Annotated in this window: 94 protein-coding genes, 1 rRNA gene and 1 riboswitch (1 of these 96 only partly in view); of the genes, 68 read left to right on the plus strand and 27 right to left on the minus strand. The window is 47.0% G+C overall.

Annotation, left to right across the window (positions count from 1 at the left end):
• Nucleotides 1-299 carry the 3' end of a nitroreductase family protein gene (locus tag M3629_RS20380; RefSeq protein ID WP_090918698.1) on the plus strand. Its footprint begins 328 nt before the window's first position, so 299 of the gene's 627 nt are visible here — the last part of the coding sequence; its start codon lies off the left edge, out of view; its stop codon occupies nt 297-299.
• Between the two features lie 669 nt (nt 300-968).
• Here M3629_RS20380 and M3629_RS20385 read toward each other — a convergent pair.
• Nucleotides 969-1,652 (minus strand): S-layer homology domain-containing protein, encoded by a 684-nt coding sequence (locus tag M3629_RS20385; protein WP_251509797.1) that lies wholly within the window; start codon nt 1,650-1,652, stop codon nt 969-971.
• Between the two features lie 583 nt (nt 1,653-2,235).
• Here M3629_RS20385 and M3629_RS20390 point away from each other — a divergent pair.
• The 4 genes from M3629_RS20390 (at nt 2,236) to M3629_RS20405 (ending at nt 5,768) form a co-directional block, all read left to right on the plus strand.
• Nucleotides 2,236-3,321: a sulfate ABC transporter substrate-binding protein gene (locus M3629_RS20390; protein WP_251509798.1), complete on the plus strand. Its 1,086-nt coding sequence runs from the start codon at nt 2,236-2,238 to the stop codon at nt 3,319-3,321.
• Nucleotides 3,322-3,461: 140 nt separating this feature from the next.
• Nucleotides 3,462-4,301: a sulfate ABC transporter permease subunit CysT gene (cysT, locus tag M3629_RS20395; protein WP_251509799.1), complete on the plus strand. Its 840-nt coding sequence runs from the start codon at nt 3,462-3,464 to the stop codon at nt 4,299-4,301.
• Between the two features lie 150 nt (nt 4,302-4,451).
• The gene (cysW, locus tag M3629_RS20400) at nt 4,452-5,330 is read left to right on the plus strand and encodes a sulfate ABC transporter permease subunit CysW (RefSeq protein WP_251509800.1); all 879 of its coding nucleotides are present in this window, start codon (nt 4,452-4,454) and stop codon (nt 5,328-5,330) included.
• Between the two features lie 204 nt (nt 5,331-5,534).
• The gene (locus M3629_RS20405; protein ID WP_251509801.1) at nt 5,535-5,768 is read left to right on the plus strand and encodes a YezD family protein; all 234 of its coding nucleotides are present in this window, start codon (nt 5,535-5,537) and stop codon (nt 5,766-5,768) included.
• Nucleotides 5,769-5,929: 161 nt separating this feature from the next.
• Here the strand turns inward: M3629_RS20405 and M3629_RS20410 are convergent, their stop codons facing one another.
• Nucleotides 5,930-6,844, minus strand: coding sequence for a hypothetical protein (locus M3629_RS20410; RefSeq protein WP_251509802.1), 915 nt, complete (start codon nt 6,842-6,844; stop codon nt 5,930-5,932).
• Between the two features lie 182 nt (nt 6,845-7,026).
• Here M3629_RS20410 and M3629_RS20415 point away from each other — a divergent pair, with 182 nt between their 5' ends.
• The 11 genes from M3629_RS20415 (at nt 7,027) to M3629_RS20465 (ending at nt 20,273) form a co-directional block, all read left to right on the plus strand.
• Nucleotides 7,027-7,620, plus strand: a complete 594-nt coding sequence (locus M3629_RS20415) for a sugar O-acetyltransferase (RefSeq protein ID WP_251509803.1) — start codon at nt 7,027-7,029, stop codon at nt 7,618-7,620.
• A gap of 46 nt (nt 7,621-7,666) precedes the next feature.
• Nucleotides 7,667-8,080 (plus strand): GNAT family N-acetyltransferase, encoded by a 414-nt coding sequence (locus tag M3629_RS20420; RefSeq protein WP_251509804.1) that lies wholly within the window; start codon nt 7,667-7,669, stop codon nt 8,078-8,080.
• A 255-nt stretch (nt 8,081-8,335) separates the two neighbouring features.
• Complete coding sequence (locus M3629_RS20425) at nt 8,336-8,719, plus strand: ribbon-helix-helix domain-containing protein (protein WP_251509805.1); 384 nt, start codon at nt 8,336-8,338, stop codon at nt 8,717-8,719.
• A complete protein-coding gene (locus M3629_RS20430) occupies nt 8,697-9,992 on the plus strand; it encodes an MFS transporter (RefSeq protein ID WP_251509806.1) in 1,296 nt (431 codons plus the stop codon). The genes M3629_RS20425 and M3629_RS20430 overlap by 23 nt, the downstream gene beginning before the upstream one ends.
• Before the next feature lie 175 nt (nt 9,993-10,167).
• Complete coding sequence (locus M3629_RS20435) at nt 10,168-10,305, plus strand: hypothetical protein (RefSeq protein ID WP_161556981.1); 138 nt, start codon at nt 10,168-10,170, stop codon at nt 10,303-10,305.
• 120 nt (nt 10,306-10,425) lie between these two features.
• Nucleotides 10,426-13,176 carry a lanthionine synthetase LanC family protein gene (locus M3629_RS20440; RefSeq protein ID WP_251509807.1) on the plus strand — a complete coding sequence of 917 codons (2,751 nt, stop codon included), beginning with the start codon at nt 10,426-10,428 and terminating at the stop codon, nt 13,174-13,176.
• A complete protein-coding gene (locus tag M3629_RS20445) occupies nt 13,154-13,954 on the plus strand; it encodes a GNAT family N-acetyltransferase (protein ID WP_251509808.1) in 801 nt (266 codons plus the stop codon). Before M3629_RS20440 ends, M3629_RS20445 begins: the two co-directional genes overlap by 23 nt.
• Entirely contained in the window at nt 13,951-15,426 is a 1,476-nt protein-coding gene (locus tag M3629_RS20450) for a hypothetical protein (protein WP_251509809.1), read from the plus strand. The genes M3629_RS20445 and M3629_RS20450 overlap by 4 nt, the downstream gene beginning before the upstream one ends.
• Nucleotides 15,408-17,177 carry an alpha/beta hydrolase family protein gene (locus M3629_RS20455; protein ID WP_251509810.1) on the plus strand — a complete coding sequence of 590 codons (1,770 nt, stop codon included), beginning with the start codon at nt 15,408-15,410 and terminating at the stop codon, nt 17,175-17,177. The genes M3629_RS20450 and M3629_RS20455 overlap by 19 nt, the downstream gene beginning before the upstream one ends.
• A 415-nt stretch (nt 17,178-17,592) precedes the next feature.
• A complete protein-coding gene (locus tag M3629_RS20460; protein ID WP_251509811.1) occupies nt 17,593-18,225 on the plus strand; it encodes an NAD(P)-dependent oxidoreductase in 633 nt (210 codons plus the stop codon).
• Between the two features lie 299 nt (nt 18,226-18,524).
• Entirely contained in the window at nt 18,525-20,273 is a 1,749-nt protein-coding gene (locus tag M3629_RS20465; RefSeq protein WP_251509812.1) for an NAD(P)H-hydrate dehydratase, read from the plus strand.
• Between the two features lie 875 nt (nt 20,274-21,148).
• On the opposite strand, the gene M3629_RS20470 is transcribed toward M3629_RS20465, so the two are convergent.
• Nucleotides 21,149-22,801, minus strand: coding sequence for a methyl-accepting chemotaxis protein (locus M3629_RS20470; protein WP_251509813.1), 1,653 nt, complete (start codon nt 22,799-22,801; stop codon nt 21,149-21,151).
• 24 nt (nt 22,802-22,825) lie between these two features.
• Nucleotides 22,826-23,833 (minus strand): BMP family lipoprotein, encoded by a 1,008-nt coding sequence (locus M3629_RS20475; protein ID WP_251509814.1) that lies wholly within the window; start codon nt 23,831-23,833, stop codon nt 22,826-22,828.
• A gap of 519 nt (nt 23,834-24,352) precedes the next feature.
• Between M3629_RS20475 and M3629_RS20480 the strand changes: the two genes are divergently transcribed.
• The gene (locus M3629_RS20480) at nt 24,353-24,838 is read left to right on the plus strand and encodes a hypothetical protein (protein ID WP_154985266.1); all 486 of its coding nucleotides are present in this window, start codon (nt 24,353-24,355) and stop codon (nt 24,836-24,838) included.
• A gap of 195 nt (nt 24,839-25,033) precedes the next feature.
• Nucleotides 25,034-25,501, plus strand: coding sequence for a hypothetical protein (locus M3629_RS20485; protein ID WP_154985268.1), 468 nt, complete (start codon nt 25,034-25,036; stop codon nt 25,499-25,501).
• A gap of 109 nt (nt 25,502-25,610) precedes the next feature.
• Here the strand turns inward: M3629_RS20485 and M3629_RS20490 are convergent, their stop codons facing one another.
• On the minus strand, nt 25,611-27,221 hold the full coding sequence (locus M3629_RS20490; protein ID WP_251509815.1) for a gamma-glutamyltransferase family protein: 1,611 nt from the start codon (nt 27,219-27,221) through the stop codon (nt 25,611-25,613).
• A 188-nt stretch (nt 27,222-27,409) separates the two neighbouring features.
• Nucleotides 27,410-28,309: an SDR family oxidoreductase gene (locus M3629_RS20495; protein WP_251509816.1), complete on the minus strand. Its 900-nt coding sequence runs from the start codon at nt 28,307-28,309 to the stop codon at nt 27,410-27,412.
• A 160-nt stretch (nt 28,310-28,469) separates the two neighbouring features.
• On the opposite strand from M3629_RS20495, the gene fosB reads away from it, so the two are divergent.
• A complete protein-coding gene (gene fosB / locus M3629_RS20500) occupies nt 28,470-28,889 on the plus strand; it encodes a metallothiol transferase FosB (RefSeq protein ID WP_251509817.1) in 420 nt (139 codons plus the stop codon).
• A gap of 140 nt (nt 28,890-29,029) precedes the next feature.
• Nucleotides 29,030-30,841, plus strand: a complete 1,812-nt coding sequence (locus M3629_RS20505; protein ID WP_251509818.1) for a S9 family peptidase — start codon at nt 29,030-29,032, stop codon at nt 30,839-30,841.
• Nucleotides 30,842-31,031: 190 nt separating this feature from the next.
• Here M3629_RS20505 and M3629_RS20510 read toward each other — a convergent pair whose 3' ends face one another.
• The 4 genes from M3629_RS20510 to M3629_RS20525 form a co-directional block, all read right to left on the minus strand.
• A complete protein-coding gene (locus M3629_RS20510; RefSeq protein ID WP_251509819.1) occupies nt 31,032-32,066 on the minus strand; it encodes a phosphotransferase family protein in 1,035 nt (344 codons plus the stop codon).
• Nucleotides 32,067-32,088: 22 nt separating this feature from the next.
• Complete coding sequence (locus tag M3629_RS20515; protein ID WP_251509820.1) at nt 32,089-33,462, minus strand: Imm51 family immunity protein; 1,374 nt, start codon at nt 33,460-33,462, stop codon at nt 32,089-32,091.
• 139 nt (nt 33,463-33,601) lie between these two features.
• Nucleotides 33,602-34,633 (minus strand): ribonucleotide-diphosphate reductase subunit beta, encoded by a 1,032-nt coding sequence (locus M3629_RS20520; RefSeq protein ID WP_090918646.1) that lies wholly within the window; start codon nt 34,631-34,633, stop codon nt 33,602-33,604.
• Between the two features lie 231 nt (nt 34,634-34,864).
• Nucleotides 34,865-37,198, minus strand: coding sequence for a ribonucleoside-diphosphate reductase subunit alpha (locus M3629_RS20525; RefSeq protein WP_090918644.1), 2,334 nt, complete (start codon nt 37,196-37,198; stop codon nt 34,865-34,867).
• Between the two features lie 768 nt (nt 37,199-37,966).
• On the opposite strand from M3629_RS20525, the gene M3629_RS20530 reads away from it, so the two are divergent.
• The 7 genes from M3629_RS20530 to M3629_RS20560 all read left to right on the plus strand — a co-directional run bounded on the left by M3629_RS20530 (nt 37,967) and on the right by M3629_RS20560 (nt 43,641).
• On the plus strand, nt 37,967-38,293 hold the full coding sequence (locus M3629_RS20530) for an MTH1187 family thiamine-binding protein (RefSeq protein WP_090918642.1): 327 nt from the start codon (nt 37,967-37,969) through the stop codon (nt 38,291-38,293).
• 416 nt (nt 38,294-38,709) lie between these two features.
• Nucleotides 38,710-38,814 carry a hypothetical protein gene (locus M3629_RS20535; protein ID WP_017690880.1) on the plus strand — a complete coding sequence of 35 codons (105 nt, stop codon included), beginning with the start codon at nt 38,710-38,712 and terminating at the stop codon, nt 38,812-38,814.
• A gap of 42 nt (nt 38,815-38,856) precedes the next feature.
• A complete protein-coding gene (locus M3629_RS20540) occupies nt 38,857-38,961 on the plus strand; it encodes a YjcZ family sporulation protein (protein ID WP_222592193.1) in 105 nt (34 codons plus the stop codon).
• Nucleotides 38,962-39,350: 389 nt separating this feature from the next.
• Entirely contained in the window at nt 39,351-39,473 is a 123-nt protein-coding gene (locus tag M3629_RS20545; RefSeq protein WP_251509865.1) for a sporulation protein YjcZ, read from the plus strand.
• A gap of 805 nt (nt 39,474-40,278) precedes the next feature.
• Nucleotides 40,279-40,875 carry an RNA polymerase sigma factor gene (locus M3629_RS20550; RefSeq protein WP_251509821.1) on the plus strand — a complete coding sequence of 199 codons (597 nt, stop codon included), beginning with the start codon at nt 40,279-40,281 and terminating at the stop codon, nt 40,873-40,875.
• Complete coding sequence (locus M3629_RS20555; protein WP_285888946.1) at nt 40,872-41,864, plus strand: anti-sigma factor domain-containing protein; 993 nt, start codon at nt 40,872-40,874, stop codon at nt 41,862-41,864. The genes M3629_RS20550 and M3629_RS20555 overlap by 4 nt, the downstream gene beginning before the upstream one ends.
• 253 nt (nt 41,865-42,117) lie before the next feature.
• The gene (locus tag M3629_RS20560; RefSeq protein ID WP_251509822.1) at nt 42,118-43,641 is read left to right on the plus strand and encodes an HD-GYP domain-containing protein; all 1,524 of its coding nucleotides are present in this window, start codon (nt 42,118-42,120) and stop codon (nt 43,639-43,641) included.
• On the opposite strand, the gene M3629_RS20565 is transcribed toward M3629_RS20560, so the two are convergent.
• Nucleotides 43,634-44,287 (minus strand): phosphatase PAP2 family protein, encoded by a 654-nt coding sequence (locus tag M3629_RS20565; protein WP_251509823.1) that lies wholly within the window; start codon nt 44,285-44,287, stop codon nt 43,634-43,636. The genes M3629_RS20560 and M3629_RS20565 overlap by 8 nt on opposite strands.
• 237 nt (nt 44,288-44,524) lie before the next feature.
• On the opposite strand from M3629_RS20565, the gene M3629_RS20570 reads away from it, so the two are divergent.
• From M3629_RS20570 to M3629_RS20585, 4 genes are all read left to right on the plus strand, one after another.
• Complete coding sequence (locus M3629_RS20570) at nt 44,525-45,934, plus strand: sensor histidine kinase (RefSeq protein WP_251509824.1); 1,410 nt, start codon at nt 44,525-44,527, stop codon at nt 45,932-45,934.
• A gap of 107 nt (nt 45,935-46,041) precedes the next feature.
• Nucleotides 46,042-47,307, plus strand: a complete 1,266-nt coding sequence (locus M3629_RS20575) for an MFS transporter (RefSeq protein WP_251509825.1) — start codon at nt 46,042-46,044, stop codon at nt 47,305-47,307.
• Between the two features lie 76 nt (nt 47,308-47,383).
• Nucleotides 47,384-48,064: an oxidoreductase gene (locus M3629_RS20580; RefSeq protein WP_251509826.1), complete on the plus strand. Its 681-nt coding sequence runs from the start codon at nt 47,384-47,386 to the stop codon at nt 48,062-48,064.
• A gap of 129 nt (nt 48,065-48,193) precedes the next feature.
• The gene (locus tag M3629_RS20585) at nt 48,194-48,568 is read left to right on the plus strand and encodes a RidA family protein (protein ID WP_251509827.1); all 375 of its coding nucleotides are present in this window, start codon (nt 48,194-48,196) and stop codon (nt 48,566-48,568) included.
• A 363-nt stretch (nt 48,569-48,931) separates the two neighbouring features.
• Here M3629_RS20585 and M3629_RS20590 read toward each other — a convergent pair whose 3' ends face one another.
• The gene (locus M3629_RS20590; RefSeq protein WP_251509828.1) at nt 48,932-49,690 is read right to left on the minus strand and encodes a tryptophan-rich sensory protein; all 759 of its coding nucleotides are present in this window, start codon (nt 49,688-49,690) and stop codon (nt 48,932-48,934) included.
• Between the two features lie 229 nt (nt 49,691-49,919).
• On the opposite strand from M3629_RS20590, the gene M3629_RS20595 reads away from it, so the two are divergent.
• Nucleotides 49,920-50,885: an arsenic resistance protein gene (locus M3629_RS20595; protein WP_251509829.1), complete on the plus strand. Its 966-nt coding sequence runs from the start codon at nt 49,920-49,922 to the stop codon at nt 50,883-50,885.
• 193 nt (nt 50,886-51,078) lie between these two features.
• Here the strand turns inward: M3629_RS20595 and M3629_RS20600 are convergent, their stop codons facing one another.
• Nucleotides 51,079-52,707 (minus strand): response regulator transcription factor, encoded by a 1,629-nt coding sequence (locus M3629_RS20600; protein WP_251509830.1) that lies wholly within the window; start codon nt 52,705-52,707, stop codon nt 51,079-51,081.
• 5 nt (nt 52,708-52,712) lie between these two features.
• Entirely contained in the window at nt 52,713-54,551 is a 1,839-nt protein-coding gene (locus M3629_RS20605; protein ID WP_251509831.1) for a cache domain-containing sensor histidine kinase, read from the minus strand.
• A 143-nt stretch (nt 54,552-54,694) separates the two neighbouring features.
• Between M3629_RS20605 and M3629_RS20610 the strand changes: the two genes are divergently transcribed.
• The 10 genes from M3629_RS20610 to M3629_RS20655 all read left to right on the plus strand — a co-directional run bounded on the left by M3629_RS20610 (nt 54,695) and on the right by M3629_RS20655 (nt 68,299).
• The gene (locus M3629_RS20610; RefSeq protein ID WP_090918610.1) at nt 54,695-55,576 is read left to right on the plus strand and encodes a carbohydrate ABC transporter permease; all 882 of its coding nucleotides are present in this window, start codon (nt 54,695-54,697) and stop codon (nt 55,574-55,576) included.
• A complete protein-coding gene (locus M3629_RS20615; RefSeq protein WP_090918608.1) occupies nt 55,576-56,412 on the plus strand; it encodes a carbohydrate ABC transporter permease in 837 nt (278 codons plus the stop codon). The genes M3629_RS20610 and M3629_RS20615 overlap by 1 nt, the downstream gene beginning before the upstream one ends.
• Before the next feature lie 526 nt (nt 56,413-56,938).
• Nucleotides 56,939-58,240, plus strand: a complete 1,302-nt coding sequence (locus M3629_RS20620; protein WP_090918601.1) for an ABC transporter substrate-binding protein — start codon at nt 56,939-56,941, stop codon at nt 58,238-58,240.
• Nucleotides 58,241-58,512: 272 nt separating this feature from the next.
• Nucleotides 58,513-59,172: a TetR/AcrR family transcriptional regulator gene (locus tag M3629_RS20625; RefSeq protein WP_251509832.1), complete on the plus strand. Its 660-nt coding sequence runs from the start codon at nt 58,513-58,515 to the stop codon at nt 59,170-59,172.
• Nucleotides 59,173-59,264: 92 nt separating this feature from the next.
• Nucleotides 59,265-61,226, plus strand: a complete 1,962-nt coding sequence (locus tag M3629_RS20630) for an alpha/beta fold hydrolase (protein ID WP_251509833.1) — start codon at nt 59,265-59,267, stop codon at nt 61,224-61,226.
• Nucleotides 61,227-61,687: 461 nt separating this feature from the next.
• On the plus strand, nt 61,688-62,119 hold the full coding sequence (locus M3629_RS20635; RefSeq protein WP_167375702.1) for a chemotaxis protein CheW: 432 nt from the start codon (nt 61,688-61,690) through the stop codon (nt 62,117-62,119).
• Nucleotides 62,120-62,322: 203 nt separating this feature from the next.
• A complete protein-coding gene (locus M3629_RS20640; protein WP_251509834.1) occupies nt 62,323-65,496 on the plus strand; it encodes a DEAD/DEAH box helicase in 3,174 nt (1,057 codons plus the stop codon).
• A gap of 120 nt (nt 65,497-65,616) precedes the next feature.
• Nucleotides 65,617-66,435, plus strand: a complete 819-nt coding sequence (locus M3629_RS20645; RefSeq protein ID WP_251509835.1) for a hypothetical protein — start codon at nt 65,617-65,619, stop codon at nt 66,433-66,435.
• 303 nt (nt 66,436-66,738) lie between these two features.
• On the plus strand, nt 66,739-67,710 hold the full coding sequence (locus tag M3629_RS20650; RefSeq protein WP_251509867.1) for a M15 family metallopeptidase: 972 nt from the start codon (nt 66,739-66,741) through the stop codon (nt 67,708-67,710).
• A gap of 190 nt (nt 67,711-67,900) precedes the next feature.
• Entirely contained in the window at nt 67,901-68,299 is a 399-nt protein-coding gene (locus tag M3629_RS20655; protein ID WP_154960596.1) for a RidA family protein, read from the plus strand.
• Between the two features lie 238 nt (nt 68,300-68,537).
• On the opposite strand, the gene M3629_RS20660 is transcribed toward M3629_RS20655, so the two are convergent.
• A complete protein-coding gene (locus M3629_RS20660; protein ID WP_251509836.1) occupies nt 68,538-69,611 on the minus strand; it encodes a copper amine oxidase N-terminal domain-containing protein in 1,074 nt (357 codons plus the stop codon).
• 238 nt (nt 69,612-69,849) lie between these two features.
• On the opposite strand from M3629_RS20660, the gene M3629_RS20665 reads away from it, so the two are divergent.
• Nucleotides 69,850-70,326, plus strand: a complete 477-nt coding sequence (locus M3629_RS20665) for a GNAT family N-acetyltransferase (protein ID WP_154891364.1) — start codon at nt 69,850-69,852, stop codon at nt 70,324-70,326.
• A 38-nt stretch (nt 70,327-70,364) separates the two neighbouring features.
• Nucleotides 70,365-71,435, plus strand: a complete 1,071-nt coding sequence (locus M3629_RS20670; protein WP_154891363.1) for a Gfo/Idh/MocA family protein — start codon at nt 70,365-70,367, stop codon at nt 71,433-71,435.
• Between the two features lie 107 nt (nt 71,436-71,542).
• Here M3629_RS20670 and M3629_RS20675 read toward each other — a convergent pair whose 3' ends face one another.
• On the minus strand, nt 71,543-71,776 hold the full coding sequence (locus M3629_RS20675) for a hypothetical protein (RefSeq protein WP_154891362.1): 234 nt from the start codon (nt 71,774-71,776) through the stop codon (nt 71,543-71,545).
• Nucleotides 71,777-71,868: 92 nt separating this feature from the next.
• Here M3629_RS20675 and M3629_RS20680 point away from each other — a divergent pair, with 92 nt between their 5' ends.
• Nucleotides 71,869-72,585: a hypothetical protein gene (locus tag M3629_RS20680; RefSeq protein WP_154891361.1), complete on the plus strand. Its 717-nt coding sequence runs from the start codon at nt 71,869-71,871 to the stop codon at nt 72,583-72,585.
• A gap of 131 nt (nt 72,586-72,716) precedes the next feature.
• On the opposite strand, the gene M3629_RS20685 is transcribed toward M3629_RS20680, so the two are convergent.
• The gene (locus tag M3629_RS20685; protein ID WP_251509837.1) at nt 72,717-73,085 is read right to left on the minus strand and encodes a hypothetical protein; all 369 of its coding nucleotides are present in this window, start codon (nt 73,083-73,085) and stop codon (nt 72,717-72,719) included.
• A 116-nt stretch (nt 73,086-73,201) separates the two neighbouring features.
• On the minus strand, nt 73,202-75,931 hold the full coding sequence (locus M3629_RS20690) for a UvrD-helicase domain-containing protein (RefSeq protein ID WP_251509838.1): 2,730 nt from the start codon (nt 75,929-75,931) through the stop codon (nt 73,202-73,204).
• A gap of 355 nt (nt 75,932-76,286) precedes the next feature.
• Here M3629_RS20690 and M3629_RS20695 point away from each other — a divergent pair, with 355 nt between their 5' ends.
• On the plus strand, nt 76,287-77,105 hold the full coding sequence (locus M3629_RS20695; protein WP_154985310.1) for a zinc ribbon domain-containing protein: 819 nt from the start codon (nt 76,287-76,289) through the stop codon (nt 77,103-77,105).
• Between the two features lie 60 nt (nt 77,106-77,165).
• Entirely contained in the window at nt 77,166-77,969 is an 804-nt protein-coding gene (locus tag M3629_RS20700) for a TrmB family transcriptional regulator (RefSeq protein WP_090918573.1), read from the plus strand.
• Nucleotides 77,970-78,560: 591 nt separating this feature from the next.
• Here the strand turns inward: M3629_RS20700 and M3629_RS20705 are convergent.
• Nucleotides 78,561-79,358: an NUDIX hydrolase gene (locus M3629_RS20705; protein WP_251509839.1), complete on the minus strand. Its 798-nt coding sequence runs from the start codon at nt 79,356-79,358 to the stop codon at nt 78,561-78,563.
• A 79-nt stretch (nt 79,359-79,437) separates the two neighbouring features.
• Between M3629_RS20705 and M3629_RS20710 the strand changes: the two genes are divergently transcribed.
• Nucleotides 79,438-79,740, plus strand: a complete 303-nt coding sequence (locus M3629_RS20710; protein WP_251509840.1) for a hypothetical protein — start codon at nt 79,438-79,440, stop codon at nt 79,738-79,740.
• A 285-nt stretch (nt 79,741-80,025) separates the two neighbouring features.
• Here M3629_RS20710 and mscL read toward each other — a convergent pair whose 3' ends face one another.
• Nucleotides 80,026-80,520 (minus strand): large conductance mechanosensitive channel protein MscL, encoded by a 495-nt coding sequence (gene mscL, locus M3629_RS20715; RefSeq protein ID WP_285888947.1) that lies wholly within the window; start codon nt 80,518-80,520, stop codon nt 80,026-80,028.
• A gap of 269 nt (nt 80,521-80,789) precedes the next feature.
• A riboswitch (purine riboswitch) is annotated at nt 80,790-80,889 on the plus strand.
• A 233-nt stretch (nt 80,890-81,122) separates the two neighbouring features.
• Between mscL and M3629_RS20720 the strand changes: the two genes are divergently transcribed.
• Entirely contained in the window at nt 81,123-81,710 is a 588-nt protein-coding gene (locus M3629_RS20720) for a xanthine phosphoribosyltransferase (RefSeq protein WP_090918567.1), read from the plus strand.
• A gap of 1 nt (nt 81,711) precedes the next feature.
• Nucleotides 81,712-83,073: a nucleobase:cation symporter-2 family protein gene (locus tag M3629_RS20725; protein ID WP_251509841.1), complete on the plus strand. Its 1,362-nt coding sequence runs from the start codon at nt 81,712-81,714 to the stop codon at nt 83,071-83,073.
• A gap of 346 nt (nt 83,074-83,419) precedes the next feature.
• On the opposite strand, the gene M3629_RS20730 is transcribed toward M3629_RS20725, so the two are convergent.
• Both M3629_RS20730 and M3629_RS20735 read right to left on the minus strand, forming a co-directional pair.
• Complete coding sequence (locus M3629_RS20730; RefSeq protein WP_090918563.1) at nt 83,420-83,758, minus strand: DUF4870 domain-containing protein; 339 nt, start codon at nt 83,756-83,758, stop codon at nt 83,420-83,422.
• Between the two features lie 71 nt (nt 83,759-83,829).
• Nucleotides 83,830-84,102 carry a transposase gene (locus M3629_RS20735; protein WP_145333884.1) on the minus strand — a complete coding sequence of 91 codons (273 nt, stop codon included), beginning with the start codon at nt 84,100-84,102 and terminating at the stop codon, nt 83,830-83,832.
• A gap of 395 nt (nt 84,103-84,497) precedes the next feature.
• Between M3629_RS20735 and M3629_RS20740 the strand changes: the two genes are divergently transcribed.
• The 9 genes from M3629_RS20740 (at nt 84,498) to M3629_RS20780 (ending at nt 92,187) form a co-directional block, all read left to right on the plus strand.
• Nucleotides 84,498-84,686, plus strand: a complete 189-nt coding sequence (locus M3629_RS20740) for a hypothetical protein (RefSeq protein WP_017690840.1) — start codon at nt 84,498-84,500, stop codon at nt 84,684-84,686.
• A 204-nt stretch (nt 84,687-84,890) separates the two neighbouring features.
• On the plus strand, nt 84,891-85,646 hold the full coding sequence (gene map / locus M3629_RS20745; protein ID WP_251509842.1) for a type I methionyl aminopeptidase: 756 nt from the start codon (nt 84,891-84,893) through the stop codon (nt 85,644-85,646).
• Nucleotides 85,647-86,212: 566 nt separating this feature from the next.
• Nucleotides 86,213-87,265, plus strand: a complete 1,053-nt coding sequence (gene coxB, locus M3629_RS20750) for a cytochrome c oxidase subunit II (protein ID WP_090919014.1) — start codon at nt 86,213-86,215, stop codon at nt 87,263-87,265.
• 71 nt (nt 87,266-87,336) lie between these two features.
• Entirely contained in the window at nt 87,337-89,187 is a 1,851-nt protein-coding gene (gene ctaD / locus M3629_RS20755; protein ID WP_435368252.1) for a cytochrome c oxidase subunit I, read from the plus strand.
• Nucleotides 89,184-89,810, plus strand: coding sequence for a cytochrome (ubi)quinol oxidase subunit III (locus tag M3629_RS20760; RefSeq protein WP_251509844.1), 627 nt, complete (start codon nt 89,184-89,186; stop codon nt 89,808-89,810). Before ctaD ends, M3629_RS20760 begins: the two co-directional genes overlap by 4 nt.
• Nucleotides 89,811-89,813: 3 nt before the next feature.
• Complete coding sequence (locus M3629_RS20765) at nt 89,814-90,134, plus strand: cytochrome C oxidase subunit IV family protein (protein WP_090918552.1); 321 nt, start codon at nt 89,814-89,816, stop codon at nt 90,132-90,134.
• A 171-nt stretch (nt 90,135-90,305) separates the two neighbouring features.
• The gene (gene ctaG, locus M3629_RS20770; RefSeq protein ID WP_154892196.1) at nt 90,306-91,238 is read left to right on the plus strand and encodes a cytochrome c oxidase assembly factor CtaG; all 933 of its coding nucleotides are present in this window, start codon (nt 90,306-90,308) and stop codon (nt 91,236-91,238) included.
• Nucleotides 91,239-91,270: 32 nt separating this feature from the next.
• Nucleotides 91,271-91,735 (plus strand): DUF420 domain-containing protein, encoded by a 465-nt coding sequence (locus M3629_RS20775; RefSeq protein ID WP_090918548.1) that lies wholly within the window; start codon nt 91,271-91,273, stop codon nt 91,733-91,735.
• Between the two features lie 80 nt (nt 91,736-91,815).
• Nucleotides 91,816-92,187 (plus strand): hypothetical protein, encoded by a 372-nt coding sequence (locus tag M3629_RS20780; RefSeq protein ID WP_154960588.1) that lies wholly within the window; start codon nt 91,816-91,818, stop codon nt 92,185-92,187.
• A gap of 121 nt (nt 92,188-92,308) precedes the next feature.
• Here the strand turns inward: M3629_RS20780 and M3629_RS20785 are convergent, their stop codons facing one another.
• Entirely contained in the window at nt 92,309-92,668 is a 360-nt protein-coding gene (locus M3629_RS20785; RefSeq protein WP_251509845.1) for a hypothetical protein, read from the minus strand.
• A 217-nt stretch (nt 92,669-92,885) separates the two neighbouring features.
• Between M3629_RS20785 and M3629_RS20790 the strand changes: the two genes are divergently transcribed.
• From M3629_RS20790 to M3629_RS20810, 5 genes are all read left to right on the plus strand, one after another.
• The gene (locus tag M3629_RS20790; RefSeq protein WP_090918542.1) at nt 92,886-93,599 is read left to right on the plus strand and encodes a hypothetical protein; all 714 of its coding nucleotides are present in this window, start codon (nt 92,886-92,888) and stop codon (nt 93,597-93,599) included.
• Nucleotides 93,600-93,691: 92 nt separating this feature from the next.
• Complete coding sequence (locus tag M3629_RS20795) at nt 93,692-94,081, plus strand: GntR family transcriptional regulator (RefSeq protein ID WP_090919013.1); 390 nt, start codon at nt 93,692-93,694, stop codon at nt 94,079-94,081.
• Between the two features lie 12 nt (nt 94,082-94,093).
• On the plus strand, nt 94,094-94,996 hold the full coding sequence (locus M3629_RS20800) for an ATP-binding cassette domain-containing protein (protein WP_251509846.1): 903 nt from the start codon (nt 94,094-94,096) through the stop codon (nt 94,994-94,996).
• A 20-nt stretch (nt 94,997-95,016) separates the two neighbouring features.
• Nucleotides 95,017-95,919: an ABC transporter ATP-binding protein gene (locus M3629_RS20805; RefSeq protein ID WP_090918540.1), complete on the plus strand. Its 903-nt coding sequence runs from the start codon at nt 95,017-95,019 to the stop codon at nt 95,917-95,919.
• On the plus strand, nt 95,912-97,210 hold the full coding sequence (locus M3629_RS20810; protein WP_251509847.1) for an ABC transporter permease: 1,299 nt from the start codon (nt 95,912-95,914) through the stop codon (nt 97,208-97,210). The genes M3629_RS20805 and M3629_RS20810 overlap by 8 nt, the downstream gene beginning before the upstream one ends.
• A 444-nt stretch (nt 97,211-97,654) precedes the next feature.
• Here the strand turns inward: M3629_RS20810 and M3629_RS20815 are convergent, their stop codons facing one another.
• The 4 genes from M3629_RS20815 to M3629_RS20830 all read right to left on the minus strand — a co-directional run bounded on the left by M3629_RS20815 (nt 97,655) and on the right by M3629_RS20830 (nt 102,865).
• Nucleotides 97,655-99,073, minus strand: coding sequence for a DHA2 family efflux MFS transporter permease subunit (locus M3629_RS20815; RefSeq protein WP_251509848.1), 1,419 nt, complete (start codon nt 99,071-99,073; stop codon nt 97,655-97,657).
• Nucleotides 99,074-99,223: 150 nt separating this feature from the next.
• Nucleotides 99,224-99,694: a MarR family transcriptional regulator gene (locus M3629_RS20820; protein WP_154892201.1), complete on the minus strand. Its 471-nt coding sequence runs from the start codon at nt 99,692-99,694 to the stop codon at nt 99,224-99,226.
• A 206-nt stretch (nt 99,695-99,900) separates the two neighbouring features.
• A complete protein-coding gene (locus tag M3629_RS20825) occupies nt 99,901-101,607 on the minus strand; it encodes a CocE/NonD family hydrolase (RefSeq protein ID WP_251509849.1) in 1,707 nt (568 codons plus the stop codon).
• Between the two features lie 25 nt (nt 101,608-101,632).
• A complete protein-coding gene (locus M3629_RS20830; RefSeq protein ID WP_251509850.1) occupies nt 101,633-102,865 on the minus strand; it encodes an MFS transporter in 1,233 nt (410 codons plus the stop codon).
• A 200-nt stretch (nt 102,866-103,065) separates the two neighbouring features.
• Between M3629_RS20830 and M3629_RS20835 the strand changes: the two genes are divergently transcribed.
• The 4 genes from M3629_RS20835 to M3629_RS20850 form a co-directional block, all read left to right on the plus strand.
• On the plus strand, nt 103,066-103,815 hold the full coding sequence (locus M3629_RS20835; RefSeq protein ID WP_251509851.1) for an IclR family transcriptional regulator: 750 nt from the start codon (nt 103,066-103,068) through the stop codon (nt 103,813-103,815).
• A gap of 140 nt (nt 103,816-103,955) precedes the next feature.
• A complete protein-coding gene (locus M3629_RS20840) occupies nt 103,956-104,819 on the plus strand; it encodes a DUF421 domain-containing protein (RefSeq protein ID WP_251509852.1) in 864 nt (287 codons plus the stop codon).
• 201 nt (nt 104,820-105,020) lie between these two features.
• Complete coding sequence (locus M3629_RS20845) at nt 105,021-106,244, plus strand: TraB/GumN family protein (protein WP_251509853.1); 1,224 nt, start codon at nt 105,021-105,023, stop codon at nt 106,242-106,244.
• A 645-nt stretch (nt 106,245-106,889) separates the two neighbouring features.
• Nucleotides 106,890-107,014 (plus strand): 16S ribosomal RNA (locus M3629_RS20850); the annotation flags it as partial.

Genomic DNA, 107,014 nt, shown 5'->3' on the forward strand with positions numbered 1-107,014 from the left:
AAGTTCGTGACGCGTTGGTGGGCCAAATTAACGGTGCTTACCAAAGCCCGCAAATCGCTCGTGATGAAGCAATCCGCAACGCTTCTTTTGCTTCCCAAAACATTATGCTGGCAGCACGTTCCCTGGGTTATGACACATGCCCAATGGGCGGATACAACCCACAACAATTGATCGAAGCGTTCAACATCCCTGCACGCTTTGTACCAACTTTGCTGATTACTGTAGGTAAAGCTGCTGAGCCAGCTCGTCCATCAGGTCGCTTCCCATTGTCGGAAGTGGTTGTAAAAGGTTCTTTCTAAGTCTATCTAAACGCGGATTGTAGGTATTAATATTCTAAGCGAGTACATCCTCTTATCGGAGGAAAGTACTCGCTTTTTTGCTATTTTTACAGATCGTCGGTACGGATTAAGGTATGCTGTTGCTCATTGAACGAAAGTGGTAGAGGTGCTCTTTGTTTGACTGGAAATTTTTTTTGCGTAATAAAATAGTATGCGAACCAGCACATATAACCGAGGTGAATGGCAGGTATGGGTATGTTAAGATACAGTTATCCCACGATGTTAAAAAGAAGCAAAAGCTTGTCGTACCGACACAGGTAACTTCCATAATAACCGTACTCATGCCATTTCTAGTAGAGCACCAGTTGATTGTTGTAAATCCGTTTCAGTAGGATGGCTCGCTGAAGGAAGATTTGATCCTACGAAGCTCGGATTTAACCGACCTGGGAAACCAGTTTTACATAGAGGTTTTCCCCAAGTGGTCTGCGTATATTATTCGCGGCGGGGATATTAAAAAAACGACCATTTTGCAAAAGGGATTGGGCAAAATGACGCAGTTCAACGGAAGCGAAAAATTCAAATCCTCAGTCTTAGAATCGCACTGAGGCTGTATACAAAACCCCGCACTTTCTAAAGAAGAAAGATGCGGGGTTTGCCATGTTATGCTTTTACCCTGAGATACCTTTTCTTTTACTTTTCTGGTGTTTCTGGGATTTGCGGTGTAAAGAAGGATTCCATGTGCTGAATGGCATTGTACATCATCACGGCAGCTTCGGCACGAGTAATGGCTTGTTTCGGATGGAACTGTCCTTCTGCATCCAATGTGCTGATCTTCAGCACCAGAGAACGCTGTACGGCACCTTGGTACTCTGGTGTAAGCTCATTCTCGTCCGCAATGTCTACGGGCTGGATTTTAATCATAGGCAGACCTCCTTTGGCCTCAATCGCTTGCATGAGGAACAGGGTGTACTGCTCACGAGTAAGCGGTTTGGATGGATCGATATTTTGCGGAAGCTTGATGCTGTTGTACTGTGCGCGGATGAAAGCATCGCTGTACCAGACACCGTCTTTTACAGCAGAGAAATAATCACTAGGCACAGGCATTTTAATAAAACGAATAGCGTTCAGGTTTAAGTCTAGCCCGTCGACGATCAATTGAACGCCTTGTGCGGTACTTAGCTGTTCTGCTGGCTTGAACAAGTTATCGCTAACCCCTTTGATTAATCCATCCTGATGGAGAGATTCGATTTTGTCTGCACCCGGAATACCTTGAATATCCGTAAATGCGGACGGAGCAGCATGGAGAGGACCCGCGCTTAAGGAGAGCGTAAGCAGGGCTCCTGCCGTAAAGGTTGCTAAAATATTTTTCTTCATTTCAGTGTCGCCTCGCTTTTCCAGGGAATTCATATCCCTTTGTTTTAAAGTGATTTTCCCCTATAGACGACCCTATTGTTCAAAAGGTTGCTTTAATTTTCCACAAATTTATTCTTTGGATCGGTTCCGGTAATCCGTGGCGATCGACCATTATTTTGCTGAAAAGTCGTCAAAATAGCGGGGTACTGAACCCTAGCCTTAGAGCTAATCTGTCTAATGGTCCAGTTGGTATCGTTGTTGTTCTCTTTTTTGTCAATGGTACAAAATTTCGGTAAAAAGCGGAAAAAACGTTTGACACTCATATAGACTGCCTTTATTATACGTATATAACTTACTAAACAGGTAGGAATAATAAAAATGACTGCAAACACTTGAACAGCATAACGTTCTCACCGTATAGACGGAGGAACACCGTAGCGCATTTTACTGATGAAGCATACACGACTTTAGGGGTCGGTATGACTTGATGAAGGGAAGAGTGCGCAGGGGGTTCCTCCGTCTTTTTGTTCTTTTCTGGTGCGTACCGCTGTTCTGCCGACCTGTAGTTGATCATGCAAGTTTATATCGGGGGGAGTGTAAGAGGATGAAAAAGAGAGTTCACAAAGGAATTCTGATGGGGCTGGCATTGGTGTTAACGGGGGTGCTGGCGGCTTGCGGATCAGATAACGGCGGGTCAAGTGCAACGGGTGCAGCAACAGGAACGGGGACAGGTGGGAATAAAGAAGGCAGCAAAGCGGTTGAACTGCTCAATGTCTCCTATGACCCGACAAGGGAACTTTATGAGGAATATAACAAAGCATTTGCCGCCCATTGGCTGAAAGAGAAAGGCCAGGAAGTGACTATCAAACAATCTCACGGAGGTTCGGGTAAACAGAGCCGTTCCGTCATCGACGGATTGGATGCAGATGTGGTGACACTGGCACTGGGCTATGATATCGATGCGATTGAAGATAAAGGCCTGATTCATGAAGGCTGGCAGGACAAATACGAGCACAACAGCTCTCCGTACACGTCCACGATTGTATTTCTGGTGCGTAAAGGCAATCCAAAAGGCATCAAGGATTGGGATGATCTGATCAAGGGAGATACACAGGTTATTACTCCGAATCCGAAGACTTCAGGGGGAGCGCGTTGGAACTATTTAGCGGCATGGGGTTACGCGCTGAAGCATAACAACAACGATGAAGAGAAGGCAAAGCAGTTCGTAGCAGAGTTGTTCAAACATGCCCCTGTACTTGACTCGGGTGCTCGTGGAGCGACAACGACATTTGTGGAACGCGGCATTGGCGATGTGTTGCTGGCTTGGGAGAATGAAGCATTCCTTTCCGTCAAAGAGTTAGGGCCAGACAAATTCGACATCGTCGTGCCTTCTATCAGCATTTTGGCTGAACCTCCTGTAGCGATCGTGGATAAAAATGTAGACAAAAAAGGTACCCGAGATGTCGCGGATGCTTATCTCAAATACCTTTACAGCGAAGAAGGCCAGACGATTGCTGCCGAAAATTACTACCGTCCTACGTTAGATAGCGTAAAGGAAAAATTCAAAGATCAGTTTCCGAAGCTGGAGCTGTTTACGTTAAAAGATGTCTTTGGTACTTGGCGGGATACCCAGGCGAAGCATTTCAAAGATGGTGGCATCTTTGATCAGATCTACGTGCCGGGTAGCTAAGAATAACAGGGCAACAGCATCCGAAGCGAGTAAAAGAAACCAATCAAAGCAAACCAGTCAAAGTAAATCAAACAAAGCATAAATTGCGCTGTACGCAGCCAACCAGCCTGACCGGCTGACGGCAGAGAGGATGAATAGGCATGAGCAAGGTTATCGCGGCCCGGGGTAGGCGGACATTGCCGGGATTCGGATTAACGATGGGGTACAGCGTGCTATACCTGAGTCTGGTCGTGCTGATTCCGCTGACGGCACTGTTATTCAACTCCACGGGATTGACCTGGGCAACGATGGTGGAGGTGGCTACCAATCCAAGGGTGCTGGCTTCGTTCCGGGTCAGCTTCCTGACAGCTGGTGCGGCGGCGCTAATTGATCTATTCCTGGGCCTGCTCCTGGCCTGGGTGCTGGTTCGGTATGAATTCCCTGGTAAGAGATTGTTTGATGCGGTGATTGATCTTCCGTTTGCGCTGCCCACAGCCGTAGCCGGGGTGGCTCTGACAGCGATCTATGCCGGGAATGGATGGATCGGACAATGGGTAGAACCCATGGGTATCAAGCTGGCATACTCTCAAGTGGGAATTACTCTCGCACTTATGTTTATCGGCATCCCTTTTGTCGTGCGTACGGTACAGCCGGTGCTGGAAGAGCTTGAGGCTGAGGTGGAAGAAGCAGCAGCAACGCTGGGTGCAGGGCGATGGCGGATATTCCGGGCCATTTTGCTACCGGATTTAATCCCACCGCTGCTGACGGGGTTTGCGCTAGCTTTTGCGAGGGGCATAGGTGAGTATGGTTCGGTTGTATTTATCTCAGGCAATATGCCGATGAAAACGGAAATCGCGCCGCTACTCATCATGTCCAAGCTGGAGCAGTTTGATTATGCAGGAGCTACAGCCGTAGCCTTGCTGCTCTTATTGATCTCGTTTATCTTGCTACTCATTATCAACTCTCTCCAGCGCTGGAGTCGTAAGGCAGGGAGAGTGTAATTATAGCGGCATGGAATGCCAAAATAAATCAGCCAATAACATACATGTTAACCTCACATTCTGTCCGTGCGGCTTGCCCATTCGTGGCGGCCCGGATGGATTTACATAGCCACAATGTGGCGCACTCACCAATCCGAAGGAGGTGTACGTATGGCGGGTTCTGTTCCCCTTAGCCCTGTTCCACCTGTAAAAACCGGTCGCAGTACAAATCGTGCCACAACAGAAGCAACTTGGGTAAAATGGCTACTTATCGGACTTGCAAGTCTCGTCCTGATCTGGTTGCTGATCCTGCCGCTGGTCATCGTGCTTATGGAAGCGTTGAAGCAAGGCTGGGGGGTCTACATCGCTGCGCTGACGGAACCGGATGCCTGGTCTGCACTGAAGCTGACACTGTTGGTTGCTGCAATAACCGTTCCGCTCAATACGATCTTTGGCGTGGCAGCGGCTTGGGTTATCACCAAGTTCCAATTCAAAGGTAAAGGGCTGCTCATCACACTGATTGATCTTCCCTTTTCCATCTCGCCTGTCGTTGGCGGTCTAATCTTTGTCCTGGTGTTTGGCTCAAACGGATGGTTTGGCCCATGGCTGGCCGAACATGATATTAAGATCATTTTTGCACTGCCGGGTATTGTGATTGCAACGTTATTTATTACCTTTCCTTTTGTGGCGAGAGAGCTGATTCCGCTGATGGAGGATCAAGGTACGCGAGAAGAAGAAGCGGCTGTAACACTTGGAGCCTCCGGGTGGCGCATCTTCTGGAGTGTGACATTGCCTAATATTAAATGGGGACTTCTCTATGGGATTATCCTGTGTAATGCACGTGCTATGGGTGAGTTTGGAGCAGTGTCGGTTGTATCAGGACACATTCGCGGAGAAACCAATACGTTGCCGCTTCACGTCGAGATTTTGTATAACGAATATCAGTTTTCCGCCTCATTTGCCGTTGCTTCGCTACTGTTAATTTTGGCTTTAGCTACGTTGCTGCTCAAGAGCTGGCTTGGTCACAAAGCTGTTGCAGAAAAGGCTTAGCGTGGAGCGAGCGTACAAGAAAACAAGCTATAAAAGAAACCCGCTGTGTGGTATTAAAATATCAATTGACAGCTGCTGGAAGCCCTGATATTGTATAAACCAAGTATATAGGTTGGATAAGGATGAATTATAATTCGACGTTTGAAACACAGGTGCGTACAGGCTTAATAACGGGTGATCACCCGAGAAGAGGAGGCGGCTCAAGTGGCTAAGCCGTTAAAAGTGGATGAGGTATGGTTAAACCGAATTGCCGGGCAGCTGGATGACATGGAATTTGGTTCATTGCATATTGTGGTACATGAGGGACAGATTGTGCAGATGGAGCGTACCGAGCGCAAACGTTTTGAAAATACGTCCTCAGGCAATGCCTCCAAATCCGGGCCTAGAAGTAGCTCCGCCCGTTCCGTTCGTGGATCGAACGCGAGTGCGAAAGGATAATCCCTTTTCATCTTATCCTAAGAGCATTTCATATGAAAATCCTGTGTGTTTCATGGCTGATTTAAAAATAAATAGGCTGTTCCTATCGTCGTGATGACTTAGGGACAGCCATTTTTGTGTGCTTAGATTTGGAGGTTCCGCTTTTTACTTCGAACCTGCGACTAGTCGGACGCCGATCTGCGAGGTGTCACAGGGGAATGGGTATCCTCTACACCAGCTTCATGTACTGGCATAACCATACTGCTTTGGCTGCTGTTTTCATCCATTTCTGCGTGTCCGGCATATGGGCGTTCACTGCGGGAGCGTGATCCGGTTAACCCGAATCCGGAGACAAACAGAATAAGTTGCAGAGCAAGGGCATAAGGGGCCGCTGCAAGTCCGATCAGATGAAGCAAAGAGCAGAGTGCGATGAAGAGGGATAGCCATCTGACCAGCGCTCCTGAAGTGCCGCGCTTTGGGCTGGACCAGAGCAGATAACCGTATAGTATCGTAAGCATGAGGGAGATTGCCTGAAACCATGGCAACAGGTTATCCCAGGAATCTACGGACGTACTAGGGATACGCTCTGTGTAGAACACCTTTCCGATTAAAAGTGCTGTGGCCGTGAGTGCAGCGGGTTCAGCGGCAGGTCTGAGAATCGTCCAGATCGCACGGCCCCAGTGCACCGAATATGTATTTCGGCTGAGTTCATCCGATAGTGCAGTACATTCCCGTTCAAGTGCTTTATGCATCAGGGCAAGCCTGGCAGGATCTTCATTTTTAACACAGTCACGAATCTGTTCCTGAAGCTGCGGGGAGAGACATGAGGCCGTTTTGCAGGCTTGCATGGCTTGTAACAACTCATGATGTTCCTGTACGGAAGCTTCATATTTACGATGTTCCCAAATGGTAAGTAGTCCCAAAAGACCTGTGCTTATGTATAATGTATCTCGTATCCTTCGCATATGCCTTTCATGGCTTCGCCGAATTTCTGTAGCTGACCACAGATAAGCTGCCAGAAGCAAGGCAACAACACCAAGCAATATAAACGTAGCATCGGGATGTGATGACAGGTTATCCAACCAACGTTGAAACACAATAGTTCCTCCTTTACAACCCACCTGACGTATCTAAACACGCTTTTACGCAAGCCTTCTCTCACTATTACACAGGAAGTAGATGAATTCAAGCAGGTAGATCCATTCTTAATTGGAGAATTCCTGGATTTTTGTTAGGATACATCTGTATCAAAGGAAATCATGTTCTGGAGGAAACTAGCATGAAATGGACAGAGAAGGAAAAGGCTCAGCGGGGTTTACTTTACGATAATAATAACGATGAACAGTTGATTCGAGAGCGTACGTATGCGAAGGAAATGTGTTATGACTATAACCAGATTCGCCCAAGTAATCTCAAAGACAGAGAAATACTGATTCGGGAGCTTTTTGCGAAAACCGGAGAGAAATTTTTAATCGAGCAGCCATTTTATTGCGATCAGGGATATAACATTGAAATTGGAGATCATTTTTATTGCAATCATAATACTGTCATGCTGGATGCGGGCAAGATCAGCTTCGGAGATTATGTATTTATCGGGCCGAATTGCGGCTTTTATACACCGGAGCATCCCCTTGACGCGGAACAGCGAAATCAAGGTTTGGAGATTGCCCTACCCATTAAGGTAGGAAACAATGTTTGGATAGGTGGAGGTGTGTCTGTCTTGCCGGGGGTCAACATTGGGGACAACACCGTTATTGGTGCAGGAAGTGTGGTTACAAAATCTGTTCCTGCCGGCGTTGTTGCTGCTGGAAATCCATGCAGGGTGATCAGGGAAATTACCGAGGAAGATCAGGATAAATATCCATGCGTTTGATGCAGGCCGATAAGCGCTGATATAAGATCAGAAAGGGGAGTAACAGATGAACGAGGTGAACATTGAACATGCACCGCCGGCTGCGGTTGAATATTTGGGATTGCGGCAGATTGCGGGGCTGAGTCCGATGAGCCGGGAGGGGGCTGAGATAGGGCTGCCGCGTAGTTTATTTGCGGTGTGTTTGCGAGAATCCGATGTTCTCATTGGGATGGGACGTGTCATTGGGGATGGTGGTTGTTTTTTTCAAGTGGTCGACATTGCAGTGCATCCTGATCTTCAGGGGAAAGGTTATGGCAAACTGATCATGATTGAAATTATGAACTATTTGCGTGAAGCCGTGCCTGCGCGGGGGTTGGTCAGTCTACTGGCTGATGTCCCTGCGGATCGCTTGTATGCTCAATTTGGCTTTGAATATACAAGCCCGAAATCGGAAGGCATGTGGTGGAGACAGGGGGAATAAAGTTCAAACCGGAACCCCACCAATACAGCAGGTTCAACAAAAAAATAGTTACCGCAAACCTTTGGGAAACCAAAGGTTTTTTGCTTTACAACCATATTTTTGCATGATAATGTAAAATAAATACAATTTACGATTTACGAATTACAGAATATAAATCCTGAATTCAAGTTCAACTAAACCAACTAAGTAATACAAATCTAACGAATAATCATTTTGTGACCTATGCCAGCAACTCACAACGAGAATGGAGGAAATATGTTGAACAAAAATCAAAAAATACAGTTCAATCAAATGATCGAGCGATCAATGGAGCAGGCTGCTAAAAATCTTTCAGGCACCAAGGGAGTGGTTTCCGTTCGATTAAGTCAGGAGGAGATTGATGTGATCGACCAAATGGTATTTCTGGAACTCGCCAAAAACCGCTCGGATGCGACAGCGATGCTGATTCGGGAAGGAATTCGCACTCACCAGACGCTGTTTCACGAGTTGCAGGAGTACACCGCAGAACTGGAACAAGTCAAAGCCAAAATGCAACGCAGAATACAGGAATCGGGTCTGGTTGCTCAATTAAAACAAGCGGATGAGCGCGGGGAGATTCCGATTGGAGGCGATGGAAATGAACCGGAAAACAACAAATAAGACTGGCGAAGACGGCTACCTTGCCGTGTTACGAATACCTTCCTTTACAGTGCTGCTGGTAGGCAGGCTTGTCTCAGGTGCAGGTCAGATTTTATTTTCCATGGCTACGATGTGGTACATCTTGCAGTTAACTGAATCTGCGCTTGCTGCGGCACTCATTCCGATGCTTCCCTATTTGATCTATGCTTTTCTGGGTATTCCACTTGCAACGATCAGTGACCGGCTACCAAAGAAACCATTGCTGATCTGGACCGACATATGGAGAGCGGTTATTGCATGTATCTTAGCGATTCTATTTCTGACGGATAGCATGCTTCCGTGGCATATCTATGCAGCCAATCTGCTCATTGCCATCCTCGGTTTCATGTTCAATCCTGCCGCTCAGACGGTCATTCCGGCGATTCTGCCCAAACCGGCAGAGCAACTCGCTCCAGCCAATGCTCTATTGAACTCTTCCTCCAAAACGATAGAGCTGCTCGGTTATGCCTTAGGGGGGATTTTAATTGCCTTCATCTCCGTACAGTCCATCTTGTTCATCTATGCGATCACTTTTCTGTTATCCGCATTCGCTATTGCCTTCATTCGTATCCCTGTGACCAAGGTGGTCAAACAAAAAGGATTTTCAGGTTTTGTCAGAGACAGCATGCAGGGCATCACCTTTTTATTTTCGAACAAAGTTTTGGCTTGCTGTATTATTTTTGGTGCCATTATCAATTTTGCAGGAGCCCCGCTACATATCTTCACGCCGATTTTTGCCAATATGGTGCTTGAAGCCGGGCCACAAGGGTATGGGTTGCTTCAATCTGCTTTTGCCGCTGGCAGTATCGTTGGTTCTTTGCTTAGTGGAAAATATGCCAAACGTCTGTCACTCGCCCAGTGGTTCTTAATCAGTTATCTGATCTCGGGCGCAAGCTTGCTGTTCATGCCGATGTATCCTAACTTGTACTTTGCCATTGCCTGCTCTTTCCTGTTGATGTTGGGGCTTGCTCTTGTAAATGTACCGTTAGTCACTTCCATTCTGTTATCTGCACCGGAAGAAAAAAGAGGACGTGTTATGAATAGTATGGGAGTACTTATGAGTGGTGTTAGTAACCCGCTCGGTTTGTTGCTCGGAGGATGGTTAATTGAAGCCTATAGTCCATCCTGGGTGTACATGGGAATCGGCATATTTGTTATTTTTATGGGCATGGCAAGCCTGTTTGTTAGATCTTTTCGGGAAGATCGAGCAGGACATACCTCACACAGGAAATCGTCTGTTTCGTCTGGGATTTGATGTTAGATTAATCCTTTTTTCAAGGAAAAACCAAAGGTTATTATGACATGTATTACAACTATATATGGGTTTCTTAAATAATTTTTGTAAAAAAATTCAATTAAAAAGAAGGAATTTAAAATTTTATGTAGAATTTGGATTATAAGAGGGGGAGACAAATGGGAGGTAATTTATCATGGAAAACAAGGAAATTTTATCTGTACAGGATTTGATGGCTCTGGAGGTTGAAGAGGATAACAACATGTTCGAGGAAACTAGCTTGTGTACAGTGTGCAGCTGGACAAGCTCACAAACGATCGTTGTAGAGGCTTAGAACTCTTCATCGTCTCGAACCACTGAATGATTCGTAAGATAAGTCTTTGATTTCGTATTACTAAACTAAAATAATTGTACCTCCCCCTCTTACTCTACTTCAAAAAAGGAGTGATTCTCATTGAAATCAGCAAGCCTGACTGAAAAGAAGGACGCCTATGAGAACGCTTTGCAACATATAATCCGGGATCTACCCGAATCCATCCAATGGTCGAATGACGGCCATTGGATTTGTTTTAAACCGGACCGATTAACACTTCCCCCACAGGGCTGGAAGATTCATTTATCGGTTGTGCCTATAGAGGGAGCCGAACTGCTACGAAGGATTGCACAGATTCTGACAACGTATGGTGTGATGTGGAAAGTCGTAAATAGTGGGCTGAAGTTAATTGAGGCATCCAATGGTTCTACACCGCTACCTCAGACAGGGAAGTGTGTGACGATCTATGCACGCAGTGATGAACAATTTATACAATTGCTTGAGGAGATGTATGCATGTACGGGGGATCTTAAAGGCCCCGCGATCCCTACAGATCGGGCTTACCGGGGAAGTTCATGTGTATTTTATCGCTATGGAGCCTTTGTAGACAGATTCTATTATGACCGTTTTTCTGGTGCAAAAGTGTATGCTATACAGAACTCGGAAGGTAAACTGGAGGAAGATCGAAGGACACCTGGCAGATACAAACCCGAGTGGGTAGATGAGCCGGAAGAACTGGTGAGCATACAAGCCGGATGGAAGAATGAAAATTTAGCAACGAGTAAGGCACCTGATTCCAGTAACAATGAGTTTGTAACACGAAAAATTCGTGTGAGACGTGTGCTCAAAAAGTCAGGTAAAGGAGGCGTATTTCTTGTCTCCACTTCCCGGAATGAGCAAGCTGTGATGAAAGAAGCGGTTCATCTCATGCGCGTGGATGGCGCCGGACGTTCTGCCCATGATTATCTGGATAACGAGTATCATGTGCTTGATCTGATGAAGGATACGGGGTATACTCCGCGGCCAATCGATCTGTTCAGTGTTGAACGGAATCGATATCTGATTCTGGAATACTTCGAGAGCATCAGCTTGCGCGAGTACATCCACCGCAGACATGTAGCTAACGATGGCAATCAGGCAGAGCTTTACCGAATCGGCTCAGATATTCTGGATATCGTGCAGGAGTTTCACGATAGAGGAATTGTCATCAATGATCTCACGCCGAACAACATTGTGGTGTTGCTTGACGGAAGTGTGCGATTCATTGATCTGGAGTTAGCCTATGTGAAAGATAACGAAAGTCAGGTAAAACCATTAACAGGGCACACGCCTGGTTATGTGCTTCGAGGAAGAGAGCACAGTCAGCGATCGGAATACTCCGATGATCTTTACGCGCTGGGAGCCGTTTATTATTACATGGCAACCTCCATGGACCCTTATTTGAAATACAGACAGTCTCACCTGTCTGCTGGACAAGCCTATTTGGACAATCTCAATGATAGACAGCTTCTTGGGCTGGGAAGTCTGGGGATCGAGATCATGTCTGCACGATATAATGATTTATCTGAAATACGTGAACAGCTAATACGTATGTGTGAACAAGCTAAGGGCGATTTAACAGGGAGCGAGCAATCTTCGCGAGCGAATGAAGCAGGCATGACGGCAGAAGAAGTACTGCATCAAGCCGAGCTTATGGCTAACAAGTTGGTTCAATCCCTTGATTTGAACAATGCTCACCAACTTTATCCCGAAAATAGCATGAGCAAGATGTTCCACCCGGCTAATTTCAACTTTGGATGGACGGGGATGGCCTACGGTTTTCATCAGCTTGGGCAGATTACGCAGAACAGAAAGTATCATCAGTATGCACGTGAAGTATTGGAGTGGATATTGAATCATATGCCTTATGTTCCCGGAGAAACGCCAGAAAGCCTGTATTTCGGTTATGGGGCTGTTCCTTGGGCACTGGCACAGACAGCGGATGCGCTGGATGATAAACCGTTACTTCGCATTGCTGAAAATCTGGCCTTGGAAATGACAAGACATGACCCGGTTCAAACCAATATCAGTCATGGAGCGGCAGGTTTAGGATTAATGCTGACGGAGGTACATCATCTTGGAGGTTGTTCCGAACTTTTGACGAGGGCTGATGAACTCGGTGAAATGATTTTACAGCAGGAAAAGCGAACAGAAGACGGGCTGAGCATGTGGGAAGTGAAGGACAAGTCGGATAAAAAAAGCCACCACTCGTATGGGTTTTCGCATGGTATTGCAGGGATCGGTTATTTCTTGCTTGCTTTAGCGAAGCAGACGGGGAAGGGCGAGTATTATTCGGCGGTGAAGCGCATTGTGGACACGCTGGAACATTCGAGTTACGAAGGCAAGAATGGGGTGAGGTTATGGCCTGCTTCCCCCGAAAAGCCGGATGCTCTCTGGGTTCATTGGTGTAATGGTTCGGCGGGTATAGGACGGTTCTTACTGACTGCAGCCGAGGTTCTGCAAGATCCGGTATGTTACAGACTTGGTCAGCAGGCCGCAGATGCGGTAGCCCAGTCGACCATTTTTGCTTCTTTCGGCCAGTGTCATGGGATCGCGGGTAACGGTGACTTTTTGATCATGGCCAATCGGAGTTTCCCTGGCAGATACGAAGCCAAATTGAAAGAGTATACACAGAGTCTATACATGCTTCGCAGTGATGTGCAGGAAGACTTTTGGATGTGGCCACTGGAGGATATGGAATCATTTTCTCCAGATTATATGACAGGATACATGGGAATTTACTCTTTTCTGCTTCGTCGATTTTATTCTGCGGTTTCTTATGAACCCATGGTATATTCAGGCTTCGACCAGACCAGGGAGGAACAGGTATATGATGCAAACATCCATAGCTGATATCCTGCCACAATGTCAGCATGAACCCGGCAAGGTCGGGGGTCGATACTATGCCAGTGAGCCTGGGAAAAGAGAAACGATCTCTTCCATGCTGTTGATAGATCATGGGGAAGGTCAATATATGATGGATTTATGGAGTGAAGCTTCATCTCATGCATATTGGGAAGGACAGATCACATCCTTACTGGATACGTTGTCCTACTCCTCTATATATGTAACTGTACCCGCCTCGTTTCCATGGGAAAGGCTCGGGTATAAGGCGGATGTGCTTGCCCATCGATATCGCTTTTACGGTGATCTTAAGCACATTTCTGTTCCGGTTATGCCGGACCTGAACGGGAAGTGGTTGCCTGCAGAAGGGCAAGAGGAAGTTATGGCTCATTTGCTTCAAAGCAGTGATCCAACCTGCCCCGGAATCCAAGCTGCTCGCAAGGCAGTGGATGAAATCTATGAAGGGCTGTATGGACGTTTACTGGAAGGGTCGGGACTTGTGGAACTGGAAGGAACGAAGATCGGAGGCTGTCTGTTAAGTGATGAGTTTGATAGCATCCTTCTGTCACATATATTCACCATGCCTGCGGCAAAACGCAAGGGCTGGGCACGGTGGCTTGTTGCTTATGCTCTCCATCAGTGCAGTTCCGACCCGGAAAAGCAGATTAAGGCTTCTCTTGATGCAAACAATCAAGGGAGCTATCGCTTGATGAGTGCATTGCCTTTACAGCAGGTGCCTGAACTTATACATGTATGCCGGATCAGGAAAGAGAGGGAGCCCTCATGAAACCTGTTTTGCTGGAAAGTACGGACTATCATGATCTGAGAAGTACATGGTTTCGTGCGAGCCACGAACCAGGGTTATTTGTGGTTGAAGGACGTTCGGATATTGTGCAGCAAGAGCTACGCAAGTTAAGTATGCATTGGCAGGATCAGGCGATTCGCCTTGTGCTTGATGATGCGTATCACACGTTGCCATTCATTTATCAGTTGAACCCGGTTCACCCGATTGATGATCTGGTGGCATGCAAAAATGCATTGCTCCGATTCCATCGAGCCGGCTGGGCACCGGGGCCACGGAAATGGATCTTGGTTGAGGTGGTCTCCGGTCTGCATCCTGCAGATTTGGGAGCCATACATCATCTGCTCTATCGTCAAAAACTAAAGGACGTAAGCGTATTGTTATTTTTTCATCAATATCCCGTGAGTGTTAACCTTCCCCAACATGTATCGAGGCTGGCTATTTCTCTGGTGAGAGATACACCGGAACATACCCGGCGTTTGTTAAATGAACAGCTGCGAATGGCTGGTAGACACGATGAAGCGGAAGGTAAACAACAACGTAAAGCATTGGCTCTATATAACAGGCTGGCCTGGATTTTGTTGTGCAAATCGGATAATCACCTGCGGTACAGGGCTTGTTTTCGCTTTTTTAGTCAAAACGCCATATTCCAACAATTATCAGCTTCGCAGCAGGCCATTCTATGGTTTGAACTGGGTCAGTTATTAACCAAAAATGGGGATGATTATGACGCGGCAAGAGAATGTTATGCTCACGCTCGGGCCGTTCTGGAGCATGAGGAATTGGCCGAAGTTTATCGCATTGGAAAAGAGGCGGCACTAGACAACGGTGAAGCATTAATTGAGATGCAGGAAGGCCACATCTCACGTGCAATTGAACTGGAGAAGCGAGCCGGGATGCGTATTCGTGAGCTTCCTCCAGGGCCGGATCGGCATGTTTTTCAGATTCAAACGGCTCTAAATATTGCAGGGTTGCAGATCCGGGCAGGACTTCTCATGGATGCCGAGACGACACTAATAGCTGGCGAAAAGCTCTGTACAGGTGTGTACTCGGGTTGGCTCGGGCATATACTTCAATTAAAAATGTCGGTATATCAACAACTCGGCGAGCAGGAGTTAGAATACCAGATGTTGATTCAAGTGTTACGGATGAAGACGGGTTCAATTCCTTCCAAATTGTTGCAACGTTCAATCGAAATGGCTGGTGTGCTCATCCAGCAAGGGGAAGAGGAACGTGCTGCGGAGGTGTATCGTCTTCTGATCGCGGGATTGCCAGCAACCAATCTGAAGCAAATCCGTTTGATCCGGCAAGCGTTAAGTAGTTTGGGAACAGAGAGTCCCGCAGCAACGGCCACACAGCATCAGCTTACGCTCAAGCTGGAACTACAGCTTGATACCTGGGAGCAATTCAAGTATTGGCATGAGGGGAGGGAATCCGGTTGGACAATCCATTCCTGAACCGAATGAGTGTGAACCGGGAGCGGACAAGCATGGTCTTGTGTTATGACGACCAGACATGTGAATGGTGTGAGCTTGACGATGCTGGCAATGTTCAAGGTGTGCTTTGTTTTTCCGATCATTGGACAGAACGGGGCCAGACTGTACAGTATGTTCAATTCATCGGAACAGACCAAGTGGTGGCAATCATCCTGGAGAAGACGGAGAGATGGATTTATGTCTTCCAAAAAGAGCGGGAGCACATAAGCATGATTCAAACGCTCTCTCTAAAATTACCGTTTCCGGTGATGCAGTTTGCCCGGCAAGATGAACAACTCCTGCTACTTTTTGCCGTTCGGCATCGTTCAGGAACGGTGCAGATCGGGCTGTACGATCCCGTAAAGCAAAAAGCCGAGTGGGTTACTCCAGAACTGGATAACCCGCAATTTGTGTTTTGGGCCAAGCCTGAGCGAGAGATTGGTGTTAATGTAGGCGGGGTTGGCAGAGTATATTTTTACGGGAAAGATACCGAATCATCTCGGGAAATTCCTTATCAGGAATATGCTTATCCGGTGATGGACAAGCAAGGTGATCAGATTGCTGTCTGCATTCCGGCGGGAGATGGTTTTTGTCCTGGCTGGATGAGCGTTCAGGAGCATGTTGTTCAAGGTAGTCTGGAGCACAGTGAGCCGTTCTCTGAGATGATTCGTATCCAGCTGGATGTGGATCGACAGCATATCTTATGCGAGGGAATAAGGCGTGGTAAGTGGCAATACGTTCAGTACACGCTGGATGGAACAAAGACATTTGAGCTGTGTGACTATCCCGGAACGTTAACGCAAGCGGTTCACAGCAAGGACAAGCAGAGTCTCATAGGTAAATTCGAGTCCATTACGACTGCCCCGGTGCCCGCCAGATATAAAATATCTGAATCGTTTGGTGACATTACCCCACTTTCGGTCAGGCATGGGGATGCACTTGTGAGTAATCTTGTACAGCAACCGGAGACCAAGTACAAACACCTGCGTTACGGGAATGAGTTCATTCCTTATATGGATATCCATCCGGGAGGTGAAGGACAGGCAGTCATCTATCTGCACGGCGGGCCTCATAATTGCCTTCTGGACAGTTACAGTCCGGTTATTGCGCGTTTATGTGAGGCTGGTTTGCGGGTGATTGGGCTGAATTATCCAGGTAGTTCAGGATTCGGTTCTAAATATAAGCATCGTATTCAGAATGATTGGGGCGGTGTGGATGCGGATGTTATTCGGATTATTCGAGAGCAGGTCTTGGGTTCCTATTCTGCGGTTTCACTGTACGGCGTCAGTTATGGGGCTTATTTAGCGCTGTTAGCGGCAGGTAGAACTCCGGAACTGTGGAGCGCCGTTGTGGCTTGCGCACCGTTTACGGACTTAAGTAGCTTGTATGCGGGTGGTGGGGCGAAGCTAAGATCGTTTTTGCAGATGGAAATCGGAGGATTGTTACAGGATGAATCCGCACTGCGGGAGAGAAGCCCGTTAACCTATGCGTCTGGATTGTGTGAAGTAGATCTACAGCTTGTGCATGGCCGGAATGACCAGCTCTGCCCAGTGGAACAGACGGAGCGTTTATATAAGGAGATATTGAAATGGAAGGGGCATGTAGAGGCGGCCGATAGGCAACTTGAGCTGCATATCATAGATGATCTTCAGCATGAGGTGTATGCGGAGCGAATCTGGGCGGAGAAGGCAGTTCATTTTCTAACCCGAAACAGGGTAACTCAGCCAGGGTAAACAACTAAGCCCAGATGAAGAAGCTATGATCAGATAAACAATTTGAATTGTGGAAGCCGCTCGTGCGGCTTTTTTGGCGTACATGGAATTATTTAAATGATAGAAGAGGGGCGTAGAGGGATGATAGAGAGCAGGTGGAGAAGGGATCAGGAAGAGATCTGAGATAGAGCGGGTTAGGGAGGTGGAAGAAAAAAATTATAAATTAACCATGTGTGGACGAAATAGGAATGCTCGGCTGAGGTATTGGTAGCTTTCTCGGCTAGGTGTTGGTAGCTTTAATGAAGATTCGAGTTTACAAGTATGTCTATCCGGTTTAAGATGGCGTGAGCCGTTTAAGGTATATAACAACAGGATTAAGTATTAAAATAACGGTATAGCTGATTAGATGACATCGATAGAAAAGAGGGATTCAGATATGAAAGTAGCGATTTTTGGAGCGACCGGAGCGATTGGTAAGACGATTTTGTGGGAATTGATGGATCGTGGGCATGAAGTGACCGCGGTGGTGCGTGATCCTTCCAAGGTGGAGATGGTGCATGAGCGCTTGCGAGTGGAGCAGGGAGATGTGCTTAACCCGGATCAGGTTGCTGATTTTGCAGCGGGACAAGAAGCGGTAGTAAGTGCTTACGGGCCGAAGTTTGGCGAGGAAGAAGAATTGCTTGAAGTAACACGTTCACTGATTGAGGGTGTACGCCGTGCGAATGCCGGACGTCTGGTTGTTGTTGGCGGAGCAGGCAGTCTGATGACCGACTCAGGTGAGATGCTGATGAATACACCTGGTTTCCCCGAGGAAATCAAACCTCTCGCACAGGCTCATGCGGATGCTTATGGGCTTCTGGAAGAATCGAACATCCACTGGACGTATATGAGTCCGGCAGCAACGATTACGACAGGGCGGAGAACAGGTCAATTTCGGATTGGCATGACTCGTGTCATTACAGATGATCTGGGCGAAAGCAGCATTTCTGTAGGTGATTTTGCCGCAGCTTTGGTGGACGAACTGGACGATCCGCAATTTGTTCAAGCGCGATTTACGGTGGGGTACTAACCGAGGATAGATAAGCAAATGGGATAATTATAGATGTGACAGATAAGCCCTTGGCACAAAGTGAGTATGAAGGTGCATTGCTAAAGGCAGGACACTGGAACGGGACAAACCATGAGTGAGCTGAGAACCAATGAGACATAAATGGATTGAAAACTCGTAAGGCACGAATGATCGGAAAACGAGTAACACACGATAGATAGGTAAACTAATGGCAATGGAAAACTTATGAGAATGGAATACCCATGAGTGTGATGCTCTAAGCAGTGTTATTCATAACGCGACCCGGGGAGGGATGAGTGTTGTTTATCGTAACCGCTGATCAGATGCGGGCTGTGGACGAGTATACGATTCAGCAGCTTGGCATTCCTGCGGCCAGTCTGATGGAGAATGCAGGCAGAGCTATCGCCGAAGAAGTTATCAAGCTGTGCCGGGAAGGGCAAGAGGATGGCAGGCGGGATGATCGTGGCTGGGGTGAAGGCGATCATGCTGAAAGTGATGAAGCACGGCACAGAAACATTGGTGAGGGTGGGGGTAGCTGGCCTGATCGCGGCCAGCGGAAAGAGGCGTGGCAGGCACACACCGGGCCCGGCGACCGCGTAGGTTACTGGGGCGACATCATCGCCGATCCGGCGCTGGTAATGGCGCATCCCGGTGATCAGCATTGGTACATGCTGATCGGCAAGGGCAACAATGGCGGCGACGGTCTGGTTGCGGCGCGCCATTTGGTTGAAGCGGGGCTGGGCGTGACGCTAGTCTATGCCGATGCCCCGGAGGCACTGCGGGGCGAAGCCGCAGTGCAACGGGATGCCGCCGCGAAGCTCGGCATCCCTGCCGTTGTCCACGGGCGCGAAGCCGTGGACTTTAGCCGGTGCACAGGCATCGTCGATGCGCTACTGGGCACCGGCTCGCGGGGGGCGCCGCGCGGAGCATACGCGGCGCTGATTCGCGCGGCGAACGACAGCGGTAAGCCAGTCGTGTCCGCGGATGTGCCAAGCGGGCTGGACGCCGACACTGGTGAGGTGTACGAGCCGTGCATTGAAGCCCGGGTAACTGTATGCCTTGCGCTGCTTAAGCGTGGTCTGGTACAGTACCCGGGCGCTTCTGCCGCGGGGCGCATCGTTGTGCGCGCCATCGGCATTCCCGCACGCCTTGCGCCAGAGCATGGCCCCTCGGTCCGTTTGCTAACGGACGAGGTGCTTCGGGGTGCGCTGCGCGTGGACACAGGCCGTCGCCGGGCGCCGGACGGCCATAAGGGCACCTACGGCCATGTATTGCTGGCCGCAGGAAGCATGCCGATGAGCGGCGCTGGCCTGCTCTCGGCCAAAGCCGCGCTGCGCGCAGGTTGCGGGCTCGCCACATGGGCGCTACCCGCGGCACTGTTGCCGCATGTTATCGGCACCGTGCCCGAGCTTATGCTCGCCGCTGCAGCCGATGGCGCCAGCGGCGAATGGAACGCGGCTTCCGCCGCAGCGGTGCTGCGCCTTGCGGAGAGCCGCGACGTGCTTGCGACCGGCCCGGGCCTTGGTCGCTTCGAAGGCGACACCGACTGGCTGCGCCGTCTGTGGCAACAGACGGATCGTCCGCTCGTCATCGACGCGGACGCCCTCAACATGCTGGCAGATGCAGGCCCAGATGGGCCACGCACCTGGGGCCAGCGCAGTGCGGCGACCATACTGACGCCGCACCCTGGCGAGATGGGCCGACTGCTGCGCATGTCGACCCCTGAAGTGCAGCGTGACCGAATTGGACACGCTGCACGGTACGCCCGCGAGCAGGGCGTGACCCTTGTGCTCAAAGGAGCACGAACGGTCATCGCAACGCCTTCCGGCGAGGCGTACATCAACACCACCGGCCACGCCGGCATGGCAACAGGCGGTGCCGGAGACGTGTTGACCGGCATCATCGCCGGTCTGCTTGCTCAAGGGCTAGGCGCGGAACAAGCCGCCGCGTTCGGTGTATACCTGCACGGACAGGCTGCCGAACGGGCAGCATTGCGGCGAGGCGATCCATCTTCCTTGCTGGCAGGAGATATTATCGATGCACTGTAAAGGTATGTCGGAACCAAGGTGCAATATCATACAAAAGCACCAGCCGAAGCACCAACGTTTTAAAATCTCCTACATTAAATCATGAACATATCAAAAAGGAGCCCCATCCAGACATGGCAGGCTCCTTTTGATATGAAGTCAAACTATTAAAAATGTAAGAACATCACAATATCGCTACTTTTACGAACGTTGCTACAGTATAAACCCGTCTCAAGAACTTACCTATCGCATATTTCGTCCGCTCGAATTATGGACCTGAATGTTGCTATTGCACATACCGTCAACCCGTCTCAAGAACCTACCTATCGCATATTTCATCAGCTCGACTCATGAACCTGAATATTGCTATTGCACATCCCATCAATCCATCTCATGAGCCTATCCGTTGCACTTTTCCGCCCAACTCACCACCTAACTATTGCACATACCGCCGGCTCAACTCATTAACCTACCCATCGCACAAATTCTATCATCCCGACTCACTAAGATAATCTACTACCTATCCCCAGTGTTGACCAGGCAACGTTCCACAGTGCCCATCCCAATTGTTCAGGGTGAACATTTCTAACGATCATGAGAAACCTTATTGGGCACGTATTCACCCGTTTTATTTTCTAACGATCTCAGGGAACCTTATTTCAACCATTTATGATGAAAAGGAGACATTTTCCTCCATTTTGGCCCAAATAAGCTCTCTGGGGATCGTTAGAATTTCAAACGACCCAGAATCATGCAAATAAGCTCATCTGAGATCGTTAGGATAAAATTTAATTTTCACTCACCTTTCGCTCACATAATCCTCATACTCAGCGTGCATATATACTGCAGCTTCATTGATTACTTTACTACAGGTACACACATCTCATGGACTCCTCTTACAGACGGAAACGCTGGAGTTCCTGATGCATTTCAGCACTGATATCACGAAGTGACTTGACCTTGATACTGGCTTCGGAGAAAGAACGTTGTTGTTCTGCGGTGGAAGCAGTGATCTCTTCACTGCTGGCTGCAGATTGCTCGGTGATGGCACTGATGTTTTCAATCGCCTGTTGCACCTGTGAACTAAGTTTGCTGGAATGTGACATGTCCTCTGCAAGCTGCTGAATGCCTTCGCTGATGCGCTCCACACTCTCACGAATCGCCGAGAAGGATTGTTGAGTCTGACCGGTGGCGTGCTCCTGTTCCCCAAAGAGCTGCATGCTTTGCACCACGGAACTTTTTACTTTTTCCATCGAGGCTGTAATCTCGTTAACGGCGGCATAGATATGTTTGACCGATTGAGCAGACTGTTCCGCCAGTTTGTTCACTTCACCTGCCACAACAGCGAATCCGCGTCCGGCTTCCCCGGCACGTGCAGCTTCAATGGAAGCGTTCAGGGAGAGCATGGTGGTTTGCTTGGCAATCTCGGATACATATCCCGTCATCGTTGTAATGCGAGCCGCGCTCTCTTCCAGCTCCAGCACGGTCTGTTCCACTTCGGACATGGCATGGCGATTTACTTCGGCGAGTCGCAACTGTTCTTCAATCGCCTTGTTTCCCTCTTCCACTGTGGTTAGAACATCGCGTCCATCCTTGGCAGATTGGGCTGTGGCCTCCAGATTATGGTTAAAGGTAGACTGCATCTTGTCTACGACTATAACCGTTTCGCTGAGATCTTCCGCAATTTTTTGACTGCCAACGGACAGCTCTTCTGTGGTACGTGACACCTGCTGTACGATGGCTTGCACCGTATCATTACCGCGATCAATATCCTGAGCCATCTGATCGACTCGCTGCCCCGCCGTGTCAATGGATTGGATGATTCCGCGAATATGATTCGTCATTTGCCCAAAAGAACGGCTCAGATCATCCAGTTCATCTTTCCCCCGAGGTTCCGGCAGCGTTTGGGTCAGGTCACCACTGGCAATATGCCCGGCAGCATCCTTGATCAGACGAATACGCTTGGCTATCTGACGTGATGTGTACATATTAAAGAGCATGACGGCGATGAACAAGAGCGCAGCCCCGCCAAGAGCAATCTGCCATGTCTGCTGGATGTCACTCTCCAGATCGAGCGTATATTGAGTGTAGCGTCCCCGCGTTATCTCATTCAGTGAGTAGATATCATTCTGTATGCCTCGAACCCTTGCACTGTAACGTTTTGCTTCAGCACTATCCATGCTGCTCATCGCTTGGGTTGCACCCTGATCCAGTGCTTGCAGCTTCGTTTGAACCGTTTGGATGAGCTGTAGCTCCTGATCCGTTTCCAGCAATCCACCTTTGAGTTCCTTAATCATGGCTTGGCCTTCTTTTAAAAGAAGCAAAACAGCTTCCTGATTGCCGGCAGTCATCGAGAAGGAATAGACATCCAGTGCCTGCTGGGTCTGAATCTGGTTGGAGTTCAGCTCGCTTACCTTGAGCATCGCAGGTACCAGATTTTGATTTTTTGCATTCATGCTAAGCAATTCCATAATAATATAAGCGACCAGCGCAAGGCATAGAAGCAGTGAGATCAGAGCATTGACAATAAGTTTTCCCTGTAGTTTCATATGCGAGCCTCCTCGAATCTTGGGTTATGGATTCACTGTGATTTTGATTTGACCCGAAGAAATTTTGGCTTTCAGATCATCGAAAGTCCGCTGTTGTTCATCACTCAGCGTGATGTTATGCAGTGCAGTTAAGCCTACAGCATTCTCGGCGAGACCCTCTACGATTTCCTTTTTCGGGAAGGTATGTTTGTTCTCGATAAACGACTTCACGGCGTTATAAATGGAGACATCTACATTTTTCAGCATAGATGTAAGAATTGCTTTTTCCGCCAAAAAGAATTGATCCGTATCAACACCAATGGCGTATTTGCCGAGGGATTGAATCTCATTCAGGGCGCCGACACCGGTAAGACCAGCGGCCACATAAATTACGTCGGCACCTTTCTCCCGAATCATTTGCTCAGCGAGTTGCTTGCCCAGATCGGCATTTCCAAAATCACCAGCATAGACGATATCTACTGCAGCTTCTGGATTAACAGCAAGCACACCCTGTTTGAAACCCTGCTCAAAATTTTTGAGCACCGGAATTTCCATCCCGCCCAAGAAACCGACATGTTTCTCCTTGGAAGCCATGCCTGCGATCACACCTGCCAGATAGCTGCCTTCCTCCGCGCGAAATGAAATGGAAGCGATGTTAGGAAGCTCAGAGGTACTGTCAATTAAAAGGAATTGCTGGTCCGGATATTTGGCAGCAACCTTCTCCATATCTGCTTGAACGGTATCGCTTAAACCAATAATAAGATCGAACTTTTCTTGGGAAAATTCCTCAAACGCTGCTTCTGCAGTCGAATCTTTGCTTGGTTCACGATAGTCAAAAACAATGCTTTTCTCGTCTCTCGCCTTGACCAGTCCGTTAAAAGCCGCATCATTAAAAGATCGGTCTCCCAGACCGACCTCTGTAAGTACAATTCCCACTCTGGTCTTTACGTCAGTGGTTGCTGTTTTAGAGCCGGTTGAACAAGCAGCTAACATGATCAGTGTCAGAGCCAGAAGCATGGTGAGCCCTAAACGGATGAACATCGTTGTTTTCATGTGAAATGCCCTCATTTCTGTAAGTTTCTTATGTAATAATTCTGGAAATATACTGGAAGATGGATGAACCCCAATCATCTATACAACGAGTTTTTCCCTTTATCTATATCGGCGAAAAAAGCCGTTTTTTTACGATCTCTAATGAAAATTTACAGAAATATAAATCTATTTCATGAATTATACATAGTTTTTACAATTATGTTGTTTAATCATTCTTATAAGAACTTATAGGCTGATAGTGAAAGGTACCGAGTAAAAAAATGTTAATAGCTAGACAATTCAAAATGATTAGAGTGGGGATTTAATTGATAAACGGTGTAAACTCTTTTTCTTAGGTTCAGAGTGAGAAAGAGATATATGTAGATTATTGTACTTTTATGTAAATAAAAGCAATATAATTACTTTTATTGTCGAAAGTATATACAAATTAACACAAAATATTGTATAAAATAAATAGCTCTGAAATAAAAGGGTTATAATCCAAATATTTAAATATAAGTGATTTGGAGGATTTTTTCTGTGAAGTTTAAAAAAACTATTGCATCTACTCTAGCTGCGGGAATTTTAATGGGAGCCTTATCTGTTCCAGTAACAGTTATGGCCAGTCCAGCTCCTGTGAAAACCGTTTCTATTTCAAGTTCTACACTAAATGGAAGTAGTGTTTCGACAATACCTTCCAGTAAACTACCAAACACAGTAATTGTGACTCCAACTGCTCAAAATAATGGAGATGTAAGTACACAAAACCTCATTTCTAACGTTATAAAAAAAGCTATAACCTCTGCATTACGTTATGGTGGAGATTATTTAGGTAAACTTCTTTCAAAACTTAGCCCTAGTGCTGGAAACTATGTAACAAAATATTCTGGCAAAATCGCTGATTTCTTAGACTCCATTACCAATTGGCAAGAAAATATTATTGCAACTGGCCTTGTGGGAATTGGAGTACCACCAGCAGAAGCATATGAGATCGCAAAATACATCGTTTGGTTGGCAGGACTCTAAAATTAGTTATATTTCATTAAATCAAGCAAAAATATACTTTACTTCTAATGAAGTAAAGTATATTTTTATTTATATAAGGTATTTATACTAAAAAATGGATTTATAATTGGAGGAATTATGAATTTAACACACTGGATCATCATCATCATACTACTTTTAATTCTCTTACTTGCTCTAAACTGGATAATCAATTACATGAGTGGTAAAGAAAAGGAAACCCCGCCTTCTCTTAAGGTTAAGATATGGCTTATTCCTTTATTAGCTTCTTTGATCATCATGCCTATGATAATTTTTATAACATTGTACAGTTTATTTTTTTATAGCTTCGAAAAAGTTAGTAGTTTTATTCATTTTGATCAAGTTGGAGATATTGTTGTTTTTTCAGTGCTTATCATTATTGGATTTCTTCTTTTCGAGACTTTGGTTCATCCAGTAATTATTACTATCTTAAATTATGGATTCAAGAGACAGGTTTCTATATATACTCGTAATGCGATTACACTTGTCATAGATAGCATAATTATCTACATTTTAGCTTCAAGTTTTAATGGTATATATATATCTGATTACTGGTCTGCACTCTCCATAGCGGTTTTTTATCATATTATCGACTGGGGATTAGTGCTAATCTTGAAGATTGTGAAAAAAATGAAAAACAAATGAGGCAGATACTAAATGAATTCTATACAGTAAAACCTCATCCCTAAAAAAAGAAACCTAAACACTTTAGAACGACTAATAGTGTTTAGGTTTCTTTTTTTAGTCTTTTTATCTACCACGCCGCAATCGAGCCGTCCGTCCGACTTTCCGTTCCACCGCATAACACACCTGTATCCGGGTTACGCCATATGATCTGCCCCCGTCCGAATTGGGACGAATCCAGCTCGGTTTGGATATGATGTCCTCTGCGAGCCAGCGCTTGGGCAATGTGAGGAGGGAAGCCTTGCTCGACCAGTATCGTTTTGTCTTTAATCCACTGCCAGCGAGGTGAATCGAGAGCGGCTTGCGGATTCAGATGATGATCAATCGTATTCATAATGACCTGCACGTGACCCTGAGGTTGCATAAAACCGCCCATGACCCCGAAAGGTCCGACCGCTTCACCGCCTTGGGTGAGGAATCCGGGGATAATCGTATGATACGTGCGTTTACCCGGCTCCAGTGCATTCGCATGTTGTGGGTCCAGCGAGAAGTTATGTCCGCGGTTCTGGAGTGCAATGCCTGTACCTGGCACAACCAGCCCTGAACCAAAGCCCATATAGTTACTCTGGATAAAAGAAACCATGTTGCCTTGGCCGTCTGCCGCAGCCAGATAAACGGTTCCGCTTCCGCGTGGATCGCCTGCCTCGGGCGCACGTGCGGTATCCCCAATCAGCTTGCGCCGTTCTGCGGCGTAGGCTTCGGACAGCAAATCTTCCACGGATACGCCCATTTTTCGTTCTTCCGTAATGTATTTTTCTCCATCGGCAAAAGCCAGCTTCATCGCTTCCAGCTGTCGGTGATAACTGAGGACGGATTCCTTCTCGGCGAAGTCGAATCCCTTCAGTAGATTGAGTGCGGATAGGGCAATGAGTCCTTGCCCGTTCGGCGGAATCTCCCATACATCATAACCCCGGTAGGAAACGGAGATCGGATCAACCCATTCCGGCTGAAAAGCCTTCAGGTCATCTCGTGTCAGGTAACCGCCGTGTTCTGCCATAAAAGCATGAATGCGTTCCGCCAGTTCTCCTTCGTAAAAGTCTCGCGCTTCGCTCTCGCCAATCCGGCGCAACGTGGTCGCATGGCCCGGCGAGCGCCATAGTTCCCCCGCCGCGGGTGCACGCCCGCCAGGGGCAAACGTCTCAAACCATGCACGCCCTGCTTCCGCATCGCCCTGGCGTGCATAGACCTCGGCTGCCCGTGCCCAGTGGCGGGCCAGCCCCGGCGCAAGCGGATAACCTTCCTCCGCATAGCGGATGGCCGGTTCCAGCACTTGCGCCAGCGTGAGCCGTCCAAACCGACGGCTCAGCTCCGCCCAACCCGCCGGTGCGCCAGGCACCGTCACCGGCACAACCCCCAGCTTCGGCATCTCCGTATAGCCTGCCGCCTGTAGCGCCTCAATCGAAATGCTCTGAGGCGCAGGTCCACTGGCATTCAGGCCATGCAGCTTGCCCTCCGTCCAGACGAGGGCAAAGGCATCGCCACCAATGCCATTGGAGGTCGGCTCCAGCACGGTGAGTGCTGCCGCTGTGGCGATGGCGGCATCAATCGCATTGCCGCCTTGTTTCAACACATCCAGACCAGCCTGTGCAGCAAGTGGCTGCGACGTAGCAACCATGCCTTGCTTGGCGTATACCGGCACACGGTACGAGGAATAAGGTTGGTAGAGGGGATCAAAGTTCATTCGTCAATCAGCTCCTTGTCACGAGATGTCAGATTCCGTTGTTTAACCGGAGTATAGCTTCTAACCCTTTTCGCAACCGACAAGCCAATCTCCTGCCAAAACATCCAAATCCAACCTGACATCAAGGGGCAAGAACATAGAATATAAGCAAAGCCGTTTGAATGTACACATACTCATGCCAGTAGCTCTTAAGTTGTCACCATATCGCCGCCATTGACATGGATACATTCGCCCGTGACATAGGAGGAATCGCGTGAAGCCAGATAGACATAGGCTGCAGCTAGCTCGTAAGGTTGACCCGCTCGGCCCATGGGTGTATCGGTGCCGAACACCTGCACATCTTCAGCCGAGAAGCTGGCAGGAATAAGCGGAGTCCAGATGGGTCCCGGAGCCACGGCGTTTACACGGATGCCTTTGTCAGCGAGCGATTGGGAGAGAACACGGGTGAGGGAGACGACAGCGCCTTTGGTCGATGAATAATCAATGAGTCGCACATCACCTTTGTAAGCTGTAATGGAGGCGGTGTTGATGATGGACGCCCCTTGGCACAGATGGGGAAGGGCAGACTGGATCAGGAAGAAATACGAGAACACATTTGTTTGAAACGTATGATAGAGCTGCTCCTCGGTGATGTCGACAATGCTTTGCTGTACATACTGTACGGCGTGGTTGTTGGCCAGTATATCGATTTTCCCGAACGTTTCCATGGTCTTGCGAATGACGGCTTCGCAGTTTGGTTTTAGTCGCAGATCCGTCTCGATGAGCAGGCAGCGCTGCCCCAGCTCCACGATTCGGTCTCGTGTCCATTCCGCGTCCGTTCGTTCATATAAATAAGCGATCACAACATCTGCACCTTCTTTGGCAAAAGCAATCGCCGCCGCCCGACCGATACCACTATCGCCGCCTGTGATAATCGCAACTTTGCCTTGCAGTTTGCAACTGCCAATATAAGCAGGGTCTTCACTGATCGGTTCGGGCACCATCAGCGATTCCAGACCGGGCTGCTGATCCTGATGCTGGGGCGGAAAAGCTAACTTCTGTGGTTTACATACCGTCTTCTCACCGTAAAATGGATAGACAGGGTTCATGGTTTGCATATCCTCCTCGAACGTTCCTTGATAAGCCTACCCTATGCATTCATCCCGAAAAAGATGCAGTTTGGCCGTGCTATAAGCTTGTGTTCTACAGAAAATATATACCATAATAAGGGAGTAACCCTTTAATTTTGATGGAGGTGTCAGGAGCCCTATGAACATTCAGGGAATTAATCATTTGTGCTTTTCCGTATCGAATCTGGAGCGATCTATTACGTTCTTTGAGCAGGCTCTCGGTGCCCTAATTCAGGTGAAAGGACGCAAGCTGGCCTACTTCGAACTGGCGGGCCTTTGGATTGCTTTGAATCAGGAGGATGTGCTTCGGAATTATACGGAAAGAACCTACACCCATATAGCGTTTACGGTAAAAGAAGAAGAGTTTGACGCTTCGGTGGAGCAGTTAAGAGCCGCAGGTGCGGACATTATTTCCGGAAGAGCGAGAGATGAACGGGATGGGAGATCGGTTTATTTTACAGACCCGGACGGGCATCTATTTGAACTACATACAGGCAGCTTGAAGAAGCGGTTGGACTTTTATCGTGAGGCTAAACCGCATATGACCTTTTATTCATGAGGTATGTACAAATCAAAAAGAAAATGGAATTAAAGCTCACATATCTATTGTGAAAACAATGGAATAAACGATAAACTGGACAAATGGAACCTTAATTTACCAATGTTAAATTCATGGGTTTAATCTTAAGGAGGTTTGTCATGATTCAGTTTCCGAAACCGGATGTAGAGCAGTATTTTCAGACGTATCGTATTTCGCATTTTGCCGTATCAGCGGATGAGAAAAAGTTGTATATGGATAGCAACCTGAATGGTCAGCCGAATATTTGGGCGATGGACTTGCCGGGAGGGTATCCGTACCCACTGACGTATTTGAACCAAAGTAGTCAATTTATTAAGGCTGATCCGCAGGGACGTCATCTTCTTACCGCTTTTGATCGGGATGGGAACGAAAACTATCACCTCTATGCGTTGCCACCGGAGGGGGGAGTTCCGCTTCCGATTGTCCCAGCTGATCCGAGTGACCGCTGTTATTATGCTCATTTATCTGAGGACGGAAAACGGTTATATTATAACACCAGTTCAGGCAATCCGAATTATATGAATGCACGCCTTCGTGACCTGGAGACTGGGGAAGATAAGCTTTTGTATCAGGGAGAAGAGGTAACCAGCAGCCTGATTGCGGTAAGTCCCAATGAAGAAGCCTATGTTATTTTGAAAATGTACTCCAATACGTATCAGACCGCTCATCTTCACCGGAACGGGGAATCTCATGCCATAGTGCCGGTTACGGAGCGGCAGAGTCAGGTTCCATATGTTCTATTTGCAGGTAATGATCGTTTGTTGCTGATTACCAACGATAATTCGGCATATGCCTATGTAGCGGAGTATGTCATAGATACGGGAGAATTTCGTGCACTGTGTCATATTGAGGGTGAAGATGTAGAAGAAATCCGCTGGCATGAGGCGTCTGAAACGTTATTTATCTGGACAATGACCGGGCCGGAGTATCACATGTATGTGCTGGAAAAAGATGCTGAAAAACCTCGCCGCATGGACATGCCGCTCGATACGATCGAACAGGTGAACGTGACTAAATCCGGTAACGTGTACATTCTTGGACGCGGTGCTGTGCAACCGCATAATATCTATCGTCTTGTTGCAGATGCTGAGTCATGGGAGCCGTTAACAGCCAATCGGGTCACAGGTCTGAATCCGGACGATCTCGTATATCCTGATGTGGTAAGGTACAATTCCTATGACGGACTAGAGATTGAAGCGCTGTTGTTCAAAGCCAAACCGGAGAAAGCGAACGGTTACAGCGTCTTCTGGCCGCATGGCGGGCCACAGGCATCCGAAGCCAAATTTTTGCGTCCGATGTTTCAGTTGTTGCTTGCACAAGGGTATAATCTCTTTGCTCCGAACTTTCGGGGGAGTACAGGATATGGTGCTGAATTTGTAAAAATGGTTGAGCGAGACTGGGGCGAAGGGCCGAGACTGGACTGTGTTGCAGGTATACAGTGGTTATTTGATCAAGCCATCAGCTCACCGGAACGCTTATTTGTAGTAGGTGGCAGTTACGGAGGATACATGACCCTGCTGCTTGCAGGCCGTCATCCGGAGCTGTTCCGCGCAGCCGTCGACATCTTTGGCCCATGCAATCTGTTCACCTTTCTGGAATCTGTACCGGAGGATTGGAAGCCAATGATGGACAGATGGCTGGGTGATCCGGTACGTGACCGTGAACGCTTAACCAAGGATTCCCCGATTACGTATCTGGATCAGATGGTAAACCCGATGCTAGTCATTCAAGGGGCTAACGATCCAAGAGTGGTCAAGGCTGAATCCGACCAGATCGTAGCCGCACTGCAGGAAAAAGGTGTAGACGTCGAGTACATCGTATTGGATGATGAGGGCCATGGTTTCTCCAGAAAAACGAATGAAATTTTAGTTTATCGTAAAATGGTAGAGTTTTTGCAAAAGCATCAAGAGACTCCTGTTGCACAGGTTTAATTCGAATGATTTGATCACCATAGAATTCAGTGGATCATTCATGTGAGTGCGTCATTTGAATTAGCATGTAACATGGGTATTATATAGGAAACATAAAATAGCCAGTGATCCTTAGGATCACTGGCTATTTTCGTATCGAGTTATCACATCAGGGGTCGTCCACTACTATGGATTCAGATCAACGGGGAGTTCAGTCCAGCAAAGAGAGTACCTTCTCGATATACTGCTCTGCCCAGGGAGCAAAAGGTAGATCAGCTTCCCAGTTCACTTGTCCGGTCGCCTTCGCTTCACCCCACCATAGAATACGTTGATACAATAGATGAATCAGAAGGCGTGAACGAAAATGTTTACATTTTTCCACATCGTCTGCACAGACGTTTTCCCGGTAATGATGAAGAAATCTCGCGGCCAGATCAGGCCTGTCTTCCCGGAGGTATCTTGCGGTTATTTTAGTCAGATCGGCTGTGCCATCGCCGAAATAAGCAGTCGTAAAATCAAATAATCCACTGATTCTCCAAGAGGATGCAGGCGGATCTGTTTTTTGGATAAGAAAGTTCTCAACTTTGAAATCTCCCATGACAAATTCATGAACCGTCGAGACTAAAAAAGCAGACTCGGACTGTCTCAATTGCTCATCCACCCAGCTTACATCATCGTCAGTAATCACGGAGTACTTCTCCGCATCATGCAACCAGTGACGGATGCTTCCGTACAGCCAGTCCAGATACGAGCCGGCAAAAGGCATGATTTTGTCTGCCACTGGATCGTATTCTCCGGCATCCGGAACTTTCCAGTGATGCAGTTCGGCTAACGTTTCAGCCAGTACATCTGCAATGTCTTCATGATCTTGTGAAGTTAACGTTGTTTGGAAAACAGGATCATACAGATGGTTTCCAGGCAACTTGGGCATGATTACGTAACTCCAACCCAATAGCTGCGTGTCTTCCTGAATCTGATAGGGAACAGGAACAGGGATGGTAGTGCGCGCCGCCAGTTGCTTCACGAAAAATTGCTCTTCTTGAAACTGTCCGTTGTACAACGGATTGCCCTTCAGAATAAACTCACCTTGCGTAGTTTGAATAAACAAGGTTTGCCCCATCACGCCTTCAGCTGTCCGCTGGAACTGGACTAACACTCCGAGATTGAAGTGATCCAGTGCCTTCTGCAGACTGTGTTCCGTGACATGACCGAGACTATTGGAAGCAAAGTAAATGCGAGTCGTCATAAAAGGGCTCCTTATCTTCTGTTTAGTCCAGCTCCGCTCTTGAAAACAGGTCGAGAATAAGATCACGTTGCTCACATGCCTGCTTGAATCCCAGAATAAAGGATATGAGAGCTTCTTTGTCATCTGTATAGGCACAGAACATATCCGCTTCCGGATCGAAACGAATAACCGAAGTCAGATGAGGCATCTTTTCTTCAAGAAAGACAGATGCGAGGGAGGCCCAATCGTACCCGCCACCTTCGAAACCTTCATCTGCGCGTGAGTCAAAGACGTCCTGAAGATATGTACCTGCATTGAGAATCACGGAATAGGAATTGGTTCCCGCATCAATGAACCTAAAAGGGGCAATGGCTTCTTTAGAGAATGTTGACACGCTTTGGTTCTCAGTGAATACAGCAGTAATTGCTTGTTCTTCATCAAGAGAGTCAGAGCCATCCTCGTCAAGCAAATTAAAATCCTCTTCGTCCAGCAAACCCCGAATGAAAACTTCGAAATTCGGTGCCAGATAAGTAATTTCATAATCGCTTTCCTGATCCACATGAACAACACAAGGTTCGCCTTGAGGGCCGCAGAAGCGATAGTCCAGCATGACGACATCATGACCGGCAGACGGGCAATCACAGATGACAACCCCGAGGTCAGGGTATCCCCAGTCTTCGATCATAAAGCGACTGCCGAACTCTCCACCAAGGGAATACATCTTATCCCGTCCAATACCCAAGATGCTTGTAATGGCGATATGATTCTCTGCCCAACTTGTACCTTCTTGGGTCGGAAACGTTGTGCGCGCAGGAAAACCGCCATTTTGCGTTTTCATTAGCTGGATATAGGAAGCTGGCAGTTTGTAGCCGAGTTCCTGTTCAATGGATTGAATTAATTCCTCGTCAAAAGGAGAAGACACATGGTTATCTTGCGCATAATCGCTATACCGCCAGAACGTTGCGGGATCGTATGTGCCTGAAGCAACCTGAAGCTGGTTTAGTGTTCCGCTTTGCTCCCACTCTGCCTGCTCCGTCTCCCAGCGAATGCGATCCCGATCCATTTTAGCTGCTTTCGGGCGAATCCAGTCCAGGTATTCCAGGGTAGACTCATCATTGGGCTCAAGTCGATTCGCTTCTTCAAAAGCTGCCTGTGCCAGCTTGTATTCAGCGACGTAACAGTAGGCATAACCTAACCGGAAGTGCCATAACGGGTCTAGTTGGCCTTGTTCCTTAACGCCTTGTAATAGTTTAATGGCTGTGCGATACTCTTCCAAATTGTTATATGCTCTTGCAAGCTGTCCGATCGTTTCGGCATCCTGCTCGGATTCGGGTAATGCCTCAATACGTTTAACGATGAGCGCATAGTCTTCCTGTTCATGCCAAACATTAATCTGTTCCAGCAACTCTCTATCCATGATTAGACCTCATTTCATCGTGAAAGAATAGGAAACTCTACCCACTATTTTACAAGGTTTAGAGACAAAAAAACACTCTCTCATACGGGTAGCCGTAAAGCTTCCCAGCATGAGAGAGTGTGCAGTGTTAGACGTTATTCTACAAATCGTCAAATCCGTTATCGTCGCCGACTTTACCGTAGTTACGGGATTTGGCTTCGAAGAAGTCCGTTTTCGTTGCGTTCAGCGCTTCGTCGGAGAAAGGTTTGATCCAAGGCATGCAGTTCACGTCAACGCCTTCATATGCCTTTTCCATACCCATCAGACGCAAGCGTTTGTTCGCTGTGTATTTGATATAGTCTTCCAGCTCGTTCAGGTCGATGCCGCGAACGTTGCTGAGTGTATAATGTGCCCAGTTCGTTTCCAGCTCAACTGCGCGGTCAATCGTTTTGTACACGTAGTCCATGTTTTCTGGTGTGTTCAGTTCAGGGAAGTCCACGAGCAACTGTTTGAATACTTCCGCAAAGAAATAGCAGTGCTGGTTTTCGTCCCGCTGGATGTACGAGATCATTTGGCTGGTTGCCATCATTTTCTGGTCACGAGCCAGGTTATAGAAGAACGCAAATGTACTATAGAAGAAAATACCTTCGAGAATCAAGTCAGCAACCATCGCTTGGAAGAACGTCTGTGGAGAAGGGTTGTCCCGGAAGCTTTGATAAATATCCGCGATGAAACGGTTGCGGTCCAGCAACACCGGATCATGTTTCCAATATTCGAAAATCTCTTTCTGCTCCTGATCGGAAACGATGGAAGACAGAACGTAGGAGTAGGATTGGTTATGCACAACTTCCTGTTGTCCGATGATCGCCGAGATCGCTTCAAGGGAAGAGTCGGTAAAATAACGTTTCACGTCACCAACAAACATCGTTTGCATGGAATCCAGTACAGCTAGCAGGGAGATGTTAATTTTGAACGTACGTTTCTCTTCTTCGTCCAGTTGGGCAAATTGGGAAGCATCCTTGGACATCGGAATCTCGTCAGCGATCCAGTGGTTAAGCAACAATACTTTGTACAATTTGTACATATGAGGCATACGAATGTCGTTCCAGTTCAGGATACCCGAGCATTCACCTTCAATAATACGTGTCGATTGGTTAGGCGCTTCGGTATTGAAAATTTTCTGTACTTGCATAATCCGTTCACTCCTTGAATGAATTTACACTATATAACAACGATGACAGAACAAGCTTGTACTGTTTTGGCATATATTTAACATCTTGCGATGCTGTGGTCAGGTTTTGGGCAAAAAGAACCAGGGCAACGCTATTTTGCATTCAAAACAGGATGCCCCGGTGGTCATCATGATCAGCGTGACAGAATGGAGGTGCCCATATCCATCACGATGTTACCATTCTTATGTGGATCAGCTTGCGCAGGAATCACATTCCTCGATCGTTAATGCACGGCTACGAACATAATAGGTCGATTTCATGCCGGCTCTCCAAGCGTGAAGATGCAATTCCAGGAACTCCGTCGCCTTAATATCTGGACGAACATACAGGTTGAAGCTTTGACCTTGGTCAACGTGACGCTGACGGGCAGCGGCCATATTAATGGAAGCATGTTGATCCACCATAAATGCCGTTTTGTAGTACCAGATCGTTTTTTCGGAAAGATCCGGTGCCGGGTTGGCAATTTTGTATGTTGTTTTCTCTTCATAGGACAACAGCTCATACAGTGGATCAATACTTGCTGTTGAACCGGCGATGATGGAGGTGGAACCGTTTGGTGCGATAGCAAACATCCATGCGTTACGTACGCCGTTTTGTTTGACTTGTGATTGCAGTTCTTTCCATTGATCTGTAGTTACGAATTCGCCTACGCGCTCACCCGTTGTGTACTCGCGTTGATCGAAGTAATGACCACTTTCCCAGTCGGAGCCTTTGAACTTCGGATAATGTCCTTTTTCTTTGGACAGTTCCATGCTGGCTTGAACGAGCAAATAGTTAATTTTTTCATACAGATTATCGTTATAGGTAACAGCTTCTTCGGATTCCCAACGAATGCCTTCGAGCGCAAGCAGGTGATGCAATCCGAACGTTCCCAGACCAACAGCGCGATACTGACTGTTCGTGTATTGGGCTTGAAGCACCTCAATGTTGTTGATGTCAATAACGTTGTCCAGCATACGAACCTGAATCGGAATCAGACGCTCCAGTACGTTATGAGGTACCGCGCGAGCCAAGTGGATCGAGTTCAGGTTGCAGACCACGAAGTCACCAGGCACTTTGGAGATCACGATGCGTGTCTGACCATCCTTGGTCACCAGTTCTTCTTTTTCCACCACGGTAGCGGATTGGTTCTGCATAATTTCAGTACACAGGTTGGATGAGTACACCATGCCATGTGCCCGGTTAGGGTTCGAACGATTTACAGTGTCACGGTAGAACATGTACGGTGTACCTGTTTCAAGTTGTGATTTCATGACACGTTTCATGATGTCGATTGCTTGTACCGTAATACGGGACAAAAGCGGATGATTCACTGCTTCTTCATATTTCTCGCGGAATGTACCTTGACCCTTCGTTTCATCGTAGAAGTCTTCCAGACCCAGTGCACGGCCGTTCTCATCTTTCCAGCCCATCACTTTTTTCGTCTCGTGCGGGCAGAACAAGCTCCATTCGCCACGACTTTCGACACGCTCCATGAACAGGTCAGGCAGACAGATACCGTGGAAAACGTCATGTGCACGCATCCGCTCGTCGCCGTTGTTCAGCTTCAGGTCGAGGAATGCCAGGATATCTTTATGGAAAACGTCCAGGTAAACCGCAATCGCACCTTTACGTGTGCCAAGCTGGTCTACGCTTACTGCTGTGTTGTTCAACTGGCGAATCCAAGGAATAACGCCTGAGCTTGTGTTTTTGTGACCGCGGATGTCTGAACCACGCGCTCTGACTTTACCGAGGTACACGCCGATGCCGCCGCCCATTTTGCTCAAACGAGCTACGTCTGTATTGGAATCAAAGATCCCTTCGAGCGAGTCATCTACTGTGTCGATGAAACAGCTGGAGAGCTGTCCGGCTACCTTTTTACCTGCGTTGGACATTGTCGGCGTAGCTGCCGTCATATACATGTTGCTCATCGCCCAGTAGGCTTCTTTCACCAGATCCATACGTTTGTCAGCAGGTTCCTGGTGCATCAGGTACATGGCAATGACCATGTAACGCTCCTGTGGCAATTCCATGACTTTTCCATCAAAATCGTTGGCGAGGTAACGCTCAGCCAGTGTGAGCAAACCGATGTAATCGAAGAGCAGATCGTTGCGATAGTCAATGCACTCCGCAAGTTCGTCGATCTGTTCCTTGGTGTAACATTCCAGCAACTCTTCGCGATAGATGCCTTTTTTGACAAGGTCAACAATCAGCGGATGGAATGCACCGTAAGGTTCATCCGGGTAGGATTTGTATCTGCGGTTAGTTGCCGCTTTTTTGTAAAGGGAAGTAAGCAGGGATCTCGCTGCTGCAAATTTCCAGTTCGGCTCTTCTTTCGTTACCAGTTCCAGAGCGCTCATCATAAAAGCATTGCTGATCTCATCTCCGGTAACTTCGTCACGACGAAGTTTGCTCGTTACTCCGCGAACCAGACGTTCCTTGTCGAGCATGTCCAGTCCTTCCAGGATACGGTCGGCATATACCGAGATACGCATCTCGTCAAAGGCAAGCTGGCGATTGTTCGGCTTGGTCACAACTTGTGGCATGAATATTCCTCGCTTTCACATGATAAAAAGATAATGATAAAAAAATAAATTAAACAATTCTTTGAAAATAAGAATTGGAGGTCTACAACGGTGAGTAAATACGGATTTTGCGGACTACAGTGGCAGTAACCAGATACGTTTGGGATGAAATCATACGACAAGGAGTGGACAGAACCTGCTCATACAAAAAGCATTCCCCTTGCCTTACGGCTGAAAATGCCCATTCATGTTCTGGTTTTTGACAGTCTTATCTATGCATGCCTTCGACAGAACAAGTTGCTGTATGTAAGCTTTTGTCTGATCATTTCATACCTGTGAATAATGTTAACGGACGCAGTCCAAACAGCCCCGTTAACCTCCATGCCAGCCCTGTCTTCGAGAAAGCGATTTACACCTACAGGGACGTGCCTTTGGAGGTGATTTCATCTTGTTTTTCGATAGATTCCAGATGCTGGTTATAAGAAGTGGGGTATCCCGTTTCACTATATTTTGTTGTTGTTATACTAATGTACCCCAACATATAGTGTTTGTAAACAGGGTGGAAACCTTAAAACGTAATTCCGAGTATACCATCTAAGCCAGAAATCCGCAAAGGAAAAGGACTGGAAGATTTGAAGATTCTGCGAAAAAAAATTTACGGGATTTAGAATGACGTCATCACGTCAGTTTGAATTGGAGCACTTTAAACTGGTAAAATAAAATCAGTCAAAACTCGACTAAAACTTGAGCGGCAACGGTTCGAACGGTGCCCAGAGGAGGCAGAGCGAAGTGGCAATTGCAGAAGTAACCGTTATTCCGATTGGAACAGGAACCACCAGTCTGAGCAGTTATGTAGCAGACATGCAAAAGATATTGGAAAGACAACGTGGCATTACATATCAGTTAACTTCGATGAGCACCATTATTGAAGGTCCGCTAAATGAAGTTTTCACCGCCATCGCGGCTTTGCATGAAGCTCCGTTTCTGTCAGGAGCCCAGCGTGTCTCCACATCCGTGAAAATCGATGACCGGCGTGATAAACCGGATGCTTCCAGCGTGCAGAAGTTGCAGTCGGTGCAGGATAAGCTGATCTCGCTCCATAATAGGCCAAACTAAAAAACAAAGATGAATTGGCAAGAAGATAGGCTGTTGGCAACCTAAAGTAGATCAAGTCTACTCCAGGCTGAAGTTTTCTAATGAACAGAATAAAAACCCATTTAAGAGACAAGTCCCAATAGGGGCTTGTCGTTTTTAAGTTTTGAAAGTATCTCAAAATACGTGGTGCTCTGCTCTATATCAAGACTGATAACCAAAGTGTGCTACCACAAACTTAGGCATCAATTCATACGCTTTCCTTTAAACTTCGTCATTTGTACCATTTCTCTCAAACTGAAAAAACATACTCTAGACTATACTGTCATTTGACGTGGCGGTGTCTGATTGCTATTTCTGCCCATTTTGTTCATGAGCCCGGTCCACTGTGTGTCTGATGCATATAGTGAACTGTACCTCAAATCAAAGGAGGGTTTTACATGAGTGGAGTAGTTGGTGGATACGGCGGTGCATGGACATCGACTGGCGCGATTCTGGTTCTCTTTATCTTGCTGGTGATCATCTCTAAAGCATTCCTGATCTAATAAACGGTTATAGTAAAATTCGCACGTAGGGGAGGGATTAAGATGGGTGAAGTAGGAGGAATGGGATACGGCGGCTGGACTTCCACTGGAGCAATCCTGGTGTTGTTCATTCTGCTCGTGATCATCACTAAGTCGTTCTGGGTGTAATGTGTCGTGCTCTGCCGGGTAACCGGCAGGGTTTTATGAGATTGGACAAGCTACGTTGAGCAAGGGAAGAGAGTTTAGGCTACTAAATGTTGTAACGGGAGAAGGAGAAGAAATGTGAATAAAGATAAGGGTCAGGGGTTAAACGCCCATTTTGAGATTATGGGGGCCATAGCCCGGTCGCCGTATAGGGCAAATACATAGCTTAAGGTGTAGGCAAACGTTAAGGAGGCATGACGATGAGCGAAGTTAAACCGAACTCACCGAACGGACAGGGGCAAGTTTACGGACAACAAGGAGGGCATGAACATATGTACGGTTACCAATATCCAGGTCAAGACATGTACAATTACGGAACAATGCCTTATGGCTACCAGCCAAATCAAGCACCGATGGTGCAGGGATACCACCATGGTTGTGCACCTGCCTATGGTGGAGGCGTCTGGAGTTCCATGGGAACCATTCTTGTTTTATTCATTCTGCTCGTAATCATATCCAAAACCATGTTTATTTAAAACCTCTGCTGAGAGGCGCAGTTCAAGCGTGAACTGCAACATCGGGCCAATCGGAAAACCTGACTGGATTCATTCGATTACAGATTCGTTTCTTATAAGAGTCTTTCTCGAAAGAATATAACGGAATCATTAATGTGTTAACTCCGGCAGTAAGCCGGGGTTATCTTTTTTTAAGGCGTGCTTTATCCAGGGAGCGGGGAACGTGTGCCGGTTTTCTCCAAAAGCGATAAAGAAAATTGGATATAGAAAAGCACCCGGAACCCAATTCCGGGTGCTTGATGTATGTTTTCAATCTTCTCAAGAATAAATGATATCCAAAACAACAAAAGCCCTACCTCTCTTTTGTCCTTGCGGCTCCGATGACCGCGCCAGTGTGAATGGGAACATCTTGTAAACCCTTTGTCTACCGGGTTATTGTGATTCAGGTTCGTCAATCTTCATAGGTTAGTTAGCATATTCGCTGCGGTCGCAGCATGAAGAAAATATTCCGGGGTTAAAAAGAAGACAGAAAATCATATGAGGTTGTTTATACAACTTTTATATCATACCACAGTCTGTAATTAATTGCAATAAAAAGGAAGGATACCTCTTTAGGCACCAGTATAGTCCTTTAACTTAGCCTGAAGTATCTGCTCAAAGAAAGATTGCAAGTAAGGCTAATATTATTCATGAGTATTATATTTATGAAAGAAAGAAAAAATGTTTTCAGAAAAAATATCTCAAAAAAATGTTATTAGGGGTAATCCTCTTCAAACGTTTCTGCGTAGGTTATAATATGAGGGAAGATACAGAAAGGGGCCCTCGGATGACTGAATCGATAGAGGACAGCAGGTTGATGCAACGAATTGCAGAACGTGATGCTTCTGCACTGGAACTGCTATATGACCGATATGAACGGGCCGTCTATTCTTTTGCCTACCGAATTGTTGGTGATTCGATGACAGCAGAGGAGACCGTGCAGGAGCTTTTTCTGCGCATCTGGAATAAAGCGGAACGATTTGATGCCTCACAGGGGAAGCTGACCACGTGGATGTTTGCGATTACGCGCAACATCGCGGTGGACATGCTGAGGCGGAGATCGAAAGGAGCAGCAACCACTTCAGTTGAGCATGAGACACTGGCGGCATATGCTGACGAATATACAAATACAGAAGAAGAGGTCCAGCGCAAATGGGAAGGCAAGCGCATTAAACAAGCGTTGACCCAATTGAATGATGACCAGAAGCAAGTAATTGAATCGATATATTATGCAGGCTTAACGCAACAAGAGGTATCCAGCCGATTCGGGATTCCGCTGGGTACAGTCAAGAGCCGTGTCAGGCTTGCCATGCGTCAGCTTCAGAAGCTACTTGCTGATACTGAATTGCATCCGGACGCGGGAAGGGAGGGCATACATCCATGATAGAACGACATGAGGAGTGGTCTGATCTGGCACCGATGTATGTGCTGGGTGGACTGGAAGCAGAGGAAGTGGCGGCATTCGAAGCGCATATGTCGAATTGCGAAGCTTGTCGTCAGGAGGTAAGGGAATTGCAGGAAGTAACCGGCTTCCTGCCACTTGCGGCGGATCCTGTGGCACTGCCGCCGGGCATGCGGGCACGCGTGCTGGGCAGCGTGCTCGCTCAGGCGCAGGAGAGCACCGGCGCGACGCCGGCAGCGACTCCTGCGCAGCAACCTGAAGCACCCGCATCCGCGGTGCTTCAGGAAGACCTGGCGCCGCAGCATGAGCGTGCGGCGCAGCCCGGGCCTGGCTTGCCGCCAGCGGCGGTGCCCGCGGCCCGGGCTGAAGAGGCTGCCCAGGCGCAGCTGGGGCAGCCACAAACGCGCGCGCGTGCGCGCGGTGGCCGCGCTTGGCGCGCAGCCAGTGCGGGCCTCGCGGCAGCGGCGCTGGTGCTCGGCGTGTACGCGGCGCAGCTGCAAGGCCGCATCGACTCGCTGACGCAGCAAGCCGAAGGCGTATCGGCTGCGCAGGAGCAGCTGACTCAGGCGCAAGCGCAGAATGCTCAGCTGCAAGAGCAGCTCGTCTCAGCGCTTGCACCGGCGCAGGGCATGCAAACGGGCGAAGCCGTCAAGCTGAGCCCGGCAACGCAAGATATTGTTGCACAAGGTCTGGCGACCATTGTGATCGATAGCAAAGGCACACACCTCGTGGTACAGGCAGAGAAACTGCCTGCACTTGAAGGCAATCAGGCGTTTCAGGTATGGCTGATCAAAGGAGATACCCCTAAGAATGCGGGTACGTTCCTAAGTCACGACGGTACGGGTGCGGTGTATTACACGCTGGATTCCGCGAACGATTATGACACCGTAGCGATTACGCTTGAACCGGATGCCCTGGGGGACCAACCACGCGGCACAATGATTTTGGCGGCTAAAATGAAAACGAGCTAGAAGCCAAAATTACCAAAAGGAGTTTCAATGGAATATATGTAACGAAACCTTCATAAAAAGGCCGCTCCCTTAGGGAGCGGCCTTTTTATGAAGCAATCCCCGAAGACAGCCAAGCAGAACATTGCATTACTATTCAACGAATTTTATTAATTTTTTTAGTGGGAATAACCGATAAATATATAGGAGAAAACATCCTTATTCTCCCTTTTTTATCAGGGCAGAACGGGTTAGACATAGAGAGCGAGGGATTGGATTGGAAGTATATCGTGCATTTATCTTCCGTCTGCTACGCAATTATCTAATTGGTTCATTATCAGCCGTCTTTGTTGTGGGTTCCGTGGTCATGATATCCACCTTGCAGATACCCAATATTCAATATGTTCGATTGATTTTCATTGTGCTCATATCGATTCTGTTTATGCTGGTTGCGGAGTTGATAACATTGTGGGCTCAATTGGGTCCAATAGGGCAATTTTTCGCTGCCGAGCATCATGAAATGACTGAACTAAATCAGATGTATGAACGAATTCACCGCTTTCCGGGACAGACCATATATCGCATTATTGGACCACATATGCTGGGTTTCTCCCTACCCGCGGCTGGACTCACATTGTGGATGATCTCCACAGGCTGGCTTGAAATCCCATACGGATATGTTATCGTTGCGGCGGTGTGTGCATTCTTGATTGCGATCATGCATGCCCTGGTTGAATATTATCTTACGGTGAGAACAGTGAGGCCACTGCTTCTTGAAGTTCGCCGTAGAGGCAAAATGTTGTACGGAATGGAGCCTTCGCTTGGCGGACGCATCTTGATCTCAATACAGCGGAAGTTTCAGACCAGTACTGCGCTTATCGGTTTATTTCCGTTAAGTTTATTTTTTCTGGCTACCTATATTCGGCTCCAGTACATAGACCCGGTGTTTGCAAAAGAATATACGTTTTGGGGTGTACTCATCGTCATCTTGGGCGCAGGATTCTCCATGGTGGGCAGTTGGCTGTTAATTCGGGATGTCCGTGATCCGGTGGCGGAATTGACACAAGAGATGAACCGGATTCAGGGCGGCGAGTTCGGCAGAAGGACGCCGGATTTGTATTCAGATGAATTCTCGCAATTAATTTCGGGGTTCAATATGATGATTAGTCGGTTGGAAATGAGACAGGAACGCAATCGGCAACTGCTGCAAAGTTACTTCTCCCTGCTTGCGGCCGCACTGGATGCCCGGGATAAATATACAGCGGGGCACTCTATGCGTGTCGCGGAGTATTCTATTCTGATCGGTAGGCTCAGCGGCATGAATGATGAACAGGCTGACTTATTATACAAATCTGCGCTACTCCATGATATCGGGAAAATTGGTATACCTGACGAGGTGTTACTCAAAGACGGTAAGCTCAGTGATGAGGAATTTGCAATCATACGTACGCATCCTGTATTAGGAGAGAGTATTTTACTTCAGATTGAACCTGTGGATGCCATGGCAGACTTCCTACCTGGGGTGCGATCCCATCATGAGAGGTATGACGGCAAAGGTTACCCGGATGGCATGGCAGGAGAAGAGATTCCCCTGTTTGGCCGTATTATCGCGGTAGCAGATGCTTTTGATGCGATGACGTCAGACCGGCCGTACCGGAATGGGATGAGTGATGAGAAAGCACTTATGATTCTGGAAGAAGGAAAGGGGACCCAGTGGGACCCCTATTATGCAGGTTTGTTTATAGACGAGTGGAGGCGGCAGAAGCAGCTGGGTCAAAAGCCAGAAGAGGGGGTCAGTTGATCCCCTCAGTCCATTTGGACTCTTTTCTGCGACGTCGATAAAGGGATAGTCCAGTAATGATCGTGAAGATACACTCACCAAGAATAATTGCACTCAGTGCGTCGTAAATAACATGTTGCTTGATGAGCAGTGTAGAGATGATAATCAGGGATGCACCGGCAACTACCGCCACCTTGACGGATTTATGGATGGTTGAAACCGATAGAACGGCACGCATCACCAGATAAGAGTGCAGGGCGTGAATACTGGGAAAACAGTTATAAGGACGATCCTGGCTGTAGAGCCATCCGATGACGACTGTACCCAAGCCAGAGCCAGTTAATTCCGGACGCGGTACCATCGTTTGGAAGTTGAAGTAGATCAGGTAACAGATCCAGACACAGATGTTCATGGATAACAAGACCCGATAATACATAAGCCGATCCTTGGCACACAGGTAGGCCAGCACGCCGAATACAAACGGGTACCATCCCAGATAGGGAATCGACATTGCGGGTATAAAAGGAAGCATCTGGTCAATTGGAGAATTTAGGATAACATATCCACGACCCGGATTGTTCAGAATATCATAGAAAAGTCCCATGACAGCCAGGGATAACATCAGACTAAGCGACAGCCAGTAGGATGTGTCTTTTAACAATTGCACAGCTGTAAATCTCCTTTCATCATGTTTCAAGGAAACATGATTTTAGCGATAAATATAAAAAATGAAACAACAATATATTTTACTACGTCTTACACACAAATTGAATCTTGATTTTGTGTATTTTTTTGTTTCTTTTTGGCGATGTTTCCATACGGAGGTGGGTCTAGCATGATATGATGTACAAAGACGAACGATATAAGCACGTGGGTTATAACGTCGAACAACAGGAGTGAATACATGCAATTTTCGAAAATGTTCGTACTCAATATGGGGATGCTTATTACGATTGCTTATCTTGCAAGTGTCTTCTATAAATATATCGTTATACGCGCCTCTTCCAGAGTGAAACAGGTCTGTTCCGTGCTAGTGCTTATATTTGCAGGCTGGATCAGCACGGTGTTTGGATTTCAGCTGAATGATGAAGTCGTTTTTGATCTTCGTTATGTACCTCTAATTGTTGCGGTTCTGTCATACAGGCAACCCTATAGTGTCATAATTATAGGTGTGGGTATCGGCCTGTCTAGGCTGACCTTTGGTATCACCGATGCAACTGTCGCCGCGGTAATTAATATGTCTCTTCTTGGATTGCTCTGCGCGGGCCTCAATATTTGGATGCGGCGCAGCAACTACAGGCTGATTGTCAAAGGCATCATCGTTACGGTGATTGTTAATGTTGTCAACAGTGTGAACATCGCCTTAGTAGGTGTCATTCCTACCGCATATTTCTTCTCCCACATCATGCCTTATACGCTTCCTAGCGGAATCTTGCTTAGTCTTATATTTGCGTTCATATTACGGGATTTTCAGAATGAACAAAATCGAATCCTGTTGATCCAGAGTACGAATCGGCTTTTATCTGTGCAGAAGGAAGAGTTGCAGAAAGCGCAAATTGTACTGGAAGAACGAGCCAAACAATTGACGATTGCCTCACAGTACAAGTCCGAGTTTCTGGCGAATATGTCACATGAACTGCGCACACCACTGAACAGTGTGATTAATTTTGCCCAGATGATTAGTGAGAATGCGGATACGATGGAGCAGGAGGAGATTGTACGTTTCGCGGGCATGATTGATCAATCCGGACAAGAGCTTCTGAGACTGATTAACGACATTCTAGATTTATCTAAAGTCGAAGCCGGCCGCTTAGATATTGTGCTTGAGGATATCAGTCTAAGCCAGCTGGTTGAAGATGCTATGAATCATTTCGGGCTCATTGCTGACAAAAAAGGAATTGAGCTGGTGCTGGAGAAACAAAAAGGACTGCCAGATACAATCTGGTCCGATCCGCAGCGTGTGCAACAGATTTTGCGAAATTTAATGTCCAATGCCATCAAGTTTACTCCGAAAGGGAGGGTCACTCTGACGGTGAGTACGAAACAGACTAAACAAGCAGATATGGTAAGTCAGTGGCTTGTTTTTTCGGTTCAGGATACAGGGATCGGCATTCCGGAGGACAAGCATCATTCTATATTTGAAGCATTTCAGCAAGCTGATGGTTCGATTAGCCGTAAATTTGGTGGAACGGGACTTGGTCTCTCGATCAGCAGAGATCTGGCGAGATTGCTGGGTGGATCCATCAAACTTGAGAGTGCTGCGGGCAGGGGAAGTATCTTCCATCTATGGCTTCCGCTCACCGTGAAAAAATGAGTTGACAACCTCTGCGCCGTGAGTAGAATTTGGGGTGACAACTAGCATCGACCGGAAAAAGATTTACCCGGTCTAAGGAGTGTATCCCCATTCAGAAGATGGTCAAGATGAACCCCTCTTCGTTCATAGGCAAGCCACGGCGCAAGGGTTCGACACAACGCACGAATTTATCAATTGCAACATGGGAGGGCGTACCGGCAATTATTTTGCAAACGTTGCTGGGTGGTCCATTTCTAACCGGGTTTTTGCTGTACCTTGGGGCCGGGTCGAGACATATTGGCTTTGTGCTCGCGATTACCACGTTTGTAAACATCGCGCAGATCGGCGCAGCATACTGGATGCAACGTATTCGGAGCCGTAAGCGCGCGCTTTTGCTGTTCGTCGGAGGTCACCGTATTCTGTGGAGTGCAACGGGATTAATTCCGTTCATTTTCCCTAAGGAATGGTGGGTCAGTGTTTTTATTGGCTTATATACAATCGCTTTCATATGTAATACCATTGGCGGTATGATCTGGACATCCCTGATTGGGGATATCGTGCCTGCCAAGGTAAGGGGACGATATTTCGGGATACGAAATACGATTCTGAACGCACTTGGAAGCGTTTGTTTATTTGGCGGCGGGATTTTGCTGGATCGTTATCCGGGAGAGACCGGTTTTCTGATTTTGTTTATTCCCGTATGGATCTGTGCCATCGCCAATACGGTCATTTATTTCTTTTATCCGGATCTGCCCTTTGAACGGTCGACCGAAAAGTCGTTCTCACGGATGTTTATCAAACCGTTTCAGGATCGGGTTTTTCTGAAGGCGACTATTTTTCTGGCGGCATGGCTATTGATCCAGACATTAATTGTTCCTCTCTATTCTTACGTTATGCTCGATCTGCTGAAAGTCAGCTATCAGATGGTCTCACTGATCACGGTTGTGCAAACACTAGTAATGATGGGAGGATTCTATATTTGGGGCAACCTGAATGCCAGATACAGCAACAAAACGCTGTTATTCTGGACGTTGCCCGTCATCGCCTTGTCCTGCCTGTCGTGGGGGTTGATGTCCTTTGCTCCGGTACTGGTTGCGTTGTTCCTGTCCCACATTTTTCTTGGGATTGGTGTTGGCGGTTTCAACCAGCTCGCGTTTAATTTTACGATTGGCGACACACCGAAAAGTGAAAGACCGATGTTTATAGCCGTTTATTCAGCTTTGACTGGCGTAACATCGTTTATTGGCCCGCTGATTGGAGGCTGGCTGTACGAGAAGATGGAGACTCTCTCCGAAGCGATGGTCTGGATATCCACTTACGGATTCCAAGTTACGGTTGGTGCAGTGATGTTGCTGCTTACGTTTACTTTGGGACGTCGGATTCTTTTAAAATAACAACAAAAAAAGCTGATTACGATGTTCTTTGATATAATACTCAGCTATATATGAATAGATTGGGGTGGTTGGAGAGATGCATCATCCTGAACGCAAAGCGATGGTGATCGGGGCTACCGGACTGGTGGGTGGGCTTTTGGTTCACAATCTGCTCGGGCACCCCGCATACAGCGAGGTTCGCATTCTGGTCAGACGAAGACTTGATCTGGAACATCCCGCACTGAAGCAATACGTTGTAGACTGGGAACAGCTTGAGGGTCAAGGGCATTTGTTTGAAGGAATCGATGACCTGTATTGCTGTCTGGGTACGACGATCAAGAAAGCAGGCAGTCAGGAGAACTTCCGTGAAGTGGATTATCACTATCCGGTTCGCGCAGCGACGCTGGCAAAGCAGCATGGTGTGGAGCAGATGCTAGCGATTTCCTCGATGGGAGCGAATGCGGATTCGCGTGTGTTTTATAGTCGGACCAAGGGTGAGATGGAGGATGCACTTTCGAGTATCGGGTTCCGTGCCTTACACATTTTTCGTCCATCTCTTATTCTGGGGGATCGAGGCGAGAAACGTGCGGGTGAACAATTCGCTGCACATGTGATGACTTTTCTGGATCGCTGGATGAAAGGCCGTTTAGACAAATATCGGGCCATTCCAGCGTCAACGATTGCTCAAGCGATGAGAAATGTCGCAATGGTACAGACGAAGGGCAATCATGTTTATCCCAATGAAGTGATTCATGCGCTTGGGGTGCAGGACGCTTAAGACTTGCAGGACGCAGTGGATAAGCGTTTCTTGTCAGAACGGGTGCGTGGTATAATAGGTTTTAAAAATAAAAGCATGCCTTGTCTCCATGTCGTGGCAAGGCAGCGAACGCAAAGGAGTACCTGTCGAATGAAAAAAGCAATCTCGACCGAGCAGGCGCCAGGCGCCATTGGTCCATACAGTCAGGCCGTAGATGCTGGTGATTTCATCTACACGTCTGGTCAGCTTGGCCTTAATCCGCAAACCGGTGAATTTGGTGCGGATGTACAGGAACAGACTCGCCTGTCTCTCAGTAATGTTAAAGCAATTCTCGAAGCAGCAGGCACAAGCATGGATAAAGTGGTGAAAACAACGGTGTTCCTGAAAGATATGAATGACTTTGTTCCTGTCAACGAAGTATATAGCAGCTTCTTTGCGCAGCCTTATCCTGCACGCAGCGCTGTGGAAGTTGCGCGTTTGCCGAAGGATGCACTGGTTGAGATTGAAGTGATTGCGCTGAAATAGGATCATATTTCAGCCTTGCCACAGGATGAGCGATTGAATCCTGTGGTGTATACAATTACAGCAACAAGCCGATTAAGGTCGTTTGACCAAAATCGGCTTTTTACGTTCGGTTTATTTTATACTATATCAGTTGAATGATTCATTTACACGATAACGGAGAGGACAGAAAAGACCTGGAAAAGCGAAGCGTTCGCCTAAAAGCTTTCTGGCAAGAAAGCTACTTCGGAAGCATACGCTTATCACCGGATTTTCCCTTCAAAAAAGGGAATCAAAAAAATCTGGGGATAACAGCGATTGGAAGGTTATTCTGGCATCGAAGTGTCTGTGTAAACCATCTTTAGTTATACTGATAGGAAAAGGTACTTAATCGCGGTCTTGATTGCGCGCAAGGAACAGCCACACGGCGTAGATCGCCAGAACGATGGCAATAATAATCCCCGTATAGTAGACAGAGATGACATCCTTTTGTTTGAGAGCAATAGCGATATAAGCCCAAGTGAATACGAGCGGATACACACTGTCACGGTACCGGAAGCTGACAAGCACCGCCAGAACCATACCAACGATCAGCATAATGATCGTCCATGCCGTTTCACTGATGCCGAATCCATCCCATCCGATTTTGTATAAATAAACGGCTGTGTTAACGATGGTTGCTACGCTAACCCATCCGAGATAGATGCTGAATGGCAGTTTGACTAGCCAGATTTCAGCCGTGGTTGGCATAGTGATCGCACGTGTTTTGACGTACAGCATAATCAGAGTAAGCAACAACAATACGATGATCAGTAGCGCGAGTCCAGTCTTGAGATTTTGAAAAGCGAAAATCCATGCGACATTGAAGGCGCAGCTGGCGAGAAACCAGTATCCGAGACGCGTAATCGAATTATTTTTCCAGGAGGCAGGGATGAACTGATAGATGATAAATCCTGCGAGAAGCAGGTAGATCAGACCCCATATCGCAAAGGCATAACCCGAAGGTGTCAGTAGTACAGGGTACATATCCGAAACTTCCTTGTTGGTCTTGCCGCCAATGGGCAGCGCATTGGAGAGATAATTTACAATAATAACAGCAATAAAACCGAGGGCGTTTAACCACTTGTACGGATTGTTACGGGACATGACGTTTCCTCCTTGGTTTAACAAATGTAATGAACCGTGGGTCAGTCTACAATGAATATACCCATTAAAGACTTGTTTTAATAACCCGTGCTTAAAATTAGAGAACGTGACCTTCCGAAAACCTCCGCTTGATCTAGCTTATTGGAACGGAGTTGTACTCTGTCCCAATGTACGCAGATGCAGGAGTGAATATGTCCTTATGAGCTTTTTCGACAATAGGGGGAAAGAGATGTTAACAAGAGAAACAATGGAGAGACAACAGACTTGGTTCTATGTGATGGCTCTATTTGCAGGTGCATGGATTGGGCTAGCCGCTCCGGCTTGGGGGAATCTACTGCATGATGCGGTGTCACCCGTTCTTGCTGTGCTTCTCTATAGCATGTTTGTGCAGATTCCGTTTATGGAGATTCGAGCATCCTGGTCCAATCTGCATTTTATGGCTGCGCTGCTCATCGCGAATTTTATTGCTGTTCCTATTGTAGTTTGGCTACTTACACTAGTTTTTCCGCAATCGCTTGGTGTGTTGATGGGGGTCTATCTAGTCTTGTTAACCCCTTGTATCGATTATGTCATCGTGTTTACACAGCTGGGACGGGGGAACGAGAAGCTGATGCTGGCAGCAACTCCGCTGCTGTTCGTAGTTCAAATGCTGTTACTTCCCGTGTATCTGTGGTTGTTCATGGGCAGTGATGTAGCTGCAGTAATGAAGGCAGGACCGTTTGTCGAGGCTTTCTTGCTGCTGATTGTTGTTCCGCTGTTGCTCGCAGTGATGACGCAAGCATGGTCCAAAAAAGGTGTGAGCGCGCAGCGGCTGCTTCATGCCACGGCTTGGCTCCCGGTTCCGATGATGGCACTAGTGCTGGTTGTCGTTGTAGCTTCCCAGATTGGCAAGGTTTACAGTGATCTGACGATCATCTTGAATGTTATTCCGATCTACGTTGCGTTCCTCATTATTATGCCCTGGATATCAAGAGTTATTGTAAAATTTTTCCGACTCGGGACGGGTGCTGGACGAACTTTGATCTTTAGTGCTGCAACCCGTAACTCGTTGGTTGTATTGCCCTTGGCACTGTCCCTCTCACCAGAGTGGGCAACGATTGCGGCAGCGGTGATTGTCACGCAGACGATGGTGGAGCTGGCAGGAGAGCTAATCTATATCCGGCTTGTACCTGGTGTGATTATGAGAGATCGGTAACCATATCTCCCGTCCGAATGTGTTTATGACCGTTTTTGCAATAGGAGCAGTCTTTCGAATGATATACTTTAGAAAAAAGAGAGCGAGTAAGCCATCCTGACTAAACATGCATTGATGTATACGTAAGGCATAAAGAGGACTTCTGACAGGCCATATCGAGAAGTCCTCTTTTTCTGGAATCGAAACACATTTGTTATGAACCTGTTTGTAGGATGGTTTTACGATATTCGGCAGGGGTTAACCCTTCTATCTTTTTAAATACTTTGCTGAAATACTTCTCATCCTGAAAACCGACCATTTCCGAGACTTTTGCAATACGCAGGGATGGATTCTGTAGCAGGAGCTTGGCATTGTTAATCCGTAGCTTGCCGAGATATTCTGACCAGTTCAACCCAAACTGCTGTTTGAATTTACGAGAAATGTACTCCCTGCTCAGATAAAAGCGTGCAGCAATCTGTTGCAATGACAAGTCCTCTTGATAATGGACTTCCATATAGCGAGCAATTTCACGCATTGGATCAGGGTCGGCATGCCGCTGAGCTGTAAGTGCTTTGCCCGCTGCAAGCAATCGTTGCTCTAGAAGAGAACGAAGGAGCGGGAAAGAAAGCAGACCTTCTGAGTCGAAAGGCAATTCGGCAAAAGGAGGAAATTGATCCTCGGCACTTTCTTCCTCGGGGGAGAGCTGACCATCGGCATCATCTAGCCAACGGCTGAGCATCCATTCCAGCTCTTGCATCCATTGTTGCAGTTGCTCTGCACTGATCACCTCCAGCTTGGTAAACGGCTCAAGCCACGTTGTGACGGTATCGGTTACACTGGCAGCATAACAACTCAAGGCTGCTATACGCATAGGCTCTTCAAAAGCAGTCAAACGTTGACCCTTATTCCTGCTTGAAGATTCAAGGGTAGAGTGAATACGCTGCTGCGTAAAAATGGTGTTGCGTCGCCACAATTTGGAGCTGGCATCCAGATAGGCTCCCGAAATACCGGCAGGGTAATTTTCACAAGTAGATATCCCAAAATGAAGCCTGCGCTGAATCGTCTGCTCCAATCCATCGTTAATGCTGTCCAGGATGCGTACCAGTGAGGACGGTCCCCCCCAATGCAACAGAACAATTTCATCCGGCTGGTTGAGCTGACGAAAGGTGACGCCTTCATCTGGTGTGCGCATCATCTCCGCACAGATGTTAAGCACGGAGAATACGAGCAGATCTGGCTGACTGCGATATTTCGCTAAACAATCCGCATCCAGATGAGACAGACTGGTGACAGCCACACAACACATCGGAATAAGGCGGGGGAGATTCAATTCTTCCTGTAATCGCTGAATATGTGCGGAAGTGTTACCTCTGCCAATGGCCAGCTCGGTGAGCAGGCGATCCTGATAATGCGGGCGCATGCGATTCACCACGATGGATTGTTTGGTGGACTCTGTGCGTAAGGTATGCTCCTCTTCCCAAGATTTCACTGCCTTCATCAAGGAGGCATTCAGTTCGTCTGCTTCGACGGGTTTCAGCAGGTAGTCCATGCCCCCATGCCTTATTGCATGCCTTACCAGTTCAAAATCGTCATATCCGCTAATAACAATGACTTTACAATGTGGAGCATGAGTTGAGATCCATTCAAGCAATGCCATTCCATCCTTGCCGGGCATTCGCATATCGCTCAGTATGATCTCAGGTTGATGCGATGTAATTGCCTCGATCGCTTCGTTTCCGTCCGCTGCTTCCAGCAAGACATCAATCCCCAGGTCATCCCAATGACCAAGGAGCTGGATCGCATGGCGGACATGCTGTTCATCATCCACAAGAAGTGCTTTCATGTTGTTCACTCTCCCGCGTATAGTTTGACTTGAAGTTTTACACCGCCTGCTTCCAAATTATCGATTTCGATCCTGGCAGGCATGCCGGGATGAGCGTTAAGTGCAAGTCTGCGTACTACATTGCGAAGGCCTATGGATTCGGACATGACAGAATCCGGAGAAGACAGTGTAGATTCTGTCTCTTGGGGGTGTAGCCATTCACGTATCTCAATTAGCTTATCTTCAGGAATAACTGGACCGTTGTTGATCAATTCGATCTCAATCCAGTGCTCGTCAACCCGGCGACTAATGATGGAGATATAGCCTTTTCCTGGCTGTACATCGGCTCCGTGTTTAAAATAGTTCTCAATCAATGGTTGCAATGTCATACGAGGCATCCGAACAGATAATGTATCCTCTGCAAAATCCATGTGTACCTCCAGACGTTCACCAAAACGTTCCTGCTGTAGCTCCAGATACAGCCTAGCATGCTCTGTTTCCTCGCGTAGGGTTACGCAGGTCTGGTCCCGCATGCTGTAGCGCAGCATTTTGGACAGGGAAGAGAGTAGCGTATACGCTCGTTTTCCTTGTTGTTGTAATGCCAGAGTGCCAATGGATTGTAAGGTGTTATATAGAAAATGGGGGTGAATCTGTGCTTGCAATGCTTTGAGCTGGTTCGTCTTGTTCGCAAGTTCAAGCTGGTACTCTCGCAAGATCAAGTTATTCACAGTATCCATCATATCCCGGAAATGCCTCGCAAGTACCCCGAATTCATCATGGCTCGACAGGCGGATATCCACATGGAGGCGGCCTGCTTGAATCTGATTCATGTATCGCATAAGTTGCCTGAGCGGACCTGTAATACGGATAGAAATGAATAACGTTGCCACGATCACGAGGATTAAGGCTGCAATAGCAATCATCGCATTGTTCCAGGTTAACGCGGTCGCTCTCGCATATAACGTTTCATTGGGAATTTCCTTCACAATGGTCCAATCTGCGTAGTTGCTTCCTAGCTGCTGATACACATACATGGAGTGATCTTGTTCAAAATGTCCAGCAGCGTTACGAGCCGAACCCGCAAGGGTTCGTCCATCTTGCAATGCGTTTTCTGCCACTTGCTGCAGATGACCAGCCTTATTGGCCGCTTGTACCTCGGTACGTCCTTGATAAACAATCCGGTTCTGCCCATCGACCACATAGATCTGCTCTTTAGCAGGATCATACAGTCTGCTACAGATCGCAGCAATGCTGTTCATGTTGAGATCGATGGCTAGAACGCCCAGCCGTTCAGGGGAGGGGATATCCCGAATGATCCGATGCAAGGTAATCACCGTTCTTGGTGAATCATCAGGAGAGGCCGCCTTGAAACCATAGGTATGACTCATATGTGCAGATTCTACCCAAATATCCGATCCTACTTCCCCTGTTTTACCGTGCAATGAATCGGAATAAGCTTGCTTGCGTTCCTCCCGTTTTGGGAAAGGGTTCGTAATCAAGGTGGATTGGTTGGATACAAAAGAATGCAGATAGAGCTGAAACACATCCGGTACAGCGGCTCTGATCGTTTGTAACGTTGTATACACCTCAGCAACAGCCCGATAATCCCCCGGCAATTTAGCCAGATTCCGCAAGAAATTAGGATCGTTGTATACGGCGAGTGAAGCTCGTGCTACGTTATCGACGTAATTGTTGAGATTGGTTGAAGCCTGATAAATAAGACGTTTATTCTCTTCCAGTGCCTGTTCTCGCAGGGCTGTTTTCGTCTGAATAAAGGTCATACTGATCGATGCCAGTAGCGGAATCGTCGTTGCGATTAGCATAAAGGCGATGAGCTTGGTGCGGATACTGTAGTATTTGGACATCAGTACACCCCTTCTGGTGACTCGTCAAGAGAGGACAATATTTTACACCCAACTGTTCACGAGTGTCGGTGTTTCCCTTCACGATTTTGGAGTTTAATAGAAAAAGAGACCAATATCATCCATCTATAGAAGGGGAGAACGATATGAAGCATCGCAAATCTTCACAGCTGTTACAGCAGCTTGTGTTCGTGGGTCCCTCCGTTGTATTTTTTATTCTCATCATCGTGGTCCCTTTCCTGCTTGGCATGATGTATTCCTTTACGGATTGGAACGGAGTATCTGCCAGCATTAACTGGGTTGGACTGGATAACTTCGTGCATATTTTTGCAAACGATCCCAAGTTCCAGAATGCATTCTGGTTCACAGTACGCTTCACCGTTGTAGGGGTGATCCTCACCAATGTCATCGGTTTTTTCTTGGCCTACTTCCTGACCAAACCGCTCAAGACGAGAAATATTCTGCGTACGATCTTTTTTATGCCTAACGTAATCGGTGGATTGTTACTCGGGTTTATCTGGCAATTCATATTTGTGAAAGGGTTTTCAGCAGTAGGCGACGTGACGGGCTGGTCCTTCTTTAACCTCCCGTGGCTGGGAGATGAGCCGACGGCCTTCTGGGGAATTGTCATCGTGTTTGTATGGCAGACCGCAGGTTACCTGATGGTCATCTACATCTCATCCTTAACGAATGTCTCACCTGATCTGCTGGAAGCTGCCGAGATTGACGGAGCCAGCCGCGGACAAGTGCTACGGAGCATTATTTTACCACTCATTATGCCTGGTGTAACCATCTGTCTGTTTCTGGCGATCTCTTGGTCGTTCAAAATGTTCGATCTCAACTTGTCACTCACCAAGGGTGGCCCGTTTGGTTCAACCGAATCGGTTGCACTCAATATTTACAATGAAGCCTTCGTGAACAACCGGTACGGAATTGGAACCGCCAAAGCATTTATATTCTTCGTGATCGTTGCCATCATTACCATGGTTCAGGTTCGTTTGACGAAGAGCAAGGAGGTTGAAGCCTGATGGAGACAACGAAAAATTATCGCTTTGGTACCGTAATTACCGAGATTGTGATGGTGTTGATCGGATTGTTGTTCCTGATTCCATTTTACTTCCTGTTTGTGAATTCGGTTAAAACCTTTGGTGACCTGCTTACCAATTCGGCTGCCTGGCCGGAAGTGTTCCAGTGGGGCAACTACGCGAACGCTTGGGAGAAAATTAGCTTTCCATCGGCGCTCATGAACTCGCTGATTGTAACAATCGTCAGCAATCTGTTGCTCGTGCTGATCAGTTCCATGGCCGCGTACCGCATGGTTCGCAGCAATACACGGTTCAACCGGATATTATTCGGACTGTTTATTGCGGCAATGGTGATTCCGTTCCAGTCTATCATGATCCCGCTTGTTACGGTAACCAGCAATCTGGGACTGATCGACAGTCTAGGCGGACTCATTATCTGTTATCTCGGGTTTGGAGCACCGATGTCCATCTTCCTGTTTCACGGATTCGTTAAATCGGTTCCCTTAGAGATTGAGGAAGCGGCCCGTGTCGATGGAAGTTCGGCCTATGGGGTATTCTTCCGCATCGTATTCCCACTAATGAAACCGATGTATGTAACCGTCATCATTCTAAATACGCTCTGGATCTGGAATGACTATCTATTGCCTTCCTTGATCCTGCAAAGTTCCAATCTGCGCACTATTCCAATCGCAACCTTTGCGTTGTTTGGTCAATATACAAAGCAGTGGGACCTGGCGCTGCCTGCTCTAGTACTTGGGATTATGCCGATCATTATTTTCTTCCTGCTGATGCAGAAGTATATCATTCAGGGGATTACTGCCGGGTCCGTTAAGGGATAGTGCGAGGACTGGCCGCTCCGTCATCATGTGCGCTTTCGTTCGCTGTTGCTCCTCGGGGGCCTGAATGATTGAGGCAAGGAAGCCCCCGAGGTTCAAAGGCGAACGCTCCGCTCCTCCAGCGCATCATGATGCCTCCGCTCCTGCCTCGCACGGAGGTAGGCAAAAGGCGCATCTGCCCGCAGGGCCTGGACAGATGCGCCAGAGCAGCAGAACGTGAAATGACAGATTAAAGACGAGATTAAAACAAGGGATACAATGAATGGATTTCTGTAAAAGGTCGAGTAAAAAGACTGGCCTCACCGATATCAAAGGCATAGCGACAAGAGCTTGCTTGACCATTAATCTGTGATCAACTACGCATACCATTTGTGAGGAATTGCGTTAGTTCATCTATATAGTAAGCGAAAGAATTAAAAGCAAGGACAGGGTCATTCTAAACAAACGAAGTACAGCCGGAGTAAGAGGCAAAGTGTACGCAAGAGGTGCAGGCAGTAAAACTGAAACTACTTACAGGGAGAGTGTATCTATGAAAAGAATGACAAAGTTAACATTGCTGATGCTCATTGCTTTTTCAGTCATGCTTGCAGGTTGCGGAAACGGGGACAAAAGCGGTAGTCCCGTGAATACAGATGCTCAAACGGGTGGTGGTGACGCAGCGGGTGGCGCCAAAACGATTAAAATTTTCCAATACAAAGTTGAAATTGCCGAAGCGCTTAATCGTCTCAAAGCAGAGTATGAGTCTTCCCATCCAGGCGTGAAGCTGGACATTCAGACGGTCGGCGGTGGCAGTGACTACGGGGCTGCATTAAAAGCGAAGTTTGCCGCAGGTGAGCAACCGGACATTTTTAACGTCGGTGGATACCGTGAACTCGATACCTGGCTCGAATATCTCGAAGACCTATCTAGTGAACCTTGGGCTAAGGATGTACTGGAAGTGGCCAAAGAGCCGATGACTAAAGACGGAAAGCTCTATGGACAGCCACTCGCGCTGGAAGGGTACGGTTTTATCTATAACAAAGATCTGTTTGCCAAAGCAGGCATCACTGAAATCCCAACAACATTGGAACAACTGGATCAAGCGGCAAAGAAACTTCAGGACGCAGGCATTACACCGTTCTCGAACGGTTATCAGGAGTGGTGGGTGCTCGGGAATCATAACGTCAATGTAGCATTTGCGAATCAGGCCGATCCGGTAAAATTCATTCAAGGTCTGAACGAGGGTACGGAGAAAATTCCGGGTAACCCAGTCTTCGAGGAATGGATCAACTTGCTTGACCTGACGCTCAAATACAGCAACAAAAATCCGCTCACCACAGACTACAACACGCAGGTAACTCTTTTTGCTAGTGGCGAAGCGGCGATGATGCAACAAGGAAACTGGACACAAGTACAGATTGACGGCATCAATCCGGATCTGAATCTGGGTATTCTGCCTATGCCGATTACGAATGAACCGAATGATAAGCTGTTTGTAGGCGTGCCTAACTACTGGGTTGTGAATAAAAACTCTCAAGTGAAGGCGGAGGCAAAAGAATTTCTGGACTGGCTCGTTACCTCCGACATTGGTAAAAACTATTTAACTAAAGAGTTCAAGTTCATTCCGGCCTTCAGTTCCATTCAGGCATCGGAGGAAGAGCTCGGGGACCTCGCAACAGATATCATGAAATATAGTCAGGAAAATAAAACATTAAGCTGGAACTTCAACCGTTTCCCTGAGGGTGTTCCACAAGAGTTCGGTAGCACTATCCAAGCATATGTTGCAGGTAAATCGGATAAAAAAGCATTGCTTGATGCATTGCAGCAAAACTGGGATAGTCTTAAAAAATAAATAAAGTATGTTTACTTGAAGTCAGTTGCAGCTTTTGCAACTGGCTTCTTTGCGTTCTCCACGGTTGCATAGTTTACTTTCTATAAAATGTGGATAACTAAATGCATTTACAAATCCAAAAAACAAACTTTTACATCGGCTTAATACTAGATGTGGATATCCTGTGTGTATATGATCTAAATGTGGACAACTTTTCAGAAAATGATCGTCTGATCTACTTTTATAAACAGCTATGCTTGCTTTTGTTAAAATAGTACTATATAGTTCTAGTTATGAATAACGATAACCATACATCACATCAAGGGACTCCTGAATCTTCTAAACCATCCAAACCTAGAAGCTCCAGTCCCAGAAGTTCTAGTCCAGTTAACCGTACCAAAGCGGTGGAAGTTGCTGCGCAGTTATTCCTCCGGCAAGGCTATGCTTATGTCAGCATGGATGAGGTGGTGCGTGTTAGTGGCGTATCCAAATCCAATATCTATTATCATTTTAAAAATAAGGAGGAACTGCTTCAGGCGGTTGTGCAGTTCTGGATTGCACAATATGAATCAGAGCTGTACTTGCTACTAAGTCAGTGTGAGCGGGGAGTGGAGGAACGGATCAACTCTTTCCTGGAATTGCTCTCGGCAGGTATAGAAAGTAGAAACTTTGAAGGTACATGCCCGTTTGTCACTCTTTATATGCAGGCACCGGAAAGTGCTTCCCTGGCGAAGGAAAGCATCTCGATCTTTTTCCGTGAACTTGTACCTATGGTGGAGAAGCTGTTCCAGCAAGGGGCAGAACGAGGCGAATTCCGCAAAGGAATTGAGCCGGGGGCGGCAGCTTCCTTATTTGTCGTAGCACTTGAAGGTTCGCTGATCTTGGCCGGGACTTCTCGTGATCTGGGTATTATAGAGCAGTCCGCACGTACGTTTTGTCAGATGCTTCGTTAAACGAAGCTCTTTTTTTGAAATTAATTAGTACTAAATAGTACTAATGTGTAGTTTGATAATAAACGAGATCAAGATAAATTGGAGGCATATCGATGAACGAAGCAAGATTAGAGCAAACCGTTCTGTTTATGACAGGTAGTACCGGTTTTATTGGAAAGGAAACAGTCAAACAAATTGTGGAGAAAACAGATATACATATGCTGCTGCTGGTTCGCTCCGAGCGGCGCGCCAGATCAGTTCTGGAGAGTTACGGTGTGAGAGGCTTTGAACGGATTACGTTTATCGAAGGTGATTTATCTTTGACAGGTTTAGGGCTTGTTCGAGCAGATCGTGAACGCATCAGGAAGGCGAATGTCGTTCTTCATGCAGGGGGAACGATGGACATTACGCTGGGACGAGAGACAGCAGAAAAAACCTTTATGCATGGAGCCAGAGAGATTGCTCAGCTGGCTCAGGAGATGAAGCTTGGCGGAAGTCTGCGACATTTCATTCATGTGGTTGGTTTTATGAGCCCTTATGGGCAAGGGAATGAGCAAGAGAAACAGGAACGGGTTGAAATGAATCATGACGGTAACCAAGAGAGTGCTTATGAAGAGATGAAATTCAAGGCCGATGCTTATATAAGGGCACATGCAAAACAGTATGACTACCCGTTGTCCGTGGTAAATCCCAGCACGGTGGTCGGGCCACGCCCAACAGGTGAAACCGAGCAGACTGGCGGGATCGGGTTGCTTATCGGAGCTGTTCAGAAAGGTTTTATGCCGGTTGTACCTGGTGGATCGTCGTACTGGTTGCCACTCGTGGAGAATGATGTGGTGGCAGAAACACTTGTCTTTCTAATCCGGGATGAGGCACCGTTCGGAGGGACTTATCCACTGCTCGCCCGTAAGGAGGAGAGTCCGGACATGAAGGAATTGCTGCATCTGATCACAAAGCAACTGGATGTGCCCAGACCGGCAGGATCATTGCCATTATCCTGGATTCAACGCCTTATGAGCCTTGGTGGAAGTCGTGTCAGCGGTATACCTTCACAGTCACTGGCCTTTATTACAGACAGGACATTTCCGGTAGAGGAGACCGAGGGGCTGATGCAACGAATGGGGAGAACCTGGCCAGATATCCGGGAGCAGCTTCCGTTCATTATTGCTGATCTGGATTACCGGCTTCTGTCCAAGGCTGAAGCTGAGCATAAACATGTTCTAAACGATTATATCCGTGTACGTCTTGGAAATCTGGCCTGTATAGGCTGGGAAGGTGAGGGGGAGCCGTGGGTGATCGTGCATGGTTTGTTGCAAAGTGCCGATGATTTGCTTCCATTAGGGTCACAATTGCGGAAACTTACGGTTAATCCTGTCTGGATCGTTGATCTCGCAGGATTTGGTCGTTCACCTGTTCACCAAGAAAAAGATGCATTTACAGGTCAGGTTAACGCCCTTATAGAAGCCTTATCTGAAGTGCAGGGTCCCATCAAACTCGTTGGTCACTCTGTTGGTGCAGCTATTGCAGCGGCAGCGTTGAAGCGAAGCGGGCGTACCGATATCCGTTTGGCGTTACTCCAGCCTGTTGCGGACAATGTGAATGAGGGGAATAATGGACGTTTAAAACAGGTGCTCCATCTGCCTAGGCGTGTTGTGAGGACATTACTGCGGAGTAAGTCCCGGAGCAGTTGGGCGCGGGTGTTTAGTGCGAGCGGTGAAGAAGTGGTGGATAAGATCAGCGTTACGAGGCTGGCTGAGAGGGTACAAGCCTATCTCCGTTCACCTCGTATAGCGGGTGCACATGTAGATTTGTTGCGGTGGATTCACTTGGGACATCAACAGACGGTAAGCTTTTGGGATGAATTCGGCAGCTTTCAGCAGGGAGTACATGACGCAGATCGACTGGTTGTTTGGGCAGAAAAGGATCGGGAATATCAGTTTCCTGCTAGTTTAGATGCGGGTTGTACAAAAGTGGGAATCCCTTATGGTCACTATTTTCCAGTTTTTCAGGTTGAACGTACAGCGGAAATCCTTCTTGGTTGGGCTGGTGAAAGGGATGTGAATAACAACAGGTAGAAAATGTGGAATCCAGTATTGTTATTGAAAGGCTTTCCACAATATGTCCACAATAGAGGATAAGCAGGCGAAAAACGACAAAGTTTACGTTAGATTTACAAACAAATACACAACATGTCCACATTAAATTTATGAATATCCACATAAATGAAGGTCTATATCCACAGATTGTGAGCAACATGTGCACAACTTATCCACAAATAGGGTATAACTTTATATTTTTATTCACGCCAAGCAAAGTTCAAGAATTATTTAATGAGTTATCCACAGAATTGAGGGTTAAATCGCTTATTTTTCAAAGAAAACGGGGAAAGAGATGTAACTGCGATTCTTCTTGTTGAAAGCCTAAACAATTACGCCAAAATTACCGATACAACATGTAACGACTCATCGTCTAAAGTTCGACAGCCAAAAGCGTGTTGATGATCTGATTTTACGGAATGAGAGGGTATGGGGACATTATGGATGAAGTAATGCAATATATTAATTTCTCGGTGGGAGATCAAATTTTTGCACTTCGCATTGATCAGGTTCATGAAATTATTAGAATGGTAGAGGTTACAACGGTTCCTTTCGGAAGTCCAGAGATCAGAGGATTCGCTTCATTGTACGGTAAGGTAGTTTCTGTCGTGAGTCTTCGTGTATTGCTCGGCATGCCGGAGAAGGAAGATACCTCATCTACACGAATTATCGTAGTCCCTTACAAGAACGGGTATGTGCCTCTAATTGTAGACATGGTAGATTCGGTTGTGACGTATGATCGTTTCGAAGAGCCTGCAGAAGAACACCGCCGCTTTATGCTTGGTGTTTTTGATAAAATCGGGTTCTGTGCGGATCACCGCGCGGGTATTCTGAACCTAGATGTACTGCTCGGAAGTCTGGTCAGATCCTGATCGGATCAAAAATGGTGACCGTCTGACGGCCCGCATCATTAAATGTTTAAACAAAATGTTCCTCATCCGAATAATGGAGAAGGGACATTTTTTTGTACAGAAAAAGAGCGTGATCAGCACTTTTTATACGTAAAGGTTTTTAAATCCGTCCATTTTCGTATATGATGGAGAGTAACAATGCGAAGGGATGACGGGAGACTGTAATGATGCAATCGCTGTATGGAGTATGGCTTGGAGACGTATTTTTTTGTTTTTCCGGTGAAACATCGGAACCGCGCGTAGATGCATGGAGTCACGTGGTGCGAAGGCTGCAATTTGGCGACGGGGGTCGTCTGTTTCAGCCTGCCGCGCTACGTCTTGCCGAACTGCGCTGGCCGAATCCGCTTCGAAATGCGGCAGAAGCCAAAAACGTAAAGCGGAGGCAGTTGCTTGGACGCACGCTGGAAGGATTGGCGGTCTCGCCGAAGGATGCTTTCAGACTGTTATTGCAGTGGGACGACCAGATGTTACGTGCAGCTGGGATTCAAGCTGGAGAAGAGATGCGTTATTGGGTCAAAGCAGCACAGTTCACACAGGAATTGTTGCTACGAGGGGCCATTGCCCCGGCGGCGGCATTTGCCGCTAAAACAGGATCAAGACGGCGAACGGGACAGGAAACTCTCTCAGGGGTATGGCGTCCTCGTTTGCAGCTTGAAGAAGATCAGGAACGTTTTAAAAACCTTGCTGAATCGATGCCTCCCATTGCGCTGTCAGCGCCGGGGGCCTATGCCTCTACGGAGCCGGAGACACGTGAGGAAGCGGCAGGGACGGTATTGTTTTCATTTATGAGCGGCATCATTCATGCAGTGGTAACAAATGAACTGGAAGGCATGGATAGTGAACTTTCCCGTTACCGGACATCGTTCAGACGCGGCTCTTCACCGGTATCTGAGCTATGGTGGAACAGTCTGATCTCCATATTCCGCCCAGTCACTGTACAAGGTCCGACAGAGGATATGGCGGATTTCGTGGAAGCGATCCATGAAGCGGGGGGGACAACGATGCCTGCACTTGGTATCGAAGAAATGCCGCCTGTGGAAGGGAAATTTAGACTTGTCCTGCGTTTAGAGCCACCGCTGGGAGAGCAGGAGACCGTCTGGGGGATCAGTTTCTGGGTGGACAGTGATCAAGAAGCGGGCCTTAGGTTGCCTGCACGAAGCATTTGGGCACATCCGGGGCGTGATCTGGATCGGGGAAAAGTCTACTATGCCTCTGTGGCAGAGCAGTTACTAATGGCCATCGGTCGGGCATCTGAGTTGGCACCAGAACTGGAAACGGCTTTGCTGCATGCTCGTCCCGAGGGAATACAGCTACAGCAGCAGAACTTTTTTGAATTTCTTACCCATGCGGTTCCCAAGTTACAGAAGGCTGGGGTAACGGTTCTAATGCCGTCAAGATGGAGTCGTGCGGGGAAACGACGTGCAGGTCTGCGTTTGCAGATGATGAACGGGGCACCGGAGCGTCAACCTGGAACTGTGTCTACACTGGGCATGGAGCAGCTCGTTTCCTTTACAGCAGAGCCGATGCTGGATGGCAAGCCGATTACGGCAGAGGAACTTGCCGCACTGGCTGAATCTACCGTTCCCTATGTTATGTTTCGCGGGGAATGGATTGAAGTGGATACAAAAGAGATTCGCCAAGTGCTTCGATATATGAAAAAAGAAGAAGAACAATACATGCCGCTTTCTGAATGGCTGCATCTAGCCGCAGATGAAGGGGAAGATTCGATTTGGAAAGGGATGTCTGTTTTCGGTGCTGAATCCGAAGGCATGCTCGCTTTCCTGCTTGAGGGACAGGTGCTTCGTAACATTGAACCTCGCCGAGTGCCAGCGGAGTTGCATGGTGAGCTGAGACCGTATCAGGAACGTGGATTTCAGTGGTTATCTGCCATGGGTGAACTGGGCTTCGGGGTATGTCTTGCCGATGATATGGGACTTGGAAAAACGATTCAGGTCATCACTTGTCTGCTGGATCGGAAAGAAGAGGAGCGTCAGGCTGCACTGCAAGAAGCACAGGAGTCCGGTGTTGATCCAAGTACAGATACGCCGAAGGTTCAATGGCCTACACTTATTGTCTGTCCAACCTCGCTACTGGGTAACTGGCAGCGTGAGCTGAAGCGCTTTGCTCCAAACTTGTCACTGTACATTCATCATGGTGGGCAAAGGCTGCATGGAGATGCTTTCGAAGAGGAAGCACAGAAGCATGACATTGTGCTCACGACTTATCATCTGGCTGGCCGTGATGGCCCGGATTTGGCTTCGTTGCACTGGTCAACCGTTGTGCTGGATGAGGCACAGTATATTAAAAATTATCGGACGAAGCAGGCACAGAGTGTTATGCGGCTGTCCACTTCTCATCGCATTGCTATGACAGGAACACCGGTAGAGAACCGGTTGAGTGAACTTTGGTCTATTTTTCAATTCCTTAATCCGGGATATCTCGGTACATCTTCTTCGTTCCGCCAGCGGTATACAGGTCTGGCCCCTTCGGAAGAGAACGCGGCTTCGCTCCGGGAACTGCATCGACTGGTGTCGCCGTTTATGTTACGCAGGCTGAAGAGTGATCCGGATATTCGCAAAGATTTGCCAGAAAAGCTGGAACTGAAATCCTATTGTTCACTGACACCGGAGCAGGCGATTCTGTATCAACGGGTCGTGGATGATCTCATGGGTGGTCTGGATGGACGGAACGGTATCGCACGTAAAGGGATCGTGTTGTCCTCTCTAACCAAGTTGAAGCAGATCTGTGATCACCCTGTTCTGGCGGACAGCAGCCGGAAGGAGCATGGCAAGGCCGAAGCATCTGGCAAAATGGAACGATTGCTCGAATTGCTGGATGCTATTCGGGATAATGGAGAATCGGCTTTGATATTTACCCAGTATGTTGCGATGGGGGATCTGTTGGTTTCCAGACTGAACCGGCGTTATGAGGAAGAGCCTTACTTCCTGCATGGTGGGGTTTCCAAGTCACAGCGGGATGAAATGGTGGAGACATTCCAAAAAGGGGAAGGCCCGTCTATGTTTGTCCTGTCTCTTCGTGCAGGCGGCGTGGGTCTGAACCTGACACGGGCAAGCCATGTCATCCACTATGATCGCTGGTGGAATCCGGCAGTGGAGAATCAGGCGACAGACCGGGTATTCCGCATCGGGCAGAACCGCAACGTTCAGGTACACAAGTTGATCTGCCAGGGTACACTGGAAGAACGAATTGATGAGCTGATTGAGAGCAAGAAAGCTCTCTCCGAGCAGGTTGTAGGTTCGGGTGAAAACTGGCTGACCGAGATGTCAGACGATGAACTGCGTAGTCTGATCTCGCTTCAAGGAGAGACTTGGTTGTAGATTAACACTGAGGTATGTAGTGGATAAGGTTATTCACACTACATTTGAATGTTTGGCAATGAAGGCAAAATCGGCTTGTTGTTGGCAAAGTTGGTTTGCATGATCAATGAAGAGAGGGGGATGATGATGAGCGAAAAATGGAACGTAGAGCTGCATATGTCCCCCGGGGTGTGGACAGCAGAGGTGAATGCAGCGGAGGATTCGGGAGAGACGGTGCCCGGGTCAACTGATACAGATCGGACCGGAACAGCCGCATCCGGCGTGTTCACGGTCACAGGCACGCTGCCGCAGCTAAGCGAGGCGCAGCGCGAGGCCGTGCTGACGCAGCTGCGCAAGCGCCCGCTGGCGCTGTACGCCCTGCTGCGCGGTGGCCCGGCGCCAGAGGAGCTCGCCGGGCTGTTGCCCGCGGCGGCGCCTGCTGGCACGCCAGGCGAGGCCGCGCTCGGCGCAGCGCCTGCAGCGGCGTGCACCTGCGGCCGCGCGGGCTGCGCGCATGCCGCTACGGCGGAGCGCGCCGTTGCTGCGCGCCTCGCGGCCGAGCCGCTGCTGCAGCTGGCGCACGCCGGCCTGCCGCGCGAAGCGCTGCTCGCCGGCGTGCTGGGATCATGGGCAGAGGAACTTGCCCATGATCCCAGCGGCCCGGGCCGCGCAGCGGAGACGGCGGGCCGCCCGCAGGCGCGGGCTGGCGAAGGCGGCGCGGCCGTGGGCGAGTGGATCGCCGAGGCTGCCGCGGACGGCGCCATGCACCAGCCGGGGCCGGGCTTCGGCGCCGTGGAGGTGCGGCTCGCGCAGCCGGGCAAACCGCCTGCGCTGCCCGAGCTGACCGCGCTGCTGCCGGGAGTGCCTGCAGCAGCCGGTCTGGATCTTATCCGCGAGCGCGTGGCGGCGCGGATGTGGCAGGCTGTCCAGAAGCACAAGGACAGCCCGGCAACCAAATGATGCATCACACATGTACAGCGGGGGAGATCACCAGATCGCTCCTGCTTGTTTTTTTGTAGAGCTGAGCTTTCATTTCCAGTTTCCATCTGAAGCTAACTAAGTTTGGGATGTTGCATTAAATGTACAGAAATCAAGGCTACAAGCTGTATAACGGGTATATCTCAGCATAGAGACTGGGAGAAGGAACTCTTTACAGGTGGAGCTTATCGTGCATTTAAGGTATACTGTCGCAGGGAACATCATAGTAACCATGAGAAAACGAAAAAAAGATATTCATTCTACTAAGGTGATAGGAGTTTTATGATGAAATCAGGAACAGGAAGACAGCGCCGAATCGTGGTTCTGCTGTCCTCATTTATGATATGTGGAGCCTTGCTGGCTGCGTGCGGTTCCGGTGCGAACGAGAATCAGAACGCAAACGGAACACCTAACACGGAGCAGGGGACGGATGGCACAACCGTGCATTTGACCGATGAATCTGGCTCAGATGGCAAAGGCAATGCGGAAGACAATAACACAACCAATTCGGGTAGCGATGAAGGCACAGATAACGGCTCGGGCAGCGTATCTACCGGAGAAGGGCAGGGTTCTGCGGACAATGGAAGTGGTGGTGCAACAGCAGAAGATCCGCTCATGGAGAAACGCAGCATCAGCGCTCTGCAGACCACGATTGATTCCCAATCGGTGGTGACTAATGCTGCGGCTATGACGGTCATTGTCAACAAACAGCGTAGTCTGCCGGAAGGTTATGAGCCGAGTGATCTGGTTGAGCCTAACGTACCGTTCTCCTTCGAGGGGCCACATGAGAAACGGCATATGCGCAAAGAAGCTGCGGAAGCGCTGGAGAAACTGTTTGCTGGTGCCAAAGCAGACGGGATTGAGCTTCGTGCCGTGTCTGGTTACCGGTCTTACAAGCGTCAGGTATCCATCTACAACAATAATGTCAAAACCAAAGGGGAAGAGTATGCTTCCCGTGTAAGTGCCGTTCCAGGCCGCAGCGAACATCAGACCGGACTTGCCATAGATGTATCGAGTCCAAGCGTGGGGAACGTACTGGAAGAAGTATTCGGTTCATCCAAAGAAGGCAAATGGCTCGATGAACATGCTGCCGAATATGGCTTTATCATTCGTTATCCGAAAGGTCAAGAGAGCAAGACGGGTTACGTGTATGAGCCTTGGCACATTCGTTATGTTGGCGCAGATCTTGCACCTGATGTCGTAAAGAGTGGTTTAACTTTGGAAGATTACTTCGACGAGGCTAATATTAAACTTTAATTTTCTTTGTACGTTAAGCAAGTCCCCCTGAACACTTAATCTTACTTAAGGTTAAGTGTTCAGGGGATTTTTGAGTTTGAGGAAAGGAAATAAAGTTGAAATCAAGTTTTAATCGTTGATTGAGATGAGTACGGACTGATATAATTCATCTTTAATCCAATAATGAAATGACATAAAGCGAGGTTGGAAAATGAGCAGACAGCAGGTATTTACAGGCTCTCCATGGGAACCGCTAGTAGGGTATTGCCGTGCAATTCGTGTGGGTAACCGGGTAGAGGTTGCCGGGACAACAGCAATGCAGGATGGCGTCGTTGTGGGTGCGGGTGACCCGTATGTGCAGACCAGATTTATTTTGGAGACGATCGAAAAAGCGCTGAAAGAGCTTGGTGCAGACTTGACCGATGTGGTTAGAACACGTATGTTTGTCACGGATATTTCGAAGTGGGAAGAGGTTGGCAAAGCACATGGCGAATTCTTCGGACAGATCCAGCCTGTAGCTACGATGGTCGAAGTCAATGCGCTCATTGATCCTTTGCTAATGGTGGAGATTGAGGCTGAGGCAATTATAGAACCTTCAGATGAGGCTTGATCATACTTTCTCTATCCGGAAAACAGAAGAAATATAACAGATAACAGATACTTAACTTAGAATACTTACCTTAGAAGTTTTGATACTTACTCATTTTTGAAAAAACCTTTCCACGCCCTGACAGAAGACAGGAGGGAAAGGTTTTTAGCTTTTCTAGCCTTTACGCGTCATTCCACATGTACTCTACTTACTTGCCTATAGGCTAATTCTAACTTCCTATCGGCACATCCTACCGCCTTTACTCGGCTTTGGGCTGAACTGCCGGAATCTCTACAACCACTTTCCAAACTGTGCCGATTGGAGGCAGGCTGCGTGTCAGCATCGGGCTATAGAAACCCATCACTTTGGCATCTTTAGTCAGTTGCTCGGCTTTTACAATTTCGCCTCTCTGGTTCACTAGCGAAGTTTCTTTGTTGATATTTAAAATGACATGATCTGGTGCAGTCTCAGCCAGACGTGTACCTTTAATCTCAATCTGGGACACCATGCCGTCATTCATAATTACATTTTCAATCGTACCAGAGGTTCCAAAAAGTTCTTGAGGCTGCGCTGCTGTTTCAGCTGCTGTATCCAGGACAGTCACTTTATACGTTGGTGTTTGTGGAGGCAGACTTTTGGTCATCATCAAGGAGTGTTCAGCTTTTACCACCATACCGATGGACAGGTCAGCCAGTTTAATCTCTTCTCCCTCCGCCGAAATGAGCTGTGTATCCTTGCTCAGGTTCAACACAATACCATCCGGCCCTGTACCGCCAATCTGAATGGATTGATATTTATCCTGATTAGAAATGTGCGTAATCACGCCACGTTCTGTAACCGTCTTGACATCCTCCTCGCTTCTAATCTCCACCTGATTTCCCGTTGTACTTACTTGGGCATGTAGGACTTTCTCAGCAAAAGCAGCAGGCACATAAAGTGTTCCCTCCTTAATTTCAGGAGCTGTGCCGAGGGTGAGCAGCATTTTGTTGACGGAGTAACGATCTTTACCCGTGTAAACCTGGGTCCACAAGGCTCCGCGAGTCAACTCTGCGGACTTGTCTTCCTTATGCCATTTCAATTCAATTCCCAGAGCTTCGGTTAGCGCTCGAAGCGGGATCATGGCTGCCTTATCGTCTTGAGTCCAATATCCGTTAGCAACCGTTGCACCATTGACGGATACATGTACAACTCCTGTAGTGCTGCTCGGGGCAGAAGTGACGGTTTCCTGCGTAGGTTGTACCGTGTTATCTACTGATGCAGCATAAGCAGCTCCGCCGCTTAGTGCCATTGATAGAGCCATGATGGTGCTTACCTTTTTCATGTTGTTTTTCATTCGTAATCATCCCTTCTCATCTGCGTTGTGTCGCGGTAAACTTTTATACAGATCACCGCATCTCATCTTTACTGACGGGATAACCTGTCTCAGTGTTGCAGTAGGATATAAACACTGTAAGCGCCGTATGTTCGTTTCAATTCGGAATATTGCGTAAGAAGCAGGTTATCAGCAGTAGGATTAGGTTAATTTCAAAGTATGCGGATCATTCCGTGCCAGATGAGGAGGAAACGAACCGATGAGTGATATGTTGGTTGCGCTTTATCGTCTGCCTGAGCAACACGGCGGGCTGGAAAAACTGAAGGCCGCATCCATTGTCATTCGCAGAGCTATTGCTCCGGAGAAACAGCAGGTGCTGAACTGGGTGAGAACCCATTTTAACCAGCATTGGGTAGATGAATGTGATGTCGCCTTTGCCCGACAACCTGTGACCTGTTATATTGCGCTGGAGCATGGAAGAATGATTGGTTTTGCCTGTTATGAAGCGACCTGTCGTAATTTCTTCGGCCCTACTGGCGTAAGCCTGGATGCCCGTGGAAAGGGTGTTGGGACTGCCTTGCTACTGGCTTGTATGCATGCGATGAGAGCAGATGGCTACGGTTACGCGATTATCGGATCGGCTGGGCCGATGGACTTCTACAAACGAACGCTGGGCGCGGTGGAGATTGAAAATTCAACACCAGGTATTTACGAAGGCATGCTGCGGGCAGACTAGACGTTAACGAAGTTTTGGAAAAGGGAGGGAGGACGAAGATGAGCACCAAGCAAATGCTGCATATCGGTATGATTGGCACAGGTTCGATCTCGGATCTTCATATGAGGTGTTATGCCAAAAATGAGGATGCCGTCATCTATGCCATCTGTGATCTGAACGAGGAACGGGCCAAAGCAGCCGCACAGAAGTATGACGCTCAGTCCGTGTATACGAACTATCGTGAGATGCTGGAAGACCCGCATGTCGATGCGGTCAGTATCTGTACATGGAATAATACGCATGCGGAATTTGCCATTGCGGCGTTGGAAGCAGGTAAACATGTATTATTGGAAAAGCCGGTGGCTACGAATGTGGAAGATGCGCTACGGATTGAGGAAGCGGTGAAAAAAAGCGGACGGACCTTTGTTGTCGGCTTTGTACGCCGGTATGATAACAACATGCAGATGCTGCGCAGATTCATTGATGCCGGCGAGTTTGGTGAGCTTTATTATGCGAAAGCGTCGATTTTGCGGCGCCTGGGTAACCCGGGCGGCTGGTTTGCGGACAAGGCTCGTTCCGGAGGTGGCCCATTGATTGACCTGGGTGTACATATCATCGATCAGTGCTGGTATCTTATGGGTAGACCGAAGCCTGTTTCCGTCAGCGGGAATACGTATCGTAAACTCGGCAATCGTGCGAATGTGGAACATCTCTCCTTTTACAAAGCGGCAGACTACAGTGCTGCGATTAATAATGTCGAAGATATGGCCAATGCCCTGATCCGTTTTGAAAATGGTGCTTCTCTGGCGGTAGATGTGAGTTTTACCCTCCATGCCCGTGAGGATGAATCCTTTGTTAAGCTGTACGGTGAGCGCGGTGGATTTGAACTGGAGCCCAAAACACTGATTGTCACCGAGAAACATGATACCATCATGAACATCGAACCTCAGACAGATCATTCCGGTCTGGATATACACGGTGCATTCCAGAATCAGATCGATCACTTTGTAGAATGTTGCCTGAACGGTACGCCGCCCATCAGCCCGATTGCGGATGGGGTGACCTCCACGCGTATGCTGTGCGCCATCTACGAGTCTGCCGAAAAAGGGCAGGAAGTACGTTTGGGTTAATAGACATGTAAAATGCATTTAAAAAAATGGTATATTATTTGATTTAATAATACTACCGACAAAAGAGTTCTGATGGGCATATATTCCCACAGAACTCTTTTTTAGTGCTAATCATTTTTTTTAATTACAAAATCAATAATAAATAAGATTGATCCTAAAAAAATGAAAATCGGAACAAATAGATTATCGAAGAACCCAGGATAGAGCACTGTTAAATCAACAGATACCCCAGTTTTTCCAATAGTTATAATGTAGGTGGATAAATAAGCGATAATTCGCTCTAAAGTATAAAAAAATCCAGCCGCAATCCAAAGAATTAAGCCCATTGTTCGTAATTTCATTATATTCCTCCTTTTAATAAAATTTGACATTTTTTACTTTTCCTTTATTATTAATTATGTACCAAATTATACAGGAAAAGAGGTAAAATGTGTTGGATATTAGAAAAAAATTTTTGATCCCTGCTGTTGTAGCTTCTATGCTTGTGGGAGGCGCGTTTTCTTCGGTTGCTATGGCTCAGCAAAATCCTGATTTAACCGTCTCAATTAGTAAAACAGAAAAAGTAATAGATGGGCAAAGCTTTTTAATTTCTCCTGAAGCAGTTGGTAAAATAACTGACGAAGAATTGAAAGCGATATCAAAGCAAGCTAGTGGTAGTGGAGATATAATAATCTCTAATGTAACAGAAAGTACTACCTCAAATGTATCTTCTCAGCAAAATGTTATAACTCCAAATGCTTGGTATGACCTTTATATTATCTGGGATATTTCCAAACAAGTAACCCAGAGAGATACTCCTTTAGCAGCCCAACAGATAACAAGTGTGGGGCAATCGCAAGAAAGAACTATTAATACCACCTTTAAACTTAGTGCAAATGTCTCTGCCAGTGTAACGGTTCCGGCTAGTTTGAAAACTTCGATAGAAGCAGGATTGGCAAGTGAAATATCTCAAAGCATAAGTACAAAATATTCAGGACCTAAAGTAGGGAGTGGTATTTCCTCCTATGTTTTCTGGATAACGCCTTTTGTAAACCGTGGAACATGGAATGCAACTGGTAAAGGGAATTTGTCGGGGGACCCTCACGGACCATATTCTGGATCATGGCAGGAACCAAATAAATTTGTAGAATGGACTCAAGTAATTAGATAATAAATACTTAGAAAATAACCTCTCCCTAACACAAACGTGTGTTTCGGAAGAGGTTATTTTCATTCACTTTTGATTGAGGTTTAATAGGAGAATCTTTATGTGCCAAGAGCCATACATTTTTTCTAGCTCAGTCATTTATTCATCGGTGAGTTTTCATATCCCGGGTCATCGTAATCCGTATTCTGAAGCTTTGGAAGCACGTCCATGTCCTCTATAGCCTGTCTGGTATCCGTTGTACCATGATCGTAGAGGAAGGTGTACAGCATCGTCACGCCGTCTGTTAATCGTTCATTTCCATCGTCGTGGTCTGCCGATTTGTAAGGTACGGGTGCTCGCTGTAATGAGTAGTCGTCCCCATCCTCAAGCACTTTCATCAGATCTTGTAATGTTGCCAATTGTCCATCATCCACAAGGACTTCGAACGGAGTAGATTCGTTTCTCGTTCGTTCAATAAGGTTATGAGTTACCGACACATACAGATGTTGTTTGCTTTCCTGCATAATCCAACCCCCATTTCAATATTGAAAAAAAGACCATTTTACTGTTGAATTGGAAAAAAGACGCTTCTACTGTTAATAAACAGCAGCAAGCGCCCTGAAACGAAGAAGATGCTTCTCTATTTTCCAAATCGATTCGTCATTGGAACCTGCCGGGTGCCGGCAATCATCGTTCCTGAACATAGTGGACAGACAGGAGGGCCAGAGTTGGCCTTTTTCGACGTTTTACCGGACGCTACAGCCGGTTTCTGCCTCAACCATGCTTTGCATGTAACAGAACTACATTTCCAGACGGCCACCGTTTCTGTCCGCTCGGCTTTGTTCACACCAGATCGAGTAGAATCAGCATGCGTGGAAGCGCTGGAAGTGGAGGTTGTAGAGGCAACTTTTGGATGAAGACCGGGTGTACTAAATGCTTTATGATCTCGAATAATTCCGCTGCCGCGTTTCTCGCTGAGGCGATCCTCATCCCGCTCATCCAGCATTTCCATTTCCCGATGATCCTTGTGGTTTATCGCGCTTCGTTGGCGATCGTGTTTTACATAAGATGAAGTCCGTGGATCCGTGCCATCCTTATTACCTTCACGTATACGGTTGTCTCCAGCATTTCCAGAGCTTTTCAGGTCTCCATTGTTGCTTCGATATTGTCTGCTACCTTTTCCATTGCTCTGACTATCTCCGTTGTTGTTTCTGTTGTAGCTTGTGTGTCCAACAGTTCCATAAGACGATGTGCCGCCAGTACGGCTCTCTTCCCGTGTTTTACGTTTGTCCGGAACCTCCATGCCAAAGGCTTCAAGCAAGAAACGCGACACATCAGCAGGTTTGCCGTGATGGCTTGCGGGTGATGTCACATATAAGTGTTGTTTCGCACGGGTAATCGCCACATAAGCGAGTCTGCGTTCTTCCTCCAAAGCCATATCCAATTCAGCATCCGTCTGCTGCACGGTGAGTGCTGCCTTCTGATCTTCCGGAATATCCTGACGCAAGGCGGTACTGTGCGGCACAATGCCTTCACTGGCTCCGATCCAGTACACACATGGGAACTCCAGTCCTTTGGCCCGGTGAATGGTCATGAGCTGCACCGCATCACTATCCTGCGCCCGGCGCAGTGATTCCATCTCGCGATGTCTGCGGGACAACTCGTCTGCGAATTGCACGAATTCTTCCACGGTTTCGAACTTTTTGACCGCCGCTTCGAATTCATCCAGTGTTTCCAGCATCGTTTCCTTATAATGAGTAAAAATCGTCGGGTCGCCGCTCTCCATATACTTATCGTAGAACTGGCGGCGCATCTCCTGAATCGCGATAATCGGCTTCAGCTTGTGCAGAGATTTGATCAGCTTGATGCGTTCCTTGACCTGCTCCTGTTGAAACGGCTTCAACTTGTCCCATTTGCTCAGATGGATTAGCGGATATTTCTTGGCCTGTTCCTGCTCACAGCGCTGGATATACTCCAGTCCTGCATCACGGGACACATACAGCGGACCGAGTGCGCTTGGCAGAGCATCCATCGCTCGTGGGTTCAGAGACAGGCGCATATGATCCATTAACGGCTTGATCAGTGACTGATCATAGAAGACCGGAGCAGCCCCGTGTTGTACAAAGGGCACATCCTTCAGCACCAATTGCTCAAATACCGCCCGGCTGCTACTGGCTGTCCGGTGCAAAATAGCAATGTCCCGATATGGAAACTGTCCTTCCTCCACCTGCTCACAGATCTGATTCACGACCCAGGCGGCTTCTTCCTCGGCGTTAGATGGTGTAGCGAACCGGGGCGCATCCCCGCGTTGTCCTGCCGCACGCAGCCGTTTGTCACGTCTGCGTTTGTTGCGTGCGACCAGCTCGCTTCCAAGTCCCAGAATACGCGCATCACTGCGATAATTAATATCCAGCGTCACGATGCGTGCACCTGGGTATACTTTATCGAATTCCAAAATCGATTCCTGCCGTGCGCCGTTGAACGTATAGATCGTCTGGTCATCGTCTCCAACAACCATCAGATTGCGGTGTGCTCCAGCGAGCATCTGTACAATCTCGTATTGCAGCCGGTTTGTATCCTGAAATTCATCAACCATAATGTATTGAAAACGCCGCTGCAGCGGCTTTAACACCGCCGGATCCCGAAGCAGCGCAGCCGCGCGCAGCAGGATATCATCAAAGTCCATTTTGCCGCGATCCTGTTTCCAGCCTTCGTATCCGAGCAATACACGCTTGGCATCGCGCTCATCTTGCGTTTTCTCCGGCAAGTCTGCCGTGTCTGAACCTTGCATCTTCCAGGCGGACAGCATCGCCAGCAGACTCTCCGGCTGAAACGCCTCGCTCATGCCATTTTGGCGAAGAAGCATTTTCAGCACCGTATGCTGGGCCCGCGACTCACCAAAAATGTCTTCCTGTACCCCGTAATGGCGTAGCAAAGTCAGCGCAAACGAGTGAAAGGTGCGGGCCTGTACCGCTCTTGCTGCAGCAGGTCTAATCCCTGGCAAAGCAGCAATCCGGTCCTTCATCTCGGCCGCGGCCTTGTTGGTAAACGTTACGAGCAGAATGCTGCCCGCGTGTACACCGCTGACTTCCATCAGGTAGCCTGCTCTTGCAGCGAGTACAGTCGTTTTACCGCAGCCCGCTCCTGCAAGTGTAAGTATGGGGCCTTTGCCATGGCGAACAGCCGAGATTTGTGGGCTATTTAGTTTAATGCCGGCTTCTTCAAGCGAGCGGAAATAATAGGCGTCCTGCTGATCATCACCCACAAGTTGCCGGCTGGTTTCCAGCGGAGCCGAGGGGGATTGAGGCAAGGAGGACGCGGGGGTGACCCCGAGCGGACGGGGGTAGAACGTTGAGTTCGGACTTAACATGTTTCATCCACCTCTGTATACATTCAGGGATTGAATAATCCCGTTCAAGAGTAAAGAATTTGCCCTTTTCACAATCGCATTGTAAATTGGTAAGATAGAGTAAGTTGCGAATCCTGCGTGTTCCATTCATATGGAGTCAAAGTTCCATTATACCGAACGTATGGTCTTGACGAAAGCCCCTGTTTTGATCCAATATCCGCATAAAATGGGGTACCAGCGCGATTTTTCGCAACTTTTTGGCTTCATATCGTATAAGTTATATATCCGGAGCATCTCGCATGTTGCGAATTGCTCACCTACTAACTAATGAAGAATAATAATGATATTGTTTTGACGGGACAGAGGAGGAATTGTGATGAAACTGCTTCAGCGCATCAAAAACGGAGCAAACAAAGCAACAGAGCGTGCACAGCACGCCGTTGAGATTGGCAAATTGAACAATCAGATTGTGGGCTTGCAACAGGAACAGGAAGTCCATTTTACCGATATGGGCCGCATCTTCTATGAAGGTTATCGTGCACAGGATATGACGCTCGCTGAAAAGGAAATGGTGGATCTGTCTAATCTGTGTGACGAGTTGCAGGATGAGATCGACGCTCTGCGCAGCAAGATTGCCGAGTTGAAAAATGAACGCCTGTGTGAGTGTGGACACGTTGCCTCACTGGATGCCAATTTCTGTCCGAAGTGTGGACGCAAATTGGGCGAATCCAAACCGGGTGCAGCTGCATCGGGAACGGCCGGAGCGGCAGGGGTTGCCAAAACGGCAAATCATGAGACGGCAGCTGCACAGAACCCGGTTACGGAGCAGTCGATTTTTGATGCACCACCGGCTGTGGAAGAACATGAAGAGACCGAGCCGTATCATACGGTTATCCCTTCGATTGCGGATCTGGATACGGAACCGGGATATAACAGCACCGAGTTTACGCTGGAAGAGAAGGAAGCGTTCGATGCAGAGTGGGAACGCCGCAGAGAAGAGGAAATGCAGCGGGAACGTGAGCGTCAGCAGGAGCTGGATGAGCGTATTCGTTATTGGAAAGAAAACAATCCGATCGTGAACACCGTAGATGTGCAGACGGAAGTGCCACGTGAAATGGTGAAGTGTCAGATTTGTGCATCCGAATTGCCAAAAGGCTCGAAGTGGTGCCCGCGTTGCGGAGCCGAGCAGATTTGATGCAGTAGACGTGCTGCCGTCAGGCAGTGCTGGTTGCTGACAGCATGGGGGGACAGAAATATGGACCAACTGCTGCATCATCTACGTCATCTCGGGTTCACCGAGATGGAATCTAAAATTATGGTGGAATTAGCCCGCCAGGGATCAGCCTCTGGATATGAGGTAGCCAAACGGCTGGGCGTGTCCCGTTCCAATGTATATGCAACCTTGCAACGACTGGAATCAAGAGGATTTCTCCGGTGCAGTCCGGGAGAACCTGCGAAGTACAGCATGTTGAAACCGGAAGAGATGACACGCATGATCTCTGATCAGATGCATACTTCTCTGGATTACGTCGAGCGAAGCATGCCGAAGAGCGAACCGGAGAAACCTGTGTTTTACAATGTCGAAGGCGACAAAAATGTTCTGGAGAATCTGAGTCGTGAACTTGCCGCAGCGCAGCACGAGATTGTAGTGGATGTGTGGCGCGAGGAAGCAGAACTGCTTCGAGAGGAGTTGCAACAGGCTGAGGCTCGGGGTGTACGCTTATTGTGGTCCTGTGAAGGTGGGGAAGGTATGGTAGATCAGCCGCTTCCTTTGCCGGGATTGCCCTCACATGGCATGGGTAACGGGCGTAAGTTCTCGCTCGTTGTAGATCGCCGCTGGTGCATGCTGGGCATGCGTGGGGAGTCATGTCCTACGCAGGCCGTGGTCACAGCTCATCCGGTAATGACCGGATTGCTACTGAATCATTTTGCACAAGAACTGGTGCTGTATGAACTGGAGCAGGATATCGGTGAGGAGTTGGAGGATCGCTACGGACGTCGGTACGCAGACATTGCTGCACGGTACTGGTCTACCCCTGCACCAGATCATGAACAGTAACACTACAGTAGCAGGAGAGCTCTTACGGGAGAAATAAGAAATACCAAAAAGGACGAGGCGCGAACAGAAGGGTTCGTTGCGGCTTCGTTCTTTTTGTGTTGTTTTGTGTTACTGATCGTGGCACTCTTTGTCTAGCACATACTCGAAAACCTACGGCTTGAGCGCTAACGATCACCACAAGCCTTATTTTGGCGAAATCGACCTCTTTCAGATTCTAACGATCCTCAGGAACGCTATTTCGTCCAAAAAACATCTTTTCACCGCCAATAGAGCCATTTTTGCCTAAATAACGTCTCTGGTGATCGTTACATTTCACGAGACCCCGAAATGGGGCAAATAACGTTCCCTGTGATCGTTAGAATTTTTCTGAGCCCAAGCTCGCGCACATTCACTTTAGGTGGTTCATGGGTACAACGATACAATTCAGAACCCAAATGCAGTGATGCTTGTTACAGCATTGGTTTGCCATCCGGTTGATAGTAAAGGAATGCTCCTGGAATACCTAAAGGGTAATGTGATTGGGAATAATGAAGGTAATCGTCTAGGGATGAGTTAAACGTATGAAGTAATGCTATTTTTGAGAAAATGAAGTTAGACCCCATGTACTCGTTTCAAAGCTTTGAGTACGTCGATATAATACGTGGAGCCATGCGGCACAAAATCCGCCGTGCTTACTTCGCATATGAGGCGTGCAAAGCTTGCTGAATGCATATAATCGCCTTGATTGGACGGAAGGTCAGTTGATGTCGTCATGATTTCTGGGACGAACTCGGACAGTGATTCACTAGTTCCGGGGGATGTCGATAAAGGTGTGTCATCCTCTGATGGTGTAGATAATGCCTTGCCGTTTTGCATGAATGTCTGTTGTTGCGCAAGCACACCAGATGCCTGCACGGCATCTTTATCTTGGCGGAACAGGGCGAGCAAGTCCTCCAGTGGCGCTTCATAGAGACTGTCCACCTCGCTAGCCTGGAGAACATAGGATTCCAGTGGCTGGTTTAGGCATAGACCGTAGACCGCACTGAATTCCCGATCCAGAAACGGAATGCCGAGCACCTCACCCTGTAGCTGTTGCGTAGCCGTAAACAAATAAGTCAGCGCATCGAATGACGTATGCACACCGAGCTCTTCTTCCAGCTCACGATGTGCGTCTTGCATTTGTTCACCGGCTGTGAGGTGACCAGCAGCTGTGATGTCGTAATAACCGGGAAAAGTATCTTTGATATCCCGCCGCCGCTGAAATAGAACCATGCGCCTGTTACCTTCGTCACGCACGATCCAGCAATGGAAGGAACGATGCCAATATCCCTTAGCATGAACCTCAGTACGGGGTGCTGTACCGATCCATTTTTGCTGATCGTCATAAATGTCGAAACGTTCTGGGGTCATGAAACGTATCTCCTTATATAGCAGAATTTAAAGTTCAAAATTTCACAAACTATTTTTTTAACGAAAGGGGAACGATTGTATGGAATGCATTGTACACTTTCAGGTGATTTATCCGCAACCTCAGGAGCGTAAAGCGCTTAGGGGACTTATCTTTGTAGGGCAAGGTCAAGAGCCGGCTACGAGCCAGCTTACGACAATGTTTAAAGACATGGGATTTCATGTGCGTCTGGAGGACGAAGCGCAATTGTTATTTAAACCGACGGATGCCGGCGCTAATTTTGAATACATTCGGGTCACTGAACTGGATACCGGGGAAGAGGTCTACAAAGAAGACAAAGATCTCAAATCGATTCTTGAACACTTGCTGCCAAAACGTTTCTAACCATAGAGACGCCTGACCGGCACACAGCAATCACAATGAATGAAAAAAAGGTCCCACCAATAAGGTGGAACCTGGACATATGCAGGTTTGATGTACTTTTTATGCGTATGCATCGCTAAAATAGATTTCGATCAAACAAGAATGGCTATGCTTAAATGCTCTATAGATGCAGACAATGATGATTACATAAGCGTACATTTTGGCTTGGATATGCATCGCCGTATCAAGAATCAAACCTGCGTTTTGCTGTATTTAATTTACTCTACACGATAATAGATCAGGACCTTACGCGGGAGCGTTGCTTCCTTCGGCCTCGAGTTCGGATGTGCAGTGGGAACAACGGGTAGCTGCGGCCGGAATTTCGGACAGACAGTACTTGCAAGCTTTGGTTGTTTTTTTCGGCTCAGGCTTGGTGTGCTCTTTACGCTTCAGATAGTTGATACCCTTAACCAACATAAAGATACAGAATGCCACGATAATAAAATCGATTAACACATTAATAAATTGACCGTAAGCAATGACGGTGGCGCCAGCTTCGTTGGCTTGAGCCAGTGTCGTGATGTCTTGTCCGCCAGCTGTCTTTACGTCAGGGTCTAGGTTTATGATTTTTTGGCTGAAATCAATCCCCCCGAGCAGTTTCCCAACCGGTGGCATGATGATATCATTCACAAGGGACGTAACGATTTTACCAAAAGCAGCCCCGATAATTACACCGACCGCCAGATCAATGACGTTGCCGCGAACAGCAAACTCCTTAAATTCTTTCAGTATGCCTCTCATTGTGACAATCTCCTTTAACGACTAATATAGATTCAGCACGCCTTCTCCAAGGAACAATCCTGTAAGGACACGCTTTTGTTCTCATATTGTACATAAAAAATGAAAATCAATCATCCCCATTATGCAAAAGAAACATCGTTTCCGCAAATTCCATGAAAATACCTCTTTATTTCAAGCCGCCAATTCGGTATACTTCTAACATTGTCAGTGAGATTATACTTTTACATTCAGGTTCGCAATTATACATGGATACGAATCGTGAAGCCAAAATGAATTGAATAGCCGTTACTCGTATATGTGCAGGAATAGGCCTGCATGTCTCTACCCGATCACCGGAATGATTGGACTACGGGAAGGATGCTTCTACGTTCTGCGTGGGTTAAGGTTAGGTCTGCCTAAATACATAGGTATGGCTTCCTGAGCCTCGCCCTGTGGCGTAGCAGTGTTCGAGCGGCTTGTGTCCGTACAGGAACAAGTCCGTCTTTCCCGTCTCCGGTTCATGCCGCAGGTGTGGACAGGCGGGCTTTTTGTTTTTTTACCCGGGAGAGATATTGTGGAGCAGACTGTACATGGCGGTAGAGGGCATTTGGGAGGAAAAAACGATGCAATTGTTAAAAGACAAAGTAAGACAGGAAGGCATTGTCCTATCTGAGCAAGTACTGAAAGTAGACTCATTCCTGAACCACCAGATGGACCCGGTGTTGATGAAGGAAGTTGGCAAAGAGTTCATTCGTCGGTTTGAAGGGGAGAACATTACACGTGTGCTGACGATTGAATCATCCGGCATTGCGCCGGGTATTATGACCGCACTGGAACTCAATGTTCCGCTGATCTTCGCCCGTAAGCAGAAGTCACTTACCCTAACGGAAGATATTTTGGTGGAGAAAGTGTATTCCTTTACCAAGCAGGAGACGAATGAAATCACGGTAGCGAAGAAGTTTATGAATCCCGGCGACCGCGTGCTGATCATTGATGATTTTCTGGCGAACGGCGAAGCTGCATTTGGCCTGGCTCGTATTGTAGAACAGGTTGGCGCGGAAGTCGTTGGGATCGGGATCGTGATTGAAAAAGCATTCCAGCCGGGAGGCCGTCTGTTGAAAGAAGCGGGTTACCGCGTGGAATCTTTAGTTCGTATTGGAGCACTGTCCGATGGACAAGTAACCTTTGCAGATGAGGAGGGCACGAACTAGTATGGCACGCGAACGTATTTTTCAACGTCACCGGCATCCGGCCAAAACCTTCTCACTTGGCTTGCAGCACGTACTTGCGATGTATGCAGGAGCTGTCATTGTCCCGCTTATTGTTAGTAGCGCACTTGGATTCACACAGGAGCAACTTACCTATTTGATTGCGATCGACCTGCTTGCTTGCGGTGTAGCTACACTGCTTCAGGTCTGGGGCAATAAATATTTCGGCGTTGGCCTGCCAGTTATGCTGGGCTGCGCCTTCCAGGCCGTATCTCCGATGATTATGATCGGGAAGAGCAGCGGCGTATCTGCCATTTACGGTGCCATTATTGCCTCCGGTCTGTTCGTTCTCATTTTCTCTGGTTTGTTTGGCAAACTCATTCGGCTCTTTCCGCCAGTGGTTACAGGTTCCGTGGTTACTATTATTGGTCTGACCCTGATTCCGGTAGCATTTACCGATTTGGGTGGGGGTCAGAATGCGGAGGACTTTGGCAGCGGTGTACATCTGTTGCTCGGTTTCGGTGTATTCATCTTCATTATTTTAATGACTCGTTTCACTACAGGTTTTGTACGCTCCATCTCTGTATTAATCGGTCTGTTCGTTGGCACAGTGGCTGCTGGCTTCATGGGTGAGGTGAAGTTTGCTCCCGTTCTTGATGCAAGCTGGTTCCATATGGTTCAGCCATTTTATTTCGGAAGACCGACCTTTGAGATTGTTCCTATTCTGACGATGATTCTGGTCGCGATTGTCAGTGTGGCCGAATCTACGGGCGTATTTATGGCTCTGGGCAAAATGTTGGACAAGGATCTGACCTCCAAGGATTTGGCGCGTGGATACCGTGCAGAGGGACTGGCTATTGTACTTGGGGGGATTTTTAACTCGTTCCCTTATACAACGTATTCGCAAAATGTAGGGCTTGTACAGATGACTCGTGTGAAGACACGTGATGTCATCGTTGTTGCAGGCGGTTTGCTGATCGTCATAGGTTTTGTACCGAAAATTGCCGCACTGGCTCAGCTTGTTCCCGGATCAGTGCTTGGCGGTGCCATGGTGGCGTTGTTCGGTATGGTGATTTCGTCGGGTATTCGCATCATTGGCACTCAGGTGGACCTGAACCGTCATGAGAACCTGTTCATCATTGCATGTTCTATTGGCATGGGACTAGGGGTGACGGTGGTACCGCAGTTGTTCGCAGGTGCACCAGCCTGGGCTCAGATTATGCTGGGCAATGGCATTATTGCAGGTAGCTTTACGGCAATCTTTATGAATTTGTTGTTTAATGGCCTCGGCAGTAAAGAAACAGCTGCCCAACTGGCTGCACAGCATACAGATGAGATGGCTCAGGAGAACAGCAAGACTGCATAAAGGTGAGGTAAGGAGTAATGTAAGGCTGGATAGGATTATGGCTTGGAGTGGGATTCTATCCCTTCATAAACTGGCCGGAATCGCTGTTCCTTTTAGCCTGATGCATGGTCAGAAGGGTTATTATGTAAAGCGTACATGATGAATGATTCACGTCATAAAGCATGTTGACTCAGCATATAAATGATTTATTTCTTATATTATTCACGTTATAAAATATCAATGCGATGAAGTATAAGTTAACCTTTATTTTGGACAGTTAACATAATTTACGCACAGCAAACACCGAAACAATGGGTTCAGCACAAACCATTGTTTCGGTGTTTTCTTGTTATTGCACGATACGATATTATAGGTGCCGCATCTGCTTCTCGGCAAAATCACCAACCCAAGGCAGTTTCAGCCATTTTCCTTGCAGACTTGTAACGACGGTCAGGAGCCATACGATTACACCTAGCAGGGATAACAGTGAAGCTACAAGTGGACCAAACAGTGGGAGAAAGGCCGACAGTACATGCCCAACCATAATCAGTCCGAAAACCGTCACGGATTGAAGGGCATGGAACAACACAAATCGGCTGCGCTTCTCCACGGCTAGAAAGATGATGCCGCCTACAAACGTGAATAAATAACACAACATGCCGGCTATATTTTCATCCAGACCGCTGGACGATTTCATGGGAGACATTCGGCCCAGCCTCCTTTGTCCTTTTTATATAGGCTATGTAGGAGGTGGACAGAACTGAACCGATGAATGGATTAAGTTTGAATCTGTCTGCGAGGGCTGGTTATTTTCCCTTTTTTATCTTCATCATCTTCCTTCGGCACCAGACGCTCATCTGTTTTTCCTTCATGATGATTATCGAATGCATACTCTGTCAGCTTCCATTCGGTCTTGCCGAGTACGAGATCGGCAGGAAACTCTTGCCCCCGGTGAAGGTGCTCTTCCTGCCCGGCTTCATTGATATAAACGCCGTCGACCTCGACCTTTTCATGCGAAAGGGGTAACATATCCTGTTCTTTTCGTTCCATAACAGGTCCTCCTTTTAGTTCCATATAGTTAACTAATTTGGTGATCCAAGATAATATCCCCCGAATAGTTGCGGGTTATGCTGGATAGATTAATCCGTATAGAATAAACATTTTATAAAATATGATTCGGAATTAAACTTTTTGGGCAGTAAAACCGTTATATATATTAGGAAAAATCGTCAAGTCGTAACGAGGTTCCGAATATGATACAATAAGATTATGATTCAACCTGAATCATATCGGGTATTTATAGTGTCAGGTACTTGCTATTCGGCGAGGTTCCCGACCTAAAGCTTGCTTTAAGCCGCGCACACAACTTCATGAATGGCATTTAAGACTTATTCGGCGTTCTCTAAACGGAGCATTCACTTTCAACGTTTTGGGAGGGAATTACAATGGCAACGAAAGGTCACAATGAGGTCAAAGAAAGTTTGAGGGAAATGACTCGGATTTTCCGTCCTAAAGATCCAAAAAAATTCGTGAAGGAGTATGTGAGAAAATACCGGATTACGGGTGGATATGAGGAAGAATTGACTTCTGTCGTTGAGCATGAACTTGTCAAGATGGATTCTTCCGTATCCTGAAACAACACCAACTTCTGATTATACTGTTCCAATATGAATAGAACCGTCTCTCGGGCCTTGGCTCCGGCAGACGGTTTTTTTTGCGTTTGTGGAGTTAATTAGCATGTATCTATATTATCTTGGATTTGGTGTCACTTTAGGGCTTTGTTCTGAATTGCCTGCATATACATGGAAGTATACCTACAGCAGGAAGGATGAAGGCATGTGGACCCTATATTGAAAACCAGAGAAGAGATTGGCTACATGCGAGAAGCGGGACGGATATTAAAAGAATGCCATCAACATATTGAACAGTACATGGTTCCAGGCACCACAACAGCGGAGATTAACGAGCACGTTGAAGCCTTTCTCGCGGATCATGGAGCCACACCTGAGCAGAAAGGGTATAAAGGTTATCCCTATGCTACATGTGCTTCCGTCAACGATGTGGTCTGTCACGGGTTTCCTGGGAGCCAGGCACTTGCAAGTGGAGATGTCGTGACGATTGATATGGTAGTAAACAAAGACGGCTGGCTTGCTGATTCGGCCTGGACATATGCCATAGATGAACCGAGCAGATCTATTCGTCGGCTTATGAAACGTACGGAGAAGGCGCTTTATAAGGCGATAGCACAGGCCGTTCCAGGGAATACACTTGGAGACATTGGTAGCGCAATTGAACGAACGGCACGATTGTACCGATATGGAATCGTTAAACCGCTTATCGGCCATGGCATAGGGCAATATATCCATGAGCCACCGAATGTACTGCCTTATGGAAAACGAAAAACAGGAATGATGCTTACTGAAGGTATGGTCATAACCATTGAACCCATATTCACGAAGGGTAGCTCCGGGGCTGTGGTGTGGGATGAGGATGGCTGGACAGTCCGAACGCTGGATGAAAGCTGGGGCGTGCAGTATGAACATACCGTAGCCATTACCAGGGATGGGCCGTTGATCCTAACGGATGGAACTTAAACGAAAATTTTCCCTCTATAATTGAATAATTGAAATGCTGTAAAGCTGGCGTGAATGCTCCATGCAAATATCGACTTGAAGATCCATGGGGCAGAATCGTCCATTTCCAGTTGGTGTGGTAATAGTTTCCTGAAAAGGCGAAGAATCTTTTTGCATAATATCGCATGTTTGGATTGTGATAAAAATCGCTAAGAAGTTTGAGTTTATCACCGAAATCTGGCAAAATTTTTCAGGGGTGAATCGTAATACTTATAAGTGAAATCGTTTGCAAACCAAGTTGTGATGCGGTTTTATACATAAAGTGAACAATTTGTGAACATGTGTCCAAAGATTGACAAAATCATACCCTCAACTTATATTTAATAAGTGATTGAAGCATATAGAATGAATTGGAAGAATGCGCAGACATGCCCTGGGCAGGAAATGACGGGAGTACTGGAAGCGTTATTTTTGTAAGCATCCTATATGATGAAGAGGATTATGTGTATCGTGCTGAAACGTACATGTGTTGGCTTTGTACCGACGACAACGTAATCTACGAAAACGTAAAAAAGTGGGGTAGATCAATGATGAAACAGTGGCAGGTTGCAAAGCGAATTCTCCCCTTGCTGGCGGTGTTCTCTTTGCTGCTATCCGCATGCGGGCGGGAAGACTTGTCAGTAATGAAACCTCAGGGTCCTGTGGCGCAAGGCCAATATGATCTGATGAAGCTTTCCATTGCGATTATGATCGTGGTGCTCATCATTGTATTTGCAATTGCTGCCTATGTCCTGATTAAGTTTCGCAGACGAGCCGGGCAGAACGAAGTACCCGAACAGGTTGAAGGCAATTTCAAGCTGGAAGTAATATGGACAGCCATTCCTCTATTGCTGGTCATTATTTTGGCTGTACCAACAGTTCAGACGATTTTCGCCCAAGGGGAAGATCTGTCCAACGACAAAAACGCAGTTAAGGTCCAGGTAACCTCGCATCAGTATTGGTGGGAATTCACTTATCCTCAGTATGACATAACCACCGCTCAAGACCTCATCATCCCGACCGGAAAGAAAATTGCATTCGAATTGAAAACCGCGGACGTGCTTCATTCCTTCTGGGTGCCGTCACTTGCGGGCAAAATGGACACAAACCCGGATGGAACACTGAACAAATTTAGCTTCTCTGCTCCAAATGAAGGCGTTTACCGTGGTAAATGTGCCGAGTTGTGCGGTAGATCTCATGCTTTCATGGAATTCAAAGTTAAGGCTGTTAGCCAGGAGTCCTTTGACCGCTGGGTTAATGCGATGAAAGCGCCAGCTGTGCTTCCTGAGGACACACAGCTTGCTGAGAAGTTCAAAACGAACTGCCTGTCTTGCCATGCTGTTGGCGATCAGGGCGGACCTGTTGCACCGAACCTTACAGGTATTGGCGGCAAGGAATCCGTTGCAGGCATTTTGCTCAATCAACGCGAAGGTCAGGAAGAAGGTAAACCAGTACTGGATAACATGAAAGAGTGGCTTCATGATCCACAAGCGGTGAAGCCGGGCAATACGATGCCAAGTCCGAAGAGTCTGGGACTGACGGATGAAGAAATCGACGGAATTGCCGAATATTTGGCCAATTACAAATTGGACTACGAATAGAACAGCAAGGATGAAGAAGGGGGTACACAACCTTGGCTCATGCGCATAGCGTCAAGCGGTACAAGGGCTTGATGGACTGGATCACCACCGTCGATCACAAAAAAATCGCCGTTCTTTACTTGGTTGCAGGCGGACTTTTCTTCGGCATTGGCGGAATTGAAGCCATTTTGATCCGGATTCAACTGATGAAGCCGATGAACGATTTTGTATCGGCGCAAGTGTTTAATGAATTGATTACGATGCATGGAACTACGATGATTTTCCTTGGCGTGATGCCGATTATTTTCGCCATTATGAATGCGGTGGTCCCTTTGCAGATCGGGGCACGTGACGTAGCGTTCCCTTTTGTTAACGCTCTGGGCTTCTGGACATTTTTGTTCGGTGGTTTGTTACTTAATCTGAGCTGGATCATGGGAGGCGCGCCGGACGCAGGCTGGACATCATATACACCTCTCTCCGGTTCGGAGTATAGCGGAACACACGGTGTAGACTTCTATACGATCGGTCTTCAGATTGCCGGTCTGGGTACACTCATCGGGGGCATTAACTTCCTGGCTACCATTATCACCATGCGTGCGCCAGGCATGTCCTATATGCGGATGCCGATGTTTACCTGGACCACGTTTATTACATCAGCCATTATCCTGTTTGCTTTTCCTGCCATCACGGTGGGCCTTGTATTATTGACGTTTGACCGTATTCTCGGTGCGAATTTCTTCGATGTTGCAGGTGGCGGTAACCCCGTGCTCTGGCAACATATCTTCTGGATTTTCGGACACCCGGAAGTTTACATTCTGATCTTGCCGGCATTCGGCATTATCTCGGAGGTTATTCCAACCTTCTCGCGTAAGCGGTTGTTTGGATATAGCTCCATGGTATTTGCAACCATTCTGATTGCCTTCTTGGGCTTCATGGTATGGGCGCATCACATGTTTACGACAGGTCTGGGTAACGTGGCCAACGCGTTATTCTCGATCTCAACGATGCTGATTGCGGTTCCGACAGGGATCAAAATCTTCAACTGGCTCTTTACGATGTGGGGTGGACAGATTCGCTTTACGGCGGCCAATCTCTTTGCTGTCGGATTTGTACCAACCTTCGTTATGGGTGGGGTTACCGGTGTCATGCTGGCTTCTGCCCCGGCAGACTTCCAGTTCCATGACACGTACTTTGTCGTAGCTCACTTCCACTATGTTATTGTGGGCGGACTGGTACTCGGATTATTCTCCGGACTTCATTACTGGTGGCCGAAGATGTTTGGTCGTATTCTAAGTGAGTCACTCGGGAAGTGGACATTCTGGACATTTATGATCGGGTTCCAGCTGACCTTCTTCGTACAGCATTTCCTCGGTCTGATGGGGATGCAACGCCGGATTGTTACATACTTGCCGAATCAGGATTTTGACCTGCTTAACCTGGTTAGCTCCATCGGGGCGTTCCTTATGGGCGTAGGGGTCATTATCTTCCTGGTGAACATCGTCATCACAACGAAGAAACCAATCGATGCACCAAACGATCCGTGGGAAGACGGCCGTACACTGGAGTGGACGATTCCATCGCCACCGCCAGAGTACAACTTCAAACAAACACCACTGGTACGTGGTATCGATGCATATTGGAAAGAGAAGATGGCAGGCAACAAGGAGATGACTCCGGCGGAGCCGGTAGGTTCCATTCATATGCCATCTGCTACACCGTTGCCATTTGTGATGTCGGTAGGTATTTTTATCGCCGGACTTGGACTAATGTTCAGCAAGGACACATTCGAATTGGAATTCATGAATTTCATTTTCAATAATTATATTGTGCTTATTATCGGTCTTCTCATTACATTTGGTGCGATGGCACTGCGCTCATTATATGACGATCACGGCTGGCACATTGAACCCGAGGATCAGGACGAGAAGGGGGCGAGAACATGACAACCTCACATGCCGAGCCGGTAAACGGCAAACTGCCGCACGAACCAGAGAAGGCAACGCTGGAAGGACGCAACAAGCTGATTGGCTTCTGGCTGTTCCTTGGCGGTGAGACGGTACTGTTTGGTACACTCTTCGCGACCTTCCTCGCACTTCGCGGGCAGACCAATGATGGACCTACAGCGAATGAACTGTTCCATCTGCCGCTTGTGGCAGCAGCAACCTTCATCCTCTTGGTCAGCAGCTTGACGAGTGTATTCGCCATTCAGGCGATGCACAAAGGGAACCGAAATTCACTGACTTTGTGGCTGGGGATCACAGTTGTTCTAGGTCTGGGATTCCTTGGTCTGGAGATTTACGAGTTCTACGAGTACGTGAAACATAAAGAGTTTGGCATGACCACGAGCGCCTTCAGTTCGGCATTCTACACGCTGGTCGGGTTCCACGGAGCCCACGTTGCATTCGGTATTGTGTGGATCGGAATCATTATCGGGCAACTGTTCAAAAAAGGATTAACGGTCGTAACCGCACCGAAAGTCTATGTCTCAGCCATGTACTGGCACTTCATCGACGTTGTGTGGGTGTTCATCTTTACGGTCGTGTACCTGCTCGGAAAGGTGGGGTAACACATGTCCGCTCAGGATCAAAGTGATCAACAGCCGGTGAAGCACCGTCACCGTGCGGAAGGGCCTTCGAAGCATGTCGTCGTGTTTATTTTCTCCATTATACTCACGTTGATTGCCTTTGCAGCTGCTGCAGCCGGAGGGGTTAACACAACCTTCACCATTATTATTATGGTTGTCATGGCCATTCTGCAGGTATTTGTGCAACTTGGTTACTGGATGCACTTGAAGGACAAAGGCCACTTGATGCCAATACTATTTATGGCCTTTGGATTTTTCGTAGCCTTTACATGTATTATTATGGCCCTCTTCTGGGTCTGGTGGTAAGAGAGATGGCGGCGGCGAATGCCGCCGTCTTTTCCCCTTTTATACGAGTGAATGATGAATGATGGAGGTTTGCATCTCTGGATCGTTCCAATATACCGTCATCAAGAGAGTATGACATCGTGGTAAGTGAAATAAATGTTCACCAAAACAGGTCACGGGGAGGTTTCCCGTATGCTCGGGTTGCAATATTTTAGTTTTGACGACTTATGGAGTCCGCTTATTCTTGCTTTATTTTTGATTATTGCGGCAGCCTATCTCGTATTAGTGGGTCCGTTCAGCGAGAAAGTACAGGGCGCAGAGCCAGCAACTACCGGACAGAAAATCATGTTTCTCGCAGGTCTGTTCGCTCTATATCTGGCACAAGCGGGTCCCTTCAATCTACTGGGTCATGTAATGTTCAGCTTCCACATGGTGAGCATGGCATTATCCTACCTTGTTGCTCCGCCATTGATGATGAAAGGTTTGCCGACTTGGGTATGGCGCGGTATTGTGCGCTGGCTGCCTACTCGCAAGCTTTCCTTCCTGGCGCATCCCATTGTAGCGGCAGTGTTGTTCAACGGATTGTTTTCCTTGTATCATCTGCCCGTTGTGCATGATTATGTCATGTTGAATTTTACCGTTCACCGGTTGTACTATATCGTACTTTTTATCACATCCATGCTGATGTGGTGGACGTTACTTAACCCTCTGCCAGAGGGTAGACAAGCTTCAGGCTTGTCAAAGGTTGGATTTATCTTTTTGAACATGGTGCTGTTAACGCCTGCATGTGGATTAATCATTTTTGCTTCCGAACCGCTGTATCAGACGTATAGCAACCCGGCCATATGGGCTGAAGCGATGAGGTATTGCGTATCTGGCGACTCCTCGGCAATTCTTCGTTCATTCGGAGGGCCGGCGTTCTTTAATGTCCTGTCTTCCACGAAGGAGGATCAGCAGGTGGGTGGGATTCTTATGAAGTTTATCCAGGAGGGCATCTTTGTGTCTATGCTGGCTTATGTGTTTTCTCAATGGTATCGGAAAGAGAGACAGGAAGAGGATGATGATCTCTCGCCTGCTGGTGGCGGTAAAGAGCAGGGGCCGCTCAATCCGGCCGCCAAATCGTGAGTGTAATGTGACGACAAAAGGGGGAACACACGATGGATATGTATTTTTGGCTGCCTACAATCAGTACTTCGTTCATTGTGCTTAGTGCGATACTTGTGGCGATTGGCTGGGCTTTAATTATTCGTGGTAAACGTGAGGCACACCAGTCTGCTATGGTAGCGGGAGCGATCGCAGCTCTAATCTTTTTTGTAATTTACATGTCCCGCACTGTATTTGTTGGTAATACGGCTTGGGGCGGAGACCCGGATATGGAGATCTTTTACCGCATCTTTCTGATCTTTCATATTATTCTGGCCACGGTTGCCGCTGTATTTGGTATCTCGACACTGGTACTTGGCTTCAAAAAGAATTTTGGAAAACATCGCCGTTGGGGGAAATTTACCTCCATCATCTGGTTTGGCTCCGCACTGACAGGTACGGTGGTATATGTGTTGTTATATCTGCTCTATCCGGGGGGACACACAAGTCCGGTATGGGAAGTTATCCTCGGCGCTTAAATGGATGAATCTCGCAGATGATTAGTCCATACCATCTCTCTTATTCATTCATAGAATGAGTTTGAGAGGAGGGAACCAAAATGAAAAAAACAGTCAGCATCAGTCAGACGTATCCTCGTCTTACCGTGTATTCCGAAGAGAACTACAGAGGAAGAAGCCGCATTTATCGTGGTAACACTGGACTTCGCAACCTGGACAATATTTTGGACGGGGTTGAGAGCCTGCGCTTCTTTTCAACGAGTTCGAATGCAACACTTGTGGTGTTTACACGGCCAAACTTCCAGGGAGGCTTCCGTGTCTATCGCGGGAACACCAATCTGAGAGATTTGGATGACTTGATCCGCGGCGAAGATGTAGAGTCGTTGATCTCCACCAATCAGCGTCTCACTTTGGCTGAGATTCGCGCCATCCGTAGAAACCGCAGCTTGCCAACAGGCTACAACCTCGTGTAAAACATGAGCCTCTTCTGCTATCAGGTGACCGGAAAAGAAAAAGAAAAAAGAGCTGTGCCCTTCTGTGATTGATTCACAGTGTGGGGTACAGCTCTTTTCTCTTGAGGTAGAGCAGAGGCTGTTAGTCTCCGCCGCCACCGCTATCTCCGCCTCCGCCACTATCCCCACCGCTGTCGCTGCTTCCGTGATCACTGCTCGAATGATGATGAGAGCCCGAAGAAGAATCTATATCGTGATGTTTGTGATCGTGATGGAGTCGGTGGTCGTGAGTGGGCCTGGTATGCGAGTCCGTCGAAAAGTCAGAGTTCATCATAGAAGAAGACGTAGCCGAGCTAGACGAATGATGATGTTGTCTGGACTGTCTGGAATGCCTTTTGCTGTCACTTTTGCTCTTAACCCGACCTGGCTCACTTCGAATGATGAGCCAGATCATCGCAAGGATAAAACCAAATACAAGTATGGGCTCAATAAGCCATCCCATAGGGTGATCATTCCTCTCAACTAAAATCGCTGTGTATATCTTATCGCAGAATGGATTCTTTTCCTATCCTGCTTTCCTGATTCAGGAAAAAAAGGGGTTGACGGAACATGCGATAGGTCTGTATACTGTGTATATTGATATATACAGTAATCACAGTGATCAAAACAAAAGCATAGTCAACCAGATGAAGGAAGACAGTTGAAAGGCAGGCATAGATATGGATGCATGGAAGCAAGCGTGGTGGCTAACCCGTAACGATTATAGTAAGGATAAGCTGCAGTGGTTATGGTCTGCCATATTTATGATCTACACAGGCAGTATGAGCGGCGTAATGTTGATTGGGCAGCAACAGAGTAATTTTATTAACCCGGTAGTAGATGCGTTTTTTCTCATTATGCTCCCGTTCCTAGGATTTCTTTTCAGCAGACGTTCCTTCCGCTACATACAAGAAGATTCCTACACACAGTTGCTTGCCTTTTATCGAAGGCTCCCGATTCCGAATGAAACTGTGATGTGGTCAAGACTGCAACAATCTCTGATTGCATTCGCATATAATGGTTTTTTCTTCTACGGATCATTATATGCAGTCAGATTACACACGGAAGGTTTCACATGGGATCAGTATTTAGCCTTTGCGCTGAGTTGCACAGGATATGGACTCCTGATTACGGGATTATATATTTACGGAGAGTTTCTCTTCAGTGGTAAAAAATATTTGATGCTTAGCTCTATGTTCTTACCGATGGCCGTTGTGATAGCTGTTCTGATCCGTCTCTCGGGTAATTATGGATTCTGGTATGTAATACACTACAGTAAACTGTGGGGCTTGTTATCTCCGATCATGTGGATTGCGGTGGTAGCAGGTTTGGCAACATTATGGGGATTCAGTCGATTGACGTTGAAGAAGCTTGCTGTGAGAGATCTGAGTTAGAAGGCAGCAGAATTATTGATAAAAAGAATATAGGATGAAACCGGCACGTTCAGGTAAGTGAATGAAGTGTACCGGAGGGCGAGGTGCAAGATGTGAAGATACCCATTCAAATAAATGAGAATAGCGCTGAACCTTTGTATCACCAGATTGAGAATCAATTAAGGTCGTTAATTATAACGGGTCAACTGGGGGAGGGGACACATTTGCCGTCCATTCGTGAATTTGCCGGAGCACTGAATTGCAGTGTAATTACGGTTAGACGGGTCTATCAGGATCTGGAGAATGAAGGTCTGCTTCGTACGAAGCAGGGGACAGGAACATTTGTGGCCCAGGTTGAGGCGGGAGAACGAGAGAACTACAGGCTGAAGGCAGCGGAGGAAGCGATGCAAGCTGCGGTGCAGTCGGGCAAAGCTGTAGGGTGTACAGAAGAGGAAATGGAAGTTTTGTTCCGGGAGGCCCTAAGAGCAAATTATTCGAAGTAAGGAGGGGGAGGTATGGTGGAACCTATAGCCGTTCAATTAAATGGTGTATCCAAGATGCGTAAACGCAGGGTTATTGGGCCGATTGATCTCACGATTCCGGAAGGATATGTGGTTGCCATTCTGGGGCATAACGGCTCTGGCAAAAGCACATTGCTTAACATGTTGCAACAAATTGTACTACCGGATAATGGTGAGATCATATGGTTTGGACAGGAGAAGCATTCGGGGATACTTCCGATTGAGCTGAGACAACAGATTGGCTTTGTGGCAGATAACAGTGGTATTGAAGAGAATCGGATGACGCCGCAGGAGGCAGCTGATTTCAGATCACATTGGTACCCAAGGTGGGATATGAAGCTGTTCAAAAAGCTTATAACAGACATGGACGTGCCAAGTGATGTGAAGCTGACCAAGATGTCCAAGGGAGAACGGAGGAAGTTTGAAATAGCCGCAGCACTTGCTGCTCGTCCTAAACTGCTTCTTCTGGATGAACCTTCGTCCGGTCTTGATCCTTTTGCTTGGAAGGTAATGGTGGAGCAGTTCCGTGATTATATGGAAAGTGGAGACACAACCATTCTGATTGCCACGCATATTGCAGATGAAGTGAAGCGGCTGGCAGATTACATCGTGCTTATGCACCGCGGGCAGGTTCTGGGTATGGCAGAGAAAGATCTAGTGCTTGAGCAGTGGAAGGAGATCTGGTACGAAGGGGATTTGCGACCCGAGAATATTCCTGGTGTAGTTGAATCTTTTCAGGAAGAGAATGGTCTGATCCGTGTGATTACAACCCGGGTGAGCGAAGCGCAGGAGAGGTTGGAGTTATCCAATCACCGGGTGCTCAAAATTCGCAATTTGGAACTGGGAGAAGTACTTGAATATTGGATTGCCGGGTATGCACCCGTACAGTGGAGATAACCGAAGGGAGACGATTCTGAATGAACCGATTGGAACTAAAGCAAGTCGTCAAACAGTACGCAGACAAAACAGCTGTCAATGGAGTTACGCTTAATGTAAAAGAGGGCGAGATTTACGGATTGCTTGGAGCGAACGGCGCCGGTAAAACAACAACGATGCGCATGGTGCTCGGTCTAATCCACCCGGATGGCGGTAACATTCTGTACAACGGGAAGCCATATAATACAGAGCTGCAACAGATTATGGGATATTTGCCCGAAGAACGCGGATTGTATCCCAAGGTAAAAGTTAGCGAACAGATTAATTACCTGGCACGCCTTCGCGGAATGAAAGCCAAGGATGCCGATGAGAGTCTGAAGTACTGGCTGAAGCGTTTCGAAGTGCCGGAGTATTATGATAAAAAAATCGAGGAATTATCCAAAGGAAACCAGCAGAAAATGGGCTTTATAGCCGCGGTGGTACATAGACCGCAGATTCTCATTCTGGATGAAGCCTTTAGTGGACTTGATCCAGTTAACGTAGAGTTGCTTAAATCAACGGTTAAAGAATTGCGTGATGAAGGTACAGCCATCTTGTTCTCTACACACCGGATGGAACATGTCGAGGAGTTGTGTCGTCAGATCACGATACTTCATCGTTCTAACACGGTAGTGCAAGGTGAGATTAAGGAGATTAAGAGCCGTTATCCGCGTGAGCAAGTTTACCTCAGTACTCTTGGACAGGTAGAAGGACTTGAGCAGCTGGCAGGTGTGAAACGAGTGGAGCAAAACGAACGTGGATATCAGATTCAGGTCAGTGAGGTTGCAGCCGCTCAGGAGATTTTGAAAACGGCCATGGCACAGACGACTGTGGAGCATTTTGAGATTAAGGAACCAACGCTTAACCAAATCTTTATTCGTGAGGTAGGTGAGTCGAATGAATAAAATGGGCACAATTACAGGTTTCACGTTCAAAAACAAAGTAAAAACGAAGTCATTTATGGTTACAACCATTGTACTTGCACTTTTAATTTCGATTGGACTCAATGTTCCATATTTCATTACTTTATTCAATGGCGGACCAATTGGCGGCGGAGCTTCCGGTAAAAATCCTGTCAACATCGGTCTTCTGACAACGGAACAGCAGGATGTAGCACAGAAGCTGGAAGACTTCTCGTCTGCTCAGGGAAATCAGGCGTATCGTTTCATCGTGAGTGGGGATAAGGACGAAGCTGCATTACAGGAAGATGCGAAGGCAGGCCTGATTGATGGTTATTTGAAACTTGAAACGGTAGCAGGACAGGAGTTCCCGAAGCCTGTTTTATATTCCACAGATGACATTTCACCTCAGATCACTACGGCTATTGAATCTGCTCTGCAAAGTGTGAAGCTGGATGTCGTAGTCAAGGATGTACTGACACCTGAACAGAAGGCGTTGATTACAACACCTGTGAAACTGACTGCAGAGAGTCTGAGCGCCGATGATGGTGAGGCTGGAGCTGGTGCGGAAAAATCAATGAGTCCGATCAACTATATCGTTGTGTACTTGTTAATCATCTTGCTGTTCACATCTACGATGATGACAGGTAATATGATTGCTTCCGAGATTACTGCTGAGAAAAGCTCAAGAATCATGGAGATTCTGATCACGAGTGTATCTCCGCTCAGTCAGATGTTTGGTAAAATCATCGGTATCTTCATGGTAGGTATGTTACAGATCGGAATCTTCGGCGCAGTTATTGCGGGGAATATTCTATTACCGCACAACCGCGCAGTACTGGATGATTTCAATTTGAGTGTTAGCGACATTAATATTGCTGTAATTGTATATGGATTGATCTTCTATGTCCTGGGTTACTTCCTGTACGCAGTGCTGTTCGCAGCCGTTGGTTCAATGGTCAGCCGTACGGAAGAGCTGGGGCAGGCAGTTCTGCCAATCACGATGCTGTCCCTGGTATCATTCTATATTGCACTCTTCAGCATCTCTGCACCGAATATTTTATTGCTCAAAGTTGCAAGCTTCATTCCGTTCACATCACCAACAGCGATTCTTGTACGGATTGGGGCAGGCGTTGCACCGACCTGGGAGATTCTGACATCTCTTGCCATTCTGGCTGTATCCATTCTGGTCTTTGGTTGGCTCGCAGCTAAAATCTATCGCACGGGCGTACTGATGTACGGCAAACGTCCAACCTTCAAAGAGTTGTTTAAAGCGATGAAGGCGTACAAGATTTAATATTTCAAACGACGATTATGTTATGTTGTGCGTTGTCATAATTGGAATTAGATCATGGCCTCCTGATGTTCAGGTGGCCATGATTCCTTTTTTATAGATCGAGATAGTGCAACCATGAGTTCCAGAGCACACATTCGAGGAGCCGATGCACAATGGACAGATTAAGATGGATGTACAGACACTTTATAAGTGAACCGCTTTGGTTCCGAATTTGGATTCTCTCGATGTTGCTCATTGCCATTATATTCAGTAATTCATCTTGGACGAGTAGTGATGGATTTTCTCAAAGTTTAGCAAAGATGGCTGCCGCCCTTTTCTTTTTCTCTTATGGCATTAAATTTCGAAGTAATATCCGGATCTCGTCTGTCTTTGTGATATCAGGGATTGTATGTGCTGTGTTGGTCTGGATTCGTTTTAACGTTGGATAAAAGAATGGGTGCTACTCTACAATGAGTGCACCTTCTTTTTATTCGTAAGAAACAGGCCGGGGATAAAGATCAGTGCCAGAATGATCGCGGCTATAAGAAAACCGATATGGTACGCCTGCAATTGATTTGCAATGGATGGATGCAAACCTTGTATAGCTGTTGCAACAGCCGTCGCAATAATGGCTGAGCCGAAGCTTGAACCGAGGTTTTCAATGATATTTATTCCAACACCCGCCTCCGGAAGTTGCTTGTTGCCCAGTCCATTGTAGGCTTCGCTCATTAGTGGAAGACTAATGCCCCCAACGCTGGCACCGCGAATAAATAAGATTACTGAAATCCAGATCATACTTGTATGATCTGTGATGAAGATAAAAGGAATGGACCCAATAAGGGAAAGGAAGAGACTGACGATCAGCACATTTTTTGCACCAATGCTGTCGATCATTTTTCCAATGAAAGGCCGAGTAATCAGCATACCAACGCCTTGAGGAATGAGTGCAACTGCTGTTTCAATGGCTGTGAAGTGTCGAAAGGTTTGAAAGAACAGAGGGAGTATTAACAACGGACCCATGATGGCGATATTCGCGAAGAATAGCCCGGCACTTGAGGCTGCAAAGTTCTTATGGGTGAACAAATTCAGGGGCAGAACGGTTTGATTCATTTTAATACGATTATAAACGAGATATAAGAGAGCCGAAGCGAGGCCTATCCCCATCCACAAGATGGTCTCCTGATTGTTGAAAGTGGCATAATCCGTTGCTTTGGTGATTCCGTATATTAAAGCTATGCTCATAGTGGATAAAACGATAATTCCAAATAGATCGAGCTTGCTCTCTTTGTTAAAAGGCTCGTAGTTTGGAATCTTTCTGATCATTAATGGTGCAGAAATCAATACAACGAACACGTTAATGAAAAAGATCCACGGCCAAGATGCGACTTGAACAATGAACCCTCCGAGGATGGGTCCAAAAATAGGACCAAAGATCATAGGAGTGCTTACAATCGCCATGACTCTGCCTAAGTACTCTTGTCCGGTTGTCTTAACCAAGAGGGTGAACATGAGGGTGGTAATGACTCCGGCACTAAATCCCTGAAGCAAACGGAAGAAGATAAAACTGGATATATCCCAGCTAACACCAATTAGTAGAGAGATTACGCCAAAAGCAATGACCGCTCCAATGAAGACCTTTTTGCTATTAAATTGATTCATGAGCCAACCAGATACCGGAACTGCAATCGCAAGGGCTAAAATATATCCTGTAATGGCCCATTGAATGGTGCTTAATGTGGTATGAAAATCTTTTGTGAGTTGACTTACAGCGATATTCACCATTGTAGAATCTAACATAGGAGCGATTGCTCCGAGAGCAATGGCCCAAGCGGTAATCAGGATATGTCTAGGTATGCCGGTTTCTTTTACTTTGTTTGTACGCATATTACACTCCTTTAATCAATATTGTTTCCTAGTCAACTAAAAGTTTATCTACATTTTGTTTCCTTGTCAACAATAAAAAAGGTGTAAAAAAAGCATCCGTATCTCTTTAGAGAAGGTTGCTCTTGGTTTTATTCTTAATTTATAGTTGTTTCACTTCATTATATCTAAACCTTGTTTCTTTATTTCAGTGTCCAAATGTTTACTGTACAGTTCAATGAAGTCCAGCATGTGATCGAATTGTTCTTCCGTTACATGCTTGAATACGGATTCATCTCTTTCCTGAAACTCTTTATGCAGTTTCTCGTGAATGTCAAATACGACTCTGCCTTGCTGGGTGAGTTTAAAAAAGACTTCTTTCTTGTTATTCGTTTTCTGATAGTCTTCGATCAGGCCTTTTTCAATGAGTTTCTTCGTTAATTTACTTATAGCGCCCTTGGTCATATACATGGACTCCGCCAGCTTGGTTACATTGGAATCTACATTTTTCTCTATAAATTCAATGCAATGGACTTCAGAAGGCTTGTACCCTTGAAGACTGCTTTCCATCTTCGATTTATTAATCCAGACTAACTTGTTAAATAAGTCCCTGAAATTCAGCATAACCTGTTCTTGCTTGTTCATGGTTAGTCACCCCATACGAGTAATATGATAAAGTGAGACAGAACATAGAAGCACCATCTTACATAGTAGTACGTGAATTAATATCACTGACAACGTTTATCTCCTACGATAAACTATAACCTTTTATAAGGGGAAATCAAATGATGGGATTCTGGGAGTCATAATTAGTGAATGTATTTTCAAAATGGATGGGACATGTATACAATCTATTTAGGGAATTCAATATAACTACAATAGTTAGAGCCTGTATATAGGGTCTGAGTTGCAATCTTGTATTTGGATGTGGAAGCCCAAGGTTCTTTCACATTGGAATGTACATGGTAAGCAGGAAAATTAGAAGAAGATACTTCTGCTCGAATAAAAGAACCTTTTTGCAGTTCCCACGCTGTTGGCCACATCTCTATAATGACCTGTGCAGGTTGGTTGGGTGTATAATCCACGGGTTGATCAATGTTATTCCGATATCTCAGAGAAGTTATGCCATCGACGATATTAAAACTTTGACCATCCGGAAATACCTCGCAGATTTTCACACTAAAAGCCGTATCCTCCGCATCTGTACTAACCTCTAAGCACACTTTAATACCGCCCGTTATTTGTGTGTTTTCATCCAGTACAGCAGAGTCAAACCTCAGGACATCTTGGCGATCAGAAAAGTCAGGTTGGGCCAAACTACCATGCGGTGCACCCTTAAACGAAGGCATGATCCATGCAAGTAAGGCACTTCCTCCATGGGTAGGTACGGGGGAGGAAGGATCGTATGCATACTTCACTGTTGACGGTTGCGATGGCTTGTCGGTTAGTTGCTGTTCAGGATTATTTGAAAAGTACAAACGCCAGGTTGTATCCTGATCCGTTATGGACTGACGTTCTTCCCACCGAGAAGCTCCAATACGATAAAAGGAAATCGGGCTGAATGTGCCAGGATTCCCTTTTAGATGTATATCAAACCATTCCAAGGCCGCTTTTATTCGAAAAGCTCCCAGAAGGTTAGCATCAGGATACGTTCGTTCACCTGGTGAATTCCCGACATGATCCCAAGGGCCGACTACAAATCTGCTTTTACGTTTTACGTGATCTTGAAGCAGGTTGTAGCCTTTGAAGGCTCCCTCCAGATGATGGTCAAACCATCCCTCTACCATAAACACTGGAATATTGATCTTGGCAGGAATATTTAACAGCTCTGCCCATATTCCTTCCTGCCAGTATTTTGATTCACGGCTCGTCTCTGAAATATAGCTTTGGTAGAAGGGAAGGGTACGGCCCAAAAGTTTCTCGTCTGCTTGGTTATGAGGCAGAATGCTGAGAGAGTCTTGATACAGCTCGCCTGCATCGGTCGTCGTTTCAACCCCGGAATTCGCAAACGCCCAGGACGTATATATGTCATGCCGAAACATACCGTTCATATACATCTGTCCGTAGCGATCCACTCCAAAAAGATCTAGAAATACGGTTTTGACTTCTTTAGGCAACGAATCAGCGATAATCCAGGTTGTAAATGAACAGTACGATTGGCCGAAGAGTGCAATGTTTCCATTTTGGAAACATTGCTGGACTAGCCATTCCAATGTATCAATACCATCTTCACGTTCATTCACAAAGGGAGACCACTCCCCTTCGGAAAGTCCTGTTCCTCTACAGGATTGAATAACTAGAACATAACCATGCCTGACGAATTGTGTATAGGTTGCTTCAAGCAAGTCTTGGTTATTGGGATAGGGATTACGTACGAGAATGCATGGCCAAGAATCACCTTGATTAGGCCGGTAAATCCTAGTATGAAGCTGAACGCCATCTCGCATCGAAACCATGGCTTCACTCATACCGTGGATTTCATATTTGCAAGGTGGGTTTTCCTGTTCGATCGTTTTAGTTAAACCTTCCCATTGGGAATTTACTTGGAATGATCTCATTTTTTTACACCTTCTAACGAATTTATTATGTGGTCATTCTTTTTCTGAATTGAATAGCAAATGCAAGGCAAAGGAAACCAATTGTATACGCTACCACGTTCAAAATCAATGAGGCTGAGTAGGAATGGGTTTGATCAAACATCGATCCATGTATATATACAGAAACAGCATTGGCAAATGCACCGAACATGAGAATAATAGAAAGGATTTGACTATAGTCTTTCGTTCCGAAAGATCCACGAATCAATAGAGGGATTGCAGTAAGTACGATGGCTTGTCCCATCCCGCTCAGAAATCCAGAACCATTCAAAAAGACTACATTGTTGAATACGCCTGTACTATACCATCCAGAAGCTCCAAGGAGCGTGAAAATAAGTAGTACGATGACGGGTTTAACATGATCCAACATAAAGCCCATAAGCAGTTTACCAATGGCGGCTCCAATAAGCAGGGCGGACATCACACTTGCACCTACTTGTAAACTGAAGTTTAAGCTTTGAATAAGTGCCGGTACATGTTGTGCCAGAGAGCCAGCTGCCTGAAAACAGATAATAGCTATGATAAAGCTGTAAAAGATAGGTGTACGGGATGCCTCTTTTATCGACAGACCGTTCGCTTCCACATTGTTGACTGCTTGATTTGATTCTGCTGCTGTATGGTTCGTTTCTGCACCATAAGGAAGCAAACCGTTTTCAGGTTTGAATTTCATCAGAAGGGCCGTCGGTAAAAGCACAACAAGACATATAATGCCTACGATGATATAAGTTGTTCTCCATCCGTGTTCAAGAATTAAATGACTGATTATCGGATTAAAGAACGAGCCTCCGACAGCGGTCAGCGCACCTGTAATTCCAAACAAAATCCCCAGCTTTTTCTCGAACCAGTTACCGAGCAAAATGGGGATGGAGATGACAATGGAGATACTCTGCATGACTCCCAAGACAACTTTGATCCCGTAGAAAGGAGTGACGCTTTGAATGAATGAACATGCTATAAAACAAAGGCCGGTTATTCCGAAAGACAGACTGAGCAGCAGTTTGGTATTGACCTTTTTAAACACTGTACCAGCAAATAATAAAGAAACTGCACCGGCAATCCCGCCAAAGGTTGCGTTGAGAGCGATTTCAGCACGCGTCAAATTTAAATCCGTGCTCATCCCTCCCCAGAATAAACCGGCTGTATTGATTGTTAATCCGAAACCAACGAAGGATATAATACAGCATCCCAAAAAAATGATCCAAGCATAGTGAATTTTCATATTGTCCCCCCTGATGTGTGCACACCCCTATCATTCCACTATACGGAATGGCATTCAACTTAATAAGTAGAATTGAATTATCATTCCGTATAATGGAATGGTGTTCTTGAATGTGGAATGAGTGTGTTGTATGATTGGAATAGTAGCATACGCTTACATTATAATCAAGATAAAGATTAACGATGAAAGGTGCCTTATTAATGACCAATAAATCTAACGTAACTTTGAAAACATTAACCATTATGAAGGCTTTCATTGATGGACAAGCGGTATGGGGAGTCAATGATCTTGCACGATATCTGGAAAGTCCACCTAGTTCCATACACCGTATTTTAAAGACATTAAAAGAAGAGAACATTTTACAGACTATCCCCGAAACGAATAAGTACACGATTGGGAATGAGTGGGTACGACTTTCATCATTTATTAGTGCTAATTTTGGATTGAAATCCGTAGCTGAACCTTACCTTAAGACCTTGTCGCATGAAGTGGGACAGTCCGTGTATTTGGCACAATATCAAGAGCAGTATCAGAAGCTATCATTCATTTTAGGTATTCATAGTTCCAACATCCTTCAGTATCGCCTGGAGCTCGGAGTGCTTCAACCCATTCATATTGGAGCCAGCGGGAAAGCAATTTTAGCATTTTTAACAGATGAACAAATTAAGGAAGTGTTGAGTCAGGAAGGTGTGCCATTAAATGAGGCAAAGCAAATTATAGTGGAGATCGAGAGGATCAGAAGTGAAGGATACTCCTATACGTTCAGTGAACGTAAAAATGAGTCGATCGGATTCGGTGCTCCTATCTTTGATGCCGCGCACAATGTAGTCGGAAGCATTATTTTCGCAATCCCTTTGAGCCTGTATAAAGAGGAAGAGAAGAGTGTTATGATCGACAAAATTTTAGAGACATCCAAAGAAATTTCATATCATCTTGGACAAGTAAGATAAAAAAGTAGATGGTCTATCAGATTGCCAAGAAACTGAACATTCCAATGCATACAATCTGGCGTGCATGTTAATTATAACCTTTAATAATGAAGTTATGTCATCCGAGGAATATGGACTTCATTTGGAAAGGAGCATGCGACGTGCCTGATTGGTTAGAGGTTATTATACGAACGATTTCTGCGGTAACTATGCTGTTTCTCATTACGAAGATTTTAGGTAAGCGGCAGATCTCTGAACTCTCCTTGTTTGAATATATAACGGGTATCACGCTCGGGAACCTGGTAGGTTACATCTCTTTGGATACCGACACAAGCTGGTATTTGGGCTTTCTTGCTGTGTTGGTTTGGGTTTCTTTCTCAGCAGGAGCGGAGTACTTAACGATGAAAAGTAAAAAGTTCCGTGATATTGTGGATGGAAAATCAACGGTCCTTGTTGAAAATGGAGCTGTGATTCAAAAAAATCTGAAGAAGGAACGACTGACGATGGATGAGTTTCTGGAACAGCTTCGTAAGAAAGATGTTTTTCGGGTGGCTGATGTGGAATTTGCGGTAATGGAACAGAGCGGAGATATTAGTGTGTTGTTAAAAAAGGAATATCAACCTCTCACCGCGGACATGTTGGGGTATCGTCTTTCTTCGGAAAAGGAACCGCGAACGATCATTATGGATGGTCACATTCTACCCGAAACTTTAAAGGCTGCCGGAGTGAGCGAGGATTGGGTCAAAAAAGAACTGCGTAAACTAGACCTGACATTAAGCCAAGTTTCAATCGGTCAGGTGGATAGTAAAGGAGAACTGACCGTTCAGACGGGAACAGAGGCTTTGCCCAAACCAGCCAAATCAAATCCAAATGATCAGATCAAAGACCTAGTACAACGATTGCAGGATGATTTAATCATGCGAAAGCAACTTGCAGCGAATGACAAAGATCGTCTTAAATATCAGGAGGCACTAGATCAATTTCAAACGGCAATGCATGCTTATCAAAAAACGAATCCGTCGTGAAAAGGTACATAACAAAACCATTTGAAACCCTGGCTAAAGCCAGGGCTTTTTTTATAAACTATAGTAATCTATGAATATCTGGAAAATTTTCTGGAACGAGCTTCACATTAGAACGTAATATATAAGGTGAAAGTGATCTCGTTGATCTTTGTCTACATCAAAAGTGTAGAAAATCAGAAGAAGAAGGGAAATACATAATATATGAAGCAATGGAAACGCGTACTCTTATCTCTTACCGTCTCAGTAGGATTGCTCGCATCGGCAGTTCCGGCAATGGCTGCTCCGCAAGACACGGCTGTTAAAATCGATAATAAAGCTGTTACATACACTGCGGGTGCACCAATTGTTGAAAAAGGAACGACTCTCGTTCCACTCCGTACAACGCTCGATGCACTTGATGCTAAACTGGCGGGTACAACCGATGACAGTATCACAGCAATCGTCAATGGCAAGACCATAACGCTGAAAAGCAAACTTGTTCGCATCAATGGTGTTACTTACGCGCCAATTCGTATCGTTGGCGATGCTGCAGGATATGAGGTTCGTTGGGATAAGGCTACAAGAACCGTGTTGTTGGTATCCAAAGGCGATGGAACGGTTGAAACCGCTCAAAACGGTGGACGCGGATTCATGTGGGAAGTACAGAGCAATGGCAATACCGTATATCTGGTAGGGTCGATGCATGTAGCAGACAAAAGTTTTTACCCGTTGCGTCCTGAATTTGAAGAGGCGTTTGCTGAAGCTGACTATCTTGGTGTAGAAATAGATCTGAGTAAAGCGGCAGACGAAGAACAACAGAAGCTGGTGTTAAGTATGGGTTCATATCAGGATGGTACAACGTTGAAGGATCATGTCTCCAGTGAGACATACAGCAAGCTTGGTGATATTTTGAAGAAAAAAGGATTAGAGCCTAACGCGCTGGATGCATTTAAGCCTTGGGTGGTGGAAACTACATTGGGAAGTTTGAAAATGTCATCAGCTGGACTAGAAGCAGCGTCGGGTGTAGATTTGTATTTTATTCAAAAAGCGATTGAGCGTAAAATACCTGTGATTGAACTTGAATCCTATCAGTCTCAATTAGGAATGTTCGATCATTTCTCAAAAGAATTACAGGAAAAAACACTGCGTTCCACAATTGACAACTTCGATGTACTGGATAACTCCGCGAATCAGATGGCTGAGATGTGGAAAACAGGTAATGACGAGCAGCTGCTAGAGTTGACAAACACCTTCTCCGATGATGAAGAGTACAACAAAGCAATGTTGGTAGACCGCAATATCGGTATGGCTGACAAGATCGATGGTTACCTGAAAAATGGTAAAGGTGAAGAGTACTTTATCGTTGTTGGTGCGGCGCATTATTTAGGGGACCACGGGATCGTTAAGTTGCTAGAGGATAAAGGATATAAGGTAGAGCGTAAGTAAGCTGAGTATTAGGTACGATATCTAATGATTTATGCTTTATGATAAACCGTAGCAGGTTCTATGAATGGATTGGATATAGAAGCTCTTTCAGATATTTAGTCTGAGAGGGCTTCTTTCTATAAAAAAGGGTCTTTATTATCTAATATATATATATAACATTTACAGTTGGTGGGGAGTGGGGACATGGATAGACAGTGTTAATCTTTGGCTGATAAATTAATTGGGTGAATGTGGATATTTTAATTTAATAAATAATGCTTTACAAGTGGGTGTGCACCATGGTATATTCTTATTCCGGCCAAGAAAACACAGCTTACACGGTGCGGCAAGCAAATGAAAATAAGCTTCGAAAGAAACTTAAAAAAAGAGCTTGCAAAGTTGGTTCGGACATGATATTATATAAGAGTTGCTGAAACGAACTGGTTTCGGTAACGAGAACAAGTTTGATCTTTGAAAACTGAACAACGAGTGAGTAAACATTCTGCTCGCAGAATGACGTGAAGGTTTTTGGTGCATGCCATCTGGCTGTATGAAAACTGGAACACAAATGAGATGTTTAATCTCGTCAGATTCAAAATGAGCTTATCGCTCTTTTCAATACCCCGATGAGTTACACCGCGTTTAACGACGCTGCGAAATTCATCTTTATTGGAGAGTTTGATCCTGGCTCAGGACGAACGCTGGCGGCATGCCTAATACATGCAAGTCGAGCGGACTTGAAGAGAAGCTTGCTTCTCGGATGGTTAGCGGCGGACGGGTGAGTAACACGT

Origin of the sequence: Paenibacillus polysaccharolyticus (assembly GCF_023714295.1) — a bacterium.
Lineage (GTDB): Bacteria > Bacillota > Bacilli > Paenibacillales > Paenibacillaceae > Paenibacillus > Paenibacillus polysaccharolyticus_A.

Bases quoted from the DNA above. Each gene is read 5' to 3' on its own strand.
- M3629_RS20385 (WP_251509797.1), bottom strand. From the start codon at position 1,652: ATGAAGAAAAATATTTTAGCAACCTTTACGGCAGGAGCCCTGCTTACG.
- M3629_RS20390 (WP_251509798.1), top strand. From the start codon at position 2,236: ATGAAAAAGAGAGTTCACAAAGGAATTCTGATGGGGCTGGCATTGGTG.
- cysT (WP_251509799.1), top strand. From the start codon at position 3,462: ATGAGCAAGGTTATCGCGGCCCGGGGTAGGCGGACATTGCCGGGATTC.
- cysW (WP_251509800.1), top strand. From the start codon at position 4,452: ATGGCGGGTTCTGTTCCCCTTAGCCCTGTTCCACCTGTAAAAACCGGT.
- M3629_RS20415 (WP_251509803.1), top strand. From the start codon at position 7,027: ATGAAATGGACAGAGAAGGAAAAGGCTCAGCGGGGTTTACTTTACGAT.
- M3629_RS20420 (WP_251509804.1), top strand. From the start codon at position 7,667: ATGAACGAGGTGAACATTGAACATGCACCGCCGGCTGCGGTTGAATAT.
- M3629_RS20425 (WP_251509805.1), top strand. From the start codon at position 8,336: ATGTTGAACAAAAATCAAAAAATACAGTTCAATCAAATGATCGAGCGA.
- M3629_RS20430 (WP_251509806.1), top strand. From the start codon at position 8,697: ATGAACCGGAAAACAACAAATAAGACTGGCGAAGACGGCTACCTTGCC.
- M3629_RS20435 (WP_161556981.1), top strand. From the start codon at position 10,168: ATGGAAAACAAGGAAATTTTATCTGTACAGGATTTGATGGCTCTGGAG.
- M3629_RS20445 (WP_251509808.1), top strand. From the start codon at position 13,154: ATGATGCAAACATCCATAGCTGATATCCTGCCACAATGTCAGCATGAA.
- M3629_RS20450 (WP_251509809.1), top strand. From the start codon at position 13,951: ATGAAACCTGTTTTGCTGGAAAGTACGGACTATCATGATCTGAGAAGT.
- M3629_RS20460 (WP_251509811.1), top strand. From the start codon at position 17,593: ATGAAAGTAGCGATTTTTGGAGCGACCGGAGCGATTGGTAAGACGATT.
- M3629_RS20470 (WP_251509813.1), bottom strand. From the start codon at position 22,801: ATGAAACTACAGGGAAAACTTATTGTCAATGCTCTGATCTCACTGCTT.
- M3629_RS20475 (WP_251509814.1), bottom strand. From the start codon at position 23,833: ATGAAAACAACGATGTTCATCCGTTTAGGGCTCACCATGCTTCTGGCT.
- M3629_RS20485 (WP_154985268.1), top strand. From the start codon at position 25,034: ATGAGTGGTAAAGAAAAGGAAACCCCGCCTTCTCTTAAGGTTAAGATA.
- M3629_RS20490 (WP_251509815.1), bottom strand. From the start codon at position 27,221: ATGAACTTTGATCCCCTCTACCAACCTTATTCCTCGTACCGTGTGCCG.
- M3629_RS20495 (WP_251509816.1), bottom strand. From the start codon at position 28,309: ATGAACCCTGTCTATCCATTTTACGGTGAGAAGACGGTATGTAAACCA.
- fosB (WP_251509817.1), top strand. From the start codon at position 28,470: ATGAACATTCAGGGAATTAATCATTTGTGCTTTTCCGTATCGAATCTG.
- M3629_RS20505 (WP_251509818.1), top strand. From the start codon at position 29,030: ATGATTCAGTTTCCGAAACCGGATGTAGAGCAGTATTTTCAGACGTAT.
- M3629_RS20510 (WP_251509819.1), bottom strand. From the start codon at position 32,066: ATGACGACTCGCATTTACTTTGCTTCCAATAGTCTCGGTCATGTCACG.
- M3629_RS20515 (WP_251509820.1), bottom strand. From the start codon at position 33,462: ATGGATAGAGAGTTGCTGGAACAGATTAATGTTTGGCATGAACAGGAA.
- M3629_RS20520 (WP_090918646.1), bottom strand. From the start codon at position 34,633: ATGCAAGTACAGAAAATTTTCAATACCGAAGCGCCTAACCAATCGACA.
- M3629_RS20525 (WP_090918644.1), bottom strand. From the start codon at position 37,198: ATGCCACAAGTTGTGACCAAGCCGAACAATCGCCAGCTTGCCTTTGAC.
- M3629_RS20535 (WP_017690880.1), top strand. From the start codon at position 38,710: ATGAGTGGAGTAGTTGGTGGATACGGCGGTGCATGGACATCGACTGGC.
- M3629_RS20540 (WP_222592193.1), top strand. From the start codon at position 38,857: ATGGGTGAAGTAGGAGGAATGGGATACGGCGGCTGGACTTCCACTGGA.
- M3629_RS20545 (WP_251509865.1), top strand. From the start codon at position 39,351: ATGGTGCAGGGATACCACCATGGTTGTGCACCTGCCTATGGTGGAGGC.
- M3629_RS20550 (WP_251509821.1), top strand. From the start codon at position 40,279: ATGACTGAATCGATAGAGGACAGCAGGTTGATGCAACGAATTGCAGAA.
- M3629_RS20555 (WP_285888946.1), top strand. From the start codon at position 40,872: ATGATAGAACGACATGAGGAGTGGTCTGATCTGGCACCGATGTATGTG.
- M3629_RS20570 (WP_251509824.1), top strand. From the start codon at position 44,525: ATGCAATTTTCGAAAATGTTCGTACTCAATATGGGGATGCTTATTACG.
- M3629_RS20575 (WP_251509825.1), top strand. From the start codon at position 46,042: ATGAACCCCTCTTCGTTCATAGGCAAGCCACGGCGCAAGGGTTCGACA.
- M3629_RS20580 (WP_251509826.1), top strand. From the start codon at position 47,384: ATGCATCATCCTGAACGCAAAGCGATGGTGATCGGGGCTACCGGACTG.
- M3629_RS20585 (WP_251509827.1), top strand. From the start codon at position 48,194: ATGAAAAAAGCAATCTCGACCGAGCAGGCGCCAGGCGCCATTGGTCCA.
- M3629_RS20590 (WP_251509828.1), bottom strand. From the start codon at position 49,690: ATGTCCCGTAACAATCCGTACAAGTGGTTAAACGCCCTCGGTTTTATT.
- M3629_RS20595 (WP_251509829.1), top strand. From the start codon at position 49,920: ATGTTAACAAGAGAAACAATGGAGAGACAACAGACTTGGTTCTATGTG.
- M3629_RS20600 (WP_251509830.1), bottom strand. From the start codon at position 52,707: ATGAAAGCACTTCTTGTGGATGATGAACAGCATGTCCGCCATGCGATC.
- M3629_RS20605 (WP_251509831.1), bottom strand. From the start codon at position 54,551: ATGTCCAAATACTACAGTATCCGCACCAAGCTCATCGCCTTTATGCTA.
- M3629_RS20610 (WP_090918610.1), top strand. From the start codon at position 54,695: ATGAAGCATCGCAAATCTTCACAGCTGTTACAGCAGCTTGTGTTCGTG.
- M3629_RS20615 (WP_090918608.1), top strand. From the start codon at position 55,576: ATGGAGACAACGAAAAATTATCGCTTTGGTACCGTAATTACCGAGATT.
- M3629_RS20620 (WP_090918601.1), top strand. From the start codon at position 56,939: ATGAAAAGAATGACAAAGTTAACATTGCTGATGCTCATTGCTTTTTCA.
- M3629_RS20625 (WP_251509832.1), top strand. From the start codon at position 58,513: ATGAATAACGATAACCATACATCACATCAAGGGACTCCTGAATCTTCT.
- M3629_RS20630 (WP_251509833.1), top strand. From the start codon at position 59,265: ATGAACGAAGCAAGATTAGAGCAAACCGTTCTGTTTATGACAGGTAGT.
- M3629_RS20635 (WP_167375702.1), top strand. From the start codon at position 61,688: ATGGATGAAGTAATGCAATATATTAATTTCTCGGTGGGAGATCAAATT.
- M3629_RS20640 (WP_251509834.1), top strand. From the start codon at position 62,323: ATGATGCAATCGCTGTATGGAGTATGGCTTGGAGACGTATTTTTTTGT.
- M3629_RS20645 (WP_251509835.1), top strand. From the start codon at position 65,617: ATGATGATGAGCGAAAAATGGAACGTAGAGCTGCATATGTCCCCCGGG.
- M3629_RS20650 (WP_251509867.1), top strand. From the start codon at position 66,739: ATGAAATCAGGAACAGGAAGACAGCGCCGAATCGTGGTTCTGCTGTCC.
- M3629_RS20655 (WP_154960596.1), top strand. From the start codon at position 67,901: ATGAGCAGACAGCAGGTATTTACAGGCTCTCCATGGGAACCGCTAGTA.
- M3629_RS20660 (WP_251509836.1), bottom strand. From the start codon at position 69,611: ATGAAAAACAACATGAAAAAGGTAAGCACCATCATGGCTCTATCAATG.
- M3629_RS20665 (WP_154891364.1), top strand. From the start codon at position 69,850: ATGAGTGATATGTTGGTTGCGCTTTATCGTCTGCCTGAGCAACACGGC.
- M3629_RS20670 (WP_154891363.1), top strand. From the start codon at position 70,365: ATGAGCACCAAGCAAATGCTGCATATCGGTATGATTGGCACAGGTTCG.
- M3629_RS20675 (WP_154891362.1), bottom strand. From the start codon at position 71,776: ATGAAATTACGAACAATGGGCTTAATTCTTTGGATTGCGGCTGGATTT.
- M3629_RS20685 (WP_251509837.1), bottom strand. From the start codon at position 73,085: ATGCAGGAAAGCAAACAACATCTGTATGTGTCGGTAACTCATAACCTT.
- M3629_RS20690 (WP_251509838.1), bottom strand. From the start codon at position 75,931: ATGTTAAGTCCGAACTCAACGTTCTACCCCCGTCCGCTCGGGGTCACC.
- M3629_RS20695 (WP_154985310.1), top strand. From the start codon at position 76,287: ATGAAACTGCTTCAGCGCATCAAAAACGGAGCAAACAAAGCAACAGAG.
- M3629_RS20700 (WP_090918573.1), top strand. From the start codon at position 77,166: ATGGACCAACTGCTGCATCATCTACGTCATCTCGGGTTCACCGAGATG.
- M3629_RS20705 (WP_251509839.1), bottom strand. From the start codon at position 79,358: ATGACCCCAGAACGTTTCGACATTTATGACGATCAGCAAAAATGGATC.
- M3629_RS20710 (WP_251509840.1), top strand. From the start codon at position 79,438: ATGGAATGCATTGTACACTTTCAGGTGATTTATCCGCAACCTCAGGAG.
- mscL (WP_285888947.1), bottom strand. From the start codon at position 80,520: ATGAGAGGCATACTGAAAGAATTTAAGGAGTTTGCTGTTCGCGGCAAC.
- M3629_RS20720 (WP_090918567.1), top strand. From the start codon at position 81,123: ATGCAATTGTTAAAAGACAAAGTAAGACAGGAAGGCATTGTCCTATCT.
- M3629_RS20725 (WP_251509841.1), top strand. From the start codon at position 81,712: ATGGCACGCGAACGTATTTTTCAACGTCACCGGCATCCGGCCAAAACC.
- M3629_RS20730 (WP_090918563.1), bottom strand. From the start codon at position 83,758: ATGTCTCCCATGAAATCGTCCAGCGGTCTGGATGAAAATATAGCCGGC.
- M3629_RS20735 (WP_145333884.1), bottom strand. From the start codon at position 84,102: ATGGAACGAAAAGAACAGGATATGTTACCCCTTTCGCATGAAAAGGTC.
- M3629_RS20740 (WP_017690840.1), top strand. From the start codon at position 84,498: ATGGCAACGAAAGGTCACAATGAGGTCAAAGAAAGTTTGAGGGAAATG.
- coxB (WP_090919014.1), top strand. From the start codon at position 86,213: ATGATGAAACAGTGGCAGGTTGCAAAGCGAATTCTCCCCTTGCTGGCG.
- ctaD (WP_435368252.1), top strand. From the start codon at position 87,337: ATGGACTGGATCACCACCGTCGATCACAAAAAAATCGCCGTTCTTTAC.
- M3629_RS20760 (WP_251509844.1), top strand. From the start codon at position 89,184: ATGACAACCTCACATGCCGAGCCGGTAAACGGCAAACTGCCGCACGAA.
- M3629_RS20765 (WP_090918552.1), top strand. From the start codon at position 89,814: ATGTCCGCTCAGGATCAAAGTGATCAACAGCCGGTGAAGCACCGTCAC.
- ctaG (WP_154892196.1), top strand. From the start codon at position 90,306: ATGCTCGGGTTGCAATATTTTAGTTTTGACGACTTATGGAGTCCGCTT.
- M3629_RS20775 (WP_090918548.1), top strand. From the start codon at position 91,271: ATGGATATGTATTTTTGGCTGCCTACAATCAGTACTTCGTTCATTGTG.
- M3629_RS20780 (WP_154960588.1), top strand. From the start codon at position 91,816: ATGAAAAAAACAGTCAGCATCAGTCAGACGTATCCTCGTCTTACCGTG.
- M3629_RS20785 (WP_251509845.1), bottom strand. From the start codon at position 92,668: ATGGGATGGCTTATTGAGCCCATACTTGTATTTGGTTTTATCCTTGCG.
- M3629_RS20790 (WP_090918542.1), top strand. From the start codon at position 92,886: ATGGATGCATGGAAGCAAGCGTGGTGGCTAACCCGTAACGATTATAGT.
- M3629_RS20800 (WP_251509846.1), top strand. From the start codon at position 94,094: ATGGTGGAACCTATAGCCGTTCAATTAAATGGTGTATCCAAGATGCGT.
- M3629_RS20805 (WP_090918540.1), top strand. From the start codon at position 95,017: ATGAACCGATTGGAACTAAAGCAAGTCGTCAAACAGTACGCAGACAAA.
- M3629_RS20810 (WP_251509847.1), top strand. From the start codon at position 95,912: ATGAATAAAATGGGCACAATTACAGGTTTCACGTTCAAAAACAAAGTA.
- M3629_RS20815 (WP_251509848.1), bottom strand. From the start codon at position 99,073: ATGCGTACAAACAAAGTAAAAGAAACCGGCATACCTAGACATATCCTG.
- M3629_RS20820 (WP_154892201.1), bottom strand. From the start codon at position 99,694: ATGAACAAGCAAGAACAGGTTATGCTGAATTTCAGGGACTTATTTAAC.
- M3629_RS20825 (WP_251509849.1), bottom strand. From the start codon at position 101,607: ATGAGATCATTCCAAGTAAATTCCCAATGGGAAGGTTTAACTAAAACG.
- M3629_RS20830 (WP_251509850.1), bottom strand. From the start codon at position 102,865: ATGAAAATTCACTATGCTTGGATCATTTTTTTGGGATGCTGTATTATA.
- M3629_RS20835 (WP_251509851.1), top strand. From the start codon at position 103,066: ATGACCAATAAATCTAACGTAACTTTGAAAACATTAACCATTATGAAG.
- M3629_RS20845 (WP_251509853.1), top strand. From the start codon at position 105,021: ATGAAGCAATGGAAACGCGTACTCTTATCTCTTACCGTCTCAGTAGGA.